91 protein-coding genes and 1 tRNA gene (1 of these 92 only partly in view) are annotated in these 99,808 nt (G+C 54.8%); 32 read left to right on the top strand and 60 right to left on the bottom strand.

Annotated elements, in window-relative coordinates:
• Window positions 1-177: 177 nt before the first annotated feature.
• On the top strand, window positions 178-666 hold the full coding sequence (locus MBOO_RS12855; RefSeq protein WP_048068798.1) for a MogA/MoaB family molybdenum cofactor biosynthesis protein: 489 nt from the start codon (window positions 178-180) through the stop codon (window positions 664-666).
• A 45-nt stretch (window positions 667-711) separates the two neighbouring features.
• On the opposite strand, the gene cgi121 is transcribed toward MBOO_RS12855, so the two are convergent.
• The 7 genes from cgi121 to MBOO_RS12820 form a co-directional block, all read right to left on the bottom strand.
• The gene (gene cgi121 / locus MBOO_RS12850; protein ID WP_012108037.1) at window positions 712-1,233 is read right to left on the bottom strand and encodes a KEOPS complex subunit Cgi121; all 522 of its coding nucleotides are present in this window, start codon (window positions 1,231-1,233) and stop codon (window positions 712-714) included.
• Between the two features lie 3 nt (window positions 1,234-1,236).
• Window positions 1,237-3,408 carry an ATP-dependent DNA helicase gene (locus tag MBOO_RS12845; RefSeq protein ID WP_012108036.1) on the bottom strand — a complete coding sequence of 724 codons (2,172 nt, stop codon included), beginning with the start codon at window positions 3,406-3,408 and terminating at the stop codon, window positions 1,237-1,239.
• Between the two features lie 191 nt (window positions 3,409-3,599).
• A complete protein-coding gene (locus MBOO_RS12840; protein ID WP_012108035.1) occupies window positions 3,600-4,145 on the bottom strand; it encodes a KH domain-containing protein in 546 nt (181 codons plus the stop codon).
• An 82-nt stretch (window positions 4,146-4,227) separates the two neighbouring features.
• Window positions 4,228-5,007 (bottom strand): serine protein kinase RIO, encoded by a 780-nt coding sequence (locus MBOO_RS12835; protein WP_012108034.1) that lies wholly within the window; start codon window positions 5,005-5,007, stop codon window positions 4,228-4,230.
• Between the two features lie 47 nt (window positions 5,008-5,054).
• Window positions 5,055-5,996: a tyrosine--tRNA ligase gene (locus MBOO_RS12830; protein WP_012108033.1), complete on the bottom strand. Its 942-nt coding sequence runs from the start codon at window positions 5,994-5,996 to the stop codon at window positions 5,055-5,057.
• Window positions 5,997-6,021: 25 nt separating this feature from the next.
• A complete protein-coding gene (locus MBOO_RS12825; RefSeq protein WP_012108032.1) occupies window positions 6,022-7,053 on the bottom strand; it encodes a type II glyceraldehyde-3-phosphate dehydrogenase in 1,032 nt (343 codons plus the stop codon).
• A gap of 100 nt (window positions 7,054-7,153) precedes the next feature.
• Window positions 7,154-7,645 carry a DUF367 family protein gene (locus MBOO_RS12820; RefSeq protein ID WP_012108031.1) on the bottom strand — a complete coding sequence of 164 codons (492 nt, stop codon included), beginning with the start codon at window positions 7,643-7,645 and terminating at the stop codon, window positions 7,154-7,156.
• Between the two features lie 31 nt (window positions 7,646-7,676).
• On the opposite strand from MBOO_RS12820, the gene MBOO_RS12815 reads away from it, so the two are divergent.
• From MBOO_RS12815 to MBOO_RS12775, 9 genes are all read left to right on the top strand, one after another.
• Window positions 7,677-8,570 (top strand): nucleoside 2-deoxyribosyltransferase, encoded by an 894-nt coding sequence (locus tag MBOO_RS12815; RefSeq protein WP_012108030.1) that lies wholly within the window; start codon window positions 7,677-7,679, stop codon window positions 8,568-8,570.
• Window positions 8,571-8,650: 80 nt separating this feature from the next.
• Window positions 8,651-10,183 carry a glycosyltransferase family 39 protein gene (locus tag MBOO_RS12810; protein ID WP_012108029.1) on the top strand — a complete coding sequence of 511 codons (1,533 nt, stop codon included), beginning with the start codon at window positions 8,651-8,653 and terminating at the stop codon, window positions 10,181-10,183.
• Window positions 10,184-10,201: 18 nt separating this feature from the next.
• The gene (locus tag MBOO_RS12805; protein ID WP_012108028.1) at window positions 10,202-11,332 is read left to right on the top strand and encodes a glycosyltransferase; all 1,131 of its coding nucleotides are present in this window, start codon (window positions 10,202-10,204) and stop codon (window positions 11,330-11,332) included.
• Window positions 11,333-11,532: 200 nt separating this feature from the next.
• Window positions 11,533-12,909 carry a hypothetical protein gene (locus MBOO_RS12800; RefSeq protein ID WP_157677710.1) on the top strand — a complete coding sequence of 459 codons (1,377 nt, stop codon included), beginning with the start codon at window positions 11,533-11,535 and terminating at the stop codon, window positions 12,907-12,909.
• Window positions 12,910-13,024: 115 nt separating this feature from the next.
• Complete coding sequence (locus MBOO_RS12795) at window positions 13,025-13,993, top strand: EF-Tu/IF-2/RF-3 family GTPase (RefSeq protein WP_012108026.1); 969 nt, start codon at window positions 13,025-13,027, stop codon at window positions 13,991-13,993.
• 308 nt (window positions 13,994-14,301) lie between these two features.
• Complete coding sequence (locus MBOO_RS12790; protein ID WP_012108025.1) at window positions 14,302-14,871, top strand: LemA family protein; 570 nt, start codon at window positions 14,302-14,304, stop codon at window positions 14,869-14,871.
• A 15-nt stretch (window positions 14,872-14,886) separates the two neighbouring features.
• Window positions 14,887-16,728, top strand: a complete 1,842-nt coding sequence (locus MBOO_RS12785) for a DUF2207 domain-containing protein (RefSeq protein WP_012108024.1) — start codon at window positions 14,887-14,889, stop codon at window positions 16,726-16,728.
• Window positions 16,729-16,862: 134 nt separating this feature from the next.
• Window positions 16,863-17,444 (top strand): PPC domain-containing DNA-binding protein, encoded by a 582-nt coding sequence (locus MBOO_RS12780; RefSeq protein ID WP_012108023.1) that lies wholly within the window; start codon window positions 16,863-16,865, stop codon window positions 17,442-17,444.
• Between the two features lie 18 nt (window positions 17,445-17,462).
• Complete coding sequence (locus tag MBOO_RS12775; protein ID WP_012108022.1) at window positions 17,463-19,385, top strand: YgiQ family radical SAM protein; 1,923 nt, start codon at window positions 17,463-17,465, stop codon at window positions 19,383-19,385.
• On the opposite strand, the gene MBOO_RS12770 is transcribed toward MBOO_RS12775, so the two are convergent.
• The 11 genes from MBOO_RS12770 to MBOO_RS12720 all read right to left on the bottom strand — a co-directional run bounded on the left by MBOO_RS12770 (window position 19,370) and on the right by MBOO_RS12720 (window position 31,046).
• A complete protein-coding gene (locus MBOO_RS12770) occupies window positions 19,370-20,722 on the bottom strand; it encodes a mannose-1-phosphate guanylyltransferase/mannose-6-phosphate isomerase (protein WP_012108020.1) in 1,353 nt (450 codons plus the stop codon). The two genes, MBOO_RS12775 and MBOO_RS12770, sit on opposite strands and share 16 nt — an antisense overlap.
• A 112-nt stretch (window positions 20,723-20,834) precedes the next feature.
• Window positions 20,835-22,658, bottom strand: a complete 1,824-nt coding sequence (asnB, locus tag MBOO_RS12765; RefSeq protein WP_012108019.1) for an asparagine synthase (glutamine-hydrolyzing) — start codon at window positions 22,656-22,658, stop codon at window positions 20,835-20,837.
• A gap of 176 nt (window positions 22,659-22,834) precedes the next feature.
• Entirely contained in the window at window positions 22,835-23,326 is a 492-nt protein-coding gene (locus tag MBOO_RS12760; RefSeq protein ID WP_012108018.1) for a carboxymuconolactone decarboxylase family protein, read from the bottom strand.
• Between the two features lie 10 nt (window positions 23,327-23,336).
• Window positions 23,337-24,275, bottom strand: coding sequence for a methanogenesis marker 7 protein (locus tag MBOO_RS12755; RefSeq protein ID WP_012108017.1), 939 nt, complete (start codon window positions 24,273-24,275; stop codon window positions 23,337-23,339).
• The gene (locus MBOO_RS12750; RefSeq protein ID WP_012108016.1) at window positions 24,272-24,853 is read right to left on the bottom strand and encodes a methanogenesis marker 17 protein; all 582 of its coding nucleotides are present in this window, start codon (window positions 24,851-24,853) and stop codon (window positions 24,272-24,274) included. Before MBOO_RS12750 ends, MBOO_RS12755 begins: the two co-directional genes overlap by 4 nt.
• The gene (locus tag MBOO_RS12745) at window positions 24,840-26,093 is read right to left on the bottom strand and encodes a methanogenesis marker 15 protein (RefSeq protein WP_012108015.1); all 1,254 of its coding nucleotides are present in this window, start codon (window positions 26,091-26,093) and stop codon (window positions 24,840-24,842) included. Before MBOO_RS12745 ends, MBOO_RS12750 begins: the two co-directional genes overlap by 14 nt.
• A complete protein-coding gene (locus MBOO_RS12740; RefSeq protein ID WP_012108014.1) occupies window positions 26,090-26,536 on the bottom strand; it encodes a methanogenesis marker 5 protein in 447 nt (148 codons plus the stop codon). Before MBOO_RS12740 ends, MBOO_RS12745 begins: the two co-directional genes overlap by 4 nt.
• A gap of 3 nt (window positions 26,537-26,539) precedes the next feature.
• Window positions 26,540-26,998, bottom strand: coding sequence for a methanogenesis marker 6 protein (locus tag MBOO_RS12735; protein WP_012108013.1), 459 nt, complete (start codon window positions 26,996-26,998; stop codon window positions 26,540-26,542).
• Window positions 26,995-28,521, bottom strand: coding sequence for a methyl-coenzyme M reductase-associated protein Mmp3 (mmp3, locus tag MBOO_RS12730; protein WP_012108012.1), 1,527 nt, complete (start codon window positions 28,519-28,521; stop codon window positions 26,995-26,997). Before mmp3 ends, MBOO_RS12735 begins: the two co-directional genes overlap by 4 nt.
• Window positions 28,522-28,528: 7 nt before the next feature.
• Entirely contained in the window at window positions 28,529-30,151 is a 1,623-nt protein-coding gene (gene atwA, locus MBOO_RS12725; RefSeq protein WP_012108011.1) for a methyl coenzyme M reductase system, component A2, read from the bottom strand.
• 88 nt (window positions 30,152-30,239) lie between these two features.
• Window positions 30,240-31,046: an HAD family hydrolase gene (locus tag MBOO_RS12720; protein ID WP_012108010.1), complete on the bottom strand. Its 807-nt coding sequence runs from the start codon at window positions 31,044-31,046 to the stop codon at window positions 30,240-30,242.
• Window positions 31,047-31,106: 60 nt separating this feature from the next.
• Here MBOO_RS12720 and MBOO_RS12715 point away from each other — a divergent pair, with 60 nt between their 5' ends.
• A complete protein-coding gene (locus MBOO_RS12715; protein WP_012108009.1) occupies window positions 31,107-32,069 on the top strand; it encodes a ribose 1,5-bisphosphate isomerase in 963 nt (320 codons plus the stop codon).
• A gap of 109 nt (window positions 32,070-32,178) precedes the next feature.
• A complete protein-coding gene (gene dapF / locus MBOO_RS12710; protein WP_012108008.1) occupies window positions 32,179-33,006 on the top strand; it encodes a diaminopimelate epimerase in 828 nt (275 codons plus the stop codon).
• 16 nt (window positions 33,007-33,022) lie between these two features.
• Here dapF and MBOO_RS12705 read toward each other — a convergent pair whose 3' ends face one another.
• The 4 genes from MBOO_RS12705 to larC form a co-directional block, all read right to left on the bottom strand.
• Entirely contained in the window at window positions 33,023-33,238 is a 216-nt protein-coding gene (locus MBOO_RS12705) for a hypothetical protein (RefSeq protein WP_048068491.1), read from the bottom strand.
• A 76-nt stretch (window positions 33,239-33,314) separates the two neighbouring features.
• Window positions 33,315-35,780: a PAS domain-containing protein gene (locus tag MBOO_RS12700; protein ID WP_012108007.1), complete on the bottom strand. Its 2,466-nt coding sequence runs from the start codon at window positions 35,778-35,780 to the stop codon at window positions 33,315-33,317.
• A 74-nt stretch (window positions 35,781-35,854) separates the two neighbouring features.
• Window positions 35,855-36,535 (bottom strand): DNA repair and recombination protein RadB, encoded by a 681-nt coding sequence (gene radB / locus MBOO_RS12695; RefSeq protein WP_012108006.1) that lies wholly within the window; start codon window positions 36,533-36,535, stop codon window positions 35,855-35,857.
• Complete coding sequence (larC, locus tag MBOO_RS12690; RefSeq protein WP_012108005.1) at window positions 36,532-37,737, bottom strand: nickel pincer cofactor biosynthesis protein LarC; 1,206 nt, start codon at window positions 37,735-37,737, stop codon at window positions 36,532-36,534. The genes radB and larC overlap by 4 nt, the downstream gene beginning before the upstream one ends.
• Before the next feature lie 43 nt (window positions 37,738-37,780).
• On the opposite strand from larC, the gene MBOO_RS12685 reads away from it, so the two are divergent.
• Window positions 37,781-40,198, top strand: coding sequence for a CDC48 family AAA ATPase (locus MBOO_RS12685; RefSeq protein WP_012108004.1), 2,418 nt, complete (start codon window positions 37,781-37,783; stop codon window positions 40,196-40,198).
• A gap of 641 nt (window positions 40,199-40,839) precedes the next feature.
• Here MBOO_RS12685 and MBOO_RS12680 read toward each other — a convergent pair.
• On the bottom strand, window positions 40,840-41,172 hold the full coding sequence (locus MBOO_RS12680; protein WP_012108003.1) for a 4a-hydroxytetrahydrobiopterin dehydratase: 333 nt from the start codon (window positions 41,170-41,172) through the stop codon (window positions 40,840-40,842).
• Window positions 41,173-41,390: 218 nt separating this feature from the next.
• Between MBOO_RS12680 and MBOO_RS12675 the strand changes: the two genes are divergently transcribed.
• Window positions 41,391-43,487, top strand: coding sequence for a DEAD/DEAH box helicase (locus MBOO_RS12675; protein ID WP_012108002.1), 2,097 nt, complete (start codon window positions 41,391-41,393; stop codon window positions 43,485-43,487).
• A gap of 91 nt (window positions 43,488-43,578) precedes the next feature.
• The gene (locus MBOO_RS13280; protein ID WP_012108001.1) at window positions 43,579-44,031 is read left to right on the top strand and encodes a cupredoxin domain-containing protein; all 453 of its coding nucleotides are present in this window, start codon (window positions 43,579-43,581) and stop codon (window positions 44,029-44,031) included.
• A gap of 95 nt (window positions 44,032-44,126) precedes the next feature.
• On the opposite strand, the gene MBOO_RS12665 is transcribed toward MBOO_RS13280, so the two are convergent.
• The gene (locus tag MBOO_RS12665; RefSeq protein WP_048068490.1) at window positions 44,127-44,330 is read right to left on the bottom strand and encodes a hypothetical protein; all 204 of its coding nucleotides are present in this window, start codon (window positions 44,328-44,330) and stop codon (window positions 44,127-44,129) included.
• Between the two features lie 352 nt (window positions 44,331-44,682).
• Between MBOO_RS12665 and MBOO_RS12660 the strand changes: the two genes are divergently transcribed.
• On the top strand, window positions 44,683-45,927 hold the full coding sequence (locus MBOO_RS12660; protein ID WP_012108000.1) for an archaellin/type IV pilin N-terminal domain-containing protein: 1,245 nt from the start codon (window positions 44,683-44,685) through the stop codon (window positions 45,925-45,927).
• Window positions 45,928-46,082: 155 nt separating this feature from the next.
• Here MBOO_RS12660 and MBOO_RS12655 read toward each other — a convergent pair whose 3' ends face one another.
• Both MBOO_RS12655 and MBOO_RS12650 read right to left on the bottom strand, forming a co-directional pair.
• Window positions 46,083-48,251 carry a type II/IV secretion system ATPase subunit gene (locus tag MBOO_RS12655; RefSeq protein ID WP_012107999.1) on the bottom strand — a complete coding sequence of 723 codons (2,169 nt, stop codon included), beginning with the start codon at window positions 48,249-48,251 and terminating at the stop codon, window positions 46,083-46,085.
• Window positions 48,248-49,579: a PKD domain-containing protein gene (locus tag MBOO_RS12650; protein WP_012107998.1), complete on the bottom strand. Its 1,332-nt coding sequence runs from the start codon at window positions 49,577-49,579 to the stop codon at window positions 48,248-48,250. Before MBOO_RS12650 ends, MBOO_RS12655 begins: the two co-directional genes overlap by 4 nt.
• A 138-nt stretch (window positions 49,580-49,717) precedes the next feature.
• On the opposite strand from MBOO_RS12650, the gene MBOO_RS12645 reads away from it, so the two are divergent.
• Window positions 49,718-50,353 (top strand): hypothetical protein, encoded by a 636-nt coding sequence (locus tag MBOO_RS12645; RefSeq protein ID WP_157677709.1) that lies wholly within the window; start codon window positions 49,718-49,720, stop codon window positions 50,351-50,353.
• Between the two features lie 226 nt (window positions 50,354-50,579).
• Here the strand turns inward: MBOO_RS12645 and MBOO_RS12640 are convergent, their stop codons facing one another.
• The 7 genes from MBOO_RS12640 to MBOO_RS12610 all read right to left on the bottom strand — a co-directional run bounded on the left by MBOO_RS12640 (window position 50,580) and on the right by MBOO_RS12610 (window position 60,388).
• On the bottom strand, window positions 50,580-52,634 hold the full coding sequence (locus MBOO_RS12640; RefSeq protein ID WP_012107995.1) for a PKD domain-containing protein: 2,055 nt from the start codon (window positions 52,632-52,634) through the stop codon (window positions 50,580-50,582).
• A gap of 271 nt (window positions 52,635-52,905) precedes the next feature.
• On the bottom strand, window positions 52,906-55,728 hold the full coding sequence (pstA, locus tag MBOO_RS13630) for a phosphate ABC transporter permease PstA (protein WP_012107994.1): 2,823 nt from the start codon (window positions 55,726-55,728) through the stop codon (window positions 52,906-52,908).
• A 2-nt stretch (window positions 55,729-55,730) separates the two neighbouring features.
• A complete protein-coding gene (pstC, locus tag MBOO_RS12630) occupies window positions 55,731-56,642 on the bottom strand; it encodes a phosphate ABC transporter permease subunit PstC (protein WP_012107993.1) in 912 nt (303 codons plus the stop codon).
• Window positions 56,643-56,707: 65 nt separating this feature from the next.
• On the bottom strand, window positions 56,708-57,850 hold the full coding sequence (locus MBOO_RS12625) for a substrate-binding domain-containing protein (protein ID WP_012107992.1): 1,143 nt from the start codon (window positions 57,848-57,850) through the stop codon (window positions 56,708-56,710).
• A gap of 608 nt (window positions 57,851-58,458) precedes the next feature.
• A complete protein-coding gene (locus tag MBOO_RS12620) occupies window positions 58,459-59,271 on the bottom strand; it encodes an exodeoxyribonuclease III (RefSeq protein ID WP_012107991.1) in 813 nt (270 codons plus the stop codon).
• Between the two features lie 13 nt (window positions 59,272-59,284).
• On the bottom strand, window positions 59,285-59,614 hold the full coding sequence (locus MBOO_RS12615) for a hypothetical protein (RefSeq protein ID WP_012107990.1): 330 nt from the start codon (window positions 59,612-59,614) through the stop codon (window positions 59,285-59,287).
• 90 nt (window positions 59,615-59,704) lie between these two features.
• Entirely contained in the window at window positions 59,705-60,388 is a 684-nt protein-coding gene (locus MBOO_RS12610) for a hypothetical protein (protein WP_012107989.1), read from the bottom strand.
• 195 nt (window positions 60,389-60,583) lie between these two features.
• Here MBOO_RS12610 and MBOO_RS12605 point away from each other — a divergent pair, with 195 nt between their 5' ends.
• Window positions 60,584-60,988 (top strand): DUF5658 family protein, encoded by a 405-nt coding sequence (locus tag MBOO_RS12605; protein ID WP_012107988.1) that lies wholly within the window; start codon window positions 60,584-60,586, stop codon window positions 60,986-60,988.
• 103 nt (window positions 60,989-61,091) lie between these two features.
• Here MBOO_RS12605 and MBOO_RS12600 read toward each other — a convergent pair whose 3' ends face one another.
• Both MBOO_RS12600 and MBOO_RS12595 read right to left on the bottom strand, forming a co-directional pair.
• Window positions 61,092-61,292: a hypothetical protein gene (locus MBOO_RS12600; RefSeq protein ID WP_157677708.1), complete on the bottom strand. Its 201-nt coding sequence runs from the start codon at window positions 61,290-61,292 to the stop codon at window positions 61,092-61,094.
• A 162-nt stretch (window positions 61,293-61,454) separates the two neighbouring features.
• Window positions 61,455-61,901, bottom strand: a complete 447-nt coding sequence (locus MBOO_RS12595; RefSeq protein WP_012107987.1) for a hypothetical protein — start codon at window positions 61,899-61,901, stop codon at window positions 61,455-61,457.
• Window positions 61,902-62,169: 268 nt separating this feature from the next.
• On the opposite strand from MBOO_RS12595, the gene MBOO_RS12590 reads away from it, so the two are divergent.
• Window positions 62,170-62,784, top strand: a complete 615-nt coding sequence (locus MBOO_RS12590) for an RAD55 family ATPase (RefSeq protein WP_012107986.1) — start codon at window positions 62,170-62,172, stop codon at window positions 62,782-62,784.
• 57 nt (window positions 62,785-62,841) lie between these two features.
• On the opposite strand, the gene MBOO_RS12585 is transcribed toward MBOO_RS12590, so the two are convergent.
• Both MBOO_RS12585 and MBOO_RS13275 read right to left on the bottom strand, forming a co-directional pair.
• On the bottom strand, window positions 62,842-64,620 hold the full coding sequence (locus MBOO_RS12585) for a sensor histidine kinase (RefSeq protein WP_012107985.1): 1,779 nt from the start codon (window positions 64,618-64,620) through the stop codon (window positions 62,842-62,844).
• 196 nt (window positions 64,621-64,816) lie between these two features.
• Window positions 64,817-66,235 carry a histidine kinase dimerization/phosphoacceptor domain -containing protein gene (locus MBOO_RS13275; protein WP_012107984.1) on the bottom strand — a complete coding sequence of 473 codons (1,419 nt, stop codon included), beginning with the start codon at window positions 66,233-66,235 and terminating at the stop codon, window positions 64,817-64,819.
• An 85-nt stretch (window positions 66,236-66,320) separates the two neighbouring features.
• Between MBOO_RS13275 and MBOO_RS12575 the strand changes: the two genes are divergently transcribed.
• Window positions 66,321-66,869, top strand: a complete 549-nt coding sequence (locus MBOO_RS12575; protein WP_012107983.1) for a response regulator — start codon at window positions 66,321-66,323, stop codon at window positions 66,867-66,869.
• A 50-nt stretch (window positions 66,870-66,919) separates the two neighbouring features.
• Here MBOO_RS12575 and MBOO_RS12570 read toward each other — a convergent pair whose 3' ends face one another.
• The 7 genes from MBOO_RS12570 to MBOO_RS12540 all read right to left on the bottom strand — a co-directional run bounded on the left by MBOO_RS12570 (window position 66,920) and on the right by MBOO_RS12540 (window position 71,711).
• Window positions 66,920-67,387 (bottom strand): hypothetical protein, encoded by a 468-nt coding sequence (locus tag MBOO_RS12570; protein ID WP_012107982.1) that lies wholly within the window; start codon window positions 67,385-67,387, stop codon window positions 66,920-66,922.
• A 5-nt stretch (window positions 67,388-67,392) separates the two neighbouring features.
• Window positions 67,393-68,745, bottom strand: coding sequence for a type II secretion system F family protein (locus MBOO_RS12565; protein ID WP_012107981.1), 1,353 nt, complete (start codon window positions 68,743-68,745; stop codon window positions 67,393-67,395).
• A gap of 6 nt (window positions 68,746-68,751) precedes the next feature.
• On the bottom strand, window positions 68,752-69,654 hold the full coding sequence (locus MBOO_RS12560; RefSeq protein ID WP_012107980.1) for a type II secretion system F family protein: 903 nt from the start codon (window positions 69,652-69,654) through the stop codon (window positions 68,752-68,754).
• Window positions 69,655-70,024: 370 nt separating this feature from the next.
• Window positions 70,025-70,192: a hypothetical protein gene (locus MBOO_RS14025; RefSeq protein WP_157677707.1), complete on the bottom strand. Its 168-nt coding sequence runs from the start codon at window positions 70,190-70,192 to the stop codon at window positions 70,025-70,027.
• A gap of 111 nt (window positions 70,193-70,303) precedes the next feature.
• The gene (locus MBOO_RS12550; protein ID WP_012107979.1) at window positions 70,304-70,822 is read right to left on the bottom strand and encodes a hypothetical protein; all 519 of its coding nucleotides are present in this window, start codon (window positions 70,820-70,822) and stop codon (window positions 70,304-70,306) included.
• Between the two features lie 143 nt (window positions 70,823-70,965).
• The gene (locus tag MBOO_RS12545) at window positions 70,966-71,160 is read right to left on the bottom strand and encodes a hypothetical protein (RefSeq protein WP_012107978.1); all 195 of its coding nucleotides are present in this window, start codon (window positions 71,158-71,160) and stop codon (window positions 70,966-70,968) included.
• 41 nt (window positions 71,161-71,201) lie between these two features.
• Entirely contained in the window at window positions 71,202-71,711 is a 510-nt protein-coding gene (locus tag MBOO_RS12540) for an arsenate reductase ArsC (protein ID WP_012107977.1), read from the bottom strand.
• 149 nt (window positions 71,712-71,860) lie between these two features.
• Here MBOO_RS12540 and MBOO_RS12535 point away from each other — a divergent pair, with 149 nt between their 5' ends.
• Window positions 71,861-72,895, top strand: coding sequence for a phosphate uptake regulator PhoU (locus MBOO_RS12535; protein WP_012107976.1), 1,035 nt, complete (start codon window positions 71,861-71,863; stop codon window positions 72,893-72,895).
• Window positions 72,896-73,014: 119 nt separating this feature from the next.
• Here MBOO_RS12535 and MBOO_RS14020 read toward each other — a convergent pair whose 3' ends face one another.
• From MBOO_RS14020 to MBOO_RS12490, 10 genes are all read right to left on the bottom strand, one after another.
• Window positions 73,015-73,170, bottom strand: a complete 156-nt coding sequence (locus MBOO_RS14020) for a hypothetical protein (RefSeq protein WP_157677706.1) — start codon at window positions 73,168-73,170, stop codon at window positions 73,015-73,017.
• Window position 73,171: 1 nt separating this feature from the next.
• Complete coding sequence (locus MBOO_RS12530) at window positions 73,172-73,513, bottom strand: hypothetical protein (RefSeq protein WP_012107975.1); 342 nt, start codon at window positions 73,511-73,513, stop codon at window positions 73,172-73,174.
• A 113-nt stretch (window positions 73,514-73,626) separates the two neighbouring features.
• Window positions 73,627-73,920 (bottom strand): hypothetical protein, encoded by a 294-nt coding sequence (locus MBOO_RS12525; protein WP_012107974.1) that lies wholly within the window; start codon window positions 73,918-73,920, stop codon window positions 73,627-73,629.
• 18 nt (window positions 73,921-73,938) lie between these two features.
• A complete protein-coding gene (locus tag MBOO_RS12520; protein ID WP_012107973.1) occupies window positions 73,939-75,027 on the bottom strand; it encodes a glycosyltransferase family protein in 1,089 nt (362 codons plus the stop codon).
• A 24-nt stretch (window positions 75,028-75,051) separates the two neighbouring features.
• Window positions 75,052-75,768, bottom strand: coding sequence for a phospholipase C/P1 nuclease family protein (locus MBOO_RS12515; protein ID WP_012107972.1), 717 nt, complete (start codon window positions 75,766-75,768; stop codon window positions 75,052-75,054).
• Window positions 75,769-75,959: 191 nt separating this feature from the next.
• A tRNA-Ser gene (locus MBOO_RS12510) sits at window positions 75,960-76,044 on the bottom strand.
• 143 nt (window positions 76,045-76,187) lie between these two features.
• On the bottom strand, window positions 76,188-77,780 hold the full coding sequence (thsA, locus tag MBOO_RS12505) for a thermosome subunit alpha (protein ID WP_012107971.1): 1,593 nt from the start codon (window positions 77,778-77,780) through the stop codon (window positions 76,188-76,190).
• A gap of 168 nt (window positions 77,781-77,948) precedes the next feature.
• On the bottom strand, window positions 77,949-78,554 hold the full coding sequence (locus tag MBOO_RS12500) for an orotate phosphoribosyltransferase-like protein (protein WP_012107970.1): 606 nt from the start codon (window positions 78,552-78,554) through the stop codon (window positions 77,949-77,951).
• 20 nt (window positions 78,555-78,574) lie between these two features.
• Window positions 78,575-79,063 carry an NOB1 family endonuclease gene (locus MBOO_RS12495; RefSeq protein ID WP_012107969.1) on the bottom strand — a complete coding sequence of 163 codons (489 nt, stop codon included), beginning with the start codon at window positions 79,061-79,063 and terminating at the stop codon, window positions 78,575-78,577.
• Entirely contained in the window at window positions 79,064-79,909 is an 846-nt protein-coding gene (locus MBOO_RS12490) for a ribose-phosphate diphosphokinase (RefSeq protein ID WP_012107968.1), read from the bottom strand.
• A 200-nt stretch (window positions 79,910-80,109) separates the two neighbouring features.
• Between MBOO_RS12490 and lonB the strand changes: the two genes are divergently transcribed.
• The 9 genes from lonB (at window position 80,110) to MBOO_RS13265 (ending at window position 91,451) form a co-directional block, all read left to right on the top strand.
• Window positions 80,110-82,098: an ATP-dependent protease LonB gene (lonB, locus tag MBOO_RS12485; RefSeq protein WP_012107967.1), complete on the top strand. Its 1,989-nt coding sequence runs from the start codon at window positions 80,110-80,112 to the stop codon at window positions 82,096-82,098.
• The gene (locus tag MBOO_RS12480) at window positions 82,095-83,435 is read left to right on the top strand and encodes a TldD/PmbA family protein (RefSeq protein ID WP_012107966.1); all 1,341 of its coding nucleotides are present in this window, start codon (window positions 82,095-82,097) and stop codon (window positions 83,433-83,435) included. The genes lonB and MBOO_RS12480 overlap by 4 nt, the downstream gene beginning before the upstream one ends.
• A complete protein-coding gene (locus MBOO_RS12475; protein WP_012107965.1) occupies window positions 83,404-84,711 on the top strand; it encodes a TldD/PmbA family protein in 1,308 nt (435 codons plus the stop codon). Before MBOO_RS12480 ends, MBOO_RS12475 begins: the two co-directional genes overlap by 32 nt.
• Before the next feature lie 2 nt (window positions 84,712-84,713).
• Window positions 84,714-84,977 carry a pro-sigmaK processing inhibitor BofA family protein gene (locus MBOO_RS12470; RefSeq protein ID WP_012107964.1) on the top strand — a complete coding sequence of 88 codons (264 nt, stop codon included), beginning with the start codon at window positions 84,714-84,716 and terminating at the stop codon, window positions 84,975-84,977.
• A gap of 790 nt (window positions 84,978-85,767) precedes the next feature.
• Window positions 85,768-86,112, top strand: coding sequence for a hypothetical protein (locus tag MBOO_RS14015; RefSeq protein WP_157677705.1), 345 nt, complete (start codon window positions 85,768-85,770; stop codon window positions 86,110-86,112).
• A 9-nt stretch (window positions 86,113-86,121) separates the two neighbouring features.
• Window positions 86,122-88,200, top strand: coding sequence for a type II/IV secretion system ATPase subunit (locus tag MBOO_RS12465; RefSeq protein WP_012107962.1), 2,079 nt, complete (start codon window positions 86,122-86,124; stop codon window positions 88,198-88,200).
• A gap of 1 nt (window position 88,201) precedes the next feature.
• Window positions 88,202-90,034: a type II secretion system F family protein gene (locus tag MBOO_RS12460; protein ID WP_012107961.1), complete on the top strand. Its 1,833-nt coding sequence runs from the start codon at window positions 88,202-88,204 to the stop codon at window positions 90,032-90,034.
• Between the two features lie 8 nt (window positions 90,035-90,042).
• On the top strand, window positions 90,043-90,510 hold the full coding sequence (locus tag MBOO_RS13270; RefSeq protein ID WP_012107960.1) for a type IV pilin N-terminal domain-containing protein: 468 nt from the start codon (window positions 90,043-90,045) through the stop codon (window positions 90,508-90,510).
• Window positions 90,507-91,451, top strand: a complete 945-nt coding sequence (locus MBOO_RS13265; protein ID WP_012107959.1) for a hypothetical protein — start codon at window positions 90,507-90,509, stop codon at window positions 91,449-91,451. Before MBOO_RS13270 ends, MBOO_RS13265 begins: the two co-directional genes overlap by 4 nt.
• Before the next feature lie 557 nt (window positions 91,452-92,008).
• On the opposite strand, the gene MBOO_RS13260 is transcribed toward MBOO_RS13265, so the two are convergent.
• The 6 genes from MBOO_RS13260 to MBOO_RS12420 form a co-directional block, all read right to left on the bottom strand.
• A complete protein-coding gene (locus MBOO_RS13260) occupies window positions 92,009-92,734 on the bottom strand; it encodes a type IV pilin N-terminal domain-containing protein (protein WP_012107958.1) in 726 nt (241 codons plus the stop codon).
• 193 nt (window positions 92,735-92,927) lie between these two features.
• Window positions 92,928-93,749, bottom strand: a complete 822-nt coding sequence (locus MBOO_RS12440) for an ABC transporter ATP-binding protein (protein ID WP_012107957.1) — start codon at window positions 93,747-93,749, stop codon at window positions 92,928-92,930.
• A complete protein-coding gene (locus MBOO_RS12435) occupies window positions 93,742-94,737 on the bottom strand; it encodes an ABC transporter ATP-binding protein (RefSeq protein ID WP_012107956.1) in 996 nt (331 codons plus the stop codon). The genes MBOO_RS12440 and MBOO_RS12435 overlap by 8 nt, the downstream gene beginning before the upstream one ends.
• A complete protein-coding gene (locus tag MBOO_RS12430; protein ID WP_012107955.1) occupies window positions 94,734-95,555 on the bottom strand; it encodes an ABC transporter permease in 822 nt (273 codons plus the stop codon). Before MBOO_RS12430 ends, MBOO_RS12435 begins: the two co-directional genes overlap by 4 nt.
• Window positions 95,548-96,531 (bottom strand): ABC transporter permease, encoded by a 984-nt coding sequence (locus MBOO_RS12425; RefSeq protein WP_012107954.1) that lies wholly within the window; start codon window positions 96,529-96,531, stop codon window positions 95,548-95,550. Before MBOO_RS12425 ends, MBOO_RS12430 begins: the two co-directional genes overlap by 8 nt.
• Before the next feature lie 175 nt (window positions 96,532-96,706).
• Window positions 96,707-98,365: an ABC transporter substrate-binding protein gene (locus MBOO_RS12420; RefSeq protein ID WP_012107953.1), complete on the bottom strand. Its 1,659-nt coding sequence runs from the start codon at window positions 98,363-98,365 to the stop codon at window positions 96,707-96,709.
• Window positions 98,366-99,027: 662 nt separating this feature from the next.
• On the opposite strand from MBOO_RS12420, the gene MBOO_RS12415 reads away from it, so the two are divergent.
• Both MBOO_RS12415 and MBOO_RS13255 read left to right on the top strand, forming a co-directional pair.
• Window positions 99,028-99,804: a type IV pilin N-terminal domain-containing protein gene (locus MBOO_RS12415; RefSeq protein ID WP_332306245.1), complete on the top strand. Its 777-nt coding sequence runs from the start codon at window positions 99,028-99,030 to the stop codon at window positions 99,802-99,804.
• Window positions 99,805-99,806: 2 nt separating this feature from the next.
• A protein-coding gene (locus tag MBOO_RS13255; RefSeq protein ID WP_012107951.1) for a type IV pilin N-terminal domain-containing protein crosses the window boundary here: on the top strand, window positions 99,807-99,808 show a 2-nt sliver of it. 700 nt of this gene lie beyond the right edge of the window; a 2-nt sliver of its 702-nt coding sequence is all that appears in the window; only part of the start codon is in view: it crosses the right edge, with 2 bases visible at window positions 99,807-99,808; the stop codon falls past the right edge of the window.

Raw genomic sequence — 99,808 nt, 5'->3', positions numbered from 1 at the left:
AATCGAATTAAATTAAAATCAGAGATGAATCAGAATCAACATAATGAGATAACATTCATGTCTCCACTGGAAATAATGGGGTTCCTTCTGTTTTATAAAAAAAAGACAAAAAAATTTTGTATAGGCAGGAACAATGCTTCAATTAATGAGCAAACAACAAAAGAATCAATACATACCATGAAACAGGAACACCTCCAACCCGTTACAGTTATTGCAGGGGTGATCACAGTCTCTACCTCCCGGAATCAGGAAAAAGATACCAGTGGAAAGTCTATTCAGGCCATTCTTACAGAAGCAAAGATTCTTATCCGGCATTATGCGGTTGTACCGGATAAGATCGAAGCAATTCGTACCGAATTGTACCAGGCGATCCGGACCTGCAATTGTGTCATTATCAATGGGGGAACCGGGCTGACCCACGATGATTGTACCATTGAGGCAGTCTCTCCACTTCTGGAAAAGAGGATGGATGGATTTGGCGAGCTGTTCCGGATGAAAAGTTATGAGGAGATCGGGACATCCTCAATGCTTTCTAGGGCTGTTGCCGGCACCATTCAGGGAAAGGCCATTTTCTGCATTCCTGGTTCAACTGCTGCAGTAACTCTTGCCACAAAAACCCTGATTTTACCGGAGATCGATCATATCCTCTCCCACGCGAACCGGTAATTTGTCTTTTCTAACCTAAAATGAGCCTCGACAACTGATGAGCCCTCATTTGCTTACATCGAGAAGTGCCACCCGTTCTAGCACCAGATCCCGGAGACGGTTTTCCCCGGCGGCAGCACATTCGGCCGGGGAAATCGCAAAGAGAATCATAAGCTGGTTCTTTCTCTCCGGTGAAAGATCCTCACTTGGCCCGGCACGGAACTGCAATTGATTAGATAGTAGATCCCAGATTCCCTCCGTAGCCGGGCAGCAGCAGACATAGAGGTGATTTTCACCTTTGTGCAGGCCAAAGGATACCGCGGTGCTGCACTGCCTGCTTCCGGCAGCATAAAGCAGTGCCTCCATCTCGAAGGAGTGGGATATTGCCGCCCCGGCCTCCAAGGATCGGCGGGCTAACCGGAGTGCTGCCTTGGCATGTACCTGACCGGCGAGCTTGTCAGCATCAAAGCAGACAATGCAGGATCCTGCCCGATCGGCAATTGCCCGGAGTACCTCAAGCAGGATATCTGGCTCTGTAACTGTTACTTCCGCATACCGGATCGTGCAGGAACTTTCCGTGTCGTCCATCGCTCACCCGAAATGAAACAGAGTCGACTGGCCTGGATTTGTATTCTTATCTCCGCTTGGAGGCTCTTTTTTCCCGGTGTCTTTGCTTGGATGCAGTTGTTCCAGTACCTGCTCAGCAATGCCTGAACCAAGGATCTTCACCAAATCCTCTTTTTTGTGCCGGGATAATTCTTCCGGTGAGGTAATGCCGTTGTTGAAGAGCCGCCGGGCACGGACGCGTCCGATGCCACGCAGCCGGACGAGCGGGAGGAGTTCGCGCCGTATTCCATTCTTCATGCAGATCTCGCAATCCGCGATCTGCCCGTAAAATTTCGGGACAAACATCCGGGCCAGCTGACTTGTTGCGTGGAGCAGCCAGTTGATGTTCTCGACCATCCCGAACACATCCCCGGGCCCCACGCCGTACCGCTCGCAGATCTTCTCCTCGGAGAGCTCATCGGTCCAGTCAGAAAGGAGCATTGCGGTCTTTACCGCCCGGTAGTAGGTCTCGGCTGCGTCGTCATCCAGTGGGGGCGGGAGCCAGATATCTGCCCCCCGTACTTCAAGCATCCGGGAGAGCGCCGGGAGATCGGCATTCTTTGCGTACAGAGTCGGCATATCCGGGGTGGTACAGATGAGCTGGATAAGGCCGAGATCCGCGTACTTCTCCTGCTCCCGCAGGGTTGTGACAATGGCAAAGGCGCTCCTTGGATCGATGTACATCCGGGAGACAAGGGTCCCGAGTTCCGTTGCCCCGATGTGCTCGCCCACTTCAACAACCATCTCTGCCGTGATCAGGAACTGGAGCGCCTCATCGATTGCCCGGTGGATAAGCCGGCCCTGCTTATGCTCGTGGACATAGAACGAGCGGTTCATGAATTCGGTAAGTTCTCCCCGGGTTCCGGCAAATCCCGAGGCTACAAGAGAGAGGACATGAGTGTAAAGCGCGGTCGGTTCTGCAATCCGTGAATGAACATCCTCTGCCTCTGCCTCGATGTAGACCTCAAAGAGCTCCGGCACCTGCTCGGCTTCTTTTGCTATCAGCACGGCCTCACCGTACGGATCGAGACGGGGCCGGCCGGCCCTTCCTGCCATCTGGCGGTACTCGCTTACCGGGATCGGCTGCATACCTTCGCCGGCGGAAAACCGGAGGTAGTCCCGGATAATCACCCGGCGGGCGGGCAGGTTGAGGCCGGCGGCGAGCGTCGGGGTCGAGGAGATGCACTTGAGCAGGTTCTTACGGAACGCCTCTTCCACGATTGACCGCTCCTTCCGGCTCAGACCCGCATGGTGGAAGGCCGCCCCTTTTGCAACGCATGCGGCAAGCGTCTTTACCATTTCGGTCGGTGTGCCTTCGAGCAATCGTTCGGCGCATGCGGCAAGTGCTGCATCTTCACTTTTGATCGCCCCGGCTGCCCTCTTTGCAAAGGCCTCCGCGTTCCTTCGCGAAGAGACAAAGACCAGGCACTGCCCCCCTTCTGCGATGGTATCCAGGCAGAGGTTGAGGTCATCGTAGTTTTTCGAGACCTGCTTTACGGGCCGCATCCTTTCCGCAAACTGGATCCGGTTGTCGTAGAAGACGCCCTGCCGGAGGTCCACCGGCCGCCAGGAGCTTGTGACGAGTTCCGCGTCAAGCCACCCGGCAAGCACCTTTGGGTTTCCTATCGTTGCCGAGAGGCCGATGAGCTGCATGCCCGGGTTCTTTGACCGCATCTTTGCGATCACCATCTCGAGTGTTGGCCCCCGGTCCGGGGAGTCGATTAAGTGTATCTCGTCTATGACAACAAGCGTGATATCCGGGATCCAGCGGGCGCCGTTTCGGAGGAGCGAGTCCACCTTCTCGCTTGTTGCAACAATAATATCGTTTTTCCCGAGGGCATCGTCGCGTCGATCAAGGTCTCCGGTCGAGAGGCCGACCTTTACCCCTTTGTTCCCGAATTCTTCGTATTTTTCCGAAGCGAGGGCCTTTAAGGGAACAATATACAGGCACTTTCCGCCATTAGCGATGTGGCGATGCATTGCCATCTCTGCAATCAGCGTCTTGCCGCTCGCGGTCGGGATCGCGACAAGGAGGTTTTTCCCGTCCAAGAGGCCTCTCTCGACACAAGCTGCCTGCGGAGGATAGAGCTCGCGGATCCCTAGCCCCAGGTACTGTTGCCTGAGGGGTTCGGGTATTGCGAGATCCTGGATCTGCATGGTAGTTTACTCCGGGGGCCTTGTGAAGGAATTTCCTGTTGATCGTTTGTTGCCCGGTGCATTGAGGGTTGCCCTTTATCTCCGGCCGGCGGCCTGCCATTATTCGGGCTGTCCCGCCGGAACCGCACGGACCGGAAATGTCTTTCCGGCGGACTAAAATAAAAAAAACGGGGACGGGAGGTGGAAATGGATCAGTAATAGTAACTGATCATGTCCTGCTTGGCCTCTTTCTTCTTCTTGTCGAGGAATGCAAAGACGTTCTCGTGGGGGACACCCTCGATGAGCATGTCGATGGCCGCCCTCGCTATCTTCATCTGCTCGGGGTACCCGATCAGGCCGACGGTGTGGCCGAAGACCGAGATGTCAACGTCAGTCATGTTCTCGATCTGCTCGCGGGCGCGTCCGTCCTTTCCGATGATCCGGCCCCGAAGCCGGTCGAGCTGCCGGGGGTTGTCCGCTACCCGCGAAAGATCGATGATATCGAGAAGGAGATCCTCGTCTTCGATCATTTCAAAAGCGCGCTGGGGGGAGAAACCGGCATTGAGTGCGTTTATAATCTCTACGGCCCGCAGGAGCGGGATTGCATTTTCCTCGGCAGCCTCGACTTTGACAAGCCCCTCCTTGCTGTCGATGGAGATCGTTGTGTGGGTCTTTTCCTCGAGCTCTTTTTTTGTCGAGCCGCCCTTTCCAATCAGGACGCCTACCCTGCTTGTTGCAATCTTTAATTCCTGTATCATTGTTCTCTCTCCTTTCCCGCCGGCGTTCCTGTGCTCCTGTCTGATGCACTTCTTTCCTTTTTGGGGGTGATGTATGCGGGTATCATGGCTGTGATACGGTAAGGCCGGTCACCGCGTTAAAGATCTCGTATTCCGTTTTTACTTCGCAGCCCTTCTTCTTGAAAAACCGGTTCATGTTGCGGATGTCCCGCATCAAGAACTGGAGGGCACGCGGGTGATCGCGGGTGACCGACTGCCCCATATCGATGAGATATGGTTGGTCATGGTACAATATATTGAACTCGCTTAAGTCACCATGCACGAGCTCCGCTTTCTTGTACAGCGTATCGATCATGCCGGTGACCGAGGTGTAGACGGTTTCAGCATCGTCGAGCTCCACGTTCCTCAGCTGGGGGTACGGCCGTTCATCTTCACCCAGAAAAGACATGATAAGGATGTTCCGGTCAAAGACCAGCGGCTCCGGCACGGGGAGTCCTGCCTCTTTTGCCCGGGCAAGGTTTGAAAATTCCTTTTTTGTCCAGGCAAAGACAAGTTCCTTTCTCGATTTCTTGACATTGGTAAACCTGCGGTCTCCCTGGATGTAGGAGCTCATGGTGGTAAAGTTCGCCGACTGGATCCGGTAGATCTTGATCGCAACGACCCCGTCCCCCCGATCGGCTAAAAAAACATTCGCCTCTTTCCCGGTGCTGATAGAGCCCCCGAGAGCCGAGAGCCATTTCTTGTGGACCAGCTTGTAGAGGGCAAGGAGGGTTACCTCGTCAAAGACGTTTTCGCTGACCTTGAAGGTGTTTGCGTCCTTTATCCGGATCCCCATCTCGGAAAGGCGCTTGTCGAATCCTTCCTCCTTCTTTTCGATCTTCACAAAGAACCGGCCCCCGGGTCATCTCGTACCGGGAATCTTCTCGCCTTTTAGCGGATATAGTCGCGCACTGGGGCAAGGATCTCAACGAGCCCATCGCCGCAGGCTTTCTTGAGGTCAAGCGGGTGGATCTCCTTGTTCGCGTACGCGGTCTCGAGCTCCCCGTACGAGGTGAAGGTCAGGTCGCCGCCAAACTTCTCCGGCCGTTTTATCGTGATCCCGGGCAGGCGGGGGAAGATATGGTGCTGGAAGATCTGAAGGACGGGGTTTTCCGCGATCTCCAGCGGGCAGAACGCCTTCTGGCACTTCTTTTTGATCTCGTCTTCGCTGTCTGCAACCGAGATATAGTTCCCCTGCGAGGAGGACATCTTCTTACCGTCAAGGCCGTTTAAGATGGGTGTGTGGATACAGACCGGGGAGGGATACTTGAAGTTGGGCAGGTGCTCTCTTGCGAGCATATGGATCTTTCGCTGGTCGATCCCGCCGACTGCCGCATCAACGCCAAGCATCGCTATATCGGCCATCTGCATGATCGGGTACACCATCTGCGAGACAGTCGGGTGGTCCATCTGCCGGCCCACTTCATCCATGCTCCGGGTTGCCCGGGCAAGGGTGATCTGCTGGGAGAGCTGGTGGACCAGAAGTTCGTACTCACGGTTGAGCTGGAGATCGGAACCAAGGATATACCGGACGTTTTTAAGGCCAAGCCCTTCAAAGCAGCGGCGGTTATACTCGGCAAGTTCCCCGACCTTTTCAAGCGTTCCTTTCCGGTTTAAAAAGGCGTGGAGGTCGGCGAGGAGGACTGTGACTTCGAAGCCTGCCGCCTGAAGATCGACAAGCTTATTGACAGTGACGAGGTGGCCAAGGTGGATCTCCCCGCTTGGCTCGTACCCTGCGTACACTTTCTTGGTGGGCCGGGCAAGGAGTGCGCGGAGTTCGTCTTCGGTGACGATCTCGACCGTGTTCCTCGTTGCCCGTTCAAACGCGTCCATTAAAAAGAATGGGTGATTGAGGGAGTTAATGGTTATTCTGGATAGGGACAAAATGTAAGGCGTCGTTGGTGAGCTTTATGGATGCGGTGCCGTCATTTGCGAGGCTGGTCATTGCGCGAATCGCATCCACGTTCTCGACAACAACATCGGCTTCTTGGTGGATGGCTTGGAAAAAGCAGAGCTCGTTCTTGTTCGCGTAGATCGAGTCTTCAAAGATACAGTTTTCGTACAGGTCGGCACGCTGCCGGCCGAGATCCATGGCAAACTCCTTGAGTTCGGCAGTGCTTTTGATCCCTGCTGATTTCTTGACAAGGCCCAGGCGTGGGTGGTTCTTGATAAGCTCGATCACTTTCTCGCGGTTCACTTCTTTTTTGGTTGTGATCCGGACAGCGTGCATGTGCATCATCGTAGTCGGAACGATCATTGCCATCGTGGTGATCGAAATATGGGGAAGCACAGTCTGGACATCGGGGCCGTGGTGGCTCGGGACCGTCACCGGATCGAGAACAACCGCATCAATTGGTCCTTTCTTGATCTCACCGGGGTCGGATCCCCTGCGCACCATGATTGCATGGACGTGCTCGACGCCAAAAGCCTTGTCCACCTCGTTTATGATCCGGCACAGGCCGGTGGTGTTGCAGGAGACTACGCGGATAAACTGACGGCCAATGGCATCCTTGAAGTTACAGGACGAGTTGAAGGAGAACCCGGCAACCTCGTGGTCCTCGCCTCCCTGCCAGAGTGCCTTTTTCCCGAGCTTCTCATAGAGCGGCTTGTTGGTAACACCGATGTCCCCCGGGGTTGCATCAACAATAACATCGGCTGCCTTGCACATGTCCTCGACAGAACCGGCCACCGTAAGGCCTGCCTTCTCAAACGCCGCCTTCTTTGAGAGGTCTGCAATATAGAGGGGATATCCCCGCTGCTTTGCGATAAAGGCCTCGGCATTCGGGCGGGTCTTTGAGACGCCGATCACTTTCATGTCTTTCTGGGCTGCAACCGCATCGGCGACACGCTTCCCGATGGTACCGTACCCGTTGATGGCAACCTTGATCATATACCGAATCTGTAGGAACGGGATGAGATAAAGATTGCTTGTTTGGTACTATGGGCCAGTCCGCCGCCTTTTTCGGGAACTAAAACCCAGAAATCAAGAATCACAGGAAGAGCGACTGGAACTTCACGACTTCGGTGCTGTCCTTTGCCGTGGCATAGAGCTCCAGCGGTTCTTTGTTGACCTCCAGGAACCGGACTCCCCAGCTGACGCAACCGAGGATCTGTGAGGCCCGCTCCTGTTCTCCGAGGATATAGAGAGCCGCCGCTATCGCCTCGATGGAGGTGAGTTTGCAGGGCTTGCCGAAGTTGACGGGGTTTGCGGCCATGAGGAAAGGTAATGCCCTCCGGATCCTCCACGAGCTGACCGCACCGGTATCGAGCACCTCCCACGAGCAGTCGAGAGCGGTGATCGATTTTACGTTTTTGTCCTCCGGGGAGAGGGCCTTTTCCGCGGTCGGGTCCAGAAGCAGGGTGTTTCGCGGGATCTGCGAGATCGTCTTTACTATCCGCAGGAATCCCGCCCGCTCCAGCTTTTTTACCGTGCACTTCCTGGGGTCGCAGCTGTTGTCCCGGTAGGCAAGGAGCGGAATCATTGATTATTCTGTGAGCATACCTCTCCTATCAATGTACGTTCTCTGCTCCCCCTGCATTTTATCTCCATCCCTGCGGGCAAAAGGCATTACCCGTCCCGCGGATATTGCGGCGTTTGCGCGATCCATCGGGCGGTGCAGGAAGTTTAAGATCGAGGTCATACCACTTCCATGCCCTGAAACGCTGTACCTTGGCCCGGATCGCGAGCCAGGTACGTTCCTGGAGCGCCTCAACACCCCTGAATTTGCCGTCCTCCTTGATGAGCTCTCCGTGAAGGTAAACGATATTGTAAAAGAGCGGGGGCCGCCGCTCTGCATCCTCGGCGTCAACTCCTCGCCAACCTGCGGGGTCACGGCCACATATTACGGTGCCGAAGGTGACAAGCCGGCAAAACGGGCCGGTCGGGGCGTCTTTTACGCCCGGTTCCAGGAGATCCCGGCACGGGATGTCTACGCATTCTCCCGCTACCGGATCTATCTTGCCGGCCCTCTCTTTTCAGAAGCAGAGCGAACCTATAATGCGGCCATTGCAGAAGATCTCAGGTCTCGCTGTTTTGATGTGTTCCTCCCGCAGGAGACCGGTGATAACCGGGCGGTTCGGGAGAAAAATAAAAACGCTCAGATCTGCCAGTGTAACAAACAGGCGATCCGGGATGCAGATATCATCGTTGCCATCATTGACGGGGCGGATGCGGATTCAGGCACTGCATGGGAGATGGGATATGCTTCAGCCCTCGGGAAAACTGTAATCGCGCTCAGGACAGACTTTCGTTTGATCGGCAGTCATGAGCGTGTAAACCTCATGCTCGAGCAATCGTCAAAGGTGGTAACAAGCAAAGAGGCCCTTTTTGCCGCTGTAGGGGCCCTTCCGACAACGTACGAGCCGGAAGACAAGCCCTCCTTGCAATCTCTGGGATCGCGTTTGTAAGAGGCGAAGCCTCTCATTTTTTCTGAAGAGAGATGCAGGCAAATTATATCTGAATCCCGACCAATTGGTAGTGAGAGCGAATGGCGAAAAAGGGACCAGGGCGTGAGCCGAAAAATATCCGGGACCGCGGTGAGGAGTGCGATCTCGATGAAGGGTACAAATCTCCTCTTGGAACGTTCAGGGATCTTTCTGTCGCAAATATTCGATCGGTTGTTGCCGGAAGCCGGTACATCCAGGCCCTCATTCTCCTCACGCTCGGCGGTCTCTTCCTCCGATTCTACGACCTCGGCTTTAACTCCCTGTGGCTGGATGAGGCGAGTACCTATACTATCTCCGTCAAATCGTTTGCCGATATCTGGCAGGTCACTGCCGGTGGCGAGTTCAACCCTCCGCTCTTTTACTGGGTTGAACATGTCATGCTCATGCTTGGGAATAACGAGGTCATCCTGCGCTTTGTCCCTGCCCTTCTGGGTGTCCTTGCCATCCCGCTTTTTTACCTGATAGGAAAGGAGTTCCTCGATCGGAATGCCGGGCTCATCGCTGCCTCTGCATGTGCGTTCTCCCCGTTCCTGATCTATTACTCGCAGGAAGCCAGAGCGTATATGATGATGCTCTTTTTTGTTGCGCTTGCCACCCTTTTTTTCCTGAAAGCGATGAAGTCCGGCAGCCTGCTTCACTGGGTACTCTTCGGTCTCTTTTCAGCGCTTGCATTCTGGTCTCATTTCTATGCGCTGGTGATGATTGGGGCGCTTGTGCTCTTTGCCCTCATTGAATGGGCACCCCGGATCCGGACCGAACTGGGTAATCTCAAGATGCTGGTGGCAGCTGGTGTTGTTTTTGCCATCCTGACGCTCCCCCTCATAATCGTCACTCTCCAGCTCTTCGTTCTCCGGACGTCTTCTGCGCCAACGTACGGCATACAGGGGCTTGACATCATCTTTGAGACCTTTGTCCAGGTAGCCGGCATGAACCTGTATATCGCATTCCTGCTGGTGGCATTCTTTGTCATTGGCATTATCCAGGCATTCCGCATCGAAAAGGGTAAGGGGATTTTTCTTGTGCTGATCACGGTCCTTACTTTTGTGATCAGCTATGTTCTGTCGTTCAAAATGCCGATGCTCCCCCGGTATCTCATATTCTTAAGTATAGTATTTTTCCTCGGAATTGCCGTTTCCTACCGTGCCATTTACTCATTGTGGAATACCCGGGCCGCGGTATACGGGTTTATTGCAGTCCTTCTTGTTATCAGTGCCCCGGTTCTTGCGGGCTATTATTCAAGCTATTCAAAGGAAGACTGGAGAGGCTTTTCCGCGGCGCTCGAGCAGAAGGTCCAGCCGGGCGATGTGGTGGTCTCCGTTCCCGGGTACGTAGACCAGCCTCTGGATTATTACTACTCCTCAGTAAAGACACAAACTACTGAGTATGGGGCAACAACGGCTGCAGATTTGGACCGGATTTTGGCGGAGAGTGGCAACCATACAACGTATTATGTAGTTACCGGCGATATCAGCGCTGCCGATACGAATGGCGATGCACTACAGTGGCTCAAGAATAATACCACCTATGCCGGTTCGGATGCAACAGGGGAAGTCTACCTTTTTACCCGATCCTAAATTTTTCTGGTGCTCCCAATGTACGACCTGACCGTTATCATTCCCACCTTCAAGGAAGAGTCCAACATCGGTACCATTATCAAGGCCGTGGATGCGGTTTTTTTGCAGAATAGGATCAATGGGGAGATCCTTATCGTTGATGACAATTCTCCGGACCGGACCATCGAACTGGTACGAGAGATGCAGAAGACCCTGCCTTATCTCAGCCTTGCGGTAAGGATCGAAGATCCCGGGCTCTCCCAGTCTGTCGTCGAAGGGTTCCGGAGAGCGCAATCGGATATCTTTCTTGTGATCGATGCCGATCTCTCCCACCCGCCGGAACACATTCCCCTCATGCTTGCAGAGATCCGGGCGGGAAATGACATTGTCATCGGAAGCCGGTACATGGAGGGCGGCGGGATAAAAAAATGGCCGCTAAAACGGCGTATTATCTCCCTTGGGGCAACCTTTCTGGGCCGGCTCCTATTTCCGGAGATTCACGATCCGGTGAGCGGCTTTTTTGCAGTAAAAAGGGGTGTTGTAGATCATGCGCCGCTCAGGCCCAGAGGCTACAAGATCCTGCTTGAGGTACTGGGCAAGGGCACTTGGCATACAGTAAAGGAGATCCCGTTTGAATTTGTTGACCGGGCAATCGGATCGAGCAAACTCGGGTGGCGCACAATCATCGAGTACGCCGCACAGGTTCTGGACAATGCACGATTCTCATGGAACCACCACGGGAGCGTGGTCTGGCAGGAATGGGTCAAGCTGTTCCGGTTCGGGATAGTTGGGCTCACGGGCATTATCGTCAACGAAGGGCTTCTCATCTATCTCAGGAGCTATGCACAGTTTGCCCTGCCGGTTGCAAGTATTATTTCCATTGAGCTCTCGATCCTGAGCAATTTTATCCTCAACGACAGCTGGACGTTCAAAACCGGGCAGCACGCCCTGCCTCATTGGTGGCAGCGTCTTCTCTCGTTTCAGGTTGTTTCCCTCGGAGGGGCAGCGATAAATTTTGTTATCCTCAATGCCCTTGCCCTGTATGTTGGTGTTGACTACCGGGTTGCCAATATTCTGGGTATCGTTGTGGCGTTTGCATGGAATTTTCTGGTAAACCGGCGGGTGACGTGGAAAAAATCCGGGCAGGTAGTACCGAGCCAGGAAAAATAAAAAAAACCTGCAGATCTGCCAGACCACGATAATCAGGGAACGGGTACCCGCTAGTCCCGTATTCTCCGTTCGGTGCCATCGCCCTCCCCGGAACCGGTTAAGAATCATTATAGGGAAGGAACAATATGAGTACGATAAGAGAGCGCAAACATGAACCGGGTACCTGGTGTTATGGGTCTCGCGCGTATTGATGGGGGATTATGAGCAAGAAAAAAGATCTGACTACCTCTCAGAGTAATGCGGAGCCGGTTTCCGGTGCCAGTGTAAAAAAAAGGAAAACGCTGTCTGGTTTTTCCTTATTTGGCGTTACGTGTAATGGTATAGATGCCGCACAGGCAAAACGTCACCTTCTTCTTCTTATTCTCCTTGCCATCATTGTCAAGTTTGCCATCGTGTTTTTCACCACCTCTGTTTTCCATTCGTTTATCGATTATTTCGATTTCCAGTACTATCTGCAGGCAGCAGTCAATGTGATGCAGGGTCAGGTACCGTATGCGGATTTTGGTTTCGATTACCCTCCCTTTGCCTTAATCCCTATATTCCTTGCCTTTATCCCGGGGATCCTGTTTGACAGTGCCGGGATTTTTGTACTCTCGTTCCAGTTCCTGATGGTGATCTGCGACATCGTCATTGTGGTGTGTATCTATCTGATTGGCCTGAAACTCTATGACGAAAAGACCGCCTTCATCGCTGCCTTTCTCTATGCAACAGCATTTTCAGTTGGTTATTTTGTCCTGACCAAATACGATGCATTCCCCACCTGCCTCCTGATGCTCGCGGTACTCTTTACGGTCTATAACAGAAGTATCCGGGGATATATCGCCCTTGTTTTCGGTTTCCTGGCCAAAATTTTCCCGGGCATAGCCCTTCCGTTTGTAGCACTCTATAATGCCAAATCGACCTCGCTCCGGCAGGAAGTGATTAATCTCCTTAAGGTTAGCATACCGGTCGCGGTCATCTTCGTTGTTCCGATTCTAATCCTGAAACCCGGTATTATCCTTTCATATATCTCAGGCAGTATCATCAGGTCGGCGATTTATGTCAATACTGCAACCTATACGGTATATGCATACCTCAATACGGTCCTGAATCTTGGGATCTCCATATCGGAAGTCTCGCTCCTGATGTATGGCCTTATGGGGCTGCTCCTGCTTTTCCTGTTTGCTATTGCATATGTTGAGCCGCACAAGGACGCCCGTTTCCTGATAAAACTTCTTGCCGTCTCGATCTTCGCAGTTGTGTTCTGCATGGCATACCACAGCCCGCAATATGTTGTGTGGTACACGCCCTTTGTCTGTCTCCTTGTGGCAGATTCCCTCCCGGGGATCCTCCTTTTTTATGCTACACAGGCAATCACATATATTGAATTCCCGCTGTCGTTTGGCACACTGTACACCAACACGGCATATTCCGGCGCCCCGGGAACATCGGGCTGGTATTGTGCCCTAGCGTTGTTTACGATCGATATCGTAACCTATCTCCTTCTCATGTACGTGGCAGTACGGCCGACCGGGGCCCATCTCCGTATGCTTCTCGATCGCATACCGGGGAGACAACAGCAGAAAAAAACGGAATAATCCGTTAATCCCGATCCTTTTTTGACCGGATCGGGAGCATCCATATTCCGCTCTCAAATTCAGATATCTCCGTACCTAAATCCTAATACTATCTCAAAGCCAATAGTCACCTACCATGTCCAACATCACCGTCGCGGTCCTGGCCCCAAACGGCTTTTCCGATGCACTCGGGAAGAAGGGGACAACGAGCGATATCACCTTTTACAATCTCAAGAAAGGCGAAGCCACAGTCACCTTTATTGAGCCTACGCGGTACCCGGAAAAACTCTCTTCGCTTTTTTATGCGATAACCCTTGCCGATCGCGTCATTGTCGTTGTTGATGAGATCACTGCAACTTTCGGCGAAATCGTCCTGATGCTCCAGTGTGCCGGAAAAACGCAAGGATCCCTCATCTTCCGCAACTACCTCTCCATGGATCAGATCGCGCCCCTTGTCAAGGGCACCGTGCTTGAGCACTACGAAACTGCCGAGAACGACCCGATCGGCATCCGGGAAAAGCTGCTTGAAGCTGCGGCAAAGATGACTGCCCATCAGAAGGCAAAAGAGGGCGGCAACGGCACCCTTCCCATTGATCACCATTTCAATGTCAAGGGCGTCGGCACCGTTGTCCTCGGGTGTGTGACCCATGGCGTGATAAAAAAACATGACTCGCTCAAGGTGCTCCCGACCACGAAAGTCGCCCAGATCCGCTCCATCCAGAAGCACGATGACGATGCCGAGACCGCGGCCACCGGCGACCGGGCCGGCCTGGCGCTCAAGGGGGTTGAATCCGATGACCTGGACCGGGGGTATGTCCTCACCAACGATCCGGCAATAAAATATTCGTCCGTTGTCACCGGAAAGGCACAGCTGGTCAAATACTGGCCGGCGCCCTTAAAGGAAGATATGGTGATCTACCTAGGTCACTGGATGCAGTTCCTCCCCTCGCGTCTCACCAAAGTAACCGCTGACGGGGACTGGAGGATGCCCGAACTCACCTTTACCCTGGAAAAAGAACTGGTGTACCCTCCCGGGGCCCGGGTGGTTCTGCACTACCTCGAAGGCGGCAAACTCCGGATCGTAGGAACCCTGACCATCGCATAACCCTCCCTTTTTCCCGGTGCCGGTTCAGGGATCTGCCGGACCCGTTTTTGGCAGCCGGGCCATCCGGGAAAAAATTTCCCGGGCCGGTCCCGGTTTTTTTATCATTGACCCGTCCCGGATCCACCCGTTTTTCCGGCCCTCTCCGGCGGGAAGGTGTTTGTAATCTTACAGCTGAGCTATAACATTACAGCTCAGCTGCAAGGTTAAGTACTAAAAAAATCCGGTTTTTTCCGGATTAAGCGGGTCACCGGCCCATACACCCGGCCTCACTATTATCTGGTACCGCATGCATCAGTGTACTGATACACATGCTGGACGATATCATCAGCTGGATTATACTCATCATTATCATCGTAGTCGTCATCGGCCTTGTCCTCTGGGCCGTGGGCATCTACAACCGCTTCCAATCCCTGAAAAACTCATCCGAAGCAACGCTCGGGCAGATCCGGGTTGCGATGAAGAAGAGGCTTGACATGATCGAGCAGCTGCTCGGCGCAGTCAAGAGCTATGCAAAGTTCGAGCAGGACACGCTTACAAAAGTCACCGCCATGCGGTCTGCGGTTGCGACCGCAGGACCCGGCGACCTCAACAAGGTTGAGGCCGAGTCCCGCTCGATCTTTGGCAGGCTGCTTGCCGTGGCAGAGAACTACCCCGACCTCAAGACCGCAAGCACGGTCACCAGCCTCATGAGCTCGGTAAAAGACCTCGAAAACGAGATCTCCCGCCAGCGGTACACCTACAACAACATCTCGCAGGAGTTCAACACCATGATGGACACGATCCCCTCTAAGTTCATCGGCCACATGACGGGCATGCCCAAGCTCGAATACCTCCAGTTCGAGGAAGAGATCAAGACTGCGCCGAAGATTGAGTTCTAAAGGGGGTATTTTGCCGTGGGCGAAACCAGGCAGATTGCCGGCCTTGTCATCATCGCGCTCATCCTTGGGATTGTCGGGCTGGCCCTCGTCTCCATCATCCCCCCCCTTCTTTCCGGGGATCTTGCCGTCAGCTCGTACGAAGCCACCCTGTACGGGAACGGTACGCTCCAGGAGCAGTACATCTACCAGGTACAGAACTCCGGTGAATACCGGATGCTGTACCGCTCGTGGGAAGCCCCCCTGACGTTTGCAGCCAGTAACCAGCCGTACATCCAGTTTGTTTCCATCGTCCCGCCCGCCGGTTCTGTCGGCTATGCAAAAGATGCATCATCCGATGTTTCGATTGCCGGCTCATCCAGCCCGGCCGTGCAGGAAGAGGTGGGCAGCCTGGCCGATACAAGCGAGGTGGGCATTTTCAACCCCTCGTACTATGACGCAGGCACCTATACTGTCCAGTCAACATACGTGGTCCACCCCCCCATCGAGGACGACGGGACAACTGCGCACCTCAATTTCCAGTTTGCCGGTTCGGACCATGTCCCGTACAATGATATCAGGATCACGGTACCGGCGGATGGCATCAACCAGATCTACGTATACCCGCCCACCCTCCACGCGGAAAAGACCGGGGATACCTACACGATCACCGGCAGTGCCGCAGGAAACCAGGACATTGCCGTTGAGATGCTTGCCGGTGAAGGCGGGTTTGCCGAGATCCCGGGATTTCGGACCAATGCCACAAATCTCCAGGCACAGACCGCCTCAGCCGCGTTCTGGTACGACCTGCCCTATACCATTGCCGCCATCATCTCGTACCTTGCAGATGCTGCAGTGCTTCTTGTGCCCCTGCTCCTGCTCCTTATCTACTACCACTACGGGAGAGAGAAGAAGTTTACTGTTACCACGTACCTGAGCACCGTCCCCAATCCTGCACTCAAACCCTGGCAGGTGAACATGCTCTTCAAAGGTGACTCCCTGGATTTCGACCAAGATGGGTATTATGCGACTCTCCTCGACCTGCACAGGCGCAAGCTCATTGAGATTACGCCCGCTGCAACCGGGAAAGGCCCGGAGATCCGGATCCTCTCCACCCAGACAACCGATCCCTACGAGCAGCGCGTCCTTGGATTCGTCCAGCGGCTCTCTGAGAATAATGTGCTTTCTACGGCAACCCTGGAAACGCTTGTGAAAAATGCACAGACAAACAGCCTTGCCGAGGAGAAAGCACTGCTGTACCAGAAGAACTTTGCCGATGTGACGACCCGGGCGGACTCATCGATCGTCTATGAATACGTAGTGGATGGCAGGGACCACATCTCCCCGCTCGTTGCCGTTGCAGCCGTCGCGTGCGCCGTTACCTTCATGCTTGCGCTCGTTTTGCCGGCGCAGTCTGTGAGCCTGATCCCGGCCGTAGTGCTGCTGGTCATTGCAGTAATCCAGCTGGTGATCGCGTGGGCTGCCCCCTCTACACTCTTTGGGCACTGGAAAGACGATCATTACAAGGACAAGCTGGAATGGGATGCCTTTACCCACTTCCTCTCTGACATGGCCCTGATCCGGAAGTATTCTCCTGAAGACCTCCCGATGTGGGGGGACTGGCTGGTGTACGGCACGGCGCTTGGGGTAGGTGACAAGGTGGAGCAGGCCATGAAGGCGCTCAATATCCCGGTTGCCGAGACCGGCGTGCCGATGGGGGTTATGGGCATGAATACCGTCTTTATGCCCCTTATGGCCTTTGTCCCCATGAGCCAGGGAGGGCCCTCTGGTGGGTTTGGGGGCGGAGGACGCGGAGGTTTTGGCGGCGGATTTGGCGGGGGCGGAGGGTTCGGTGGCGGCGGCGCCGGGGGAAGAAGGTAAGGTTCGCGCGATCCGGCGTGTCCCGGGTTGCAATCCCCGGGCCAAAACCGGTTTTTCTCTCCCAAAAGGGGGAAAAGAGATATAATTCCGCGCCAATCCAATGAATATCGAGAATACAAGAGAAGATCACGCATATGCAGTATTCGGAAGGCCGGCTCGGCCGGGTATTTGTTCTGAGGATTGATGACGGAGAAGATTTTCTGGCTGTCACCCGGGATTTTATAAACGATAAGGAGGTGCAGACCGGGACCCTCATTTTTCTGGGCGCACTCCGGCAGGGACGGATGGTAACCGGACCCGAGACGCTCGCCATCCCTCCCGAACCCCACTATGTGATGTTTGAAGGGGGCTGGGAGATGGTGGGGATTGGCACCATCTACCCGGGCGAAGATGGCCCGGCCATCCATTACCATGCATCGGTAGGACGGGCCGGCCATGCCCTGACCGGGTGCCTGCGGGAGAAGGCGATCACGTATATTGTCGCCGAGGTTATTGTCCTTGAATTAACCGGGCTTGACATCCGTCGCCTGCCCCAGGAAAAGACCGGGCTTGTCCTGCCGGTTCATGGAACTGCAGGCAGGACCGGAAAGCAGCCCCCGGTTCCTGCAGCAGAAGTCCCTCCGGAAGAATCTGCTCCCGCGGAAAAGGAAGACGTGGATGAGCCGGGGGGCCTTGCCGAGATCATCCGGGACCTGACCCGGCGCCCCCGGACCTGATCCGCAAAAACCGGCCTTATGAGATCACAGCCTTTGTTTCTCCCGCGCACTCCTGCCGAGGGCAGGGCGTGCGGCATCGAAGAGTTTGATATCATTCTTGTCACGGGGGATGCGTACGTCGATCATCCTTCGTTTGGCACGGCACTTGTCGGCCGGGTCCTCTGGGACGCCGGATTCTCCGTAGGCATCATTGCGCAGCCGGATGCAACAACAGAAAAGGACTTTACTGTACTTGGCAGGCCCCGGCTTTTCTTTGGCATATCGTCCGGTAACGTTGACTCGATGGTCAACAATTTCACACCCAACCTGAAGCGCCGGAGTTCCGATGTGTACTCCCACGGCGGGATCCCTCGGCGCCCCGACCGGGCCGCCATCGTGTACGCCAACCGGGTCCATGCAGCATTTCCCGACACACCCATTGTTCTCGGGGGCATCGAGGCCAGCCTGCGCCGATTTGCGCACTACGATTACTGGCAGGACCGGGTCCGCCAGTCCATCCTTGCCGATGCACCGGCCGACCTCCTTGCCTATGGCATGGCAGAGCAACAGATGGTGGCGATTGCCCGGCGGCTGGACACCGGCGAACCGGCCCGGGCCATCCGGGATATCCCGGGCACCTGTTATACCATGGAGGTGGCAGAATGGCGTGCCACTCACCCGGAGGGTGTTGTCGAGATCCCGGGTTTCTCCGAGATTTCTTCGGACAAGACCGCGTATGCCCGGGCTTTTGCCCTCCACTACCGCGAGCAGGACCCGGTCCGGGGCCGCCCGGTGGCCCAGCCTCACCCCAAGACCGTGATCGTCCAGAACCCCCCGGCCCGGCCCCTTTCGGGCGACAAACTCGACCATATCTACGAGCTGCCGTTCTCGCGCCGGGCCCACCCGCTGTACAAAAAACCCGTCCCGGCGCTCGAGCCGGTGCAGTTCTCGGTGGTGAGCCATCGTGGCTGCTTTGGGAGCTGCTCGTTCTGCGCCCTCACCCATCACCAGGGTCGGATTGTCCAGAGCCGGAGCGCTGCCTCAATCGTCCGTGAGGTTACCCGGATGGCTGCGATGCCGGAGTTTAAGGGAATTGTCCAGGATGTGGGCGGGCCGACTGCCAACATGTATGGGATGGCCTGCGAGCGCTGGGACGGGGCAGGCGCCTGTCCGGAAAAGTCCTGCTCGCCGGCCTGCCAAACACTTCGGACAAACCACCGCCCACTGGTGGAGATTCTCCGCAAAATCAGCGAAGTCCCGGGCGTAAAGAAGGTGTTTGTGGGCTCAGGTATCCGCTATGATCTTGTGCTGGCCGATGATCTTAATTCCCGGTACCTTGAGACCCTTTGCGAGCGGCATGTCTCGGGCCATCTCAAGGTCGCTCCCGAGCACATCTCGCCCCGGGTTACAAAAGCCATGAACAAGCCCGACGGATCCGTCTTCGAGAGGTTCCGGGACCGGTTTACGGCGCTCCAGCAGGGGAAGGCAAAACGCCAGTACCTAGTCCCCTACTTCATGTCCGGCCACCCGGGCTGCACCATAAGCGACATGGTAGCGCTTGCCGAGTATATCCGCGACCGCGGGCTCTATACCGAGCAGGTGCAGGATTTTACCCCCACTCCTATGAGCGTCTCCACGTGCATGTACTATACCGGCCTTGACCCGTTCACGCTCGAACCGGTGCATGTGCCCAAAGGAAGGGAGAAGAAGATCCAGCGGGCACTCCTGCAGTACCGCGAGCCGCAGAACCGTGGCCTTGTGTTCGAAGGACTCCGGATGGCCGGCCGGGAAGACCTGATCGGGACCGGGAAGCAGTGCCTTGTGAGCGGGGACGTTTACCTTAGGCGGTCCCGTCCCGGTCCTGTACCCCGACAAAAATCATCCGGCACTCGTCCCGGTGGCGCAGCCGGATCGGGAACCTCCCGGAAAAAAGAAAGACCGGGCTCTCAGGACCTGCCGTAATCGTCCTCGAACCGGACAATGTCGTCCTCTTCGAGGTATTCCCCGAGCTGGACCTCGATAATTTCAAGGGGGATGACGCCCGGGTTTTCGAGTCGGTGCCGGATGCCGCTGCGGACAAACGTGCTTTCTCCCTGCCGAAGGAGTTTTGTCTCGCCGTTGAGCTCTACCTCAGCAGTCCCACTTACGACAACCCAGTGCTCGCTCCGGTGGTGGTGGAGCTGGAGGGAGAGCTTCTGGCCGGGCTTGACCGTGATGCGCTTGATCTTGTAGTTTTTGGAATCCTCTAAGATCGTATAGGCACCCCAGGGCCGGTGCACCTGGCGGTGGAACAGAGTGACCGGATCGTTTTGTTTTTTTAACCGGCCGACCAGGTCCTTGACCTTTTCCGTGTGCCGGTTGTCGCAGACGAGGAGAGCATCGGCTGTGTCCACCACGACAAGGTTGTCCACACCGATCAGGCCCACGCGCTTGCCGCCCGGTGCATCTACATAATTGTCCCGGGCAGCGAGATACTCGGCCTTCCCGACATTTCCCTCGCCATCGTGGGTCTTGATCGCGTAGAGGGCAGCAAAGGTCCCGAGATCGCTCCACTCCGTATCCAGCGGTACGACCGCCACTTTCTTTGACGGTTCAAGCAGGCCGTAATCGATCGAGATAGTGTCCAGCTCCCCGTACTCCGGTACAGTGCTCCCGCCAAACGCGGCAGCAAGCCTGGGCTGGTATTTCTTGAGTTCCCCGAAGAAGACGGGAACCGAGAGGAGAAAGATCCCGCTGTTCCAGAGATACCCTTTCTTCACATAGCCCGCGGCGGTCTTTTCATCCGGTTTTTCCCTGAACTCTTCGACTGCAAAGCCGGGTGGGAGTGCCTTTCCCGGCCTGATGTACCCGTACCCGGTATGGGGGGAGGTTGGCCTGACGCCGAACGTGACTAGGCAGTTTTTTGCCAGGGGCTCTGCTGCCTGGATCTGACCGGACGCATCGTTCCCGAGCAGGTGGTCGCTTGGGAATACCACCGCGGTTGCGCTCTTCTCTTCTGCCCGGATCTGCTGCATGGCCCATGCGATGGCAGGCAGGGTGTTTTTCTGTTCCGGCTCTGCAAGGATGTGCTCTTTTGGAACAGTATACCCCAACTCTTCCATCTGGTTGCGGACAAGATACTGGTGGATCTCGTTTGTCACGACCCAGATCTCATCTTCTTTGGAGAATTTCTCTGCCCTCTCGCAGGTCTTCTGGAACAGCGATTTCCCGTCCATAGGGATAAACTGCTTGGGGAAATACTCGCGGGAGAGCGGCCACAACCGCGTTCCCACGCCCCCGGCAAGGATAATGGTTTTCATGAAATGCCCTGTACCTGCCCCGGGATATCTGCCCGGGTACGCTCCTTTGAAGTACTTGTGGCCGGGAGATCATTTATAAAATCTGATCCCGGGAGAAGATCAGGTTCCCGGCTTAAGCCGCGGTCGGGGCATCAAAAAAGGTCCGGAGCCAGAGCTCAGCGCAGGCAATCCGCCAGATCTCGGGAGAATAAGGTGCCGTGCCGGCAAGGAACGCCTCATAGTCCTGCATGACCGCGTCTGCGTCCCAGAAGGACCGGGATCTGAAACTCTCCGAGGAGAAAATATCGAGCATAAACGCCCTGAGTTCCTCTTTTATCCAGCATTCCTCCGGAGTGACAAAGCCCATCTTGTCCCCTCTGCACCGCACGGATTCGGGAACCAGTCCCCTGATTGCGGCCCGCAGGGCAACCTTGGTGCAGCCTCCCCGGATCTTCTGCGAGAGCGGGAGCGATGCTGCGTATTCTACCAGTCGCACATCGAGGTACGGCACGCGGGACTCTAATGAGAATGCCATCGAGTTCCGGTCCTCGTAATGGAGGAGGGCCGGCAGGTTGGTGGAGAAGAGCTCGCGGTGCAAAACACAATCGAGCGTGCCGCTGTACCGGTCCACCGGTGCTGCCGGGCATTTCACCAGGCCCCGCCGGGTCCGCCGCACCGCGAGCTGCTTTCGGGCAGAGGCAAAGAATGCCCGGTGCCTGCGGAGGCTTCCGGCGATCTCTCCTGCTGCCGTACCCCACCGGAGATTCCACATGAGTCCCCGGATATAACTCCCCTGGTAGCCCAGGTACCCGCCAAGGAGCTCGTCTGCTCCCTGCCCATCCAGCACAACCTTGACCTTCTTTTGTGCAAGGCGCATCACGCAGTACTGGGCATAGATGGAGAGCGAGCCAAACGGTTCATCCTGCAGGTACACAAGGTGTCCGATATCCTTCTGGAGCTGGCCCGGGGCCGGCTCGGTCCGATCCGCGTCCACCCCGGTGGCCGCCACGACCTCGTCGATGTACCGGCTCTCGTCAAAGCGCGTACCCGGGAAAACTACTGAGAATGTCTTCTGGCGTTCACCCACACTCCCCGGGGCATCGCTCCGGATGAGGGTGTTGATCGTGGCCGTGAGCGCCGAAGAATCGATCCCTCCCGAGAGGCAGGTACCGACCGCCACATCACTCCGCGTATGGATCCGGGTGGCTTCCCGGAGTAGAGTTTTAAGCCGTGCGGCAACTGTGGCATCATCCTCCCCGCCCCGGATTGCCGGGTTTACGGTCACGTCCCAGTACCGGAAGGGAGGTGTAATTCCATCTTTTGTCACCACCAGAGCGTGGGCCGGTTCGATCTGGAAGATCCCTTCAAACATTGTCCGGCTACAGTGGTCCTGCACTCCCCAGGCAAGATAGGTGCCAAGCATCTGCTGGTTCGGGTGTTTTCCCACCGCCGGATGAGTAAGGAGCGCCTTGATCTCGGAGGCAAACAAAAACGACCCCCCGGCTTCTGCGTAATAGAACGGCTTGATCCCGAACCGGTCCCGGGCGCAGAAGAGCTCCTGTTTTTTCTCATCCCAGAGGGCAAACGCCCACATGCCGTTAAACCGGAAAAGGCACTCGTACCCCCATTCCTCGTAGGCATGGAGGATCACCTCGGTATCGGACTTTGAGTAGAACGTGTGCCCCTTGTGCGCCAGCTCCTCGCGGAGCTCGACAAAATTATAGATCTCGCCGTTAAAGACCAGCCAGAGTGTTCCGTCTTCGTTTGTCATTGGCTGGAGGCCGTCAGGGGAAAGATCGATGATGGCAAGCCTGCGGTGGACAAGGCCGACACTCCCGCTTACATGGGTGCCCTCGCCATCCGGGCCGCGATGGGCAAGCCTCTCTGACATGGCCGAAAGGAGCCGGCGGTCCGGCCGCCCCCTGGCATAGCAGTACTGCCCCGCGATCCCGCACATTTGAATAAGCTATAGTCTCGCAGAAGGATTAAAAAGATGGCAGGGAGCGCTGCCCGGGCGGGTACGACTGTAATGAGGGGTAAGGATCGGGTGTACGTTACAGGGAAGCAGCGGATAGGCGCAGGAAAAACAAACACGAACCGCGGGCAAGGCCAGGAATAAAGGGAAACGAAATGTTACTTCTTCTTCCGGCCCGTCCGGGTACTCTTCTTTACAGATGTTTTTTCCGGCACCGCTTTTACCTCGCAGGGGAAGCACTTTTCCAATTTTTCATCAACCACCCGGTAGGCATTGGCAAGCACGGACGAGTTTGAGATCATCCCTGAGAGCAGGATCACTTCGAGGATCTCGTCGCGGGTCGCGCCCATCCGGGCAGCTGCCTGCATGTGGTAGCTTGTGCAGTACTGGCATTTGAGGGCCGCTCCTACCGCCATGCTGATCAGTTCCACGTACTTGGGGTCAAGGCTGCTTGTCTCGGCCACACTGCTTTTGTACAACAGGTGGGAGATGAGCACCTCAGGCCGTTCGCCCATGCGCTGGAAGATAAGCGGCACCTTCCCGTACTCGCGCTCGATAATTTTGAGCCATTCATCAGCGGTCGCTCCGGCTCCCTGATCGACAATCTTTTTGAGCCGGTCCTCGAACTCGTCTTCCTGCCTGCGTCCCATGATGTTCCTCCTAGATCACTGTGTTGGTCTCCGAGAACGGCCGAACCCGGAGAATGATGTAGTCCCTCATGCGGGAAGGCTCGATATCCGCGATGTCGCCGATCATGATCCCGTCTTCAATCTCGGTCTTTTTGAGCACCCCGGCAAAGGTATCGTATGGGAGCTTGACCCTGAGGCCAGCCATCTGGACAGTGAGCGGGGTCGGTGAGGTCACTTCAAGGATCGCCGGCACTTTCTCTTTTATCACGTCCATAAGCCGGGCCGGGGCCACCGAGAGGGGATCTTTTGCTATCGCTTCTCGCTTTTTGGCGAGCACACGGGTGACTTCTTCTATCACCTCATCAAGACGAGAGAGCTCTTCGGACTCCTTGGTGCGGTGCATGAACCTCCCCATGTTCCCCACGTACCCGTCCACTTTGGGCTCCACGATCCGTTCGAGCACCTCCTTATCGGGACCGCCGCAAACCACCACCGGCACCTCGATTCCGCGTAGCAGGATCGGCATCTTCTTTTCTATGCAGTGTTCGAAGTTGCCCATGAGGTACACCGCGATGTCGTGCTCGTTTATCACGTCGCGCTCCTCATCATTGATGCCGGCGATCCGTTTCCCCACGCCCCGGGCCATCCCAACCATGTTGCTTTTGGCTCCAAGCCGGCGCACGTACTCCGCAATGTCGCAGGAGGGATGAGGCAGATGATGGATCTCAAGGCTCATGCTCACGATTGCGATCTCGGTCCCCACGAGTGGGGAATCGGTCACCTCTCCCGCGAGCGGTTTTCCTATCGCCCGGATCAGCTCCACGTCTTCTTTGGGTACGAAGCACTGGAGCACGACTTCCTGAGCGATCATGTGCTTCTGGACGATGTAGCCCCCGAGATCCTCGATGAGATCGATGATCTCATTATGCCGGTACACTCCCCCCTTGTAAGTGACGGGGACGAGGATCATGGCGTTTCCCCCATAAGCGCAAATTTTTCTTTGACAAGTGCAAGGCTTGCATCGGTGAGCAAGTCCTCGCTTGCCACAAACGAGAACTTCTCGGCCCCGTAGTTCTCACTTCTGACCCGGAAACCCTCCGGGCAGATGCAGCGGAGTGAGTAAACAAGGTCCTTGTACAGCACCGCGCTTGGGTCGGTTATTACCATTTCCTCAAGTTCCCGTGCCTCGATAGAAATTCCGGAAAGGATGACTGTGAACCGGTCCGGCTGATCCACGTGGTCTTTGCCGAATTTATCCCAGAATACCTTGAGCATGGGTGCAAGGTAGGTCTCATCGGAGATCGCAAGGGTAAACTTCCCTTCCTGCGGGTTAACGTTCGCTATATCCCCGACCTTTATGACCGTTGTGACCTTTTTTAAGATCCCTACTGCGACAAAGATCGGGACTTTCGGGTCGATGTACACGTGGATCTTATGGACCACCCTGAGCATGTTATGATCGAGCAGGACATCGTTTGCAATCTGCCGGTAGTTATCGCCGCCCCGCGCCTCGGGGCACTCCACCTCGAAATACTCAATGGCCTGCATTGTCTCCGTCCCGGATGAACCCCGATGCCAGGAGCGCTGACCCGACTGCACCGATATACTGGGAATAAGGCGGGACAACGACTTTGATCTTGAGGAGTTCGCCCATTGCAAGCACGAGCCCCTCAATCAGGGACGACCCTCCGACCATGATCACCGGCTCCTTGATATCTACTTCCTGGAGCTGCTGTTCAAAGACCTGTTCGGCCACGCTGTGGCAGGCTGCGGCGGCCACGTCCTCGCGGCTGCTGCCAGCGGCAAGGGCGTTTACCAGGCTCTGGGTGCCAAATACGATACAGTAGCTGTTCATCGGCACCCTGCCCCCCATGCCTTTCATGGCAAGCGGCCCGAGCTCGGTGATGTCTACACCGAGGCGCTTTGCGGTCATTTCCAGAAACCGGCCACTTGCCCCGGCGCAGATGCCCCCCATCGTAAACGTACCGGGAATGCCATCCATGACGGTAATTGCCTTGTTGTCCATGCCGCCGATATCGATCACGGTGGCCGGTCCGTGCTGCTTCTCTGCAAGATACACCGCACCTTTCGAGTTCACGGTCAGCTCTTCCTGGATAAGATCGGCTTTGAACTCTTTACCCACCAGGAACCGGCCATACCCGGTGGTGCCGATTGCCTGGATATCGGAAAGGTTCATTCCCGCTTCAGCGAGAGCAGTATCGACAACATTGTGGGCGCTTTTGAGGACCTCTCCTGTCGGCAACCAGCCTTTGCCGAGGATCCTGTTATCTTTCATTACGATAGCCTTTGTTGTCGAGGAGCCGGAATCGATCCCGAGGGTGATGCCCTCCTGGACCTCGCGGGCAAGGAGCGCCCGGCGCCGGGCAATGGTGGTTAAGGCCTCCATTCGGGTAAGGAGCGTTCCTGCGGTTGTGCGCTCGGTAAACGAGTAGCTGACGACCGGGAGCTTCGAGTGTTCGAGGATATAGCGTCTGAGCTCGTTTCTCACGATTGCGGCTTCGGCGCACCGGAAGCAGGTCGCAATAAAGACGGCGTCGGCATCCACCCGGCCATCCACGAGTGCCATCGCCCGAGAGATGGCAAGTTTTAAATCCGGGCTCCTCACCTCAAGGCCGAACGCGTCAAAATCCCGAACGATGTCCTTGAGCGCCACATCAGGAAAGACGATCTCGCCATTCACCGATCGTGCCGCCGAATTGATCTCCTCCTGCACGCCTGAATAGTCCGCGCCGCAGGAGAGCTGGGCAATCCGTACCGGGGCTGTCATTTTATCACTCCCGGCTCAGTCAGGAATTTTTTAATCGATGCCACGAACTGCACACCCTCCACCTCGTTTCTCGGGTATTCGAGTTCGAGTCGGGGGATCTTCTTTTGCCGGAGGAGGAACTTGAGGAGCTCATTTGTCCGTGCGCAGCCCATGCAGCCGAACGCGAGGTCGGCGTTGTTGATGATAATCGCGGCATCACACTCCTCGACCATGGGTCCGTACAGGGCCATTCGCCCCCGGACCCCGGACGGGACCTCAACTGCTGCCCAGCGGAGCCCTTTTTTTGGTTCCTCGGGCGTGATCTGGAGTGGCGAGGATTCGAGTCCTGGTGTCTGGACACGTTCGCGGATGGCTATCGCCGATCCAAGTGGCTTATGTCCAAACCGGGTCACCAGGTCTGAGAGGATCAGGCTCGTTGCAGGGTAGATGAAGATTTTTGCCATGGTTTAGGGCTCCTGTGCATCGATCATTCTCTTTAACGTGTACACGTCAAGCCGGCGGTCGGAAGGGGCTTTTGCCGGCACCGGGACAGTTACGGTATCAAGGTTTTGTGTTTTTCCCAGGCCGTTTGAGATGTAGGGGAGGATTGTCATTTCGAACTCGATCCCGTTAAAGCCAGGGCGTGCGCCGCCAAGAGTTGCCCGGCACCTCCGGGCATCTCCGGGCGGAAAGCCGCGGTCCTTGACAAAAATATGGGTCGGATCCATCTTTCTGACCTCGGCTATCACCCGATCGACTTCCTCCTCTTTTCCCATGATGACAAGGCCAAAACAGTTCTCCTTGATCATAACTCCCTTTGCAATCTCATATGCCCGGATCGCCACGTCTGCCGGTGTCACTGTGTACGATTCCACCACCACGTACCGGGTCACGGTCCCGGTATAGGCCGGGTTGTATTCGGTCATGGCTTTACCTCCCGGATATATACCATCTGCCGTTCCTTTACTTTCTTTATCTTCTCCGTATCGATCACCCTGCCGATGATATTGGTGCCCTCAAAGGGTTCCGAGGTCGGCCCGAACTCCCGGTTTGCCGAGAGCCGCACCCCTACAATTCCCGTCGCTTTGCGGGAGTCGTTAGTGATTGCGAGGGCCGCAGCGGGTGACTCGTCTGTCGGGCAGTTCTCCGGGATAATCCGGACATCGGTCGGGATCTTTGGCTTAAAGAGCACGACATCGTCAAAAACAAAAAAGGCCGGCATCATGCCGGCATCGTGCTCGTCAAGCCCGGTGAGGTGCCGGAAGATCTCGCAGCTTGCAGGTGCATGCTTATCGTCAAGGACAATATCGATAACCTGGCTGATCGGTGCGGTTGTGATCTTTGCAGCTTTTTCAGCAAGCACGTCAAGGGTTGTCCCCGGCTCCTGCGATACCACGATCCGGTCCGGGTTGTCGGTGTCGATAGAAAGGGCGATCCCCCGATCAGCTGCGATCCTTTTTGCCTCTTCAAGGGGCAGGCCCAGAAGATCGATCCTTGCGGGAACCACCCGGAGTGAGAGGATATCTCCTTCTTTTGCCAGTTTTGCGAGCTCTATCCCATGAACTACCTGCCCGACCACGCTGTGTGACGAGCTGCCGGGAACATCGGCCCGGTAGATATACACTCCGCCTACTGAAGGCCCCGTCGTGCGCACCGTGACCGTCCCCTCGCGCCGCGGGTGCTGGGACTCTTCGGGCACCGGGGTACCGACACGTTTCCGGTCCAGGATGTGGGTGCTCGTGGCACGCCCGACCGTAAAGGTCCCGGATTCGAGGGCAATGAGCATGTGCTCTACGCTGCCCGCAGCCTCAGTTGTGATTTTTTCCCTGCTGTATCCCTGTGCGTTGACATCGACTCTGGTCACGAGCAGCATCCCGTCTTCGAGGACGAGGTTGGAGTCGGTGGTGGTAAACGAGCGGCTGGTGTCCGCCCAGCTCACAACCGGTTCCACCCTGGTGACCCTGTCCCCGGTTGCCCACCGGTCGAGTACAGCCTTCCCGCTTACGACCCGGCCGATCACCCCTCCGCTTGCGTCCGCTCCATGGTCGGCGACATGCCTGCTCTTGGAGAAGATGAGGTACGAGGTCTTAGGATTATACCCCCCGCACCCGAGGATCACATCGCCCCGCTCGTAGAGCCGCCCTTTGCGCTCAGGGGTAATGCCAGAGGGAAACGGCCCGAATGCTGCCGCGTACCGGTCCGCCCAGTGCAGGCCAAGGCCGGCCGCCTTTTCCGGCTGCTCAAGCACATCCACGGCAACCCCGGAAAGTTCGATGGTAATCTCACCGGCCGTAGTGGTGACCGTAAGGCTCTCTGTCTTCTCCTGTTCCTTGGTGGCAGGGCGGATCACGGCAACGGCGCACTCTTTTGGTTGCCCCGTGATAATGGTGCCAAGCGTGTTTCCCTCGCTTACTTCACGGGGCTCCCCGTCAAGGTGGACGTGGATCATGGGGGCCTCAGGCAGCCGGCGGCTGGTTCTGGCTCATAACCTTGCGCTCGTCCTCGGTCAGGTGGGCAAGGACCTCGGCGGTTTTTCCGATCTCCACGATTTTCCCTCCCCTCATCAGGGCAAGGCGGTCGCAGATGTCGCGTACGAACTCCATGTCGTGCGAGACCACCACAAACGTCTCATCGATGTCATCCCGGGAGTGCATAATGGAATGCTTGACATCGATCTTGGTGATCGGATCCATTGTACCGGTAGGTTCATCAAGTATCACGATACGGGGTTCCCGAATCAGAACCTGTGCGAGCGCAACCCGGTGGCGTTCCCCCTCCGAGAGCTGGCCCGGCAGCCGGTCAAGGATCTCCTTGCTTTTCTCTTCAGAAAACCCGGCCATCCTGAGCGTAACCAGTGCCTTACGCATGGCCAGCTCCTTGGGGAATTCAAGTCCGATGGCATCGGTGAGGTTGTCGAGCACCGTGCGGTGGGGGAAGAGATCGTATTCCTGGTGCAGAAGGCCGATGTACTCTTTGGCCCGTCCCCGCTGGTCCACGCCGGGCTTTGTCATGTCCACCCATTCCTCGCCGATCCTGACGTTGATCTCCCCACTTGTGGGCTCAATTAAACCCGCAATGATCTGCGAGAGTGTGGTCTTTCCGGCCCCGCTTTTCCCAATGATGCCGAAGATCTCTTTCTCGTAGATCTCGAAACTGACGCCATTTACTGCCCGGACCACACCGCGGTCCACCGAGATGTAACGCTTGGTAAGGTCCCGGGCCTCCACGATTCTTTCTCCTACCACGGCGTGTTCGAAGGTCTCCGTATCCTCGCAACCGGCCATAAACTCGGCTATCACATCTTTTGGGGCCCCGATCTTTGCAATTGCACCATCGACAAGGAGGATTGCCCTGCTTGCAACATCCTCGATGACCTGCGAGAAGTGGGAGGTGACTACCATCCCCATGTTGCTGGTCTTCGCTGCCTCGGTGAGCATCGTGTGCACGATTTTTGCCGTGCCAGGATCCAGGGTTCCGGTGGGCTCATCGGCGAAGAGTAAGAATGGCTCTTTGGCGAGCTGCCGGGCAAGCACTACCCGTTGTTTCTCGCCGCCCGAGAGATCGCGTGCGATATGCATCATCCGGTGGGAAAGCCGGACCTGGTCGATAAGGTCGGCTGCCCGGTTGATCGCTTTTTCCGGGGGATAGTTGATGTCATCGAGTGCATGAAGGACGTTCTCGATCACGCGGTCATCGCCGTACAGGGCAAAAGTCCGCTGGAACATAATCGCGGTTCGGCGCATCACCCTCCGCTTTAGCATTTCGTTTGTCTCATTCCAAAGATCTACATCAAGGGGTGCAAGAACGGCCCCGCAGTGCGGGCAGGGCTTGCCTGCAGCACTTGGCACATCCATGTAATCGCAGGAAGGGCATGCAGAAACATGATAGATGATCCTGCCGCTCGTGGGTGGCTGCTCCACCCCTCGCATGAGGTGGATAAGCACGGTCTTTCCGGCACCACTCCTGCCGATGATCCCCAGGATCTCCCCTTCGGCAAGCTCAAAAGAAATATTTTTGAGCGCATGCGTGCCGTCAAAATCCATGCTGACGTTGTCGACCGTGATGAGTGGTGCCTTCATAATTCCCGTGTACCTAATGTGACAGAGGTGTCATATTATCTTTTATATGCTAACCGTCACCGTCACGATCGGGAATTTTTCGCTCCGGTCAGAGCAAACCCTCAACGATCGGCAATACTTCCCGCACATGTGTGATCACATGATCAGCAGCACTGTATAGCTCCTGCGGCCGGCTGCCGGGCTGCTGCACGGTGAGGACCGCGGTGTCTGCCTGGAGGAGAGCCGAAAGATCATTAATCCCGTCGCCCACCATCACCACGTGGTCGTACTCTTTTTTCAGATCCGTTACGATCTGTGCCTTGACCGAAGGGGTTGCCACCCCGTACACACGATCCCGGGGGATCCCGAGGTGATCGGCCATGATCTCAAGTTTTGTCGACCGGTCGCCCGAGGCAATAAACGTGGGAACACCGCGGCGGTGCAGTGAGGTGACCGTCTCCTTTGCCCCCTCAAAGGGCCAGCCCCCCGCGGTAATGGTAAACTCAATTGACCGCTGTGCCATGTTGAGGATCGCACCGCTATTAAGGGTGAGCATGAACTCCTCACGGCAGGCGTCCCAGACATTCCTGATGCATTCCTGGAGATCGGCAACCGTGGCCTTTCTGTCGGCATAGAGCAGATCCCCGATATCGTCCGCGGTGAGGATCTTGCGCGTGCAGCTGATACCGAAGCCGACCTGGTTTTCAGAAAGGTAAGCGGAGAGGAGCATCTTTGGCGGGGTGGTAATGATGTGCTTGGAATGGACCGGCAGCACGATCAGGACACGTTCCGGGGAGGCAAACGTCAGTGTAGTGGTCTCTATCCCGGGCAGCAGCTCCTGCTCTGCCACGTCTTTTGCCACGCGGTACGTGGCAAGAAGCGTCCCGGCACTGTCGAATACCACGGCAACCGACATCGTCTCTCCCCAAAAGCAAACTCTATGTATCTTCCCTCTCTATTGAAACACTGAGTTCCGATGATCGTACCTGATACTGCCGAGAAGATAAAGAGCATGGAGATCCGGGGGGCCGGAAGGATTGGCCGGGCTGCCGCAGAAGCCCTCAGGGACCATGCAGTTTCCCTTTCGGCCAGGGATCCGGGTTCGTTCCGGCAGGAGATGGAGCGTGCTGCCGCGATCCTCCTTGCCACCCGCCCGACCGCAGTTTCGCTCCCAAATGCCGTCCATATCGTGATGGCGGGTCTTGAAGGCGCTACCTCTGCAGAAGCGGCGCAGGCCGGCGTTATCCGGCGCGCCGAAGAGTTCATCCGCTCATCCCAGAACGCGGTGGAGCAGATCGCGAAATTCGGGGCAAGCCATATCCGTGATGGGGATACGATCCTTACACACTGCAATTCGGAGGTTGCTCTTGGCTGCATCATCGAGGCTCACCGTCAGGGAAAGGAGATCGAGGTCTTTGCCACCGAAGTCCGTCCAAGGAACCAGGGTCTCATTACGATCCGGACCCTGAATGATGCCGGGATAAAGACGAATTTTATCGTGGATTCTGCAGTCCGGTCCTTCATCCATGATATCGATCTCGTGGTAGTCGGTGCGGATGCGGTGACGGTGAACGGGGCGGTGGTCAACAAGATTGGGACCGCCCAGGTAGCTCATTCGGCACGGGAAGCACGGGTGAACATGATCGTGGCTGCTGAGACCTACAAGTTTGCGCCCCGCACGATTCTGGGCGAGCTCATCCGGATCGAAGAACGGGCGGGAAGCGAGGTTCTGCCCGATGAGATCGCCCGGACGCTACCCCACGTTACGGTGAGAAACCCGGCGTTCGATGTGACCCCGGCAAATTATATCGATCTGATTGTGACCGAGAAAGGGGCGATCCCCCCTCAGATGGCCTACGTGATCATCCGGGATTATCTGGGCTGGGGGATCGATACGTTCCACGAGACGTTCGGGCCGGAAAGTCCCAACGGCGAATGAGCCCGGGGCGATGCGTTTATTCACGAAAAAAGCCCAGAAGTAATCAGACGAGAACCCGACCGGTACCCCTGAACAGGGGGAGTTCTGCCCGGTTCTTGAGGGGCATGAAATGGAAATACCCTTTGTCAAACTGCACGGGAACGGCAACGATTTCGTTCTTATCGACGAATATGCGCAGATGATTATTCCCGATGACCTGAAAGGGCAGTTTGCTGCCCTGTACTGCGAACGGCGCTTCGGGATTGGTGCGGACGGCATACTGTTCCTCGCAAAACCGACCAGAAAGGCCGATATAAGGATGCGGATCCTCCAGCCTGATGAGAGCGAGGCCGAAATGTGCGGGAACGGAATCCGCTGCCTTGCCAAGTACGCGTACGACATGGGCTACATTCAGGAAACCTGTACGGTCCAGACCGAGGCCGGGGATCTGGAAGTGAGCGTGCGGTACGAGGGTGAGGAATGTACCGTGACCATCGGGATGGGTGAGCCGAAATTCAAACGTAAGGACATTCCTGCCACCGGGAAAGGCGAGTACCACGAACAGATCGGGGGTTTTGAGGTTCATGCAGTCAACACCGGTGTCCCCCATGCGGTGATTCTCACCGACGATCTGGGCAGCATCGACCTTGCAGCCGTTGCCCCACAGATCCGGAACCATCCGACTTTCCCTCATGGTGCAAACGTGAACTTTGTTCAGAAGACCGGGGAGGATTCGATCCGGGTGCGCACCTTCGAACGCGGGGTGGAGGACGAGACGCTCTCCTGTGGGACCGGGGCAACCGCGTCTGCTGCGGTCGTGCACCATCTCGGATATATGAACGGGCCTGTCCAGGTCGAGACCAAAGGTGGTCCCCTGACGATCCATTTCGATCCCGAGGGTAAGGCAAGGATGGAAGGGCCTGCGGTCGCCGTCTTTTCCGGTCTGATCCTCTACTAAAATCTCTCTCTTTTTGTTACCCGAACCCGGCAAGCGTAGCTTGGCGTGCAAAACCGGGAAGGGCAAGGTACGGCAACGCCTGTTTCAGCGTTGCGGAAGAAAGGCCCCGGTCATGTGGCGTGCGGATCGATTGCTTCTCGCGGGCCTGGTGGATGGCATATGCAGGTACTCCTCTGGCATGCAGCTGTCGTACCGGCTCTTTGAGGGAGAGTGTACCCGGTTCGCAGTCCATGAACCTTCGTCAGGCCCGGCAGGCTATAATGGGTTGGCGGACAAGGTGTGAAGGTGACCGACCGCTGCCCGGCACATCATGATACTTCTTTTGTTTCCGTCCGGCCCGCGATCTCTTCAACGAGACCTATTGTGGAAACAATCTTTCCGTTCTTGTCCCTAAGCGGGCTCACCGTCAGCGAGCCCCAGCACACGGAACCGTCTTTCCTGATGTATCGCTTCTCTGTGCGGTACCGGGTGATTTTTCCCGCATAGAGTTTCTGCATCTGGGCTGCGTCCTCATCCCGGTTGTCTGGGTGGGTCACGTCTTCAATGGTCTTTTTCCGCAGCTCATCTTCAGAATAGCCGAACATTTCGCAGCACATCCGGTTCACTGAGACAAACCGGCGGTTCCTGTCCACGATTGCCATCCCAAGCGGCCCATCCTCAAATACCCGCCGGAATCGCTCTTCGCTCTCCCGCAGTGCATCCTCGGCCCTTCTTCTGGCAGTAATGTCCCTGCCCTCAGCTATGAGTAACCGGATATTCCCCTGGGGATCAAAGACAGGCTTGAGGGAGAAGTCCACATCCACTACAGCAACCCCGACACCTTGCACCATGGTCTCGTACCGGACAAAAGTCCCCGAAGCCGCTTTGGATATCGCTTCGCGGAGCTGCTGTACCCGTACCGTATCTCCCTGCCACCACCGCCCCTCCCAGAAGGGGCGGTTGACTGCCTCATCGCGGGTTATCCCGGTAAAGTCCAGGGCAGTACGGTTGACATCGGTGAGGATACCCTTAGGCGTTACCAGGCCCGTGAACTGGAACGTGGAATCGAAAATGGCCCGGAGCATCCCGCTGCTTTCCCTGAGCTCTGCCTCGGCATGTTTCTGTTCCGTGATATCCCGTATGGTCCCCATGCTGGCCGGCGCTCCCTGGTACTGGATGAGCCCGGCATCCAGAGAGACAATGACCCGGGTGGTCCCGTCCCGTTTGAGCAGGATGCATTCGTAGGTCTCCGGCACCGGTTCACCCCGCTGCCGGCGGTGCCCAATGTCGAGCACCCGATCCCGGTCCTCGGGAGCGATGCAGGCACCAAAGTCCCCCCCGGTAAAATCCTCCGTACGTCCTCCCAGTATCCGGGCGAACGCTGAATTGACGTACAGGATCTTCCGGCCTTGGATGATAAAAACCCCGTTCTGGCTGTGTTCTACAAGAGTGCGATATTTTTCCTCCGATTGGCGCAGCGCCTCCGCGAGCTCCTTTTTCCTGGTAATGTCCCGGAACACCACCTGGACTGCGACACCACCGTCATCAGGAAAGCTTGTGGCAAGGACTTCGGCATCGATGATCTTGCCATCGGGCCGGACAAATTTCTCTTCTGCCAGGGCAACGGTCAGTGGCCTGCTTTGATCTGTAAACGTAGCCACCCTGGCTTGGACAAGTTCCCGGGAACCGGGATGGACAAAATCAAGGATAGGTTTTCCCACCAGTTCATCGGGCGAGGATACTCCGGCAAGGGCAACAGCGGCCTCGTTTACGAGTGTAATAATCCCTTTCTTGTGGATTACGATCGCATCGAAGGATTGCTGCAGGAGCCGCCGGTAGCGCTCTTCGCTGTTCTTTAACGTCTCTTCGGCCTGTTTGCGTCCGCTGATATCACGGGAGATGCCCATGACCGAGCGCACCGATCCGTCGGGACTTTTGAGCGGCACGAGCACATAGTCGAACCATCGCATCTCTCCATCCACCGGGAGCGGCCCCTCGCTGTGCAGGGATTTCCCGGTGGAGAAGACCTCCTGAAGCATCTTTCCCTGCCGGTGTGCAATCTGCGGAGGAAAGAGAAGCGCCCGGGCCTTCCCGGTTACCTCGGCAGGTGTTGTTCCCAGAAATGCGGCTGCATAGCTGTTGACGTATTCGACCCGGTCATCCGCGTCAATCACAAAGATCAGATCGCTTGAGGATTCGGCAAGCAGGCGGTACCTCTCCTCGCTCTCGCGCAGGCAGGCTCCTGCCATCTTTGCCGCGGTGATATCCTCAAGGATGACCGAGACGCCTTTCTGCCCGTGGTCGAGGGCAGTGGGGGCAATCCGGTAAGAGAAATAGATTCCGCCACGGACAGGTCCCAGTTCCCCCCGCCACTCAGTGCCTTCCAGTCCCGCATGCACCCGGTCCATGAATGCGGGAAACAGGTCGTCGAATGCTGTGACCAGTGGCGTATACTCGATGTTCTTCCCGGCCAGCTCGTTTGCCGGCACAGAGAGGAAGCGGGAGAATGTGTCATTGATAAAAACAATCCGGGTGCTGCTGTCCAGCTGCAGGATACATTCTGAGGAGATGGAGAGGACCGCGGAGACCGGGACGCGGTTGGCGAGCGCATAGATCTTGGCCATGCCCAAATGGCGCAATTCTACCTGCCCTGAAACCAGCAGCTTCTCAAGGTACCTTCCTGCTGTATTCCGGTTTACGCGGATCTGCCGGACAATCTCTGTGATGTTCAGGCCCTGCGGATTTTTTTTGAGGACCTCCCGGATCAGTTCGGCAGTCTGCTGTCTCAATACCATTTACGGAATAATATCTGTTCTAAAAGATATTAATCCGTCAGTTCCTTCAACGATCGTATGAGCTAGACTTTTCGCTATTCCTTTGCCCGGATTCCGTCCTGCACAATCTCGAAATCAAACGATGCGCCTTCGGGCCGGGAACGGTGCTTGACAAGCGTTGCGCGCCGCCATCCGGGCGTTTCGAGCCGGTCCAGGCGGACAATTGCCTTACTGATGTGTTCAAGCGAGGTGCCACCCAAACCCGCAAACGTGTTTCTGGTGGTATCCATATACACCTGGTTGGTGACAAGCGCCGGGAGATCGTAACGTTTTGTGTACCCGAGGATCTGGAGCATCTGCCGCGTGAGCTGCTGCATGGCGTCCCGGCCTTTTTCCAGATCGGTCCGGTACAGTGCGGTGGCCGAGTCGAGCACCACGAGGCCCGGTTTATGCTGCCGGAAGATCTTGTCGGATTCGGTGATCATCCCGCCCTGCTGGTCAAAGTCTACGGGCTCAAAAAGGAAGAGCCGGTCCGCAATCGCCGCGGTGTCGTTTCCCGCGATCTGCCGGAAGCGCTCAATGGAGAAGCCCTCGGAATCGATGAAGATTACCGATCCGCCTGCCCGCAGGCAGGAGACGGACGCGATCATGCACAGCGTGCTCTTGCCGCTTGCCGGCCCACCGTAAAGCTGGGTAATGGTACGCGGTTCAAGGCCGCCGCCCAGCAGCCGGTCCAAGGCCGCATTCCCCGTGGTCTGCCGGTCCGGTTTCGTCACGTGTCCTGCCTCCCGGCTTTTTCCTGTGTATCAAGTGTATCACTGATGGCCCGGAGCACTTCACGGACCGGGAGTCCGAGCTCGCCTGCCCACTCCTTTGCTGCATCGAACTCCGGTTTTGCCGTGTAGCACCTGCCCTCGATCCAGCCATATTTCACCGGGATGTCCTTTGTATGGCCGGCAAAAGTCACTTCCACAGTACCGGTAGTCCGATCTGCGATGAACCGGTGCACAGCCGGGATGCACCTGACCCCGAGTGTCCCGAGTTCCTGCGCCATGAGCCGGGCTAGTCCGGCGGATGAATCCGGTGGTGCGATCACTGTGACCAGGTACCCCGGTCTGCCTTTCTTCATCAGGATTGGAATTGCGCTGGCATCCCGTGCCCCGGCGGCCATGAACCGGGCGAGGGCTTCACCGATCACCTCGCCGCTTGCGTCATCCACGTTTGTCTCCAGGAGATCGACGGCATCCTGCGGCATTGCAGCCGGAGCGCCGGCGCTCTCCACCACCATGGCCCGCAGGACATTAGGGACTTTGGGGGAGTCTTTTGTCCCGGCACCGTAACCGGTTGCGAGGATCGTGTACGCCCCGAGTCTGGCCGGCAGAGACGCGGCAAACTCGGCAAGGAGTGCTGCCCCTGTGGGAGTGCAGAGCTCACCTGAGTCGCTCCCGGGAAATACTGCGAGGCCCGAGCCTGCAAGAATCGCCGCTGTTGCCGGGGCCGGGACCGGGATCGTGCCGTGCGAGCCGGTGATCGTGCCGGAGCCAAGGGCTATGGGAAGGATTGCGACGCCCTGTGGTTTGAGCGAGAAGAGCGCTGTGCAGGCTCCGACCACATCCGCAATCGCATCGTCCGCCCCAACCTCGTGAAAGTGGACGTGTTCGCCGTGGACAGATTCTTCTGCCGTATTGAGCCGGGCAAAGACCCGGCGGGCCATGGCAAGTGCATCAGCCGGGATGTGCGGGGCTGCTGCATCCAGTTTTCTTTCCACGTCCGCGAGCGTCCGGTGGACCGGGGTGGCATGGGTGCGGACCTTTATGGCCCGGATCCCGGCCCGGGTCACCGTCTCAACGCCCGGATCGGCGACCACAGCCCGCATGGCAGCAACAACCGCCTTGTGGTCCGCCCCGCAATCGAGCAGGGCCGCGGTGATCATGTCCCCTGCCGCGCCGTGGAACGGGTCAAAAACAAGGATACGCATTTACAGTACTTATAAATCCCTTGCGTATATGACCTTTAAGGTAATGCCAGAAGTGCAACTGAAGGTCGATTCCGCGTACCCCGGGGATCAGGGCGGGGGAAAAGCGCGGCTCGATCCCGAGACCATGCTTCTCCTTAAAATTTCGCCCGGTGACCTTGTGGTGATCGAAGGGAAGCGCCGGACCGTGGCCAAGGTCTGGCGGGCGCTTGTCGAGGACTGGAACCAGAGAAAGATCCGGATCGACAATTTCACCCGGCTCAATGCCGGGGTGAGCATCGGGGACACTGTGAAGATCTCCACGCTTTCAGAAGAGATCGAGGCAAAGCGCGTGGTTCTAGCTCCTCCCGAGGATCTGCCAAAGAAGATCCCAATCGCCAATAACCCTCACGTGATTAACGGCCTTTTGGATTTCCCTGTCGTGAAAAACGACTCGATCCCGATCATGCTTGGCCTGCCCTTTGTCCAGCCGCAGATCGTGGCTTTCAAGGTGGTGGAGATCGAGCCCGAGGAGGCGGTCATCATCACGAAGAATACTTCGGTCGAGTTCTCGGACAAGCCGGCCGCGGGGTTCGAAGGCGTGAAACGGTTCTCGTACGAGGATATCGGGGGCTTAAAAGATGAGCTCCAGCGGCTCCGCGAGACAATCGAGCTCCCGCTCCGCCATCCCGAGCTCTTCCAGAAACTGGGAATCGAGCCGCCCAAGGGTGTTTTGCTGTACGGCCCACCGGGAACGGGAAAGACGCTGATCGCAAAAGCGGTGGCAAGCGAGAGCGGTGCGCATTTCATCTCGATTGCCGGCCCCGAAGTCATTTCGAAATACTATGGTGAAAGCGAACAGCGGCTCCGCGAAGTTTTTGAGGAGGCCCGCGAGAATTCGCCCTCGATCATCTTCATCGACGAGCTTGACTCGATTGCACCCCGGCGCGAGGAAGTGACCGGGGAAGTGGAGCGTCGTGTCGTGGCCCAGCTCTTAACCATGATGGACGGGCTTGAAGAGCGTGGACAGGTCGTGGTGATCGGTGCCACCAACCGCGTTGATGCGATCGATGCCGCCCTGCGCCGGCCCGGGCGCTTTGACCGGGAGATCGAGATCGGTGTGCCGGGCGAGCCCGACAGGATTGAGATCTTAAAGATCCATACCCGGGGCATGCCGCTTGCCGAGGATGTGAGCCTGAATGTGCTCGCCCAGCAGACCCACGGATTTGTGGGAGCAGATCTTGCCGCACTTGCCCGTGAGGCTGCGATCCGGGCCCTGCGCCGGTACCTGCCCGATCTCGATCTGGACAAGGCCGAGATCGAGCAGGAAACCTTGGACAAGCTCAAGGTCTTTGCCGCGGACTTCCGGAGCGCACAGCGTGATGTGGGTCCGAGCGCGATGCGTGAAGTGATGCTCGAGGTCTCGCACGTGAAGTGGGAGACGGTTGGCGGCCTTGAGTCGGCCAAGACCGAGGTCCGCGAGGCAGTCGAGTACCCGCTGACGCACCGTGAGCGTTTCGATGACCTCGGGATCGAGCCGCCAAAAGGTGTGCTCCTCTTTGGCCCGCCAGGGACAGGTAAGACACTCATTGCAAAAGCCGTTGCAAGCGAAAGCGGTGCCAACTTTATCCCGGTCCGGGGCCCGCAGCTCCTCTCCAAGTGGGTGGGTGAGAGCGAGCGGGCGGTCCGGGAGATTTTCAAGAAGGCCCGGCAGGTCTCACCTTCGATCATCTTCTTTGACGAAATCGATGCGCTTGCCCCTGCCCGGGGGAGCTCGAACGATTCACACGTGATCGACAACGTGCTCAACCAGATCCTCACCGAGATGGATGGACTTGAAGAGCTCAAAGATGTCGTTGTGATGGGCGCAACAAACCGGCCCGATATCGTGGACCCGGCGCTTTTGCGTGCCGGCCGGTTCGACCGGCTCGTGTACATCGGCGAACCGACCATGGAGGACAGGAAAAAGATCATTGGTATCCACACGCAGTACATGCCGCTCGAAGGCTCGGGGCTTGAGGAGATTGTGGTTTCAACTGAGGGCTATTCCGAGGACATGCTCGCGGAGCTCGTGGAGAAACTCGGTAAGGACAGGATGGTCACGTCCGATGCCGTGAAAACGACAATCGTCCCGGCCACGGATAAGGCAGCCGGTGTTGCAAAAGGCGCCCGGCGCCGGCGCCTCGTTGACCTGTTCCGGGAGAAGCACCTCGCGTTTGCGGACCCGGCCCGGGAGAAAGTCCTTGCCGATCTCTCGGACATGACTGCCGGCTTTGTCGGTGCCGATCTCGAATCGCTCTGCCGTGAGGCGGGCATGCTCGCCCTCCGCGAGGGTGCGGACTTTGTCGCGGAGAAACACTTCCTTGAAGCGCAGAAGAAGGTTCACCCGACAATGAACGATAACCTCCGGGATTACTATGGCAAAATCCAGCAGCACTTCAAGGGCGGCCTGCCCCAGAAAGTGCAGCCGCCGGAGTATCAGTAAATTTTTTGCCCTGCAGGTATCCTTACCTTGAGGTTAAACACTCTTTTTGGCGTGGTGCTCCCGCACGCTTGTGGCACCCCCCGGTTTTGAGATGATATCGCCAGAGAGTATATCTGCACACAAAAAAGGGAACGATTGAAGAGTCCTGTGTTCAGCTCTAATAGCACCCCCCCTCCCATGGGGGGACGCTCCGATCAATTGTGAAATTGATCGACCCGACCCGGTTTTCTGCGGACCGCAAAGCAGGGGAGGGGGGCTACCTTTGATCCCGCTGTACGAGCGGTCGCCCCGACCAATTCCGGAATCGATCGGTCCGGCCAATTTCAGAAACGATCGGACCGATCACCCCGTCTCACCTGAATCTCCAGTGGAAGTGCATGATATGAAACTGGAAGAAAAGAGGTCGCCCCGACCGGCTTTGAAATCGATCGGTCCGGCCAATTTTTTTAAAGGAGCGCCAAATGGGGGAGGGGGCGATCAATTTTTTTGGAGGGCGGGGTGGCTTGATCCTGATGGGGAATGAGCCGGGCAGGACCTGTTTACGAACCATCATAATCTCTGTAGGATGAATACATTTTGTATTCATGTGAATACATTGCGTATTCGATATCACCGCTGGTAAAAAAAGATCCTGTTTGATTTTATTCGTTATACCGCCGCTCGTTGATCTTCGCGGCCATGATGAAATCGTTCAGTGTGAGCCCACCGGCCGGGTACGTGTAATACCCCACATCCACGAACTTCCCCTCGCGGAGGGCAAGGTCCGGGATATGTCCCTCTTCGGTCGACATCGCTAGCACATCATTTAAGAATTCAATCGATTTGTCGCTGTCATCGAACGTGAATGTCCGTGTCAGGTGGCCATTGTCGAGCGACCAGCCGGGCACCTCCTTTAAGAGCTCGACTGTGTCCTTGCGCGTGATGGGCGGTGAGCCGGGCTTATAGGTAGAGCACTTTTTGGTGGCGAGTTCCATGGATACACGTCCGGCCTGAAATTAAAAAAGGCTTTTGTGGGAAAATTCCCGCCATACCCGGTACAGCAAACGGCCGGCAGCCCCGGGAAACGATCGCAAAAACCGGCCGGTGCGGGCGCAAAGGCCATAATTCTCCCGAACCCAAATGGAGTACTACGAACAGCCAACCGGTCTTTCCCTCCCTGCATCCATCCCTGCAAAGCATTCTTGCCGACCGGATGGGCTGGTCCGGGCTCCGCGAGGTGCAGGAGCAGGCGTACGCAGCGATCCGTGAGGGAAACGACACACTCGTGATCGCCCCGACAGCCGGTGGCAAGTCCGAAGCCGCCCTGATCCCGGTACTTGACGATATCTTAAAAACCGGTGCGCCGGGCATCTCCTGCCTCTACATCGCCCCGCTCAAGGCTCTCATCAACGATCAGGAAGAACGGATCGCCGGGTTCTGCCGTCCTGTCAGTCTCACCCTTGCCCGCTGGCACGGTGATGTCCCGAAAGGCGACCGCGGGTGGAAAGAGGATGACGCCCCCCAGTTTCTGCTCATCACCCCTGAGTCGCTGGAGGTGCTCCTGCACGAGCCGGTGGCCGCTTCCGCGCTCTCCTCCGTGCGCTACGTCATTGTGGACGAGCTGCACGCGTTTGTGGAATCGGAGCGGGGCGTTCATCTCCGGGTTTTACTCGATCGCCTGGACCGGATTGCGACAGCCCCGGTCCGGCGCATCGGCCTCTCGGCAACAGTCGGAAACCCGGATGAGGTACTTGCGTGGTTTTCGGGCGGGAGAGGGAGAAGCAAAGTGGTCTCTGTCGCGGCCCCGCCCAGCCAGAAGGTGTTCCGTTTCGTGGTCGAATCCGACCCGGGTAAGAGGATCGATGCTCTCGTCCGGCTTGTTGCCGGGAAAAAGGCGCTTGTCTTTGTCAACAGCCGGAGCGCCGCAGAGACGGTCATACGTGAAGTATCGGGACGGATCGAAAACCTACATATCCACCACTCGTCGATCGCTCCGATAAAGAAAAAAGAGGCCGAGGAGGCGTTCCGCGGCAGCGGGGGGGCCTGCATCATCTGCACGAGCACGCTTGAGCTGGGCATCGATATCGGGGATCTGGATATCGTGGTGCAGGATGGGCCGCCGGATTCGGTCTCCTCGTTTTTGCAAAGGATGGGCCGGGCCGGGCGGCGCGACCGGGCCGCTTCGGTTGCCTGGATCCTTTCTGACCCCGGGGAACTCCTTGCCGGCTGCGCCACCATTGAGTGCGCACAAAAAAAGCAGACCGAGCCCCTGGAACCTCCGGAGAAACCCTGGAATGTGCTTGTTCAGCAGCTCTTCCTTGCCCTCCTTTCCGGACCCCGGGCTGGTCGGGGCACGATCGTGCGCCAGCTCCGCTCGTTTTCAGTTTTTGCGCAATGCTTTGCAGAGGAGATCGACAGGCTCCTTGATCATCTCATCACCACCGGTTACCTATCAGCCGATGGCGATCTCCTGGTACCGGGTCCTGAGGCCGAACGGGCGTTCGGGCTCTCCCGTGTCCGGGAGCTGTACTCGGTGATCGCCGGGGGCTCCGAGTACCGGGCCGTAACACCTGACGGGGAGGTAATCGGTGCCATCGATGCCAGGTTTGCCCACCGGGAGGAGCCTGGGGATTTCGTGCTTGGCGGGGCAATCTGGTCGGTAGTAAAATGCGACGAGAGCCACAACCTTGTCGTGGTGGTGCCGGGCGGCGATATACCGGGGACCTCCCGGATCTTCCGCGCGACCGGTGGGGAAGCGGCTTTCTCTCCGGTGATCTGTGCCGGAATACAGAGGATCGTTGCCCGGAAAAAATCGACCCTGCCTCTTTGCGAGGTGGACGCAGAAACGCTCAGCCGGGCTATCTCCGCCTTTCCTCAGGGAATCGGTGAGTCCGGCCTGTTTTTCCGGGAAGAACGGAGCACAGAAGGGAGAGTGGTATCGGTGTATTCTTTTTCCGGACGCCGGTTCAACCAGGTGCTCGCATATCTTCTCAAAGGAAAACTCGACCGGGTCCAGGTTCGGTACGATGACTGCCGTATCCGTGTATTCCGTGCCGGAAAGAGCGGGGCTGTGGAACGGGTGGCAAGAGCGCTTCGGGAGATCCCGGCCCTCTCGCAACAGGAGGCATCGGCCTTTCTCCCCCTGCCCGCCCCGGACCCGTGGAAATTTGCGCGGATGCTTCCCGAAGAGGAGTTCCGGGCCATGATTGCCGCGGACTATTACCGGACCGGCGATGTCCTGCGGATCCTTGCGCAGGCACCTGTTACGATCCTGCCGGCAGAAGAGCCGGGTCCCGGGGCAGATACATGAACAGCGGCGTCTGCATTGCGGGGGATGTTTTTGCTCCGGATCAGCTTTATTGGCACAGACCTACGAATGATCTGGAAGGAGAATTTTTGTAATGAAATACATGGTTATTCTCTGTGCGGTTGCGGTCGCATTCCTGATCGTGAGCGGGTGCAGCCAGATCTTTCCCCCGTTGCCATCCCAGGCTTCCCCTGCTGCCCAGACACCTGTCCCGGGAACAACTGTGACAGCCGTGGATACCTCTGCAGCTGTTGTTGCAGGTACCCCGGTCCCCGCCACCACATCGGGATCTTCGGAAAATACCGTCATCATCCAGAAGATGGCTTTTGTCCCCTCTACTATCACGGTAAGCGTCGGGACGCTTGTGCACTGGGTCAATAAGGATACGGTCACCCATTCCGTCCTCTTCCCGGCATCTGCTCACCTGAGTACGTTTGCTCTCTCCCCCGGGCAGGCGTTTTCTGCGAAATTTACTACACCTGGCGTGTACAATTACACCTGTGCTATCTATTCCTCTATGCAGGGAACGGTCATTGTAACTCCGTAGACAACCGGATATCCTTTTTTTGTTCCCGTCATTTTGTGGCAGAACGTGAAAATTGCATCGCTATAAAAAAAAGCTGCGATAGAAGAGCAGATCCCTCAAAGGCCGGCCATCCGGAGCAGGGTGCCCACCAGGATGCCAAACATGGACGAGGAGGCTGACAACATCCCCAGCAGGATATATCCGGCCACCACCCCGATCTTAAGTGGCGTATACGTACGATTGATATTGAGACGCCGTACGGTACGGAAGGGTCGCGCATCTGCCGATATCGCCGGCTTGTTCTTCCGGATACGGAACATGGTGATACACCCTGTATGTCCAAGAGATATGTTATACTATGAACACGTTGTATTTAATATTTTTTTATTGTGGTAAAAGAGAAATGCGGGATAATTTTTGAATTTATTCATATCGGGTACAAAATTTTGGATATTTTGGATTTCTTTCGGGGGAATTTCGGTGAATGGACATACTCCACCTGTTTCCTTGCTCCCGACTACCCTGCACCGCCGGGCCGTTTTTGCCGGCACCGGTAAGCGTGAGCAGAGATCTCTTTACTAACTATAGAGTTATTAACGATTTGTATGTATATATATATAAAAAAGAGGTAACTAATTTATCCGAGGATGACAAACTGATTTGTGATACTCCATGAGCCATCCGCACCGTGACCAGGGTGTTTCTGTAATTATTGGCACCCTTTTGCTCATCCTGATCACCGTAACCGCAGCTGCCGCCCTTGCGCTCATGGTCTCGCAGATGCAGAAAGCCGAGGAGACCCGGCAATCGCAGATCCAGGCGGTTAAGGATGAACAGATTGTGATCTCCGGGGTGAGCCTGGTGAATAATATAAACTGGTCCTCAACCTCTCCGAATCCTCCATTTAATATCCAGGATTCCCAGAACTGGAGTTCGGTCTCATTCGACCTGATGAACCTCAATACCCAAGACGTAGCGGTTCAGGGTATTGCTATTAACAATTATTACTTGTACCCGCTGAGCTATTCCTCACTCGCACTCTCTGCACCCAACGGCACATGCAATCTCACTTCAGGAGGGGGAGGATGTACTGTCTATATGCCGGGAGGATCGAGCAGCAGCACTCCTTATCTGAACATTCCCGCAGGAAAAAGCATCAAGGTGACGATGAATCTGACCGGCAGCCTCACCGGAGATGGCGGCCTTTCTCCCTCTTTTATCGGAACGGATCAGCAGATCGATATCAAAATCCTGACATCACTTACTAATATCTTTGAAGAGACCTACAAATTGCCGACGCCGGTAATCTCATACAGCACAGAAACGGCAACCATTGGGACAGTCCAACGTGATATGATAGTACTGGATGGCTCCCAGTCCTCTTCGGTAAATGCAACGATTTCCAATTGGAATTGGACAATTATGAATGCCACCCAAACCTATACAAACGGACAGATTGACCCTGTGGGAAACTGTTCAGATATCAGTGATCTGAGCACGGTAGGTGTTCCACCTTATTTCAACAGTAAAATTGCTCGTTTTTCCCCGCAAATAAGTGGACCTTTCTGCGTAAATCTGACAGTAACAGACAGCAACGGGATGGTTGCAACATCACCTTACCAACTCATTCCAGAAGATGCCGCATTCTCTCCAGCAGCAAATTTGATTGTTACGCGCCAGCTTGCTAACAGTATAAATGTCACTATTAAGGACATCAATGGACATCCCGTGCCTAATGCGATCGTTAATTATGTTTTAGATGTTAACCAGTTTGGTAACCTTTCGCTGAGCAAATATGTGGATACCTCCGATCAATCGGGGAATAGTAATATTACGGTTATATCCGGTATCGGGAGTATTAAAATTACATCCGGATCATTACCCGCTGTTGAAGTTGCTGTCAATGGTTCATCCTAAAGGGGAACTGATGGATTATCCCGATGAAACCTCACCATCTGTGAATTATTGATCCAAATATGGCTCTATTGCAGACGAATTTTGCAATATATAATTTCAGGTATCGATTTGAGATTCTGTCCGATTCTATAACATCCCTGTGAAGAGTATGAATTTTACTCTTCCATATCATCGGTCTGAACAGAAACAATCTGCTTCATCACGGCCGGCTTGTCCCGGTAATATGCCCGGATCTGCTCGGTCACCGCATCGTAATCGCGGATCCCGGCCCTTTGGAGGCCCAGCAGGAAATCGGTCCGGTCCTCGAGCTCCTGGTTGAGCAGATCCTTGCTCACCCCATGGGTGTCCCGGATCTTATCGAAGAGGAAACTCCGGCCCTGGTACTGGAACTCGTCCACGTCCGGCAGCCACTTAAAGGAGGTGTTGGTGATAAGATCCCCCGTGTCCCGGTCAAGCTCGAGCATCTCCACGATGTTTGCCAGGCGCCTCATGCTCCGCTCCCCTTTCTTGATGTGCATGGGGAAGAGCACCACATCCAGATTGGAGAAGAGGCTGCGCGGCACGTTCATCGGATTTGACTCCACACGGGCAAGCAGCTCGTCCATGGAGCCGGCATGGATAGTACCAAGTGCCGCATGACCCACGGCAATTGCCTGGAAGAGCGTGAAGGCTTCGCTGCCTCGTACTTCGCCGACGATGATGAACTCGGGCCGCTGCCGCAGCGCTGCAACAAGCAGATCGTAGAGCGAGATATCTCCCGGGCTTTTTGACGAGACCCCGCTTACCCCGGACACGGACTCGCCTCCGCTCGAGCTGCCAAAACCTGCACGCGTGATGGACTGAATCCAGTTGGGATGCATGAGGTTGAGTTCGGCCGTATCCTCGATGGAGACGATCTTGTACTCGGGAGGAATGAAACTGCACAGCACGTTCAAAAACGTGGTCTTACCCGTGGCAGTTCCTCCAGAGACAAGGATCGAGCGCTTGTACTCCATGAGGATCCACATGTACGCAAGCTCCATAGCATCCACCGAGTGGTAGTCCATCATTTCAATGGGCGAGATCGGGTTTGCACGGAACTTACGGATGGTAAAGGTCGACCCTTTCTTGGTCACTTCACCGCCAAGCGTGAGGTTACCACGACTCCCGTCAGGGAGCGAGACATCTCGGATAGGCTGGAGGAGTGAGATGTGCCTGCCGCCAATCTGCGCGAGCTTGAGGACAAAGTTGTTGAGCTCGACCTCTCCGAACTTCACGTTGGTCCGGGTGGATCCATAGATACGGTGCTGGACGTACAGGTAGATGTCGGAGCCGTTGCAGCTGATATCCTCGATATACCTGTCTTTCATCAGCGTGTCGATCCGGCTGTAGCCGAGATACTGCTTTTTGAGCGTGAAAAACATCCGCTCCTTCTGCTGCTCGGTGAGCTTGAGCCCGAAGATGTTAACCAGGGAATAGAACCGCTCCCGGAGGTACTCGATCCGCTGGTCCCCTTCGATCACTTCCAGGTTGGTGCTCACGAGCTTCTCAAAGGCCCGCTCCACGATATCGAGCGCAACCTTCTCATCTTCGGAGAGCTGCGGCTCCACCACTTCGTAGATGAGGGCGCCGTCCTTCTTGCTGTACTCGATATGCACATACTGGTAAGGCGGGTCGATAGGGTAGGTGATATTGACATCCCTCAGGGATCCATCGAGGGAAGGGGTGTCAAGGACGCCCGGGTTGAAATCGAGGGTGAGGATTTCCTTCTGCACCGGAGCAGCAAATGCTGTCCGGATCTTCTGCATGAAAGAGGGCCTGGGAGGCTCGGCGACGGCAATCGACCCTGCATCGGCCGTGGCCGGGACGGGTTCCGGCTCCGGAGGTGGGATAACAGCGAGCTCCTGCGGAAGCGCAGAACCATTAGAAATCCCCACCGGTACGGCTTCTTCCGGAACCTCCGGGGCGGGTTCGATAAAAAATACCAGAATTTTTGACCCAAGGGTCCGCAGCGATGCGAGCCGGATACGGACCCGGCGGCCGACCGGGACTGCCGGCGTTTTTTCGGGTTTTCCGGCGGCAGGAACCGGTGAGGGAACAGCCTGCTTTGTCTCTGTCTCCGTTTCCGGCTCGATAAAGTACAGGATGAATCTCTGGACACGCGAGGAGGGCTGCCGGTTGGCTGATTCCTGAGGGACCAGCGAGCTCTCTCCACTTTCCCAATCCCTGCTGATTCCTGACCAGTCCGGGCCACCCTCCCCGGGGGGGCTCTCCGGTACGACAGTGTCTTGCTCATCATCTTCAAAAAGGGAAGAGAGCCTGCCGGAAAACGATTTGGACTTCATGTGATCGTGATATATGCGGTTTTGTTCATCCAAACGGTTCCATGCGCATTTGTTGCAGAATGACTTACCGTGTACATTCCGGCACTGGCGTACTGGTGCGGTGGATTTTGTGCAGTACTATCGAATCCATCCCCGAAATCCCAGTACCAGCTTGTGGGACCGGGTGTCCCGCTGCTTTCATCGATAAAGGATACCGTTGTCCCGGCCACTCCTGAAGTGGGAATTGCGCTAAAATCAACGGAGGGTAAGGAATATACGGTGATTGTCGTTGTCTGGTTGCTCCAGCCATATGCGTCTGTGGCATCGAACGTGACCACGTAATTCCCCGCAGTCGAGTACGTATGGGTCGGATGTTGCATGGTAGAGGTGGTCCCATCCCCGAAATCCCAGTACCTGCCCGTTTCAGTTGGATCCGTAGTCGTGTCAACGAACAGTACCGTCAGTGGATTAAGGCCGCTGGTTGGATCTGCAGTAAACGTTGCAGTAAATGGCTGTACAACTATCTCCGCAGTGTTCCAGCAGCTCCCCAGATCATTTCCTGAATCCAGCCTGACCGTATAATCTCCCGCAGCCGTGTAGGTGTGGGTCGGATTTTGCAGAGTGGATGTTACCCCATCTCCAAAATCCCATTTCCAGAACCAGTGAGAATCGAGATAAGCTGAGGGAGTTCCTGAAAGTGCTGCCGAGGTGTCTGTAAAATTCACGGTTAACGGGACATTCCCGTTTGTTGTATTTGATACAAATGAGGTCATCACCGGGCAGACGGAAATCGTTGCCGTACTACTCGATGAACCGTATGTATTCTTTGCGATTAACGTGACGTTATAATAATTATACCCCTGGTAGGTGAAGAGGGGGTTTTGTGCATCACTGGTGCTCCCATATTCTCCGAAAAGCCAGTACCACGAGGTCGGGCTGTTAGTTGATCCATCGGTAAATTGGATCGGCACTACAGGGTTTGGGGGGACAACGTAAACTTTTGTAACATTTGCAGAAAAACTGCTTACCGGGGCATCCGGGTTTGAAGATGTTGAGTTCGAAACAAAACCACAGGAATTGCCATTGCAGGGAAGCGAGGTTTCCGTCATCGTCACGTTAGTCTGGTCTCCCGCGATGTTTGCCGGCCCCGTGTTTACAGGTGCCGGAGTTACCACGGTATTTCCCGGTACTGGCGTTCCCTCGCCGGCAACGTACGTGTCCGGTAGTGTCGGCATCTCCCGGGCGGTAGTCCCGTTGGCAGTGCCCGATCCTGAAGCGGCAAGGGAGCATCCGCATGCCCCAACCAGCAGCACGATGAAAAGACACGCAATGACGCCCGGTTTATACATATTTTAATTTCATTTACTATAGACTTAAACCATTCTATTTTTTGTTTTGATCATTTATGGGAGTATGACGTTCCTGTCCCGGAAAATTTTCATAAGCCAGACGAAAGATTGAAGAAAACGGCATCACTATAGTTAATGATGATGGAACGATCCCGGGTATTTTTTATCCTTCTTCTCCTTGCGGGGTGCATGCTTTCTGCCGCCGGGTGTACCTCCCCTCGGACAAGTGATACCCATAACACGACGATCGTTATCCAGGACTATAACCAGTGGGCAGAGGCGCAGGGCACCTATGCCGGCCAAGTGAAGATTTCCCTCACCCGGATGGAGGCGACTATCGATGCCTATAACCATGATGCATCCTCCGGCTCTTCTGATCCCGGCACGCTCCAATCAGATGTAGCATCTGACGGGCAGACAATCGCCCAATGGGGGGTGGCAGGTACGGCCTTAAGTACTGCAACAGATTCCTTCTCCTCGGACACGTCATCCCTTATGTTTGGCAGCGATCAGGAGACACCGTGGCTGGCCGGCCTGCTTGCGCAGGAAATGAAGATTTACGATATCTCTATGACTAATGCCCAGCAGCATTTTGTTGATTATAATCGTTACATGGGTAGCTACCTTTCCGTGGACGCTCCGGATTACCGGGACGATTCCCTGCGTACTGCAGCAATGGATGCAAAGACCCGTGCGCTTGCCTCCCTCTCCGATGCTGACATTGCTCTTTCCAATATAACGGCAACGGCAAAACAGCTCCAGCAGCGGCAATAATTTTTCCTGTTTTTCTCCCATCCTTTTTTGCGGCGTATCTCACCTGCCAGTTTCATAAATGGCGGGAGGAATTCCCCAGGGTTAAACCGCGGGCAAGTGCCCGCAGGCATATTTCAAAAACGATCCTGTACTCTCCCGCCGCGATTGTATCCTGAAAATGATGGTTTGGCCCCTTTTTTCAGGCGTCTTTTCTCTGTGTTGTGACTTAGGTGGAGCGACCCGTGTTTTACCCGAGAATCCAGTCCTGCACGGTCTGGTTCATGGTCCCTTCAATGGATGTCGAGTTTGTTGCGGAGATCAGGGAGAGCGTTCCCTGACTGTTGATACCAAGGTTATCGATGCGGATCCAGGCATTATCCAGGCTGGCAAGGTACTTCTGACCGTTAATCGTTTCCAGTGTTTGCGCAGATGCGGGTGCGAAATAATAACTCAGGCCGGTCTGGAACTGCGTCATGAACGGGATGTAGATGCTGTCTATGGATCCCTCATCCAGCAGTTCGCCGTTCACGTACACCTCCATATCCGGGAACGCGAACTTGAGGATTTTGTTATGGTCGATGGTGATGTCCCCTGGCTGGTTGCTGTCGGCCACCATCCTGACAACGGCGCCTTTTGGCAGATCATGGTAGGTACCGTTGATCGTGATGGCGGCAGGGGTATCGCTGACCACGAACTGTGCACTTGAGTTCTGTTCGAGATATCCCGGCTTTCCGGTCTGGACGAGGATATCGTTGGTTGGAATCTTATACGGCGATGGCGTCGCCACGATGTACCCGTTCTTCACGATATCACTGCTGCCGTAGGCATTGTTTACCGTAAGCCAGACATTGTAAGTTCCCGGATCTGTGAAGGTTATAACGGGATTTTGATCAGTCGAAACAGCGAATGGACTACTGGTACCGCTGCTGAGGAAGGAGATATTCCATGCCTCCTGGAAGGTCCAGCTCCACGAAGTCGGGAATCCGGTGGATTGATCCGTAAACCTGACCGTAAAAGGTACCGGGCCGGTGAGCGGCCGGGCGGTAAAGTTGGCGACAACCCGGGGCGGGGTTGCGATGACCTCGCTTTGTACTGTGGTGGTGTCGGTCTGGTCCGCGGTATTTACCGTAAGGGAAACATCGTAGGTCCCCGGGGATGCATAAAGATGTGTAGGGTTTTTGTCGCGTGAACCGGTGCCATCCCCGAAATCCCATGACCATGAAACGGGTGCTCCGGCCGACTGGTCTATAAACGAGACATTAAGCGGGGCCGGGCCTTCTGTGGGCGAGATCGTGGTGAACCCGGCAATCAGCGCAGGTGAGATCGAATATCCTGAGGCTGTCCCCTCATAGTACGCGGGACCGGCAACCACTGTCAGATCGTTGCCCGGGGAGTACGTGTCATCAGAGATGACAATGTAGTTGTTGCCCGGGCCTGCGAGGATTTTGCCGCCATTGATCAGGAGCTGCCGGACCTCCCCGTATGTCGGCTCTACGGAAAAGGTGAGGTTTGCATGGTACTGCCGGACCGAGGGGATGTTGCAGTTCCCAAAGCTCCCTTTAGCCACCTGGGTCCCGTTCACAAAGAGCGTGGCATCCGCAAGGCTGCAGCCCAGGATGTTTCCGCCCCGCAGGGAGACCGTACCGGTCGTGGAGTCAGAGCCGGCCCGGATCTTGACAAGCGATCCTGCCGGCAGTGCTATCCGGGCCCCGTTCACGGTGACCGACGAGTTACTGTCGTCCGAAATAAAGGAGAGGTACGATCCTTTCTTTATTGCACCGTTGCGGATGGTATCGAGAAGAACCTGCGATTCGGTTGCCTGCCGGGTATCAAGGACATCGTCTACCGTGACGGTCTCCCGGGCGCCGTCCTGCCGGGTGACCGTGAGGGCGACGTTGTAGAGGCCCCCGGAGGCATACTCATGAACCGGGTACTGGAGGGATGAACTGGAATTGTCGCCAAAGTCCCACTGCCAGGCGCCCGGGCTGCCCCTGCTCATATCGAAGAACTGGACGGAGAGGGGGTTTGACTGATAGCCGGGCGAGGCAAGGAAGTCGGCTATGAGAGGCGGCGCGAGAGGTTCGGCAAGCCCGGTTGTTGCTCCCCCGACGGACTGGAGTGACTCTGTGCTGGTTTTTGCCTCAAAAAAATGTGCAAGACTGCCCGGGCCCGGCAGGATATGGAATAACAGCCCGAGCGCAACCAGGATGACGCATATGGCAATCAGGATCGGGATCCGGGCCTGTTTTTTAAGACGGGGCAGGCGGAGCTTCTTTTTCGGGATGGAGATCTTGAGTTTCATGGGCTTTCCTCACCGGCATGCCTTCGTACGTTGTGCCAATGTATGCCCGTGTACGATTGATTGTCTCTGGAATGCCATGGTCAGCCCCGTTCTGCCTGTTGCAAAGTGTTCCCGAAAATCCGGCTATTGTCTCATAGTTACGCAATCAGCCAAAATATATCTTTTGAATTGATAATATAGAGACATCCGGGCCTGACCCTTGGCGATCTCTTTTTTTTGCTCTGGTTTCTCATGGTCCCCGGGTGCCTCCTCCACAGTTCAGTTCACGATTTTATTTGGATAATCTCCATTGTGCCGGGCTGAAACTGTTGAAGGAGACCTGGACATAGGTATCCTTGAGATCCGCTGCGACTGATGACGGGACTTCGTAGATCAGGTACCCGTCGATGGCATTGCTCCGTCCGGGCATGATGAAATACCCCTGGCCGTTGGTATCGAAACCGGGGCTGGGGGGAGCATTTGTGGTAAAGGTTGTGATCGCGGTGGTATTCTCCCCAAAGACGTTGAAACCGGTCAGGAAGGCATAGTCCCGCTTCTGGTTTCCGATCTCGCGGATCCACTGGTACGGCAGCTGGTCATAGTGCACTGAATAATAGTTGATCTCGTTCTGAGTGAGGACAGAGGTGTCGAAGTAGGGGTTGTGGGTATAGGTCTGGCCGTTGTTGACCACCACAAACGAGTCGGCCGAGGGAACCAGGGCACTCATATTCCCTGTATCCTCTATCCGGATGAAGATGACCAGGAACACATCGCCGGTCTGCGCCGGGGTCTGCTGGACAAACCGGTTCCAGCTCATATCCCACCAGAAGTAAAAGGGAAGGACACTTGTGTTATACACTGTGGCAAGGCACGGGCGGCTGTTGTCGCCGTACCAGTAGGATTCGCCGAGATCGAGGGCATACTTACCTGTGACTGCCTGATTCTGTGCTGCTGCGGCTGCCGGTGCCGGGGTTAGCGTTACTGTCGGTGAAGGGGTGGCCGTTGCTGTGGAGGATACGGAGTTTTCTTCCCCGGCATTCTGTTGGGCAAGGAACGCAGCAAGGCGGGCACTCTTGTCTTGAGTTGTTCCGGTTCCGGCTGCTAGGATGCTGTCAGTACCTCCGGCGGTGGCTGGCAGGCTCATGTTCATCGAAGTAATGGTCTGATTTATGATCCTGATCTGGAGGTCTCCGTCCTGCAGGTTAATGGAAAAGGCCGGATTATTCATTTTTTGCAGCAGGATAAGATCCTGCGGCTGGAGGTTGAATGAGAATATGGGGGTATTTATCACTCCTGCTGAAGATGTACCGGCTTCCTGCGCAGCAGATACAGTGGTGACCGGAGGGACAAAGAGATGGGCAGAGAGGATGAATGCACCAACAAGTACCAGGCAGATCCCAACAATGACGGCGATAATCGCACCCGTCCGGTTCCCAAGAAGGGGATTTTTTTTCCGCATCTTGAGGATCTGGGCGCTTCTCCGGAGCAGGAAGAGGGCAATGATTGCGCAGATGGCACAGATTACGATTGCAATGACAATTGACTTGACAAAATCCAGTACCCCTCCGGTCCCGGGCGGGCTCAGTGTCGGGATCACCGCGGCAAGAACTATGAGGAGCCCGGCTACGAGAATGAAAGGGATCAGGGTGAAGAGGAATGGCCGGAGGAAATCGCGGAGGTTAAACCGGGATTTTGTTTTTTCTTTTTGAGGTACGACAGGGGAGGCCACGGATTCTGGTTGCGGGGAAGAGGCGGTTTTGCTCCGCCTGAGGTGGACTGACTGGAGCCAGGTACGGATCCTTGTACGTATGGATGAAATGGGATTGCGCAGACGCCACTGCAACTTCGTATGGGAATCCGGCTTCCGGGGAACTCCGGGAGGAGTATCCTCTTCGTAAAATGAGATAGCTTTACTAATTTGGGCCTTATCCAATGCCGGGGCAGGTTCCGGCTCAACGCGTTCCGGCGGGCCGAGAGAAATGGCCGGGGCGGTCAGGGAGACGATTACCGGTTCGCCGGATTTTTTCATTTCAGAATCAGCGTGTGCCGAATGGATCTGTCCAACGCCGACTTTTAAGGTCTCTGCGAAGTTACTCTTTTTCCCTGGGAGGGGGATATCCTGTGGTTTTCCTGCACTGATCGGCGTCGAGCTGGCTGTCGGTGATGGGAATAACCTCTTTTTCAAAGCATCAAAAACAGAGGGATCATTTGTTCTGCACCCTCCAAAACCATAACTGAGGAAGGCTTTTCCCGCGATGTTGATGGAAAAGACGATGACAACGAGGACAAATGCCGCAGCAAATCCTGCTGACGGTTTGACTAGGCTTGGATTCTGGAAAGAGTGATAGACGGTATAGGGGAGGGTTGCTACCATATCCTGAAAGGGGTAAACTTTTACCCCTCCCTGAGAACCCGTTGTCGAAAGGATTCCAAACTCCGGCATGTATTGGGTGTAACCGGCAGTGAGGATCACCACGGCAGACTCCTCTGCGGCGCGGCCAAATCCAAGCGTAAATCCTGTCAGAATCCCGCTGAATGCGGTCGGGATAGTAATTCCGCTGATAGTCTGCCATTTGCTGGCCCCGAGCGCGTAACTTCCCTCTTCCAGATCCGGGGGAACCCTGTCGATTGCATCCTCAGTTGCCCGTTCGATGACCGGCATGATCAGGATTGCCAGTGCGACCGCTCCTGCGATCAGGGAAAATCCACCCAAGATCTGTTTCATGTAAATAACAAAGATCAGAAACCCGAAAATGCCGATAACGATGGATGGGGTTCCTGAAAGTACTTCTAGGAGAAACCGGAACGCCTGAGTGATACCGTTATCCTCTGCATACCGCCTCATGTAGATAGCGGTTCCAAGGCCAAAGGGTGCAGCAATGATGGTTGCTGATAGAGAGATCAGGATCGTTCCGACAATCGCATTTGCGATACCATTCCCCATCCCGCCAGCTGCATTTTCGGGAGTTGTTATAAAATACCACGAAAAAGACGGCAGACCTGAGACGAATAACATTGTGATAATCCAAAAGAGCATTGCAACGACTACAAGTGAGGCACAAAGACAAAGGATGACGATGATTTTATCCGTGAACTCCCGGCGGTAACTCGTCATAATTAGGACCTTCTTTGTGCCCACGAGCAGATGAGCCGGACACCTGCTACGGCCAGCATCTCCATAAAGAAGAGCACAACCGCTATCCCGAATATTGCGGCTCTGGGCTGTGGAGAAGCGACGTAGTACAGGATATCATTGAGGATCTTCGCGGTCATCGTATATCCGACATCAAAAATTGATGATGGGATTATGGGTGTATTTCCTAAGAGCATCACGATTGCCATGGTCTCTCCCATTGCCCTCATCATTGCAAGAACGACTGCTGTAACGATACCCGGGAATGCGCAGGGGAGGATCACGTTCCTCATGGTCTCCCACTGTGTCGCTCCGAGCGCGATGGATGCTTCACGATATTCAGATGAAACTCCCCGCATCGCCTCCTGCGACAGGGCAACAATTGTGGGTATTACCATTATGGCAAGGATGGCAGCGGAAAGGAAGAGTCCTTGGTGAAAATTTGGGTGGATATTTCTGAAGATGGGGATAAACCCGAGAAGATGATCAACAGTAGGGTTTAAGAAGTCCATAAAAACCGTGGAGAGGATAAGGACTCCAAACAGTCCATAGACTACCGAGGGAATGCCGACAAGCAGCTCCACAATGGGCCGGATGATCTTCTCCATCCATGCTGGTGCCCATTCTGCCAGGTACATCGCGGTGAGAAGACCAAACGGAATGGCAAGGGCAAGGGTGAGTGCAGTCACGATGATGGTATCGATCAGGAAGATGAAGATGCCATACTGGTTGGTATCGTAATTCCAGACCGAATTTGTAATAAACCCGATCCCCGACGTTTCCAGTACAGGGGCGGCAGCATAGATCAGAAACCCGATGATCACAAAGACGAGGATCGCAGTGATGCCGGCAATACCAAAGAAGATGCTCTTGTGTATGTCGGCGCGTTCCTTCATGAGATGTTCAACGATCCAGTGATAATCGATACGAAAAAAAAATTAGTGGATTTGGATTATCTCGCTTAGGAGATATCTGCGATAGCGTAGTTGTTGGTTGCCTGGAAGACACCGTAGTGGTTACCGTTGACGGTTTCAATCGGGTCTGCCTGGACGTAGTTGATGAATTCCTGGACTGAAGAGCTGGGCTGTCCGTTAGTGAGGTAAATGAGCGGGCGGATAAGTCCAGACGGCCAGGTTTGCGATGCAGTTGAGGTCTGTCCTTCAACGGTAGTCTGGTAGATGTACTTTGCTTCATTCCGAAGGTCGTTCCAGTTTGCCGTGGTGCCCGTGCCGAATGCAGTGTCGAACGAGTTGGGGAGGGTCTGAACCTTAGCTTGTACCGGATCCCATGCCGGAAGGATTGTAACAGTACCGGTACCAATAACGTTTGCTACTGCGTCGCCATAGTCAGCGAATCCGATTGAATAGGCTGTGTTACCAACGGTCTGAACCATCATCGGGTTACCGTTGACTGCAAGGCTGCTCCAGTTGGCGTTTGAGGTTGGCGAGCTGGTAAGTTTAAGGTAGTTCTTAAAGAAAGAGTCTGCCGTACCCGAGCCGTCAGCGCGGTAGACTACGGTAAAGGAATTGGTTCCCGTTCCGTTTGTCCACGGAGCGTTCAGGGTGTAAGAAGATGCTGTGGTTGGGTTGTATACACCTACGAGATCGTTGTAGAAGTTCTGTCCATTAGCAGCGGTGCTGAGATTGGCGGCTGTCATGGCCGGGTTTGCCTTGTTGGTAATGAGGACAATTGCGCCCTCACCGATCTGGTACTGCTTGAGGTTCGGGAACTGGTTGGTCCATGCGGGCTTGACGACTTCGGAGACTGCGCCGATATCTGCGACGCCGTCACCGACTGCCTGGACACCTGCACCGCTGGCGGTTGCCTGTGAGACAACCTTGACGCCCGGGTTTTCAGTGGTGTAGAGCGTCCCTGCTGCCTGGGTGATCGGGTCGACGGTGGTTGAGCCTGCAACGAGAATCTCGTTCTGGGAGGCAGATCCTGCCTGGTTTGTGTTCGCCTGCTTTGCTACACTGGTTGAGAAGGTACCCATGATGGTACCTACGGCAACTGCGCCGATGACTGCAACGACGATAAGGACGAGCGTTGCGACAATCGGTGAAACTGCCATCTCATTGTTCATGCGTTTCATGTTTGCGTACATTGATTTTTCACCTTGGTGTTCGTGGATGGGATTTTTAAAAAATATTGGTAGAGACTAATGGATTTGCCACGGAGTTTTCTGGTGAAGTTCATTCATCCCCCACAGATGTCAATTCACCAATGAAGTAATGGTCTCAGGACTATATATTTTTAGCGTTTTTGATATAGATTTAAGGTTTTTCAATATAGTGATCGCAATAGGATATAGGGATTATTGGTTTACGATGACTCTTATTATTACGGCGGCTCACTTCCGGATCCATGGAAAATATGCACTGGTCCAGTTGTCTGGATAGTCCGTTGGAATCCGATTGGCTTGCCCGTGTTTGCGCGATCTGCATCGGGTTTGTAAGATCCCGGCCTACAAACGCAAGTAACCACTACACACATGCAAACATCGATGGGGTAGGGTGACTCCTTGTTGAAAAAATGGGGTGAGGGGGGTGGGGGGCACCCTCCCCCCCCCCCATTTGGGAGATTGTCCGTGCCGGTCTCCGGTGTGAGCACCGCAGGAAATTTGGGTTATTATGATGGAACCGGGTGGGGGGGTAGGTCCCTGTTAAAAAAAAGAAGCGGGGGTGGGTAGGGGTCACCCCCTCCCCCCTCAGTTCATGATACCGCTTTTGGGGCGGGAAGGATCATATCCGTTTCCGGCAGGTTGAGCTCCAGTGCAACCGGGCAGTGATCCGATCCTTTGATCTCGTGCAGGATCGTGGCATCGGCCACAAACGGCCGCAATGCCTGGCTCACGAAACAGTAATCGATCCGCCAGCCGAAGTTGCGCTCCCTCGAATTGTTCTGGAACGGCCAGCGCGTATAGTAGCCGGGGCCCGCATGGAAGAGCCGGAACGTGTCGGTGAACCCGAGTGCGATCAGCTGGTCGATCCTGCCACGCTCATCCGGGGATATGCCCACTTGGCGGACCGGTTTTTTTGGCGGATTATAGAGATCCTTGTCGGTGTGCGCCACGTTGAAATCGCCGCAGACGATCACGGCCCGGCCCTGTTCACAGAGAGAACGGATGTACAAGAGAAATGCATCGTAGAACCTCAGTTTGTTGTCCAGGTTTCCCATCGGTTTTATCCCGAGGGGAAAGGCAATGTTGAGCAGCACGAATCTCCCGTAATCCGCCATAAGGACCCGGCCCTTATTATCAAAGTCCGGATCGCCAAAGCCATACTGTACCGAGAGGGGTTCATGCCGGGTAAAGAGCCCTACCCCTGCCGTGCTTCCCGCCGGAACCGCAGAAAAAAACGTGTGGTAGCCGTACAGGTTCCGTACTCGTTCGGGGAGTTTCTCCCCCGGGGCTTTGGTCTCCTGGACGCAGACGATCTCCGGGTTGTGCCGGAAGACCGGCAGGAACTGCTTGCGGTCATAGCACCCGCGAAGGCCGTTCACGTTCCAGGAAAGGATGGTCGGCATCCCTACTCACCTTTTACGGTTTTCTCTCTTCTTTGAGATCCCGGAGGAGCGCTTTGAGCTCTGCCGCATCCTTTGCATAGGTCCGCTGGAAGATCTGTACCTGCCGGTCCTGCCAGAGGCTGAATCCGAAAAAGAGGATAAAAAGCCCGATGGCGATCGAGAGGGCTCCCCATTTGGTTGTGTACGGCCAGGGCAGGAGGTTGAACCCGTGATAGATAAAGAGCGGGCCGATGATCATCATGGCCGCTGCCGAGATCACATATACCAGGTTCTCTCTCCTGAACTCTTCATCGCTTACCTGCCGGTCGTCAACAAGCATTCTTCTGGGGTCGGGTAATTTCATACACATATCACCTGTTCTGCCGCGCCCGGGTTTTTTGCCCGTGGTTTTTTTATCGTTTTCATCGTTCGGATCTCCTCTTCATCCTCGGATTTAGGTAAAGTCACTGCTCAGTACCTGGAGCTCGGGATACACACGCTGCATATCCTGCACCGCGCTCTGTGTGGCCTTGAGGTTCTCTGCAAACCCCTCCTGATCGTGGTTGTGATCGGCCACGACTGCTTTCATGCAGGCAGTGTCAGCATTGTCGGAACTCTGGATAATCTCCCCAGTCCGTTCCAGGACCATGGCAATGGTAAACCCGGAGTCCGTTGCCGGCGACGCACTGGCTTTTGCCGAAGTAAACTCGTCCTGTCCTTTGGTCATCTCGCCCTCGCCTTCTGCAAACTCGGCGCATACCGCCATCTTCTCCTTTGCAGTCTGCATCGTGGGTACTGAGGCAAGATCAAAGAGTGCAGAAGTGCACCGGTTGTAACCGGTGACAAAGTCTGCAACCCCGACCTGCCATGACGAGGAGTAGTTCCGGTTATCGGCATCGCTTGGAACCAGGTTCTGGGAATATCCCTGGACACTGGTCTGCATGTACTCGTTTCCCGGCTGGGAGACCTGCTTGTAAAATACCTGTGAACCGAAGGCAAAGATCGACTGGGCATCGATCCCGCTGCTGTTCTGATTCCCGGAGGGTGCAGAAAGCGGGTTTAACGCGGGTGAGACGTACAACGTGGTTGCAAGGAGAGCCCCGATGAGGATGCCGTATTTCAGGATGATCAGGTTCACAACTGCACGACCCGGGAGGAAGGGAGAAAGACCCGGTACGCTGGCGTGCCGGTATCTATACTTAAGATATAATCTCTATATTAAAAAGATGTTGAATAAGGATTTTTCATTTTTATTGCGATAACTGAACTATCTATTTATAGGGGGGACAAAAGATATTCACGTAACGAGCAGCAGTCCGGAGTATCCTTTGTGATGCAGTGCAGCAAGACCCTGCCCTCCCGTCTTGAGTCCATTGTTCGGACGCTATTTCCGGACGAAATCGCCATAGACAGCGAATGGCTGCTCTTCCTGACGTTTCTGGTTATCTTTGATGTTCTCTCCACGACCCTGCTTCTCTGGAAGGGTGCAGGTGCAGGGGCTGCGTCGGAAGCAAACCCCTTTATGGCGTTTATTGTCTACCGGCCCCTGCTCCACCTCGGCCTCAAACTGCTGTTTGCTCTCTTTACCATTATTGTCGCAAACATCATGGAACACAATTACCCGGGCCTTGGTCTCCGGATTGTCCAGGTTGCCTGCATCCCCTATATGCTTGCCTTCACGGTGAACCTGTTCTGGCTCATGTACTCAGACCAACTGCTGTTTATCGTGCACGGCTGATATTGATCTTTGAAAAAGATCCGGATCTGCGCATCGAAACAGAGGAGGATCTGCAAAAAGGGCACTTCCGATTCGCGGAGATTTCAAAACAATATCTGGTGTGTCATGAAGGGGCCGTGTGCCGGGCCGCAATCATGATCGCCAGGTAAAGGATGCAAACGGCCGAAATGGAGGCGATCAGCGGGACTACGAGATCGAACTCCCCATAGACCGAAAGGCTTCCTGCGCTGAGAAGTGCGAGACAGGCAGCTGCGGGAATAACAGTATGATTTATCTTGTCCAGGTTTGTTTCTGTTCTGCTCACGGATTCATTCACTTCCCTTGTTCCTACGGGTCAGTCCTTTTTAGTTTACCCGCACTACCTGCTCGGGGAAGTATTCTGTCAGGATCAGAATATATTCTTTTTGAATCTAAAATATATCTGCATCCGATTAATATTGAGATATATGGGGTAATCAGGATATCTTCATGCGGATGAACGGGACTGTCGGAAAAAGGCATACCCGAACAGGCAGATCGCTATGATTATGGTCAGGAGCGAGAGGGCCGCTATCCCGTAGGAGTACCACGAGTTTTTCAGCTGCCACGAGATGCCTCCCAGTACATGGGTCAGGCTCACCAGCAGGACCAGTCCGACCCCGTACCGGTAAAAACCGGTCGGGTGCAGGATGCGGAGCACGGCATACGCGGCAGCGTAGTAAAAGACAACGAGCGCAAGGAAATAGAGCGCCATACTGTTGTGGGCAACGGCAAACCGCACAAGCGGACTTGCCTCCCACTGGAGGATCATGCCGGTGTTGCCGGCAAGATAAAAAGTCAGGGCGTAGTCGATACTTACCGCAAGCGGGGGAACGACAGCAATGTACGCAGGCGCATCCCAGATGCGCCGTGCGAGGGCAGTAATGGTCTGCATGATGGTTGCATTACAAAGACTCGCCCTTGTATGAGTGGATCTCTGTGGGGGATACATTATAGTTTGAGTCTTTGATATATAAATTTTCTGTATAAGAAAAAACTGTTTTAATGTCGTTTGCATGATATCATATCGGTAATCAGGGAATATTCTGGATTTCGGCCGCAATAACCGGTTTCTGCCCAATCCAGTAATAATCAGTTTTGGATCTGGTTGTTTGTAACCTCTTGGAAAGCCCTTATGAGCGGGGACATGCAAACGATAGGTAATGGCAGCTGTACACGGCATGGATATTTTTCCACAGAAGAGCGTGATCCTGATCGAAGAAGAAACAGGGCTCGCAAAATCGGTCTATGCCCAGTATATTGCCGCTGATGCTGCAGGTGCCGGAAAAGAAGTGTGCTATGTCACGATCCGGTCAGCGGATGATATCAAAAATGATATGACCCGCATGCGTATCCTGCCGGCCAAAGGATTTTTCGTTGAGGAGGAGATGCATGGGACTGCTCCGGGTACTCTTCTGGATGCCATTACGCTTCATGGTAAGGGAGATATGGTGATCGTGGACCAGTTTTCCCTTTACTTCCTCGATTCGCCGCTTGCTGAGCTTCGCGAGGGGATCTCCCGCATCAGTGCTGCGGCAAAGACCGGGCGGGTCTTTCTCCTGCTCATAGATCGCGGCGTTCTCTCAGAGCGTCACGAAGCCCTGATGCGGGCAATGGCAGACGGAGTTGTACAGATTACCACGATTTCCGAAGGTGACAAGCTCAAACGCTATCTCAACATCCCCAAGATGCAGGGCGCCGGTCTCCTGGAAAAGATGCTTCCCTTCACGGTCAGCGAAGAGGGGTTCCTGATCGATACGCGGGAGCGGCACGGGTGAACGTGCGTTTTTTTATTACCTCCCTATGGTTTTCCCTCTCTGCAGGCCAGTGTGAGTTCACTCGGCAAGGTTCAGGGTAAACCGTATTGCAACACCCGAAGAGGGATCACCGTGTATCCTGTCGTCTGCCCAAATCCGGCCGCCGTACCCGTCCATGAGCATTTTAACGATATGAAGCCCCAGGCCATAGCTGCTCCGGGTCTTGGAATCCTTGGCAAACCGATCAAAGATTCCCGGCTTCATCTCATCAGGGATTCCCGGTCCGTTGTCGGCCACGGATATCTCAAGCACGCCCTGTTCATTGTCCGTGGCGGAAATTTCTATGGCTACGCCTGCTCCCCCGAATTTGAGGCTGTTTGAAAACAGGTTGTCAAACACGACCCCGAGCATATCGTTTGCGAGTACCCTGCGGTTGCAATTCGTAACAGAGATTTGGATATCCGGGCGGGTTGCGGCCTCTTTTCTTATGATCTCTTCAAGATTGACTGCAACGACGCCGGGCTGCATCTTGTAAATGCGGCTGATGGTCTCGATGTTTCGAATTACATTGCTGCTCTTCTGGGCCAGCTCAACAATCTTTTTGAGGAACCGTTTTTCCTTCTCCCCGGCAGTCTCGGTGAGGTACTCGGCATATCCCCGGAGGCCCATGATCGAATTCAGGATCTCGTAGGTTATCACATCAAGGTAAATATCAAGATACAGGTTGGCCTTCCGGTTGAGTTCCTCAAGCTTACGGTTATGCTGCGCAAGCTCATCCTGTGCAACAGAAAGTTCCTCCTGGTTTTCTTCAAGATCTGCAAGCATCTGGTTAAAGGCCCGGGTAACCGAAACGATCTCCTCGTCGCCCTTTTCCGGGATGCGGCGCGAGAGATCACCGGACCTGCCGATAATCTGCATATCATTGTCCAGAGCACTGAGTGGCCCGAGCACGAAGCGCTGGAGTAAAAACTGTACTGCTATGATAAATATCGCGCTCAGGGCGACAATGGATGCTGCAATGATCAGGATCGACGTCTGAACGTCCGAATAGACCATGCGATCCGTGAATACCTGCACCACCAGGAAAGTCGGCCTGTCCTCGATACCGGAGATCATTGCCGTACCGCCCATCAGGCTGTTATTGACCGGCTGGCTGACGATTCCTCCTTTCTTCATCTTTTGCAGGTCTGTATCACTGAACGTGCCAAAGCTGACCCCGGATGAAGCCGGGGCTAAGGTAAATGCCGGAATCTGGAGGACACTTTCCATATCCCCGATCCTCTTGCTGTTGAGGACCCGGACCATCACGAGGGTTCCCCGCGAGGGTGCAGACTGGTTGCTTCCCTTGATGGAATATCCGGCAAGAATGACCGGGGCACCATTCAGGAAGGATGCTCCGTGCCTTCCTGATACTCCTCCGGGGACGCCCGCGGGAATAATACTGTCTTTGATAATTCCATCAAGCTGCTGCGGAACGACTTCTTCTGTCCCATCCGGGTTTAAGGCGCCTTCGGAAAAGACGAGATCCCCGGAAGTATTGTAGATGAGCAGGTAATCGACATCGAGCGTCCCCAGCAGAAGTGGCTGGTTAAAGGCACTTGAATTCCCCGATGATCCCGCGGCCCCGGCAAAAGCATACGTATCATCCCGGCCTGCCCAGTCCCTGCAATTGGCAGAAACGATCTTTTCCTGATCGTTCAGGTTTGCAATGACCCTTTCCACGTTTGCCGACATCTGCTGCTTTTCTATAGAGCGGAACGAATCAAGAATCACAAACTGGGTGATGAAACTAAGGCCGATAAGAAAAATAAATGCCATGGCTGCCAGGATCAGCCGGGAGCGTGTACGGACCTTCATCGGGAAACTCTAGGGTATGTAATCTTTATTTTACCTTATATCATAATTTCTTCTTTAGACTATATAGTAATATTGATTGTGGATCAATCAAGCCCTCTACTGCAGGACCGGTTTGCATGAGGGCCTGACCATCTTTCTCCGGTAGGGGGAGATTGTTTTCCCCTCTTTTTGAGCCGGGTCTTCCGCATCCGCGGTTTTATGCCCACCGCGAGATGGTAGTCTGTTCTGCGATCTGATCGCACGAAACGGTATGGGATTCAAGCTCGTGAGAACTGAGCGGGAACTGTATGCGGACATGCGTCCCATCATGGTTTGTCATGAGGATCTCTCCCCGGAGCTGCCGCACCAGCATATGGATCAGCCGGATTCCCAGGGTTTCCTCTCCGGCCGTCCTGTACGTTGGCGGAAGGCCGGAACCGTTATCAAAAAATATCAATGTACATACGCCATCCCCTCCTTCTCCAAGGGTCAGGTGAAGTTCTGCCTTGGCAATTTCCCGGAACGCGTATTTGAGCGAATTGGTAGCCAGTTCGTTTATGATAAGGCCGCAGGGAATTGCCCGGTCAATATCAAGAAATATTCCCGATGCCTTGACCACGCAGCGTACTCCCGGTGTTGCAGAAGCTGAAACAATGTTTTTTAACAGGTCTGAAAAGTAATCCTGCGCATTGATCGAACCGGCAACCGGGGACTGGTACAGTTTTTCATGGATCAGCGCCATGGTCATGACCCTGCCCTGCATCTCGGCATACTGCGATCGTTCGCGTTCGTTTTCCGCCTTGAGGGCATTTAACTCGAGCAGGCTCATGATCACCTGCATGTTGTTCTTGACCCGGTGGTGCACTTCCTTGATTAGGATCTCTTTTTCGGCAAGTGACTGGCGCAGGGTATCCTCGTACCTCCTGCGCTCCGTAAAATCGGCAAATGTGCACAGGATGAATTGCCCGAAGAATACGCATGCAGACACCTGGAACTGGCGCAGGGTCCCCGATGCAGTTTTCAGCAGGTACTTCCTGTCGGTAACCCTTCCTGTTGCAACCACATCCCCGGTGAGTTCACGGTACTGCTCCGGGCGCTCAAAGAACTCGCTGAACAGGGGAATGCCGGATTGGGGGGATGTATAGCCAAGAGGCGTAAGAAAACTGGGGTTTGCCTCGGTAATTTTCCCGGTCTCCCGGTCAAAGATGATCATTCCTGCCTCGGACATTGCAAATATATCCTGGTACCGTTTTTTTAACCCGGCAATATTCTCCGAGAGCATGGTCACGATTCCCCCGATGCCTAAAAATACCGCAAACGTAAAGCAGGCAAGGGAGAGCACGTGCAGGTTGTTTCCCAGAAAGATAATATTGAGAAGTACCAGGGAAAGTCCCATAATGACGGAGGCCGCAATCCCGTACCGGGGGAAGAAATATGCGGTCATTACGATGGGCAGCAGGAAGAGGTACGGGTAAAGGTCCCCTATTCCCTCTGAAAGGCTGATGGCACCGATAATAACGGTTGCCGCTGCAATAAGGACAATCAGCAGGCGCATGGTCTTGGGATCTTCGGGGATCTGCACAAACGGGTTGATCCCGCCTTGTTGTACCGGATCGGGATTCATCGGATCATCCATGGGCTTCTGATAAATATGTTTGAGCTCGTCTCTATATTAAAGACAACTAAATATAGTCTCCTGCCAAAAGAGTACTTCTTTAACCATGCTGAAAAGTCCTGCAAACCCTGCGGAAAAGAGAATCCTGATCGTGGAAGATGAAGGGCTGGTGGCCATGACCCTGGAAGAGACCCTCCGGCGGATCGGGTACTTGGTCGTAGGCATCGCGCTGAGTGGTGAGGAAGCAATCACCCTGACGGGGGAACAGCACCCGGACGTGATCCTGATGGATATCCGCCTGCAGGGCGGGATGGATGGGATCGAGGCGGCCCAGAAGATCAAGGGCCAGTTCGGGACGCCGATCATCTTTCTTACCGCGTACAGTGACGATGAGACCATCCGGCGCGTTGTTATGACTGAGTCAAGCGGGTACCTGGTCAAGCCCATCAATACCCGGGAACTTTTTGCCGGGATCGAGAGCGCCCTCTATAAGAAGCGCCGGTTCGATCGTTTCATGGAGCAGCAGGCAACCGCAAGCAGGCCGGTCTGCCCGTGCGGCACACCGATGATCCAGGCATTTTCCCCGGAGAAGGGAGAGATGATAGCAGTTGGCTGGGTCTGTCCAAAGTGTCATCACTTTGTGCAGGGGAACTGATGTTATTGTTTTGGTTTTCAGAAAAAAGCAGAGCGAAAAACAGGAAAAAATTATGACCATGGAAGGGTCCATACCTTCCATTCCCCCTTCTCATACCATTCCTCGAAATTCAGGTACAGGGGAATTGTCTCTGTCTGTACCGAATCTGCGGATACATTCTGGCGCAGCAACAACTCCACTCTGATGTTTGTCATTGTAGCGTTCCCGGTCTCGTTGAGTATTTTATAACCTGCGATTGCTTTATCCTGTGTCATAAGTGAGTTATTCATGTTGGCTTTTTCAAATTGATCGAGTGAAACCTGATCACGTATCTCTTCGGGTGCGAGATTGTACAATCCTGTGACATCATGGGTATTTATTGCCTCCATCCACGCGATGAGACCGGTTTCAGGATCAGGCTGTAGGGATGGATTTTCGCTCAGCCCGGATGGTTTTGTGGTTAGACAGCCACATGCGAGGATCAGTACGAGTAATCCGATTGCAAAACAACACATTGCTGTTGGAATTTTTCTTTCCATGAAAATTATCCTCCGTTGGTAACGGTTATCGGTACATTCAGAGTCACGCCATTTGCTTTCGCGGCAATTACATAGGTTCCGGTATCCGATCCCATCACTGGCTTTACCTGGACGAGCCCATTATCATCCGATGTATCTGTTGTGGGATTTACGCTTCCGCTGGGCGTTATACTAAATGCAACCTGAGTACTGTTTACAGGATTACCGCTTGTATCGGTGATTTTGAAGACAATTGGATCCTTGAGGCCGAGGTTTGCAAGGCCGGTCTGATCGCCCCCAGAAACAACCGTAATATTGACCTGCGGTCCGGTTTGTGTAACTGGTGGGGGAAGGATGAAGAGGGCTGACGCTATGTATCCAACGGCTACAAGCACCACCACGTGTTTGAGACCATACCGTGCATCTCCTTCGCTGATCTTTCCGATGATCAGCCCCCCGAAAAGGGAGTTGAGGATGATCATGTGGAAAAATCCGCGTGCAAAATCGATGTTCCCGATGTCTGTCTTGCCAAACATCTGGGTGGCGCCCAGCTGCTCCACGAACGGGAGCAGGCTTGTCGTCAGGATATAAACGATGAATATGATGATTGCCTGCGCAAAGTAGAAGATCATCACGTACTGGTGGAGATTTCCCTCTTTTTCCCGTTCGATGGAGATGATGCTCCGCATGTCCTCGGATGCCTTGAGGATCAGGTCGGCTACCGATCCGCCGGAGTAGGAAGCCTGCACTACAAGCATGGTGTAGCGGCGGATCAGGTCTGAGTGGAGCGATTGGGCCATCGCCTTCATCGACTCCTCAAAGGATTTCCCGAAGGTCATCGAAGTCGAGGCAATGCGGATATGCGGGGTCAGAACTCCCAGATCCGTCTTTGCAAGCTCTTTTACCGCCTTAACCGGGTCAAGCCCCCCCCGCATCAGTTCGGAGAGCTTGAAGAGGAACTCAGTATAGAGCTCCTCCTTTTTACGCGTTGAGCGTTTCTGGAGGGTTATATCAATGGAGTAAGGGAGGATGGCAATGATCAGGGCAAAGACCATCACCTCGTCAAGTCCCATGGTCGGTGCGGCAGGATTTGAAGATGTAGCCGCAGCACCGGTGGCATTGCCGGTCCCTGCGTTCATTTGTGCAAGGTAGGCCTGCAGGGCTTTCTCTTTGTCACTTGTCGCGGTGGATGCCTGCTGTTTTGTAGTGGTATGCAGGGTATAGCCCATCAGGAACGCGGTCAGGACAACCAGTAATGCAATCGCTACCGGTATGGCAATCGTGAAGAGTTCCCGCGGCGGGTTGTACTTGATCCGTATCCGCTCGATAATCTCGTGGAGTTCCTCTTTCTTACTTCGGGCGGGGGTGGATGTTGGCATGGCAGATCAGGGATTGGTCGAATATTTCACGGCAAGCATCTGCAGGAAGACCACGTTGATGAGCGGGATCAGCAGGTAGATCAGGTAGTTAAACATGTCATGCGCAGAGAACGGGCCCAGCTGGATGCCCAGCGCCCCTGAGATCACAACTCCCAGGATGGCGAGGGTGATCGTCATAACAACCCCACCAAGGTATCCTTCCCCGAATACGGCAAGGGACTCCACGAACTCCTTATAGGTCTGGCGCCGGATTGCCATGAGTTCTTTTGACTTGGTCTCCAGGTAAGATTTCAGCCCGCCACCGCCGTAGATGATGTTGGTTATATCGATGCAGATGTCCCGGAACAGATCGGACGGCGTGTTCTGCACAAGGCCGTTCATGGCCGTTACCACGTCCTCTCCGAGGATATCCACCCGGAAGAGCACCTTGCGGAACTCGTTTGAGATCTGCCCGTAATCCTCCCGTGCAATCCTCCTGATGATATCCAGCGGGGTAGCGCCCGAACTGGCAAGGATCGACATGAAGGCAAGGGCATAGGGGATCTGGGTATCGATATCCCTTTTTTTGTTCTCTATCTGGTTCTGCAGGTAGAAGGGAAAGCCAATGGCAATTGCTGCCGATCCAATCAGGGCAAAGAGCAGGATATAAGGTGCCGGGCTGGGTATGGCAAACGGGCTCTGGGGAACGAGAAAGATGATAGAAGCGACCAGTACCATGACAGAACCGACAAGGATTGTGGAAACTATCCATAGGGATGTGAACATTCCCGGTGTCATTTCGAGATCTGCCTGGTAGATCAGCTTGATGATATCACGGTTCGGGTTGCGATCAAAGGAGCGGCCGAACGTGTAGCAGAAGCGCTTGTACATCTCAAAAAACTTCTCAAAACTGTCCGATTCCGCAGCCATGATAATCGAAACTTATTTATATATATTATGTGAAAATTATAGAGTATCAAGAAGATCAGTCTTCTTGAGGCGTTTCATTGATTTGCACCACGCAAATCCCCCACAGATCTTTTTTAATGCACCTGACGAGCAAGTTCTTTGTTATCCTATCCGCCAGGGTGCCAAATATACCCGGAGACCGGTGCTTCTGGTTTTTATCTCTTCAGCATGTTTTGCACAAACCCAGTCGCGCAGCCCTTTGAGATCATCGGGATGGGGATTTCGGGGGGATCGTCCGCGGGAACTGAAATAATCGCATACCGGTATAGCTGTCCCGGGGAGGAGATCGAGCGGTTCTGTCTGGGAGTCCATCGGGATCACACCCGCAGAATTATTTCACACTGAACCGGTCAAGGTCGCAGTTTCTCACGGCCATGTAGGTCTGACCCCGGTTGTCTGTCATCATGTCGGGTTTTATTCGTTCTGGTTCTTCTGGCGGTGTCTGGTCATCAAGACACATGCTCGTGTTGTGCCGGTAAGGCTGAAGGCATAAGCACATAGTTTGTACTTGCAGTATATACTTAAAATAATTTCTATATAGTTTTTCGGGGATGTACCGGCGCTGTTTCCGGGCGGCTTCATTATCGGGCGGGCAGATTCCCGGATTCCATTACGCCGGAGACCTATCGACGGGAGAAGCCCTGAACAGGTAGAAAATATACGAGCCAAACCCGGAGAGTATTCCCCCCAGCAGGACAAAAAGAATGAGGGCTGCGACAGTGACCAGTACGTTCCCGTACCCTGCTATCGTGCCAGAATAGGGGATTAACTGATGAGAGAGCAGACTGAGAAGCTGTGCCACCCACATCACCTCAAGAAGGATCCCTATCATAACGCCGGAGATAAATCCGGCAAGGAAAGCCTCATTTCTGTTACGTATCGATGAAAAAGAGAGCCATGCAGCAAAAACCCCCCAGCCTTCAAAGATAGCTATTATGAGAAACGGATAGGTAGCGTTCCATGCTACTACTTTCATATCGGTGGGAGGGAGATTACCCTGTGCAAATGCCCTGATAAGAAGGGTGTTGACCAGAACCACAAGGACAATGGACTCTCCTCCGATCGCACCCGCGATCAGCCCGCTTTGGTTTATCGGGTTTGTGGTCAGTTTCGAAGTCAGTCGGTACATGATCTTCACGGGTACGATACGTTTGGTTGCCAGCTCACGGTATCTGTGCTAGCTGGATATTCGGGCTATGCCCGGGCACTATCAACATAGTTATTTTTCAAATGTATATATTTATTTGAAAACCTCTATTGTTACGATTCTTTTCAGGCACTCGCAAGGAAGATCATGGAGAGCGCTACCAGAGCTCCTGCGATAAGGAAAAGAAGGTACGAAACTTCCGAATATTCCGGTGCGCTTATCATGAGGACACACCCGATGATTGCGAGCAGGAATCCCAGAAATATCTGGATGAGCGGCCCGTCCAGGTTGAGCATGTTCGATGATGAGGTATAGGTCATTTCCCCTCCCTGATTTTGGCCCTGTTTTTTTGGATCTTCATTTACGGTGGTCCGTATGTACGCTGTTGTGTCGTTGCCCGATCCGGGCTATTTATACCGGTACCCTTCGGGAAATCCTGCCCTGGTTGCGGGAAGATCTCTTCGATCCAGAGCCCGATCTCATCCCGCACCCGCCGGTAATCTGCAAGAGTTTCGTCAGGTGGTTTCCCGATCTCCTGGGGGCTGACGAAGTTCCGGTGAATAAACCTGTCCCCTCCCTGCAGTACTTCCTGGGCCGTCGTACGGACATTATCGCAGAGAGTGACTACGTAGTCATACTCCTGATTCCGGTACTGATAGAGGGAAGCAGGGGTGTGGCCGGAAATATCGATATTTATCTCCTGCATGACCCTGATTGCGCCGGGGCGCACCCGGATCGGTGCAATGCCTGCTGAACAAACGCTGTATTTCCCGGCGCCTTTCTCACGGAGAAACCCTTCTGCAATGGGCGACCTGACCGAATTAAAAGAGCAGACAAAGATAACCGTCTGATTTTTCGTATCTGCTCTCACGTATTCACCGCTTTTGATATTCCACCGGACTATTATCTTAAATTCATATACAGTTTTTCGACATAAACTATGCAGTTATATATACGAAGAAAAAGAAAACAGAGTTGAGCATATTTATCATATCACTCTATTCGTGAGGTGGAATCAGGATGGAAATACGCCGGGTACAGATGACCGGGGGGTCATCGTTTGTTGTTACGCTGCCCAAAGACTGGGTGCAGGAAATGCGGATTAAGAAAAACGATCCTGTCGGGTTGATTGCGCAGCCGGACGGAACGCTGCTGGTCACGAAGAAAACCACCGATGAGCCGATCCAGCGGGTCAAGGAGATCGATATCGGGCATATCACGGACCCCTCGTTTCTCTTCCGGATCCTGATTGGGACATATATCACCGGGTTTACCGCGATCCGGATCAGCTCGAAGCAGCGTTTTCCCCCGTTTGTCCGGACCGTTGTGCGGGATTTTACCCAGATGACCATCGGGCAGGAGGTTGTAGAGGAGACGGACACTCTCATTACGATAAAGGATCTCCTCAATCCCGCTGAGATGCCCTTTGACAACACCATCAAGAGGATGTTTGTCATCGTAAGAAACATGCACGAGGATGCGATTACTGCACTCGAGACGCACAACCACACCCTTGCCAGTGACGTGATCAACCGGGATATGGACTCAGACCGGCTTAACTGGCTGATCGCCCGCCAGACCAACATGATCATGCAGAACCCCTCCCTTTCAAGGAAGATGGAGGTCCCGGTGGGCATGGCCATGTATTACCACCTGATCGGCAAGATCATCGAGCGGATCGGGGATCACGCCGTACGGATTGCAGAGAACGCCCAGCCGGTGCTGGATGCCGATCTCGATCCAAAGGTTGTGGCAGCCCTCAAGAAAGCCAGTATCCTTTCCATGCAGATCTTTGACAAGAGCATCATCTCATTTTTCAATGCGGATATCCGTGAGGCCCACAAGACCATCGAGTCGGTCTCGGCGCTGGAACATGTCTGCGGGGACATCAGCAATATGGCGTTCAAGCAGGACACCATCGCGGCGATCTCGGTTGGCTATATCTCCGAAAGCATACGGAGGGCCGGAGAATACTCAGCAGATATCTCCGAGAACGTGATCAACTACATTGTGGAAGAAGACCAGTCGCTGCGCCGGAAATCTTCCGGAAAATAACGTTTTTCCTGCCTGCAACAATCGCATCAAATTGGCTGCAGGCATTTTCCTTTTGGATGGATCGGGATGAAGGCAAGATCTCTCCCCCAATTTTGTGCATCTCCGGGGAAACCGGCTCTTTACGTTTCGGCAATTTTGCCAGGAATGAAATAGGCTTTTACCCGGTCAAGGAGATTCTCAGGTGCGGGCGTACCGGTCCCGGTCCGGCCGGAAAATGACTCCTTTACTACAGGAGATGCCGGGGCCTTGTATGCTTTCTTCTTTTTTATTGCCATATTATGCCTCCTGTTCTTCCCAGCAGGGAATGCACAACCCGGTCTTTTTTGTATAGAGGTAGTCCATCTCATGAATACGGGAATTGCACCGCACACATCTCATCGCAGGAACCGGGGGTGGCGGCAGGTTCGGGGACTCCGGTTTTTGTGACCGCTTCCCTCGGAGCATACTCTGCTGCCGGAGCTGGATGGAGCCCCGTGCGAGCGGTTGTTTTTCCTGTACCGTTGCCCAGCCCGGAATTTCATAAACGCCCTGTCCTGTCCGGGTGCGCCGGTAGGGTGCTCTCAGGCTCTCTTCAACTTTTTTAATCTGTTCCTGGTGGATTCGGTATGAACTGATCACGGGAATCGCTCCGGAAGAGGAATACGTGCGTTCTTCCGATCAGTATTTTGTCTTCAAACTATATAGACTTGGTGAAAAAATATATATTTTTGTACCTTTCCGGCCCGCCAATATCAGATATAACCCATTTTCCGGAGGACAAGTGCGATGCCAAAATACGCAGCAACTATGAGCAGATCAGTTCCGAGTTCTGCGGTGATAAACGGGTAGTCTCCGGAAATACCGGCATGGTAGACAAGAAAACAGCGGTACCCGATCCAGCAGATCAACGAGATAAGAAAAAGGTAGCCGATACCAATCCCGATGCTCCAGGTAAGGGCGAGCGTGTCCATAGTCCGGGCTACAAGGGCAGCCGGTTCCCTGCTGCCCTGATCCTGTACAGTCATTTCATGAGATTGTGTCTGCATTTGTTACTCACTCCTTGTTTAGAGATACTCTGAAAACACGTCCCGGTACAACCGGCGGACGTTCTCGTCTGTTGTCACCATCGCGGGAAATCCGGAAAATTTGTCGGCCCGGGCCACGTCCCGGGCGAGCCTGAGCCCGTACTGGCTCCGGGAGAGAAACCACCCCTCGTCTTCGTAATAACGGGAGAGGTACTCCTGCTCCCACTGCCCGGGTGTCGGGATAAAGAGCCCATTTTTTATTCCTGCCTCGGCGATATCCATCATGGTGGTATACCCCGAACGACAGATAATAAACCGGGCCCGTGACATGAGCCGGGATTTTTCTTCGCCGGATATGAACGAGTAGATCTCCGTTCTATCATCCAGGATTTTTTTCTGGTCAACTGAGGGTTTTCCCAGCAGCACCACTTTTTTCCCGGGGAGATGGGAAACCTGCCTGAGTAAGATCTTTTCAAGAGCCGTCCGCTGGGGCTCCATGCCGGAGATGACGACAAGATAGTCAATATCTTTTTTTGTCGGTTCTTTTTTCACGCTTGCCAGAATTCCGCAATAATAGATCCTGTCGCGGAGGCTGGGAACAAGTGTGGTGCGGGAGAGTTTTCCTGCGAGGGCTTCCTTGTCTGGTTCATTGTCCGGCACTACAATCCGTTCAAACTTGGAAAATGCATCCGCCTGTATGTACACCCCAAGCAGTTCAAGCGGCCAGGCAATGAGGGGCAGGCTCTGGTGGAGTTGGTGGGTGATCTGGATCGACGGGATCCTGTCGGAATAGACGCCCGATCGCGAATCACTGATGATGAGATCGAACGCATTTTGCGAAAATATTTTTTCTGCCTTTCTGCGCTCTGAAACATAAGCGTTAATGAGTGTGGGAATGTATGCCGTATAGGTTGGCAAAAATATCATGCCGTTGTTGTGGGGAACCGGGTAGTCCTCGAACAGGATAAAACTGCATTCCGGGCATTCCCTTTTAAGAAATGCAAGGGCATTTCCGCTGGCACCAATAGTGACCTCGTGCCCGCAACGGAGCAGTTCGCGGATAATGGGCAGGTCTCGCGATGCATGGCCAAGCCCCCAGTTTAAGGGAGATACAAATACGGATCCCATCTGTTTTTCACCTTCACAGATTGTTTAGATCGCAAGTCTCCGTTCATCGGATCCAAGGAATGTCCAGGTTACCGCAACCGGCAGGCGGATCGATCGAACTGCCTGAGACTCTGCCCGGATCGAAAACGAATGGATCTGTGTCTCGCACATCTGCAGGCATGCAGCAAGAAGGGACCGGGTCACCCGGGCAACCTCCTCGCTCTCCTGCCATTTCCGGTCGGTCCGGATGCAGGTATCCAGAAAGGCGAAATGTCTTACTGCATGCCTGGCCAGGTACGCAGCCCCCTCCCCAATCCTTTCGGTGAAGAGGGGGTGGAGGATCCACCGGTCCGGTGTATCCAAAAGAGAGTTACGGAAACAAAACCCATCCCGCATATTCCGTGCCACATACTCTTCGTACATCGTATGGTTTTTCTGGCACGAAGGGAGAAGAGGCCGGCCGTGCCATGGGTTTCCTGCGTCCTGGAGGAAGTGCATCGCATAGCCGAGTTTTTCCAGCCCTGCCATCTGGTCGGGGACCCGTCGCACGGTTCGGATGGCATCCCGTGTCAGTTCACCGGCAAAGATGGAACAAAGCGGCATGTAATGGCGTATCTTCTCCAGCGTTCCCCACCGGTCCGGCACCATTATGCTCGAACAGAGCACCTCCCGCTGGGAACGGGAAAGTCCCATGCGGAGCGCTGCAATATCGGTGAGGTCAAGATGTGTCGTTTCTGTCCAGTTCTCAACAGTGCGGACCATGTGAATAGAGTTTCTTGATTAAGTATATACTAAAATCATAAAATATATATAGATTTCTTCATCGAAGGCATAACCTGTGGCGAAATCACACAAACGAGATCACGAGCCAAAAGGGATTTTGGACTGGCCGTTCTCTCCTGTCAGCGGGTGCTGATGAAGAAACCCCGAATGAAAAATCGTTTTTAAAAGAACGCCGAGGGGGAGATTTGAACTCCCGAGGCGCGAAGCGCCAGTAGCTTTCGAGGCTACCGCCTTCCCGGGCTAGACTACCTCGGCACCGGTTTTTAGATTATTTTCTTTGCAATGCCACTAATAGTTATCTCTCTTCTTTCGGCCTATACGGGGTGGTGCACAGAGATTGCATGCAGATCCCCGGCTTAAAAGAAACCACAAAAATGGAAGTGATATTTTATCCGGATCTATGCCATGGGGGGCATAGCCGGCTTGTTCTGGGTGATCATCATGTCGTCCACGCGGATCAGCATGATGGCCGTTTCGGATGCACTCTCAATAGACTGGCGCTTTGACCGGAGCGGTTCGATGACGCCTTCCGCTGCCATATCCACGATTTCCCCGGTATAGACATTGAGTCCTGCACTCTTCTTGCCCTTTGCATGGGCGTTCTTGAGTGCAACGAGCTTGTCAATGGGGTTGTAGCCTGAGTTCTCTGCAAGGGTGCGGGGGATTGTCTCGAATGCCTTTGCATACCCTTCGATTGCCAGCTGGACCCGGCCCCCGACGGTTTCGGCGTACTCCCGGATTTTCATGAGAAGTTCGGTCTCGACTGCACCGCCACCAACGACAAAGGTTCCGTCCTCGATCGCGTCCATAACAACGCGGGTTCCGTCAACCACTGCACGCTCGAGCTCGTCGAGCAGGTAGTCGCTTGTACCCCTCAGCAGGATGGTGATCGTCTTGGGGTTCTTGCAGCCTGAGATCCTGGTGACATCGATATCGTTGTCCTCTTCGACAACCTCTGCATGGCCGAGATCCTTTGCGGTCAGGTCGTCGGGCTTGTTCACGATATTTGCACCGAGTGCCCGGGCAGCGTACTTGAGGTCTTTTTCGGGGACGTCCTCAACTGCATAGATGCCGTTCTTTGCAAGGAAGAACTGGACCGGGTCTGCGATACCCTTCTGGCAGAAGACCACGTTTGCGCCGGAATCCACAATCGCGTCAGCGAGTTTCTTTAAGGTTGCCCGTTCCTGCTCGGAGAAGGCCGCAATCTGGTCGGCACTTGAGATCTTGATCTTTGCCTTCACCTGGGTTTTTGTGATTTCCAAAGGAGTTGCGATAAGTGCGACCTTTGCCCCGGAGACCTTCTTTGGCATGTCTTCGCTTACGCGTTTCTTGTCAAGGATCACTCCACGGACAAGCTCGGCATCGTCCATGGCCCGGCCCTTCTGCTTCTTGATCATTACATCGTCTTCATCAGCGAGGTACTTGCCGTTTGTCTTCTCTGCAATGGCCATCACGGCGTCAACGATGATGCCGTCGAGTTTTCCCTTGACCGATTCGATGGACTTTCCGGTGATCGCAGTGTCAGCGATCTTTACAAGGGTTTTCCGGTCCTTGGGATCGACCTTGTGCGAGAGTGACACGGTGATCTCGAGTGCCTTTTCCATGCCCAGGCGGTAGCCCTGTGCGATCACGGTCGGGTGAATACCCTGCTCCAGGAGGTACTCTGCCTGTTCCATGAGCGAGCCGGCAATGACCACCGCGGTGGTGGTCCCGTCGCCGACTTCGTCGTCCTGGGTCTTTGCCACTTCGATGACCATCTTTGCACCGGGGTGCTGGACCGAGATCTCCTGGAGGATGGTTGCACCGTCGTTGGTGATAACAATGTCGCCGGTTGATCCGACGAGCATCTTGTCCATGCCGCGGGGGCCAAGGGTGGTCCGGACCGCTCCGGCAATCGCTTTTGCGGCCATGATATTCGAGCGCTGTGCCTCCTTGCCGGTATTACGGTCTACATTGTCTTTGAGAATGATGATTGGTTGACCAGATAACATAGGTGATCCTCTAATGCTGTAAAAGGTGGAATTGAACTTCTATATATATCATTCTGTAAAGGGTTCTGTTGCGTCTGCGGCGAGCCGATCAGGATCGCGGGCATCGATAAAAACAGACTGCTGATCGCGCAATGGGATTCCTGTAACTCTTTGATCAGAAAAATGTGGTTAGTCGATCCTTGATATCTTGAAGAGCGAGTAGACCGGAACCCCGTCAATATCCCTGATGCCGCGCTTATCGAAGATAACCCAGATAGCGACCGGGACTGCCCCGTGCTTCTTGAGATATTTGACAACTTCCCTCATCGTGTTTCCCGATGTGATCACATCATCGACAATGATGCAGCGTTCCTTTGCCACAGGTGCAAAGTTCCCGCTGATCGAGCCAACCGGGTGCTCGCTTGCGTTCTGCTTGGCAGGATGATAGATGGCAAGCTGTGCAGCCTCCTGGACCGAGATTACCGTTGCAAGAGGAATCCCCGAGAGGGCAATGCCCACGATCACGTCTGCAGATGCTGCGGCCGGGTCTTTCTGTGCACCGTAATACCGGTTCAGCAGCATGAGGGCAATCCCATCGAGCAGGGGTGCCTGGCTGCTCACTGCGGTCCAGTCAATATGAACGTCTTTTGGTGCTGCCGATCCGCCATTTGCCTGGGTCAACAGCCAGGTCACCGTTTCCATGGAGAGTGAGAGCTCGTCTGCAATCTGGCCGGGGCTGTGACCCTCGGATAAAAGGAGTTTTGCCCGGGCAATCAGATCGTCAAGGGAAGACATGAAAAAAGATTTGTGGTAATCTATTTAAGTTTTCGTTTGATTGTTGCGCCGCAGACCGGGCACTCGCCGTCGGTCTTGTAGTAACGGCCGCAGCCGCTGCACCGGTACTTCCATGCGATCGGTTTTGCCGCCCGCTGCCGGAGCGGCTGCACCGTAATTTTGAGGGTTGCCGCCACGTTCTGGATCGCAAAATCGTCAGTGAGGATCGTGGCAGAAAGGCCAAGTGCAAGCGCAAGCACGTCGCAGTCTGTCGCCGATATCACCGGAAGATCACCGGTTTTTCGTGCGGTCTCCCTTACCCGGAGAAGATCGCCGGCCTCCGGGGCCTGTACCCGGAGCCCGGCTGCAACAAGCAGGTCGTACCGGCATTTGCTTTTGAGGTCCAGAAGCTCATCCACCACCAAAGGTGTAGTGTAGCACTCGCCCTGCACCGGGTAATCCGCAAAAAAGACCGAGGAATCAAGGATGCATTTTGTGCCCTTTTGCCCTATGATGTCCTGCCCTGTCATTTACTTCCTGATGGCAGACGCAATACAATCAGCAGCCGAGAACCAGCTGCAGGCCCGCTCGATTGTGTCGCTGCAGGAGATCTCTTTTATTCCGCTCGCCTTGAGGCGCACATATGCTCCGCCGATCAGGACCCCGTGAACACAGGCAGCGTAGACCTCAGTTGCCCCCTGCTGGTACAGCATGCCGGCAGCAGTGACAATGGTACCGCCGGTGGAAATAATATCATCGACAATAACCACGGAACGGGATGCGGAAGAGAGATTCTTGGGTGCAATCCTTACCTCTGAGCCGGAAAGCCGGGTCTTCTCCAAGCTGTCGCAGTCCCAGCCTCCCGCAGCTGCAACGCCCTTTGCAAAGGAGAGTGCCCCATCGTCAGGGGCAAGGATAAGCGGGTTATCAAGGCCGAGGGAACTGATGTATGCCCCGACATCCCGGGCAAGTGAGAGGTTCTGCGTGGGCACGCCAAAGTATTTCAGCACGTCCGGCTCGTGGATGTTGACCGTGATGCAGTCGGCTACATTCCGCCCAAAAACGCGGGCAATTGCACGGGCGCTGATCGGTTCGCCATCCTTGAACTTCTTGTCCTGGCGGGCGTAGGCCATGTACGGAAGGACGAGATGGATGTCTGAACCCTCACAGGCGTCGATCAACAGGAGCAGCTGGACAAGGGCATCATTGTCGGTCACACTGCCGACAATGACGGTCTCATCGTCAAGTGCGCCCGCTGCAAGGTACAGCTCGCCATCCGGGAACCGGGCGAATTTCACATCGGCAGTCGCTGCGCCCAGGGCTTCCGCGATCCGGGCGGCAAGGACCTGAGATTTTTCCGTGCTGATCACTTTCATGGTAACAGACCTGTCCCCGGGGGTGAGAGGAACGAGCTTCCTGCCTTACTATTACACCCTGCTGTTCGTATTATTTTTGCCCTGCTTTCATTGATTCTCTAATGTGAGTAACAGCATATGTTGCAAACTGCTGAAAGTACTTAAACTATCATGCGTCAAGATATATGCACACTGAAGGGTAAAAAGGGGTTTAATTTCCAATGGAAAATGCAAAACCAGAAGAACCGGTTCAGGAGATCAATGCTCCAGGGTCCCCCCAGCAGGAATCCGCTGTTGCAGGACCGGCAGGAACCGGGCCTACGGCACCGGCCCAGGCTGCACATCAGGTGGAGGGAGCATCCTCCCAGATCGAGGTTCCGCCCAAGCTCATTGACCAGGTGATCGGCCAGGAGCGTGCGGTCGAGGTTATCCGGAAAGCGGCAACCCAGCGCCGTCACGTTATGATGATCGGGAGCCCGGGGACCGGCAAGTCGATGCTTGCCAAGGCAATGGCCGAGCTCCTGCCAAAAGAGGAGCTTCAGGACATCATGGTGTACCCGAACTCCGATGATCCCAACAACCCTATCATACGGACCGTAGCGGCAGGCCGTGGCAAGCAGATCGTTGCTGCCCACAAGATCGAGGCCAAGAAAAAGGTCCAGTTCAGGAACACCCTTCTCCTGATCCTCATCATCGGCATCATTGGATATGCGTTTATCACCATGCAGTGGCTCATGGGGATCATCGCGGCCGCGTTTGTCTTTATGGCGCTCCGGTATACGATGCCCCGCGAGGAAGCGATGGTGCCCAAGCTGCTTGTTGCAAACGATGTGAAGAGCAACGCACCGTTCATTGACGGGACCGGCTCGCATGCCGGGGCATTGCTGGGCGATGTACGGCATGACCCGTTCCAGAGCGGCGGCCTTGAGACTCCTGCCCACGACCGCGTGGAGGCAGGGGCGATCCACCGTTCTAACTGCGGGGTACTCTTCATCGATGAGATCAACACGCTTGATCCCCACTCCCAGCAGAATCTCCTGACCGCACTCCAGGAAGGGGAATTTCCTATTACCGGCCAGAGCGAGCGCTCGAGTGGTGCCATGGTCAGGACCGAGCCCGTCCCCTGCCGGTTTGTGATGGTCGCAGCCGGCAACCTTGATGCAATCCAGGGTATGCACCCGGCGCTGCGGTCCCGTATCCGCGGCTATGGGTACGAAGTCTACATGGCCGAAAGCATGGAAGACACACCGGAAAACCAGCAGAAATACATCCGGTTCATCGCTCAGGAAGTCAAGAACGATGGGAAGATCCCGCACTTCGATAAGAGTGCCATTGACGAAATTATCCGCGAGGCCCGCAGACGCTCCAACCGCAAGGGTCACCTGACCCTGAAGCTCCGTGATATGGGCGGCCTGATCCGGGTTGCCGGTGACATTGCCCGGCAGGAAGGGGCAACGCTGACCACCGCGGCCCATGTCATCACAGCAAAGAAGACGGCCCGGTCGATCGAGGACCAGGTTTCCGATGAGGTTACCCGTCACCTCCGTGAATACGAGATGACCGTGGTTGAAGGGACCCGGGTCGGGCGGGTGAACGGCCTTGCCGTCACCGGCAGCGACGCCGGCTCGGTCCTGCCCATTATGGCTGAAGTAACCCCTGCGATCGGGAAGGAAGGCGGTGAAGTGATTGCCACCGGTCTCTTAAAGGAGATTGCGCAGGAGTCCATCAAGAATGTCAGCGCCATTCTCAAAAAGTTCACCGGCAAGGATGTGAAAAATATCGATATCCACATCCAGTTCATCGGCACGTACATGGGTATAGAGGGAGATTCTGCATCCATCAGTGTGGCAACCGCTGTAATCAGCGCGATCGAGGGAATACCCGTCCGGCAGGACCTTGCCATGACCGGGTCGCTCTCTGTCCGGGGCGATGTGCTCCCGGTTGGTGGCGTTACCTACAAGATCGAGGCTGCGGCAAAAGCCGGGATCAAGACCGTGCTCATCCCGAGGATGAACATCAACGATGTCCTGATCGAAGAACAGTACAAATCGAAGATAACGATCATCCCGGTTGACACTATCGATGAAGTGCTCAAGCATGCGCTTGTCCCCGAGAACATGGACGGCTTCCTCTCCAAACTCAAGAAGATGGCAGTCCGTTCCACCTCGGCCTTTGCCGAGGCCCCGGTGATCAATACAACCACGGCATGACCGAACCCTCCGGCATCCGGTACTATGACCTGCGCCAGGTCCGCGGCCAGTCGACCCACATTGACGTGGACAAAGGTGTGATCGAGTCAGCCGGTACCGTTTTTTTCAACAAGGCTGTGATCCGGGTCCTTGGTCCCAAGGGATGGGGAATTCTTGAATTTGACAATTATTCCCATGAGCCCGGCAAAAAATTCAACGAACTGCTGGCCTCCGCCCGGAAGCTTGCGCACCTTGCCGATGATACCGTCAACCTGGGTGATGGTCCCCGGACCCTGCGCCCCGTCCCGCCGGTAAAAGAAGATTGCCGTGACGTGGGAATCGAAGAGAAAGCCTCTCTCCTCCTCGCCATAGAAAAAGCCGCAGACCAGCCGCTTGTGACCAGCCGGCGTGCAAATTACCTCGAAAGAATTGAGAACGTCTGGTTCCTGGACAGCTCGGAAAATGAGTTCCGGTACGAGATCTGCCGGTCGGGGTTTTCCGTAATGGCCGTAGCATCCCGCAACGGGACGGTCCAGATGGGGTACGAACCGGATCACACCATCCATGGCTTCAACCTGAGGCACCGGGAGGACATGGGCAGGAAAGCCGCTACAACCGCGATTGCCCTGCTGGACGCCGGTGCAGCAAAAGGCGGGAAGATGCATGCCATCCTGGATCCGGAACTGGCCGGGGTTTTTGCTCACGAAGCCGTGGGTCACGCAAGTGAAGGCGATCTTATTGAAGAGGGCAATTCCGTTCTCAAAGGACGGACCGGAGAGAAGATCGGTGACGACCGGCTCACGATCGTAGATGATCCCTCCCTGCACGAGTTCGGCTTTGAGCCCATTGATGCGGAAGGGATCGCTTCGGGCAGGACCGAGATCATCCGGGCCGGGAAAGTGAATGCATTTCTCCACAACCGGCAGACGCTTGCCGCGGTAGGAAACGGTATCGCCGGCCATGCCCGTGCCATGCCCGGGGAACCCCCGCTCGTCCGGATGAGCAACACATTCATCGAGACCGGCGACGCAACGGATGATGAAATTTTTTCAGAATGCAAAGACGGGATCTACCTGGTTGGCTCGCGGGGCGGCCAGGTTGACCCGGGCCGGGGTGTCTTCCAGTTCAACGCGGAGTACGGTTACCTTATCGAGAACGGGGAACGCACAAAGATGGTCCGGGATGTTTCCCTTTCAGGAGAGATCCTGACAACGCTCCACGGGATTACCTTGTGCGGCAAAAAGAGGATCATGCACCCGGGGTATTGCGGGAAGGGCGGGCAGAGTGTGCCGGTGAGCGACGGGGCCCCGCTGGTGCTCCTGCGTGATGCGGTGGTGGGTGGCAGTGGCGTGGATTGAGGAGTTATTCCGGCAGGGCGAAAAGAAAGTTGACGAGCTCGAGGTATACCTGTTCTCCGGTACATCCGTATCTGCCGATCTCAAGCAGCGCCGCGTGAGCCTCTGCTCCTCTTCTGTCGAGTCCGGCCTGTGCATCCGCACCATCCATAAGGGACGGATTGGCTCTTCAAGCACCAATGACCCGTTGCAGTGGGAGGCATGCCTTGATGCGGCTATAGCCGGGGGCCGGCTCGCCACGCCGCAGGTGTGGAACGGGCTGCCTGACCCGGCTGCACTTCCCAAAACGGATTTTGCCTGGGATCCCGGTCTTGTTGTCGATCCGGCAACAGCCCAGGAAATGCTCAACGGAATGCTGGAAGGGGCGACAAAATACCCGGATGCCACGGTCACTTCGGGGGGAGCAAGTGTGGGGACCGGCCAGATTACGCTCGCCAACAGCCATGGTGTCCACTACACAGCCCGACAGTCGGATCTTTCGCTTTCGCTTGAGATGATCAGCGGCCAGTCCACGGGATATGAATTCGACCATGTATGTTCGAAAGCGATGGCAGACCCCGTGCATGTTGGGGAGCAGGCAGCGTTCCTTGCATTCCGCTCCGCGGGCGGTAAGGATATCCCCTCGGGAGAGTATGATATCGTCCTCTCTCCTATGGCGTTTGCTGATCTGCTCTCAGGAATCTTTATCCCGGCGCTTTCCGGGCGCAATGTGCTGCAGGGCAGATCGAAGCTTGCCGGGAAGATCGGAGAAGCGGTTGCCTCGCCGGGCCTCTCTCTCTTTGATGATCCGCACCGGAGCAATGCTGCCGGGAGCACGTGGTTTGATGCCGAAGGTACACCTACGCAGAGGATCGATTTTATAAAAGACGGAGTGCTTTCCGGCTTTGCGTATGATCTCAAGACTGCGTACCGGGCCGGCGTGCAGTCCACCGGGAGTGCCGTTCGGGGTGGGTTTGCCGGTCTTCCTGCAATCGGCCACCACAATTTGATCGTGGACGGGAAGCGTGATGCGGTATTTGACGAACCTGCAATCTATGTCCACAGCGTTGTGGGTGCACACACGGCAAATCCGCTGAGCGGAGATTTCTCGGTTGAGATGTCCAACCCGTTCCAGGTCAGGGACGGCGAACTCACAGAACCGGTCCGGGGGGCGATGCTCACCGGTAACTTCTTCGATCTTCTCCATAATGTTGCCGCTCTGGGAAAAGAGAGCCGGGCCGTAGGATCCTATATCCTGCCGCCGGTAAGAATTAATAAGGCACGGGTCATTGGTAAATAACTATGAGCGATATTCTCCTTGCCGTTGTCCTGATTGTCGCCATACTTGCCATCGCGTATTACCTGATTAAAAAAATGGCCGTGCTGGTGATCAATGCAGTTCTCGGCCTCATCCTTTTGTTTTTCCTGAATTTCCTCCACGTCATGCAGTGGGTGGGCCGGCCCGATCTCGGGTATGACCTCCCGACGCTTCTTGTCTGCGGTGTCGGAGGCCTGCCGGGTGTGCTCGTGCTCGTGCTGCTCAATATTTTCGGTGTGACGATCTAAATAGGCCTCTCCGATCACCGCGATTTTTTCTGGGATTCTAGTGCGATCTCATTTCTGTATGAGGATTAATCCGGGGAACCGCGTGTTGGGTATATTGTTCTAAGATAAGACGGCTCATTTTGCAAAACTCAAAAAGTTATATTTAATAATCATAAAAAGTTAACGTAATAATATAAACAATGATCCGATCCATCGCTGACGTATCATTAAAAGGATTGGCTCAGAAGGATACGAAAAGGGGTGTAGTCTTTCTGTCGGCGAATGACGATATGTTACCTTAGGATACCATTGCAAGAGGAAAAATAGTTAATAAAACACAAGTAGAGTTGTAATAGTGAAATATAATCTTACTTGCCTGGCGTTGTTGCTCATACTGGTACTTCTGGTCAGCTCCGCCGGTTGTATCAAACTCGCGCAGAACGCTCTTGCGGGAGAATCTGCCGGGAGAATCACAGAATCCCCCTCTGGTTCTTCTGGTGTCGTATCTCCGGGTTTGTCAACATCCGTTTCGGGGAGCGTCCCCTCTCCTCAGGCAACAAACTCAGTAACAGAGTTTTCTCCCGCACAAACACCGAGTGAGTATGTGTTCCCTAATGCAACCCCTATCAACGGGACTGCGCTCGACTATCTATCCTTCCTTAACCAACCACCTGAATTTACCAAGACGTACACCATGAATGGCTACCCTGTCGGACTTCTGGTAAATGTTCCGCAAGGACCGTTGTATATTGTCTTCACAGTCTCCCCGGAAAATGATTGCCTCAAGGATCCGGATTCCTGTCGGGGTTCAGTGACTGTTCCAGTAAACCGCCCGTACATGACGATCACCGTGGTTGACAACACAACCGGCAAGGTTGTTGCGGAAGACGGGTACGGCGGGCTATACAGTTCGAACACCGGGGGGAATGTCAATAATAATGGCTGTGGCAGTGGCCAGAGTTCGGTCAGTAACACCTACAGTTGGGCTCCCAACGATAATGTCTGTCAGCAACCCGGACCACGATACATCCCAGTATACAGGGTAGGACAATTCCAGATCATTATGAACGGGATGTATTGCAGTGCTACGGTCTCTATAATCACCGGTCCATCGATCACCAATTCATCGTCGGTAATGGCAACGCCATCCCCTTGAGGTTCCGGTATGAGTCCTGAATTCCAGTCTTTATCGGAAAACCTCGGAACATCTTACCGGAAAACCATTGCCGCGTTTTCCCAGCATTCAGCCCGGGGCAGCCTGCTCCTTGTTTCGACAGGGCTTGCATCGGCGGCGACCGGTGTCGGTGTCCTTTTTGTAGATCTGCCCATTCTCCTGATGGGCATCCTGTCTGTTGTCTCACTGGCCGCACTGATCCTTTTTGTAGCCGGTGTACGGGCGCGTTTCTTCCCACCTCATGATCGGCCGATACAGGAAATTACAGAGCCTGCAGGTTCGAAAATGGCAAAAGGAGGAAAAATCTCCGGTCTTCCGGCGCCGTGTCTTCGGTTGGTCCGGCTCTTGGGGAACCGGACCGACCGCGGCGATGCGGGGATCCTTGCCATTTTTATCGTAGCAGTCGCGACGGGGTATACTGCACTCTTTGTGGATCTGCCGCTGGCACTCCTTGTGGCCTCTGGTCTCATTTCGCTGGTCATGCTTGTGACTGTCGGGCTTGCAGCCGGATTCAGGTTTATCCCGGAAAAGATGATGGCGTTGCTGCCAGAGAGCCGGCAGTACGGGATTCCTATCCAGAACCCAACCGGTCAGTCTGCTCGGACCTTTGCCCTCACCCCCTTGGAACCGGGAGGAGATCTCCCGGAAAAACAAAGTACCGCGATCCTTGATGTGTACTGGGTCGAGTCCCCCTTTGCGTATGTCAAACTTGCCCGGCAGGGAAACCTCGGTTTTGTGTACACGGTGGTCGAGCCGGCACTTTCCCCCCGGGAGAAAATTGTCCTCCAGGAGACCTACAACTATTTGCGCGATGTCATTGTCTTTGACAACCCGGAAAAATCCCCTCAGGACCTGCTCAGCCGGGAAAACGTCTGGAAGATCCTTCATGAGAACGATCCCTCGATCAGCCATGAGCGCCTCCCCATTCTCGAGTATTATCTTCACCGCGATCTTTCGGGTTTTGGGATCCTCGAACCGCTCATGCATGACCCGGCGCTTGAAGACATCAGCTGCAATGGGGAAAATCTGCCGGTTTTTGTCTTCCACCGTGTCCATGGAAGCCTGAGAACGAGCGTTACCTTCCGGAAAGGTGAACTCAACCAGTTCGTCCTCAAACTCGCCCAGAAAGCCAACAAGCAGATCTCGCTTACCAACCCGATGGTAGATGCTGCCCTTCCTGACGGTTCGCGGGTCCAAGTCACCTACAGCAATGTCATCTCAACCAACGGCAGCTCCTTTACTATAAGGAAATTCCGCAGCGATCCGATGACTCCGCTGGACCTGATAAAATTCGGGACGTATAACAGCGAGATCCTTGCCTTTCTCTGGTTGGTGATCGAGCACCGGAGAAGCCTGATTATCGCAGGTGGGACAGCAAGCGGCAAGACCTCGACCATGAATGCCCTCTCTCTGTTCATTCCCCTCAATTCAAAGATAGTCTCTCTTGAGGATACCCGGGAGATCCAGCTCCCTCACAAGAACTGGCTGGCTACCCAGACACGGGAGCTGACCATGCCAGGAGCGCATGGGGACGTGGATCTCTTCTCGCTGCTGAAGTCCTCCATGCGCCAGCGGCCCGAGTACATTATTGTCGGGGAGGTGCGGGGCAAGGAGGCCCAGACGCTCTTCCAGGCAATGAACACCGGCCACGCGACGCTCTCCACCATCCATGCCGGCAGTGTCCAGGAGGCTATCAACCGGCTCACCCACGAACCGATCAATGTTCCGCCGGTGATGTTCACCGCGCTCGACATCGTGGTCAACCAGGCAGTATTCACTTTTGGCAGCATGCGGGTACGGCGCTGTTCAGCAATTCATGAGATCTCTGTTGACGATCAGGGAAATATCATCCCGGTCAAACTATTCGAGTGGGATACGGCTAGCCAGCAGTTCCGTAAAACAGGAATGAAGTCGAAAGTTCTTGATGAGATCGCCGCAATGGGAAACTGGTCAACGGAACAGGTGGCAGACGAACTCAGGAGGCGCGAAGAGTTCCTTAAGATCGCCGTTGACGTACCCACTCCGGACATCATTGATCTCGCAAACGCTATCGCAGACCTTGGGGAATGAGATGGCCGTCCCTGCATTTCTGAAACGGGCCGGGGTGTCGCTCCAGAACGCGGAACTTGTCATCCTTGGGACAAACCTGAACCGCGACCTCCGGTCTGCCCATCTATCTTACACTGCTGAACAGTACCTTCGAACGACCCGGATCAACTCCGCTGCCACCACCCTGATCTTTTTTGCATTTTTCGGATTTGTCCAGTTCACCGGCTATGATTTTGGCCTCTTTGCGCTGATTCCCCCGCTCATTTTCTGGATCTTTCTGTTTGCCCTTTGTGTACCGGGAATGTACCTCTTTCAGGTCTATTATCCCGTGATGATCGCACGCGGTAGGAAATCGAAAATCGATCTTGACCTGCCGTATGCAGTCTCGTATATGCAGGCCCTCTCTACCACGATGTCGCCATTCGAGGTCGTAAAGAGGATCTACGAAGAGAAAGCGATGTTTAATGAGGTCTCGCTTGAATTCGGGCAGGTGGTTCGGGACGTAGAACTCTTCGGCGACGACCTGATCACCGCGCTACACAATCTCCAGAAGACCACTCCCTCACCTCTGTTCCGGGATTTCGTCAACGATCTCGGGGTGGTTTATGAAAGCGGCGGTGATATTACCGCGTACCTCTCTGCAAAGACCGAATTCTTTCACGAACAGGCCAAGAGGGAACTTGACCTGCTGCTTAAGACCATCGAGATCATGGCGGAGGTCTATGTCTCGGCCTTCGTGGCGGGCCCTATCGCGCTCATTATTATGATCGTGGCGCAGGGAATGACCAGCGCTGCGACAATGACCTGGCTTGTTCCCTTCATGTATCTCGTCATCCCGGTAGGGGCTATTATTATGATCTGGATGCTTTCGCTCATGCTGCCCCCAGAGAACCTGGAAGTTACCAGAAGGGAGATGGCCGATACCGGATTGAGTTTCGGGATTTCGGCCGATGAGTATCCTTTTCAGGAAGACCAAGCGTTTCTCCGGTCCCTCGAAGCCAAACGGCAGGAGCGCCGGATCTATAACCTGCTCCGGCATCCGTTCCGGACCTACATCTCCAACTACAATTACAGCCTGATCGCGGGAGTCACATGTGCCGGGATATTCGCCCTCACACTTGCATCCGGTGGCATGAATGCCCTCTTTCCGAAGAACGCGTATGAAGGCGGCGTCTGCCTGATTGCAATTGGCTTTATGGCCCCGGTTTCCCTTGCGTACGAAGGACGGCGTTGGTACGTGATCAATGTCGAGAATAACATTCCTGAGTTCCTGCGGGAACTTTCCGATATGATCGATATCGGCCTGACGCTGCCGGATGCGATCCACCGGATCTCAAATGCGAAGCTGGGCCTGCTGAGCTCGGAGCTCGCGATCGTTTCCCGGGATGTCAGTACGGGGGCGTATGTCAACTCAGCACTTGTCCGGATGGAAGAGCGGATTGGTGTTATCTCGGTCAAACGTGCCATATCGCTGCTCGTGAAGGCAAGCGAGGTCACCTCGAACCTCAGGGACATTTTCGTTATCGCCATTACGGATTTTGAGCACTACCTCAAACTCAGGAGCGAGCGGGCCAACACTGCCATCGTCTACGTGATGATCATCTACCTCTCGTTTGGGATCTACCTCTACACGGCGTACCAACTCAACGGGCCCTTTATGTCCAGTTTTTCCTCGTTCAATCTCAATTTTAATATTGCCCAGAACGTGACGGAGATGTTTGATATCGCGATCGCCCTCGGCCTCTTCTCCGGCATCATGGCCGGCCAGTTCAGCTCAAACAGCATCCTAGCAGGGTTCAAGCACAGTATTGTCCTACTCGCGGCAGCAGTGGCCATGTTCGTATTTATCGTGTGAGGTGGGAGATGACACGGCAGAAAAACAGTAGCAGAATTCAGGCAGTTTCGGAAGTGGTTGGTGAGATGCTTATGATCGCTCTCGTGTTGATCCTCGCTGCGGTTTTTACCTCCCAGCTTCCCAATTACCTGCCTTCTGAAAGAAGTCCGTCGGTTACGATCATGATGAGTGACGGTACTTACGGGCCCGGAAACATCACTTTCTGGCACAAAGGCGGCGATTGGGTGAAAGTAAATGCGCTCAAGGTCATTATTTCGGACCCGTCAGCAGATTTTTATGGGCAGTTTACTTCTGCAAACACTACCGGTTTCATATTTGTCCCGGATCCCGCAGAATCGAACGATACCCAGTCATTTGATCTCGGTAGTAATATCACCGTTATTTCCGATTGGACTCTGGACAATAATGCAACAGTTACGCTTGCCACGGACCGGGCCGTGCTCTTTTCAGGTGTCGTCAGTGGTGGGCAGCCATGAAAGATGATGCAGTTGCTCCGATCATTGCCGTGATGCTGATCCTTGCAGCGATTGTCACGTTCTATTCTCTCTGGAATGCAATCTATGTTCCGTCAATGAAACAGTCCGCAGAGATCGACCACCTCCATAATGTCGAGACCTCTTTTGTGCGGTTCTCATCAGATCTCTATTTTGCAGCCTCATCTCATCAAGATCACCTTAGTTTCAGCGAGCCGGTTCCGCTTGGCGGGGGGGATACCTTGGTCAACGAACTCAAATCGAGTGGAGCGTTGCAGGTACAGGATGAGGACAACCCGGTGTATACCCTCACATTTGCCGATGAAAATGGCGATCTTCTCCCTGTCGTGAATGGAACCATGATCAATTTCTCCTACGAACCGGTCAGCAATTTCTGGCAGAATCAGGGATACATGTGGCAGTACGGCTACACTAATGTGACCAAAAACAGAGGGACGCTCTCGACGCCTCTTGACTATTACAATATGACCGATATATTCAATGGTGTCAATGCCACGGGTTCGCCGCTGAATGAATTTGCATCTTCATTAGGGGGTGCCGGGTATACGCCAAACCTGACCGCGGGGGCAGGGAACTGCTCGGCTATCTCTCTTATTGTAGTTAATATCAGCGCTTCCTCCAGGAACTCTATCAGCAGCAACGGGTACGGGTTCCTGACTCTGACATCAACTGCAACACCGGTGATTTTGCAACCAATTACAGGCATTGCAATCAGCTCGGATGGGTCACCATTCGGCAATATATCAGTAATAGCCTTGAATGCAAGCCTCACTGATGTAATGAGCAGCTGTCCTTATAATGTTGGATATATTTCTCAGCCTGATCCTCCCTATTCCACTCCCTATTATACTCTGACCAATCAGACTTCCACCCCCCCAAACGTTAACCTCACTATTATGCAGGTGACCGTAGGGGCTCACTGACTTACTTTTTTGTCGCAAACTACCCAGTGTTCCATGGGAGTCATTTTTTCAGGATCTCAACATCTCCCTGCTCCGCCGCGATTCCCTCGGCTTTCTTGCCGGGGTCTCGCTAGGCGAGTGCGGTTTTTCCGGTTTTTATCCTCATCGCCGTGCCCCGCCAAGGACGGATTCCTTGAGGCAGGAGGCATCGCCTGCGGGAGAATGGGGGCAGCAGCCCCTTCATACCCTCCAGATCCCCAGGCCCTTGCCACATAGCTCTAGAACCGTCTGGGGCATGTGTGAGCAATGCCGGAAAACGATCGCCCCGCCCCATCATCACGATCTGCCACCCCCACCGAAAAAAAATTAATTGCCCCCTGCCCCCACTGTGTGCCCTGAAAAAAAATTGGTCGGACTGACCGATCGCAAAAGAGATTGCCGCGACTTTCTCTGTTCACATGGTCGGGAGCCCTGTTTCCGGAAAAAAGTACGGGTCGCATTCTTAAGGATTCTCCCAAAAATGCGTTTTAAGAAGGGATAATCCCGGGAAAAGATGCCCCCCTCATAAGGATCCGCGATCATTCTACGTTGATGAGCTTGTCAAAGAGAATAACCCCTCCCGGGGTATAGAAGATCCTGATTTCCACAACAGAGCCTTGGCCAAAACCGGAATTCTCCAGGTCCGCAATGTTGTTGACTCCGAAAAGGTAGTCCAAGCCCGGATTATCGACGGGGGAATTCCCGCTGCCACACACCTGCACAGCGGTTGTCAGGCTCTGCCCGGGAGTAAGAACTGCGGATGGATCCCCGAACCAGAGGGGATTTCCCCCGGTTGAACTGCTGATAACCGAGCTTATCGGGTTACTTCCTGGTAAAACCAGCACACCGCTGTACTGGCCCGCACAGCGAATTGCGACTTCACCGCTCAGGTTTCCTGCAAAAATTGCTCCTGTATTGTTGGTAAATGTGGTCGTGATTTTGAGATCCTTTGTCGGCAGGGCATCCCCGCTGATCTCGGTGATGGTGATATCCGGGCTATATACTTCAGGCAATGAATTTACCGTCAGTCCCTCATGAGCGTATATGTGCACATCAAACATGGCCGTGGGCGTCGGCCTTGGAGTTTCCATAAATCCCCCGGAGAATCCCGATACAACCGCCGCGATGATGATTGTGACAACAAGCATGAGCATGACCCCGACAACCGGTGAAACAGCATTTGTGCCGTGGTACAGTTTCTGTTGTGAAACCCGTGCATTTTTACTACGGGGCACCTCGAAGGTGCGATTATCATTGTCGGTCATACAGGATCTCCCCATCTCATCCGGGACATTGTCCAACTTTCCGTGTGGGTTATATTTACCTTAATTTTTGATAAAGTAAACCACTCTAATTAAATCTCTCCTCGTTGTTGTATTCACTATTCCTCCCTTCGACCATGGTGTCTTATCTGAATGGGGGTAGGACCGGGCGTGATCAATTCCTCGAAAGATCCAGTCAATCTTTTTTGCATTGGTAAATCCCCTGGGTCTCCCTTGTTTTTCCCAGCCATGCCTCGCTCTCCCGTGCTGCCGCAACCAGTTGCCGGGTATAGGCATCCTGCGGATTATTCAGGATATCCTCAACGGTCCCGTGCTCAACGATCGAGCCCTGGTGCATTACCGCAACCCTGTTGCTCATCTGCCCGATTACCTGGAGATCATGGGAGATGAACAGGAGGGTAAGATTTGTTTTCCTCTGGATGTTTTTGATCAGGCTGAGCACCTGCGCCTGCACCGAGAGGTCGAGCGCTGCGGTGGGTTCATCGGCAACGAGAAATTCGGGATTCAGGGTCAGGACCCGGGCCAGTGCCACCCGCTGCTTCTGACCTCCTGAAATTTCAAACGGGTACCGGTCGATAAGATCAGGGGTGAGCCCGACCAGTTCCAGCAGGCCGGCGATCCGGTCCCCCATCTCCTCTTTTCCCATACAGTTCCAGATCGCAAGCGGCTCTGCCACGCTCTGCCGTACCGTCATGCGGGGATCGAGAGCGGTGTCGGGATCCTGGAAGAGGATCTGCATCCGCGGCCGGAACTTCCGGATCTCTCTCCCGGAGAGCTTTGTCAGATCGGTACCCTCAAATCGGACCGTGCCGCTCGTTGGCTCGATCAGCCTGAGTGCGATCCGTCCAAGTGATGACTTCCCGCTTCCGCTCTCCCCGACAAGGCCCAGCGTCTCCCCTTTTTTAATCGAGAGGGTGACATTATTGACCGCTACGCTCTTTTGCCGGCGGAGAAATCCGCGCGGGTAGATCTTGGTGATCCCCTCAAGATCAATCATACAGGAAACACCTGACCTGTCGGGAATCCCGGGCTGCGATCATCACGGGATGCTCTGCCCGGCACCGTTCCTGTACTGCCGGGCACCGATCCGAGAACCGGCAGCCGGCGGGGAAGTGAGCGGGGGATGGACTTACGCCCGGGATCGGGTGGAGCCCGGCTGAAGGAAGAGAGGCAAGCAGGCCCTGGGTGTAAGGGTGGAGGGGCAGGGCAAGCACTTCTTTTGTCGGCCCAATCTCAAGGATTTCACCGGCGTACATCACGGCAAGCCGGTTACTGAGAAACGCTGCCGCTCCCATGTCGTGCGTGATCAAAAACAGGGTCCGGCCGTTTGTAACCTGGTTTTTAATCAGCCCCAGGATCTGGGTTTTGACCTGTGCATCCAGCCCCGCGGTCGGCTCGTCGGCGATAATGACGCGGGGATTGCAGATAAGTGCAATGGCGATCAGGATCCGCTCCCGCATCCCTCCTGAGAACTCATGGGGGTAGCGGTCGAAAGCCTGAGTGGGGTTCTCAAACCCGAGTGACTCCAGCAGCTGAAGGGTTTTTTCCCGCGCCTCTTTTTGGGAACAAAGCCGGTGGATGAGAAGGGGTTCGGCGATCTGGTCGCCCACTTTCATCACCGGGTTGAGGGCGTTTGCGGAATTCTGGGAGATCATGGCGATCTCGCGTCCCCGGATCTGCTTCATTGAGCGTTCCGGTGCAGCTACCAGATCCTGTCCTCCGTACCGGATGGAACCGGTGATCCCGGCATTTTTAGGAAGAATGCCGATCGCAGCCATGCCCATGACCGTTTTCCCGCACCCGGATTCTCCGATCAGGCAGAGAGCGTCCCCCTCATCGATGGAAAGATCAACTATATCCACGGCCCTGATCTCTTCGGATCGGGTGGAGAAGACGACCTTTAATCCGGTAATGTGGATCAGTTCCATCACATCTGCCTCCGGATATTTCCCTTCAGAATATCCGTTCTGGCCGGATACGTTCATATCCGGTTCACCTCCACGCGGGGATTAAACCTCTCCTCGAAACTGTACCCGATCATCGCAAGGGCAAGGGATATCCCGATCACCGCTATCCCGGGTGGCAGGATCCACCACCAGAGGCCGAGCGCAAGGCCGCCCTGAGAGTACGCGTTTTGGATCATTGTCCCCCAGTCCACGGTCGTGGTGTCCCACATACCAATAAAACTCAGTCCAACGCCCATGAGGAGGAGCTGCTGGGACGAGGACACGAATTTGACCATCACCAGCGGCATGACGTTTGGAAGGATATGCCTGGACATGATCCGGATATCCGAGGCACCGATAGCCCGGGCCCCCTCCACGAAACTGGTCCGGGCTACCGAGAGTACCTGAGCCCGCATGATGCGGATACCGTAGATACTGCCCATCAGGCCCATGAGCAGGCTGACCTGGACGATCCCCGGGGAAAAGAACGTAGTCAGGACAATGAGCAGGACAAACATGGGAATTGGCATGATAACGTCGATGACCCGGCAGGCGATTTCGTCCACGATCCCGCCGTAATACCCGAGCACGATCCCAATGCTCGTACTGATCGTTACGGCAAGGAGGGCCGAGCAGAAACCATAGAGCAGGGTAACGCGGGCACCAAAGACCAGTTGCGCAAGGATATCCTGTCCAACCTGATTTGTCCCAAACAGGTGCTGGTTGTCCGGGGGCTGGAGCGGTTTTCCTGTAATCGCAGAAGGGCCCTGCGGTGCGATCAGCGGAGCGGCCAGCGCAATCCCGATGTAGATGCACAGGACCGCGATGCCAACCCAGAGGAGGATCTTCCTACTCATCGTTCCCCATCCTGATCCGGGGATCGATCATGGAAGATAAGATATCAGCCACGAGCATCGCGCCGATGGTCATAAGGGAGTCGAGGAGGAAAATGCCTTCGAGCAGCGGCAGATCGCGGTTCGTGAGCGCTTCGGTGGTCAGAAAACCTATCCCCGGCCAGGAAAAGACCGTCTCGACAAAGACGTTTCCCATGATGATCGCAGCGCACTGGAAGGTGGTGATGGTCACCATGGGCAGCAGGGCGTTTTTGAGCGCGTGGCGCCAGAGGATATTCCGCTCATCGAGTCCTTTTGCCCGGGCGGTGGTGATGTAGTCCTCCCCGATGACCGCGATCATCGAGTTGCGCATCACGTAGTAGTTCCCGGTGGCTATAAAAAAGGTCATCAGGGCGATGGGAAGGATCGCATGGTACAGCAGGTCGGGGATGGAGAGGCCGGTGGAGAGCACGCTGATACTGGTGTACCCTCCCAGGGGGAACCACCGAAGATAAAAGGCAAAGACCATCACGGCCATGATCGCCCACCAGAACTCCGGAATTGCCCGGATCACGATCATGACATTGAAGATCGCAAGATCCTGTTTTCCCCCGGATCTCCATCCCGACCATGCCCCGATAATTGTCCCGATAAGGATACCGAGAATCGTTGCCGGCACAAGAAGGATCAGTGACCAGCCGAGTTTCTCGGTGATCATGGAAAAGACCGGCTGGCCGTACGCATAGGAATACCCCCATTGCCCGTGGAGGATGTTTACAATATAGAGAGCGTACTGCTGGGTGAGCGGGAGATCGAGGCCGAACTGGTGGCGGAACTGGTCGACTGCTGCCTGAGGGATCTGGTTAGAAAGGGAGAGAAGGTAGTTGGTGATATAGTCCCCGGGCATGAGGTGAAGAAGGAAGAAAGTGATGGTCATGCAGACAAAAAACGATGCCCCGCTGTAACAGATGCGGCGGAGAAGATAGTTTCCGCTGATCATGTGCCGGTGTCACCCTGTCGTTCTTTGTGCCTGTCGCCGGTCATCGTGATAAATCCTTTTTTTTAACGAGAGGAGTCTGGCAGGGTCAGGGATGTGCGTACATTCCCGGTGAAAAACATGCGTGGCAAGCCAAAAAGAGGATATGCCTTTTGATCCTGCCCGCCATGGCGATCCGTTATGTCTGCTGTACCGGTGTGAGGTTTTCGAGGACTCTTGGGTCCATGGTGCTGTGGTATCCGGGCCCGATGTCCCAGCCGACAAACCGGTCCGACCGGTATGCCACCAGGGTATCCGTGGTAGCAACGGGTACCGTGGGGATATCCTGGGCCAGAAGATCCTGAAGCTGGTATGTCATCTCCTTTACCTCAACCGGGTCCGTGGTATTCTTTACCCGGGCAACGAGGCGGTTGTACTCAGGGTCATTGTAGTTGTAGTAGTTGGTCTCCTGCAGGGGAGTGACCGCAAAATTGCCCAGTGCATCCGGGTCATCGTGGAGGAGGACCGGGAAGGAGTCAATAAAGACCGGGTTGGCATTGACCGCGTTGCGGTACTGGGTGGCGTCCTGGTAATTGAGGGTGCTCACGCTGATCCCGAGTTGTGCCCAGTCGTTCTTGAGGACCGCAATGATCTTATCGTTCACATCGGCGCCTTTGGTGCCCAGGGGGATGGTGATGGTGACGGGGTTACCATCGGGTCCAATGAGGACCCCGTTTGCGTTCCTGACAAAACCGGCCTGTGCGAGGAGTTCCTGCGCCTCGGTCAGGTTATAGTTGTACATCCCGACATCGGCCGGGTTAACGTAATCCCCGGCGAGATCCGGGATCAGGAAGGTTGTCTCCGTGGGCCGGCCGGTGCCAAAGAGGGAACTGATGGTATCCCGGTCGATCGCGTGGCTCATCGCGTGCCGGAACGCGGAGATGTTTGCCGGGTACTGGGCCATGTTGAATGCAACTTCACAGGCTCCGGTGTCGTTGATCGAGTAGATGGAGATGTTAGCATTGCCGGACAGGCTCTGGGCAACGGCGGGAGTGAGGCCGGAGACCACATCGATCTCGCCGTTTTTGAGCGCGAGAACCTGGCTGTCGGCGTTTGTGATCACCTTGAGAACCACACCGGGGATAGTGGGAACCCGCCCGTGGTAATTTTCATTGGTGGAAAACTGGTAATACCCGGGAGCTGCCTGGGCAAAGACAAACGGCCCGGTCCCGATCATCTGGTTGTCCTTGTAATGCTGGGGATCGGAGATGTTCTGCCAGATATGCGCAGGCGAGATGGTGATCCCCGGGGTTCTTGAGATCTGGTCGAGGAATGCGGAGTACGGGGTCTTGAGGTTGAAGACTGCCGTGTAATTGTCAGGGCATTCCACGGACTGTACGTCAGAGAGAACGTAACCCATGGTCAGGTTGTTGGCTTTCATGTAATCGTTGGTGAACTTGACCTCGTTGCAGGTGAAAGGAACGCCGTCGCTCCATGTAGCGTTCTGTACAAGGTCGAATGTCCAGGTCTTTGCATCCGGTGAGACACTCCATCTCTGTGCGAGCGCGGGATCGAAGATGCCGTTCCGGTCCTTAATCACAAGCCCTTCGTAAATAAGCGAGCTTCCCGGGACACCGCCTTTCTGCATGTTGCTGGTGTACATGAGCGATGATGGGGAATCGACCGGGATGATGACATCATTGGCAGGGACGCCGGTCAGGTTTCCGGTATCTGGGGACGTTGAAACGCTGTTCGTGCATCCGGCAACAAGACAGAAAACCAGGATGCCCGACATACAGAGGGCATAAATAATACCGGCACGGTATGTCTTTGTTTCGGAGAGTACTGTACTTTTCATCAGGTGTCCTCAGGATTAGGTAACTATGGAATCGCAGTGATCAATCGCAGCCGGAGTTATTTAACTATTTTTCTTTAATTTTTTAAAAGAGTATATAGTAATGAATTTACAATCCCGATAATTTTGTCAATTATCTCGTTCCCTGTGGGATAAAACCGCGCAGCCCTCAGGCCTACGGTTTTGCTCCTCAATCCGGGGCCTAACCGGGCTTTTTTCCCTCGAGGTCAGGTGGCGAACACAAAACCGGGATCATTTTGTCCACCACGAAAATTATCCCCGCGACTTGTGGCGAAAATCAAAAACTGGCCAAATTGTGGGGGATTATATTATCCTTTTAGCGGTGCTCTGTAAAGGGTATTTTTGGTTGAACTTTGTATCATTCGGTACCCAATCGGGCCCCGGGGGGTCATTATTGGCCAGTACCCGGATTTTTTCTCGTAAGTATATAACGCCCCTCTTTCCACAGCTGATTCTTTGATGAATAGTTTAAATGATTATAAATGTCAAACAATTAACAAATGATAATTGTTAAATATTGACAATTACAATAGCAGTGCTGGCATGGTGGTTTGATCCCATGAAATTGATCCACCACTGCATATAGATCTCTGAAGAGGGAAAACATGCATTATCTGAAACGTATATCGAAAAAAAATGGAGACGTGGCAGTCTCGCCGGTTATTGGGGTGATGCTGATGCTTGTGGTGACGATCATCATTGCGGCAGTGGTCAGCGGGTTTGCCGGGGGATTGGTTGGGGGGAGCACCCAGAAGGCCCCGACCCTCTCCATGAATGTGAAGATTATCAACATGGGGAGCTGGGTCGGGAGCGGGTTCTTTGCGACCGTGACCGGTGTCAGCGACCCTATCCAGACCAAGGATCTCAAGATCGTTACCTCGTGGTCGACTACCAAAAAGTATGATCCGGGATATCCTTCAGGTTCTGTAGCGAGTAATACTGCCATTGGTGCGACATTCACGGGCGGCAACACATCCGTTCCCCTGACCCTGAATGCCAATCACATGGCTGGGACTGGCACCTATAATGCTATAGCACCGTTCGGGTTCGGTGCTGGCATTAATGGATCGACAACGATCAGTGATGTTAACCCTACGATGCCGACATTCCTGCAGAATTTCGGTAACTATTCCCTGCAGTCGGGGACCAACCTCTACGCACAGCCATCCGGGGCCGTAAGCTGGGCCTATGTTGGTGGTGAAGCGGGAGCAACTAGCAGTACAAACGGTTATGGGGTAAGTTCACCGTTTGCCTACTCCAGCAACTATTTCACTTCAAGCTATGTCGATCCCACACAGGCAGTACTTGGTCTTGGATGGGAGAACCTACGGCCCGGAGATATCGTGAATGTGCGGATCATTCATATCCCCAGTGGCAAAGCGATCTTCGATAAGGATGTCGTAGTGACAGGGGCGGCGTGACCAT

Source organism: Methanoregula boonei 6A8 (genome assembly GCF_000017625.1).
Taxonomy (GTDB): Archaea; Halobacteriota; Methanomicrobia; order Methanomicrobiales; family Methanospirillaceae; genus Methanoregula; species Methanoregula boonei.
The sequence above is the reverse complement of the archived record's forward strand: the minus strand, read 5'-3'. Positions and strand labels throughout refer to the sequence as shown.

Excerpts from the sequence above, each read along its gene's own strand:
- MBOO_RS12820 (WP_012108031.1), bottom strand. The coding sequence starts at position 7,645 with ATGATTCCGCTCCTTGCCTACCGGGACAACAGCTGCGACCCCAGGAAG.
- thsA (WP_012107971.1), bottom strand. The coding sequence starts at position 77,780 with ATGTTATCTGGTCAACCAATCATCATTCTCAAAGACAATGTAGACCGT.
- MBOO_RS12700 (WP_012108007.1), bottom strand. The coding sequence starts at position 35,780 with ATGGTATTGAGACAGCAGACTGCCGAACTGATCCGGGAGGTCCTCAAA.
- MBOO_RS12425 (WP_012107954.1), bottom strand. The coding sequence starts at position 96,531 with ATGATCAGCGGAAACTATCTTCTCCGCCGCATCTGTTACAGCGGGGCA.
- mmp3 (WP_012108012.1), bottom strand. The coding sequence starts at position 28,521 with ATGATCCACGTCCACCTTGACGGGGAGCCCCGTGAAGTAAGCGAGGGA.
- MBOO_RS12525 (WP_012107974.1), bottom strand. The coding sequence starts at position 73,920 with ATGCAGACACAATCTCATGAAATGACTGTACAGGATCAGGGCAGCAGG.
- MBOO_RS12665 (WP_048068490.1), bottom strand. The coding sequence starts at position 44,330 with ATGTTCCGTATCCGGAAGAACAAGCCGGCGATATCGGCAGATGCGCGA.
- MBOO_RS12560 (WP_012107980.1), bottom strand. The coding sequence starts at position 69,654 with ATGGCTGCGGAATCGGACAGTTTTGAGAAGTTTTTTGAGATGTACAAG.
- MBOO_RS12475 (WP_012107965.1), top strand. The coding sequence starts at position 83,404 with ATGCGGTGGTGGGTGGCAGTGGCGTGGATTGAGGAGTTATTCCGGCAG.
- MBOO_RS12515 (WP_012107972.1), bottom strand. The coding sequence starts at position 75,768 with ATGGTCCGCACTGTTGAGAACTGGACAGAAACGACACATCTTGACCTC.
- MBOO_RS12715 (WP_012108009.1), top strand. The coding sequence starts at position 31,107 with ATGATCGTACCTGATACTGCCGAGAAGATAAAGAGCATGGAGATCCGG.
- MBOO_RS12815 (WP_012108030.1), top strand. The coding sequence starts at position 7,677 with ATGTACGTTCTCTGCTCCCCCTGCATTTTATCTCCATCCCTGCGGGCA.
- MBOO_RS12595 (WP_012107987.1), bottom strand. The coding sequence starts at position 61,901 with ATGCAGACCATTACTGCCCTCGCACGGCGCATCTGGGATGCGCCTGCG.
- MBOO_RS12855 (WP_048068798.1), top strand. The coding sequence starts at position 178 with ATGAAACAGGAACACCTCCAACCCGTTACAGTTATTGCAGGGGTGATC.
- MBOO_RS13265 (WP_012107959.1), top strand. The coding sequence starts at position 90,507 with ATGAAAGATGATGCAGTTGCTCCGATCATTGCCGTGATGCTGATCCTT.
- MBOO_RS12545 (WP_012107978.1), bottom strand. The coding sequence starts at position 71,160 with ATGACCTATACCTCATCATCGAACATGCTCAACCTGGACGGGCCGCTC.
- MBOO_RS12660 (WP_012108000.1), top strand. The coding sequence starts at position 44,683 with ATGAGCCATCCGCACCGTGACCAGGGTGTTTCTGTAATTATTGGCACC.
- MBOO_RS12805 (WP_012108028.1), top strand. The coding sequence starts at position 10,202 with ATGTACGACCTGACCGTTATCATTCCCACCTTCAAGGAAGAGTCCAAC.
- MBOO_RS12685 (WP_012108004.1), top strand. The coding sequence starts at position 37,781 with ATGCCAGAAGTGCAACTGAAGGTCGATTCCGCGTACCCCGGGGATCAG.
- MBOO_RS12535 (WP_012107976.1), top strand. The coding sequence starts at position 71,861 with ATGGAAATACGCCGGGTACAGATGACCGGGGGGTCATCGTTTGTTGTT.
- MBOO_RS12775 (WP_012108022.1), top strand. The coding sequence starts at position 17,463 with ATGAGATCACAGCCTTTGTTTCTCCCGCGCACTCCTGCCGAGGGCAGG.
- MBOO_RS12645 (WP_157677709.1), top strand. The coding sequence starts at position 49,718 with ATGATGGAACGATCCCGGGTATTTTTTATCCTTCTTCTCCTTGCGGGG.
- larC (WP_012108005.1), bottom strand. The coding sequence starts at position 37,737 with ATGCGTATCCTTGTTTTTGACCCGTTCCACGGCGCGGCAGGGGACATG.
- MBOO_RS12430 (WP_012107955.1), bottom strand. The coding sequence starts at position 95,555 with ATGAGTAGGAAGATCCTCCTCTGGGTTGGCATCGCGGTCCTGTGCATC.
- MBOO_RS12490 (WP_012107968.1), bottom strand. The coding sequence starts at position 79,909 with ATGAAAGTGATCAGCACGGAAAAATCTCAGGTCCTTGCCGCCCGGATC.
- MBOO_RS12830 (WP_012108033.1), bottom strand. The coding sequence starts at position 5,996 with ATGGACGCGTTTGAACGGGCAACGAGGAACACGGTCGAGATCGTCACC.
- MBOO_RS12770 (WP_012108020.1), bottom strand. The coding sequence starts at position 20,722 with ATGAAAACCATTATCCTTGCCGGGGGCGTGGGAACGCGGTTGTGGCCG.
- MBOO_RS12650 (WP_012107998.1), bottom strand. The coding sequence starts at position 49,579 with ATGTATAAACCGGGCGTCATTGCGTGTCTTTTCATCGTGCTGCTGGTT.
- MBOO_RS12470 (WP_012107964.1), top strand. The coding sequence starts at position 84,714 with ATGAGCGATATTCTCCTTGCCGTTGTCCTGATTGTCGCCATACTTGCC.
- MBOO_RS12720 (WP_012108010.1), bottom strand. The coding sequence starts at position 31,046 with ATGTCGGTTGCCGTGGTATTCGACAGTGCCGGGACGCTTCTTGCCACG.
- MBOO_RS12575 (WP_012107983.1), top strand. The coding sequence starts at position 66,321 with ATGCTGAAAAGTCCTGCAAACCCTGCGGAAAAGAGAATCCTGATCGTG.
- MBOO_RS12500 (WP_012107970.1), bottom strand. The coding sequence starts at position 78,554 with ATGTCTTCCCTTGACGATCTGATTGCCCGGGCAAAACTCCTTTTATCC.
- MBOO_RS12810 (WP_012108029.1), top strand. The coding sequence starts at position 8,651 with ATGGCGAAAAAGGGACCAGGGCGTGAGCCGAAAAATATCCGGGACCGC.
- MBOO_RS12790 (WP_012108025.1), top strand. The coding sequence starts at position 14,302 with ATGCTGGACGATATCATCAGCTGGATTATACTCATCATTATCATCGTA.
- MBOO_RS12750 (WP_012108016.1), bottom strand. The coding sequence starts at position 24,853 with ATGCAGGCCATTGAGTATTTCGAGGTGGAGTGCCCCGAGGCGCGGGGC.
- MBOO_RS14025 (WP_157677707.1), bottom strand. The coding sequence starts at position 70,192 with ATGTGCTTATGCCTTCAGCCTTACCGGCACAACACGAGCATGTGTCTT.
- MBOO_RS12590 (WP_012107986.1), top strand. The coding sequence starts at position 62,170 with ATGGCAGCTGTACACGGCATGGATATTTTTCCACAGAAGAGCGTGATC.
- MBOO_RS12840 (WP_012108035.1), bottom strand. The coding sequence starts at position 4,145 with ATGATACAGGAATTAAAGATTGCAACAAGCAGGGTAGGCGTCCTGATT.
- MBOO_RS12495 (WP_012107969.1), bottom strand. The coding sequence starts at position 79,063 with ATGACAGGGCAGGACATCATAGGGCAAAAGGGCACAAAATGCATCCTT.
- MBOO_RS12550 (WP_012107979.1), bottom strand. The coding sequence starts at position 70,822 with ATGTACCGACTGACTTCGAAACTGACCACAAACCCGATAAACCAAAGC.
- MBOO_RS12755 (WP_012108017.1), bottom strand. The coding sequence starts at position 24,275 with ATGATCCTCGTCCCCGTCACTTACAAGGGGGGAGTGTACCGGCATAAT.
- MBOO_RS12740 (WP_012108014.1), bottom strand. The coding sequence starts at position 26,536 with ATGGCAAAAATCTTCATCTACCCTGCAACGAGCCTGATCCTCTCAGAC.
- MBOO_RS12465 (WP_012107962.1), top strand. The coding sequence starts at position 86,122 with ATGAGTCCTGAATTCCAGTCTTTATCGGAAAACCTCGGAACATCTTAC.
- MBOO_RS12795 (WP_012108026.1), top strand. The coding sequence starts at position 13,025 with ATGTCCAACATCACCGTCGCGGTCCTGGCCCCAAACGGCTTTTCCGAT.
- MBOO_RS12845 (WP_012108036.1), bottom strand. The coding sequence starts at position 3,408 with ATGCAGATCCAGGATCTCGCAATACCCGAACCCCTCAGGCAACAGTAC.
- atwA (WP_012108011.1), bottom strand. The coding sequence starts at position 30,151 with ATGAAGGCACCACTCATCACGGTCGACAACGTCAGCATGGATTTTGAC.
- MBOO_RS13270 (WP_012107960.1), top strand. The coding sequence starts at position 90,043 with ATGACACGGCAGAAAAACAGTAGCAGAATTCAGGCAGTTTCGGAAGTG.
- MBOO_RS12585 (WP_012107985.1), bottom strand. The coding sequence starts at position 64,620 with ATGAAGGTCCGTACACGCTCCCGGCTGATCCTGGCAGCCATGGCATTT.
- pstA (WP_012107994.1), bottom strand. The coding sequence starts at position 55,728 with ATGACGAGTTACCGCCGGGAGTTCACGGATAAAATCATCGTCATCCTT.
- MBOO_RS12460 (WP_012107961.1), top strand. The coding sequence starts at position 88,202 with ATGGCCGTCCCTGCATTTCTGAAACGGGCCGGGGTGTCGCTCCAGAAC.
- MBOO_RS12655 (WP_012107999.1), bottom strand. The coding sequence starts at position 48,251 with ATGAAGTCCAAATCGTTTTCCGGCAGGCTCTCTTCCCTTTTTGAAGAT.
- lonB (WP_012107967.1), top strand. The coding sequence starts at position 80,110 with ATGGAAAATGCAAAACCAGAAGAACCGGTTCAGGAGATCAATGCTCCA.
- MBOO_RS12440 (WP_012107957.1), bottom strand. The coding sequence starts at position 93,749 with ATGATTGATCTTGAGGGGATCACCAAGATCTACCCGCGCGGATTTCTC.
- MBOO_RS12800 (WP_157677710.1), top strand. The coding sequence starts at position 11,533 with ATGAGCAAGAAAAAAGATCTGACTACCTCTCAGAGTAATGCGGAGCCG.
- MBOO_RS12570 (WP_012107982.1), bottom strand. The coding sequence starts at position 67,387 with ATGGAAAGAAAAATTCCAACAGCAATGTGTTGTTTTGCAATCGGATTA.
- MBOO_RS12420 (WP_012107953.1), bottom strand. The coding sequence starts at position 98,365 with ATGAAAAGTACAGTACTCTCCGAAACAAAGACATACCGTGCCGGTATT.
- MBOO_RS13275 (WP_012107984.1), bottom strand. The coding sequence starts at position 66,235 with ATGGATGATCCGATGAATCCCGATCCGGTACAACAAGGCGGGATCAAC.
- cgi121 (WP_012108037.1), bottom strand. The coding sequence starts at position 1,233 with ATGGACGACACGGAAAGTTCCTGCACGATCCGGTATGCGGAAGTAACA.
- MBOO_RS12620 (WP_012107991.1), bottom strand. The coding sequence starts at position 59,271 with ATGCCGACCATCCTTTCCTGGAACGTGAACGGCCTTCGCGGGTGCTAT.
- MBOO_RS13280 (WP_012108001.1), top strand. The coding sequence starts at position 43,579 with ATGAAATACATGGTTATTCTCTGTGCGGTTGCGGTCGCATTCCTGATC.
- MBOO_RS12615 (WP_012107990.1), bottom strand. The coding sequence starts at position 59,614 with ATGAAATTACCCGACCCCAGAAGAATGCTTGTTGACGACCGGCAGGTA.
- MBOO_RS13260 (WP_012107958.1), bottom strand. The coding sequence starts at position 92,734 with ATGACCGACAATGATAATCGCACCTTCGAGGTGCCCCGTAGTAAAAAT.
- MBOO_RS12745 (WP_012108015.1), bottom strand. The coding sequence starts at position 26,093 with ATGACAGCCCCGGTACGGATTGCCCAGCTCTCCTGCGGCGCGGACTAT.
- MBOO_RS12675 (WP_012108002.1), top strand. The coding sequence starts at position 41,391 with ATGGGCTGGTCCGGGCTCCGCGAGGTGCAGGAGCAGGCGTACGCAGCG.
- MBOO_RS12760 (WP_012108018.1), bottom strand. The coding sequence starts at position 23,326 with ATGGGACGCAGGCAGGAAGACGAGTTCGAGGACCGGCTCAAAAAGATT.
- MBOO_RS12680 (WP_012108003.1), bottom strand. The coding sequence starts at position 41,172 with ATGGAACTCGCCACCAAAAAGTGCTCTACCTATAAGCCCGGCTCACCG.
- MBOO_RS12605 (WP_012107988.1), top strand. The coding sequence starts at position 60,584 with ATGCAGTGCAGCAAGACCCTGCCCTCCCGTCTTGAGTCCATTGTTCGG.
- MBOO_RS12735 (WP_012108013.1), bottom strand. The coding sequence starts at position 26,998 with ATGACCGAATACAACCCGGCCTATACCGGGACCGTGACCCGGTACGTG.
- MBOO_RS12520 (WP_012107973.1), bottom strand. The coding sequence starts at position 75,027 with ATGGGATCCGTATTTGTATCTCCCTTAAACTGGGGGCTTGGCCATGCA.
- MBOO_RS14020 (WP_157677706.1), bottom strand. The coding sequence starts at position 73,170 with ATGGCAATAAAAAAGAAGAAAGCATACAAGGCCCCGGCATCTCCTGTA.
- MBOO_RS12480 (WP_012107966.1), top strand. The coding sequence starts at position 82,095 with ATGACCGAACCCTCCGGCATCCGGTACTATGACCTGCGCCAGGTCCGC.
- MBOO_RS12780 (WP_012108023.1), top strand. The coding sequence starts at position 16,863 with ATGCAGTATTCGGAAGGCCGGCTCGGCCGGGTATTTGTTCTGAGGATT.
- asnB (WP_012108019.1), bottom strand. The coding sequence starts at position 22,658 with ATGTGCGGGATCGCGGGGCAGTACTGCTATGCCAGGGGGCGGCCGGAC.
- pstC (WP_012107993.1), bottom strand. The coding sequence starts at position 56,642 with ATGAAGGAACGCGCCGACATACACAAGAGCATCTTCTTTGGTATTGCC.
- MBOO_RS12565 (WP_012107981.1), bottom strand. The coding sequence starts at position 68,745 with ATGCCAACATCCACCCCCGCCCGAAGTAAGAAAGAGGAACTCCACGAG.
- dapF (WP_012108008.1), top strand. The coding sequence starts at position 32,179 with ATGGAAATACCCTTTGTCAAACTGCACGGGAACGGCAACGATTTCGTT.
- MBOO_RS12825 (WP_012108032.1), bottom strand. The coding sequence starts at position 7,053 with ATGATCAAGGTTGCCATCAACGGGTACGGTACCATCGGGAAGCGTGTC.
- MBOO_RS12705 (WP_048068491.1), bottom strand. The coding sequence starts at position 33,238 with ATGGACTGCGAACCGGGTACACTCTCCCTCAAAGAGCCGGTACGACAG.
- MBOO_RS12435 (WP_012107956.1), bottom strand. The coding sequence starts at position 94,737 with ATGAACGTATCCGGCCAGAACGGATATTCTGAAGGGAAATATCCGGAG.
- MBOO_RS12625 (WP_012107992.1), bottom strand. The coding sequence starts at position 57,850 with ATGTACGCAAACATGAAACGCATGAACAATGAGATGGCAGTTTCACCG.
- MBOO_RS12640 (WP_012107995.1), bottom strand. The coding sequence starts at position 52,634 with ATGAAACTCAAGATCTCCATCCCGAAAAAGAAGCTCCGCCTGCCCCGT.